Annotated in this window: 91 protein-coding genes (1 of these 91 running past the window's edge); 47 read left to right on the top strand and 44 right to left on the bottom strand. The window is 48.6% G+C overall.

Annotated elements, in window-relative coordinates; genetic code table 11:
• From BGO59_RS20730 to BGO59_RS20705, 6 genes are all read right to left on the bottom strand, one after another.
• Window positions 1-1,291 carry the 5' portion of a sulfatase-like hydrolase/transferase gene (locus BGO59_RS20730; RefSeq protein ID WP_293686327.1) on the bottom strand. 542 nt of this gene lie to the left of the window's left edge, so 1,291 of the gene's 1,833 nt are visible here — the first part of the coding sequence; it begins with the start codon at window positions 1,289-1,291; the stop codon falls past the left edge of the window.
• A 108-nt stretch (window positions 1,292-1,399) separates the two neighbouring features.
• Window positions 1,400-2,848: a sulfatase-like hydrolase/transferase gene (locus BGO59_RS20725; RefSeq protein WP_293686325.1), complete on the bottom strand. Its 1,449-nt coding sequence runs from the start codon at window positions 2,846-2,848 to the stop codon at window positions 1,400-1,402.
• Between the two features lie 76 nt (window positions 2,849-2,924).
• Window positions 2,925-4,487 (bottom strand): RagB/SusD family nutrient uptake outer membrane protein, encoded by a 1,563-nt coding sequence (locus BGO59_RS20720; protein WP_293686323.1) that lies wholly within the window; start codon window positions 4,485-4,487, stop codon window positions 2,925-2,927.
• 25 nt (window positions 4,488-4,512) lie between these two features.
• Window positions 4,513-7,584 carry a TonB-dependent receptor gene (locus BGO59_RS20715; protein WP_293686321.1) on the bottom strand — a complete coding sequence of 1,024 codons (3,072 nt, stop codon included), beginning with the start codon at window positions 7,582-7,584 and terminating at the stop codon, window positions 4,513-4,515.
• Window positions 7,585-7,841: 257 nt separating this feature from the next.
• Window positions 7,842-8,960 carry a formylglycine-generating enzyme family protein gene (locus BGO59_RS20710; RefSeq protein ID WP_293686319.1) on the bottom strand — a complete coding sequence of 373 codons (1,119 nt, stop codon included), beginning with the start codon at window positions 8,958-8,960 and terminating at the stop codon, window positions 7,842-7,844.
• Window positions 8,961-8,972: 12 nt separating this feature from the next.
• Window positions 8,973-10,037 carry a sterol desaturase family protein gene (locus tag BGO59_RS20705; protein ID WP_293686318.1) on the bottom strand — a complete coding sequence of 355 codons (1,065 nt, stop codon included), beginning with the start codon at window positions 10,035-10,037 and terminating at the stop codon, window positions 8,973-8,975.
• A 1,414-nt stretch (window positions 10,038-11,451) separates the two neighbouring features.
• Between BGO59_RS20705 and BGO59_RS20700 the strand changes: the two genes are divergently transcribed.
• Window positions 11,452-12,423 carry a methylenetetrahydrofolate reductase gene (locus tag BGO59_RS20700; RefSeq protein ID WP_293686317.1) on the top strand — a complete coding sequence of 324 codons (972 nt, stop codon included), beginning with the start codon at window positions 11,452-11,454 and terminating at the stop codon, window positions 12,421-12,423.
• Between the two features lie 63 nt (window positions 12,424-12,486).
• Here BGO59_RS20700 and BGO59_RS20695 read toward each other — a convergent pair whose 3' ends face one another.
• The 5 genes from BGO59_RS20695 to BGO59_RS20675 all read right to left on the bottom strand — a co-directional run bounded on the left by BGO59_RS20695 (window position 12,487) and on the right by BGO59_RS20675 (window position 20,745).
• A complete protein-coding gene (locus BGO59_RS20695; protein ID WP_293686315.1) occupies window positions 12,487-15,984 on the bottom strand; it encodes a PVC-type heme-binding CxxCH protein in 3,498 nt (1,165 codons plus the stop codon).
• A 6-nt stretch (window positions 15,985-15,990) separates the two neighbouring features.
• Window positions 15,991-17,232: a GDSL-type esterase/lipase family protein gene (locus BGO59_RS20690; protein ID WP_293686313.1), complete on the bottom strand. Its 1,242-nt coding sequence runs from the start codon at window positions 17,230-17,232 to the stop codon at window positions 15,991-15,993.
• A 75-nt stretch (window positions 17,233-17,307) separates the two neighbouring features.
• Window positions 17,308-18,462 carry a VCBS repeat-containing protein gene (locus tag BGO59_RS20685; protein ID WP_293686311.1) on the bottom strand — a complete coding sequence of 385 codons (1,155 nt, stop codon included), beginning with the start codon at window positions 18,460-18,462 and terminating at the stop codon, window positions 17,308-17,310.
• Window positions 18,463-18,831: 369 nt separating this feature from the next.
• Complete coding sequence (locus BGO59_RS20680; protein WP_293686309.1) at window positions 18,832-20,199, bottom strand: AGE family epimerase/isomerase; 1,368 nt, start codon at window positions 20,197-20,199, stop codon at window positions 18,832-18,834.
• Between the two features lie 195 nt (window positions 20,200-20,394).
• Window positions 20,395-20,745 carry a hypothetical protein gene (locus BGO59_RS20675; protein ID WP_293686307.1) on the bottom strand — a complete coding sequence of 117 codons (351 nt, stop codon included), beginning with the start codon at window positions 20,743-20,745 and terminating at the stop codon, window positions 20,395-20,397.
• Window positions 20,746-20,971: 226 nt separating this feature from the next.
• Between BGO59_RS20675 and BGO59_RS20670 the strand changes: the two genes are divergently transcribed.
• Both BGO59_RS20670 and BGO59_RS20665 read left to right on the top strand, forming a co-directional pair.
• Window positions 20,972-21,250: a hypothetical protein gene (locus tag BGO59_RS20670; protein WP_293686305.1), complete on the top strand. Its 279-nt coding sequence runs from the start codon at window positions 20,972-20,974 to the stop codon at window positions 21,248-21,250.
• 48 nt (window positions 21,251-21,298) lie between these two features.
• Window positions 21,299-21,808 (top strand): low affinity iron permease family protein, encoded by a 510-nt coding sequence (locus BGO59_RS20665; RefSeq protein WP_293686303.1) that lies wholly within the window; start codon window positions 21,299-21,301, stop codon window positions 21,806-21,808.
• A 57-nt stretch (window positions 21,809-21,865) separates the two neighbouring features.
• Here the strand turns inward: BGO59_RS20665 and BGO59_RS20660 are convergent, their stop codons facing one another.
• The 8 genes from BGO59_RS20660 to BGO59_RS20625 all read right to left on the bottom strand — a co-directional run bounded on the left by BGO59_RS20660 (window position 21,866) and on the right by BGO59_RS20625 (window position 37,005).
• Window positions 21,866-23,512: a hypothetical protein gene (locus BGO59_RS20660; RefSeq protein WP_293686301.1), complete on the bottom strand. Its 1,647-nt coding sequence runs from the start codon at window positions 23,510-23,512 to the stop codon at window positions 21,866-21,868.
• A 135-nt stretch (window positions 23,513-23,647) separates the two neighbouring features.
• Window positions 23,648-25,417, bottom strand: coding sequence for an L-lactate permease (locus tag BGO59_RS20655; protein WP_293686299.1), 1,770 nt, complete (start codon window positions 25,415-25,417; stop codon window positions 23,648-23,650).
• A gap of 122 nt (window positions 25,418-25,539) precedes the next feature.
• Complete coding sequence (locus tag BGO59_RS20650) at window positions 25,540-27,849, bottom strand: GH92 family glycosyl hydrolase (RefSeq protein WP_293686297.1); 2,310 nt, start codon at window positions 27,847-27,849, stop codon at window positions 25,540-25,542.
• Between the two features lie 5 nt (window positions 27,850-27,854).
• Window positions 27,855-30,149, bottom strand: a complete 2,295-nt coding sequence (locus BGO59_RS20645; protein ID WP_293686295.1) for a GH92 family glycosyl hydrolase — start codon at window positions 30,147-30,149, stop codon at window positions 27,855-27,857.
• A gap of 85 nt (window positions 30,150-30,234) precedes the next feature.
• Window positions 30,235-31,674, bottom strand: a complete 1,440-nt coding sequence (locus tag BGO59_RS20640) for a RagB/SusD family nutrient uptake outer membrane protein (RefSeq protein ID WP_293686293.1) — start codon at window positions 31,672-31,674, stop codon at window positions 30,235-30,237.
• A gap of 32 nt (window positions 31,675-31,706) precedes the next feature.
• Window positions 31,707-35,192, bottom strand: coding sequence for a TonB-dependent receptor (locus BGO59_RS20635; RefSeq protein ID WP_293686291.1), 3,486 nt, complete (start codon window positions 35,190-35,192; stop codon window positions 31,707-31,709).
• Between the two features lie 21 nt (window positions 35,193-35,213).
• Entirely contained in the window at window positions 35,214-36,227 is a 1,014-nt protein-coding gene (locus BGO59_RS20630) for a FecR family protein (RefSeq protein WP_293686289.1), read from the bottom strand.
• A 73-nt stretch (window positions 36,228-36,300) separates the two neighbouring features.
• Entirely contained in the window at window positions 36,301-37,005 is a 705-nt protein-coding gene (locus BGO59_RS20625) for an RNA polymerase sigma-70 factor (protein ID WP_293686287.1), read from the bottom strand.
• A 520-nt stretch (window positions 37,006-37,525) separates the two neighbouring features.
• On the opposite strand from BGO59_RS20625, the gene BGO59_RS20620 reads away from it, so the two are divergent.
• The 13 genes from BGO59_RS20620 to BGO59_RS20560 all read left to right on the top strand — a co-directional run bounded on the left by BGO59_RS20620 (window position 37,526) and on the right by BGO59_RS20560 (window position 58,901).
• The gene (locus tag BGO59_RS20620; protein WP_293686285.1) at window positions 37,526-38,083 is read left to right on the top strand and encodes a gluconate 2-dehydrogenase subunit 3 family protein; all 558 of its coding nucleotides are present in this window, start codon (window positions 37,526-37,528) and stop codon (window positions 38,081-38,083) included.
• A 104-nt stretch (window positions 38,084-38,187) separates the two neighbouring features.
• Complete coding sequence (locus tag BGO59_RS20615; protein WP_293686283.1) at window positions 38,188-39,897, top strand: GMC family oxidoreductase; 1,710 nt, start codon at window positions 38,188-38,190, stop codon at window positions 39,895-39,897.
• Between the two features lie 256 nt (window positions 39,898-40,153).
• A complete protein-coding gene (locus BGO59_RS20610; RefSeq protein ID WP_293686281.1) occupies window positions 40,154-42,334 on the top strand; it encodes a hypothetical protein in 2,181 nt (726 codons plus the stop codon).
• Window positions 42,335-42,415: 81 nt separating this feature from the next.
• Window positions 42,416-43,027, top strand: a complete 612-nt coding sequence (locus tag BGO59_RS20605; protein ID WP_293686279.1) for a sigma-70 family RNA polymerase sigma factor — start codon at window positions 42,416-42,418, stop codon at window positions 43,025-43,027.
• Window positions 43,028-43,154: 127 nt separating this feature from the next.
• On the top strand, window positions 43,155-44,180 hold the full coding sequence (locus tag BGO59_RS20600) for a FecR family protein (RefSeq protein ID WP_293686277.1): 1,026 nt from the start codon (window positions 43,155-43,157) through the stop codon (window positions 44,178-44,180).
• Window positions 44,181-44,272: 92 nt separating this feature from the next.
• Window positions 44,273-47,794, top strand: coding sequence for a TonB-dependent receptor (locus tag BGO59_RS20595; protein ID WP_293686275.1), 3,522 nt, complete (start codon window positions 44,273-44,275; stop codon window positions 47,792-47,794).
• 29 nt (window positions 47,795-47,823) lie between these two features.
• On the top strand, window positions 47,824-49,260 hold the full coding sequence (locus BGO59_RS20590; protein WP_293686274.1) for a RagB/SusD family nutrient uptake outer membrane protein: 1,437 nt from the start codon (window positions 47,824-47,826) through the stop codon (window positions 49,258-49,260).
• Window positions 49,261-49,363: 103 nt separating this feature from the next.
• Window positions 49,364-51,550, top strand: a complete 2,187-nt coding sequence (locus tag BGO59_RS20585; RefSeq protein WP_293686272.1) for an alpha-amylase family protein — start codon at window positions 49,364-49,366, stop codon at window positions 51,548-51,550.
• Between the two features lie 58 nt (window positions 51,551-51,608).
• On the top strand, window positions 51,609-53,375 hold the full coding sequence (locus BGO59_RS20580) for an L-lactate permease (RefSeq protein ID WP_293686270.1): 1,767 nt from the start codon (window positions 51,609-51,611) through the stop codon (window positions 53,373-53,375).
• 78 nt (window positions 53,376-53,453) lie between these two features.
• Window positions 53,454-54,371 (top strand): TIM barrel protein, encoded by a 918-nt coding sequence (locus BGO59_RS20575; RefSeq protein ID WP_293686268.1) that lies wholly within the window; start codon window positions 53,454-53,456, stop codon window positions 54,369-54,371.
• Window positions 54,372-54,482: 111 nt separating this feature from the next.
• Complete coding sequence (locus BGO59_RS20570; RefSeq protein WP_293686266.1) at window positions 54,483-55,442, top strand: D-2-hydroxyacid dehydrogenase; 960 nt, start codon at window positions 54,483-54,485, stop codon at window positions 55,440-55,442.
• Window positions 55,443-55,551: 109 nt separating this feature from the next.
• Window positions 55,552-57,708: a hypothetical protein gene (locus tag BGO59_RS20565; RefSeq protein WP_293686264.1), complete on the top strand. Its 2,157-nt coding sequence runs from the start codon at window positions 55,552-55,554 to the stop codon at window positions 57,706-57,708.
• A gap of 53 nt (window positions 57,709-57,761) precedes the next feature.
• Window positions 57,762-58,901 (top strand): glycerate kinase, encoded by a 1,140-nt coding sequence (locus BGO59_RS20560; RefSeq protein WP_293686262.1) that lies wholly within the window; start codon window positions 57,762-57,764, stop codon window positions 58,899-58,901.
• Window positions 58,902-59,079: 178 nt separating this feature from the next.
• On the opposite strand, the gene BGO59_RS20555 is transcribed toward BGO59_RS20560, so the two are convergent.
• The 3 genes from BGO59_RS20555 to BGO59_RS20545 form a co-directional block, all read right to left on the bottom strand.
• A complete protein-coding gene (locus BGO59_RS20555; RefSeq protein ID WP_293686260.1) occupies window positions 59,080-59,631 on the bottom strand; it encodes a sigma-70 family RNA polymerase sigma factor in 552 nt (183 codons plus the stop codon).
• Window positions 59,632-59,907: 276 nt separating this feature from the next.
• The gene (locus BGO59_RS20550; RefSeq protein ID WP_293686258.1) at window positions 59,908-61,410 is read right to left on the bottom strand and encodes a peptide MFS transporter; all 1,503 of its coding nucleotides are present in this window, start codon (window positions 61,408-61,410) and stop codon (window positions 59,908-59,910) included.
• A 97-nt stretch (window positions 61,411-61,507) separates the two neighbouring features.
• Window positions 61,508-62,467 carry a kelch repeat-containing protein gene (locus tag BGO59_RS20545; RefSeq protein ID WP_293686256.1) on the bottom strand — a complete coding sequence of 320 codons (960 nt, stop codon included), beginning with the start codon at window positions 62,465-62,467 and terminating at the stop codon, window positions 61,508-61,510.
• 132 nt (window positions 62,468-62,599) lie between these two features.
• Between BGO59_RS20545 and BGO59_RS20540 the strand changes: the two genes are divergently transcribed.
• From BGO59_RS20540 to BGO59_RS20525, 4 genes are all read left to right on the top strand, one after another.
• Window positions 62,600-63,247, top strand: a complete 648-nt coding sequence (locus tag BGO59_RS20540; RefSeq protein WP_293686255.1) for a peptidoglycan DD-metalloendopeptidase family protein — start codon at window positions 62,600-62,602, stop codon at window positions 63,245-63,247.
• A gap of 87 nt (window positions 63,248-63,334) precedes the next feature.
• Window positions 63,335-63,835, top strand: a complete 501-nt coding sequence (locus BGO59_RS20535) for a MarR family transcriptional regulator (RefSeq protein ID WP_293686253.1) — start codon at window positions 63,335-63,337, stop codon at window positions 63,833-63,835.
• Window positions 63,836-63,905: 70 nt separating this feature from the next.
• The gene (locus BGO59_RS20530; protein WP_293686251.1) at window positions 63,906-64,289 is read left to right on the top strand and encodes a hypothetical protein; all 384 of its coding nucleotides are present in this window, start codon (window positions 63,906-63,908) and stop codon (window positions 64,287-64,289) included.
• A 71-nt stretch (window positions 64,290-64,360) separates the two neighbouring features.
• On the top strand, window positions 64,361-64,915 hold the full coding sequence (locus BGO59_RS20525; protein WP_293686249.1) for a hypothetical protein: 555 nt from the start codon (window positions 64,361-64,363) through the stop codon (window positions 64,913-64,915).
• A gap of 23 nt (window positions 64,916-64,938) precedes the next feature.
• On the opposite strand, the gene BGO59_RS20520 is transcribed toward BGO59_RS20525, so the two are convergent.
• Complete coding sequence (locus tag BGO59_RS20520) at window positions 64,939-65,733, bottom strand: alpha/beta hydrolase (RefSeq protein ID WP_293686247.1); 795 nt, start codon at window positions 65,731-65,733, stop codon at window positions 64,939-64,941.
• A gap of 88 nt (window positions 65,734-65,821) precedes the next feature.
• Between BGO59_RS20520 and BGO59_RS20515 the strand changes: the two genes are divergently transcribed.
• The 4 genes from BGO59_RS20515 (at window position 65,822) to BGO59_RS20500 (ending at window position 67,555) form a co-directional block, all read left to right on the top strand.
• On the top strand, window positions 65,822-66,091 hold the full coding sequence (locus BGO59_RS20515; protein ID WP_293686246.1) for a hypothetical protein: 270 nt from the start codon (window positions 65,822-65,824) through the stop codon (window positions 66,089-66,091).
• Between the two features lie 55 nt (window positions 66,092-66,146).
• Entirely contained in the window at window positions 66,147-66,398 is a 252-nt protein-coding gene (locus BGO59_RS20510; RefSeq protein ID WP_293686244.1) for a hypothetical protein, read from the top strand.
• Window positions 66,395-66,784, top strand: coding sequence for a DoxX family protein (locus BGO59_RS20505; RefSeq protein ID WP_293686242.1), 390 nt, complete (start codon window positions 66,395-66,397; stop codon window positions 66,782-66,784). The genes BGO59_RS20510 and BGO59_RS20505 overlap by 4 nt, the downstream gene beginning before the upstream one ends.
• A 66-nt stretch (window positions 66,785-66,850) precedes the next feature.
• The gene (locus tag BGO59_RS20500; protein ID WP_293686240.1) at window positions 66,851-67,555 is read left to right on the top strand and encodes a hypothetical protein; all 705 of its coding nucleotides are present in this window, start codon (window positions 66,851-66,853) and stop codon (window positions 67,553-67,555) included.
• A gap of 187 nt (window positions 67,556-67,742) precedes the next feature.
• On the opposite strand, the gene BGO59_RS20495 is transcribed toward BGO59_RS20500, so the two are convergent.
• Complete coding sequence (locus tag BGO59_RS20495; protein ID WP_293686238.1) at window positions 67,743-68,297, bottom strand: hypothetical protein; 555 nt, start codon at window positions 68,295-68,297, stop codon at window positions 67,743-67,745.
• Between the two features lie 144 nt (window positions 68,298-68,441).
• Here BGO59_RS20495 and sufB point away from each other — a divergent pair, with 144 nt between their 5' ends.
• The gene (sufB, locus tag BGO59_RS20490) at window positions 68,442-69,920 is read left to right on the top strand and encodes a Fe-S cluster assembly protein SufB (protein ID WP_293686236.1); all 1,479 of its coding nucleotides are present in this window, start codon (window positions 68,442-68,444) and stop codon (window positions 69,918-69,920) included.
• Between the two features lie 72 nt (window positions 69,921-69,992).
• Here the strand turns inward: sufB and pafA are convergent, their stop codons facing one another.
• The 4 genes from pafA to BGO59_RS20470 form a co-directional block, all read right to left on the bottom strand.
• Entirely contained in the window at window positions 69,993-71,645 is a 1,653-nt protein-coding gene (gene pafA, locus BGO59_RS20485) for an alkaline phosphatase PafA (RefSeq protein ID WP_293686234.1), read from the bottom strand.
• A gap of 144 nt (window positions 71,646-71,789) precedes the next feature.
• Complete coding sequence (locus BGO59_RS20480) at window positions 71,790-74,672, bottom strand: TonB-dependent receptor (RefSeq protein ID WP_293686232.1); 2,883 nt, start codon at window positions 74,670-74,672, stop codon at window positions 71,790-71,792.
• Window positions 74,673-74,884: 212 nt separating this feature from the next.
• Window positions 74,885-76,036 (bottom strand): FecR family protein, encoded by a 1,152-nt coding sequence (locus BGO59_RS20475; RefSeq protein WP_293686230.1) that lies wholly within the window; start codon window positions 76,034-76,036, stop codon window positions 74,885-74,887.
• A gap of 82 nt (window positions 76,037-76,118) precedes the next feature.
• Window positions 76,119-76,679, bottom strand: coding sequence for a sigma-70 family RNA polymerase sigma factor (locus tag BGO59_RS20470; protein ID WP_293686228.1), 561 nt, complete (start codon window positions 76,677-76,679; stop codon window positions 76,119-76,121).
• A gap of 191 nt (window positions 76,680-76,870) precedes the next feature.
• On the opposite strand from BGO59_RS20470, the gene BGO59_RS20465 reads away from it, so the two are divergent.
• The 3 genes from BGO59_RS20465 (at window position 76,871) to BGO59_RS20455 (ending at window position 80,130) form a co-directional block, all read left to right on the top strand.
• Window positions 76,871-77,722 (top strand): fumarylacetoacetate hydrolase family protein, encoded by an 852-nt coding sequence (locus BGO59_RS20465; protein ID WP_293686226.1) that lies wholly within the window; start codon window positions 76,871-76,873, stop codon window positions 77,720-77,722.
• Window positions 77,719-78,546 carry an amidohydrolase gene (locus tag BGO59_RS20460; RefSeq protein WP_293686224.1) on the top strand — a complete coding sequence of 276 codons (828 nt, stop codon included), beginning with the start codon at window positions 77,719-77,721 and terminating at the stop codon, window positions 78,544-78,546. Before BGO59_RS20465 ends, BGO59_RS20460 begins: the two co-directional genes overlap by 4 nt.
• 120 nt (window positions 78,547-78,666) lie before the next feature.
• Window positions 78,667-80,130 (top strand): gluconokinase, encoded by a 1,464-nt coding sequence (locus BGO59_RS20455; protein WP_293686222.1) that lies wholly within the window; start codon window positions 78,667-78,669, stop codon window positions 80,128-80,130.
• Between the two features lie 93 nt (window positions 80,131-80,223).
• On the opposite strand, the gene BGO59_RS20450 is transcribed toward BGO59_RS20455, so the two are convergent.
• The 4 genes from BGO59_RS20450 to BGO59_RS20435 all read right to left on the bottom strand — a co-directional run bounded on the left by BGO59_RS20450 (window position 80,224) and on the right by BGO59_RS20435 (window position 84,273).
• Entirely contained in the window at window positions 80,224-80,727 is a 504-nt protein-coding gene (locus BGO59_RS20450) for a GNAT family N-acetyltransferase (RefSeq protein WP_293686220.1), read from the bottom strand.
• Window positions 80,728-80,795: 68 nt separating this feature from the next.
• Window positions 80,796-81,779, bottom strand: coding sequence for an N-acetyl-gamma-glutamyl-phosphate reductase (argC, locus tag BGO59_RS20445; RefSeq protein ID WP_293686218.1), 984 nt, complete (start codon window positions 81,777-81,779; stop codon window positions 80,796-80,798).
• Window positions 81,780-81,877: 98 nt separating this feature from the next.
• Window positions 81,878-83,074: a glycosyltransferase family 9 protein gene (locus BGO59_RS20440; protein ID WP_293686216.1), complete on the bottom strand. Its 1,197-nt coding sequence runs from the start codon at window positions 83,072-83,074 to the stop codon at window positions 81,878-81,880.
• Window positions 83,071-84,273, bottom strand: a complete 1,203-nt coding sequence (locus tag BGO59_RS20435; protein WP_293686214.1) for an argininosuccinate synthase domain-containing protein — start codon at window positions 84,271-84,273, stop codon at window positions 83,071-83,073. Before BGO59_RS20435 ends, BGO59_RS20440 begins: the two co-directional genes overlap by 4 nt.
• A gap of 165 nt (window positions 84,274-84,438) precedes the next feature.
• On the opposite strand from BGO59_RS20435, the gene BGO59_RS20430 reads away from it, so the two are divergent.
• The 5 genes from BGO59_RS20430 (at window position 84,439) to BGO59_RS20410 (ending at window position 89,690) form a co-directional block, all read left to right on the top strand.
• Entirely contained in the window at window positions 84,439-84,798 is a 360-nt protein-coding gene (locus BGO59_RS20430; RefSeq protein ID WP_293686212.1) for a single-stranded DNA-binding protein, read from the top strand.
• Window positions 84,799-84,845: 47 nt separating this feature from the next.
• Window positions 84,846-86,498 carry a tyrosine-type recombinase/integrase gene (locus BGO59_RS20425; protein WP_293686210.1) on the top strand — a complete coding sequence of 551 codons (1,653 nt, stop codon included), beginning with the start codon at window positions 84,846-84,848 and terminating at the stop codon, window positions 86,496-86,498.
• A 166-nt stretch (window positions 86,499-86,664) separates the two neighbouring features.
• Complete coding sequence (locus tag BGO59_RS20420; RefSeq protein WP_293686208.1) at window positions 86,665-88,029, top strand: hypothetical protein; 1,365 nt, start codon at window positions 86,665-86,667, stop codon at window positions 88,027-88,029.
• Window positions 88,030-88,179: 150 nt separating this feature from the next.
• The gene (locus BGO59_RS20415; RefSeq protein ID WP_293686207.1) at window positions 88,180-88,812 is read left to right on the top strand and encodes a hypothetical protein; all 633 of its coding nucleotides are present in this window, start codon (window positions 88,180-88,182) and stop codon (window positions 88,810-88,812) included.
• Window positions 88,813-89,030: 218 nt separating this feature from the next.
• Complete coding sequence (locus tag BGO59_RS20410) at window positions 89,031-89,690, top strand: SMI1/KNR4 family protein (protein WP_293686205.1); 660 nt, start codon at window positions 89,031-89,033, stop codon at window positions 89,688-89,690.
• 142 nt (window positions 89,691-89,832) lie between these two features.
• Here BGO59_RS20410 and BGO59_RS20405 read toward each other — a convergent pair whose 3' ends face one another.
• Window positions 89,833-90,735, bottom strand: coding sequence for a hypothetical protein (locus BGO59_RS20405; RefSeq protein ID WP_293686203.1), 903 nt, complete (start codon window positions 90,733-90,735; stop codon window positions 89,833-89,835).
• Window positions 90,736-90,997: 262 nt separating this feature from the next.
• On the opposite strand from BGO59_RS20405, the gene BGO59_RS20400 reads away from it, so the two are divergent.
• The 10 genes from BGO59_RS20400 to BGO59_RS20355 all read left to right on the top strand — a co-directional run bounded on the left by BGO59_RS20400 (window position 90,998) and on the right by BGO59_RS20355 (window position 99,582).
• On the top strand, window positions 90,998-91,519 hold the full coding sequence (locus tag BGO59_RS20400) for a hypothetical protein (protein WP_293686201.1): 522 nt from the start codon (window positions 90,998-91,000) through the stop codon (window positions 91,517-91,519).
• Window positions 91,520-91,900: 381 nt separating this feature from the next.
• Window positions 91,901-92,938 carry an aldehyde reductase gene (locus tag BGO59_RS20395; protein WP_293686199.1) on the top strand — a complete coding sequence of 346 codons (1,038 nt, stop codon included), beginning with the start codon at window positions 91,901-91,903 and terminating at the stop codon, window positions 92,936-92,938.
• Entirely contained in the window at window positions 92,935-93,741 is an 807-nt protein-coding gene (locus BGO59_RS20390) for an AraC family transcriptional regulator (RefSeq protein WP_293686197.1), read from the top strand. Before BGO59_RS20395 ends, BGO59_RS20390 begins: the two co-directional genes overlap by 4 nt.
• Before the next feature lie 160 nt (window positions 93,742-93,901).
• A complete protein-coding gene (locus BGO59_RS20385) occupies window positions 93,902-94,858 on the top strand; it encodes a hypothetical protein (RefSeq protein WP_293686195.1) in 957 nt (318 codons plus the stop codon).
• 322 nt (window positions 94,859-95,180) lie between these two features.
• Complete coding sequence (locus tag BGO59_RS20380; RefSeq protein ID WP_293686193.1) at window positions 95,181-95,933, top strand: acetylxylan esterase; 753 nt, start codon at window positions 95,181-95,183, stop codon at window positions 95,931-95,933.
• A gap of 46 nt (window positions 95,934-95,979) precedes the next feature.
• Window positions 95,980-97,422, top strand: a complete 1,443-nt coding sequence (locus BGO59_RS20375) for a family 43 glycosylhydrolase (RefSeq protein ID WP_293686191.1) — start codon at window positions 95,980-95,982, stop codon at window positions 97,420-97,422.
• 31 nt (window positions 97,423-97,453) lie between these two features.
• On the top strand, window positions 97,454-98,026 hold the full coding sequence (locus BGO59_RS20370; RefSeq protein WP_293686189.1) for a Crp/Fnr family transcriptional regulator: 573 nt from the start codon (window positions 97,454-97,456) through the stop codon (window positions 98,024-98,026).
• 65 nt (window positions 98,027-98,091) lie between these two features.
• Window positions 98,092-98,502: a VOC family protein gene (locus tag BGO59_RS20365; protein ID WP_293686187.1), complete on the top strand. Its 411-nt coding sequence runs from the start codon at window positions 98,092-98,094 to the stop codon at window positions 98,500-98,502.
• A 99-nt stretch (window positions 98,503-98,601) separates the two neighbouring features.
• Window positions 98,602-99,030 carry a VOC family protein gene (locus tag BGO59_RS20360; protein ID WP_293686417.1) on the top strand — a complete coding sequence of 143 codons (429 nt, stop codon included), beginning with the start codon at window positions 98,602-98,604 and terminating at the stop codon, window positions 99,028-99,030.
• A gap of 36 nt (window positions 99,031-99,066) precedes the next feature.
• A complete protein-coding gene (locus BGO59_RS20355; protein ID WP_293686185.1) occupies window positions 99,067-99,582 on the top strand; it encodes a putative immunity protein in 516 nt (171 codons plus the stop codon).
• Between the two features lie 53 nt (window positions 99,583-99,635).
• Here BGO59_RS20355 and BGO59_RS20350 read toward each other — a convergent pair whose 3' ends face one another.
• Window positions 99,636-100,214, bottom strand: coding sequence for a hypothetical protein (locus BGO59_RS20350; RefSeq protein WP_293686183.1), 579 nt, complete (start codon window positions 100,212-100,214; stop codon window positions 99,636-99,638).
• Window positions 100,215-100,419: 205 nt separating this feature from the next.
• Between BGO59_RS20350 and BGO59_RS20345 the strand changes: the two genes are divergently transcribed.
• Window positions 100,420-101,004 carry a hypothetical protein gene (locus BGO59_RS20345; protein WP_293686181.1) on the top strand — a complete coding sequence of 195 codons (585 nt, stop codon included), beginning with the start codon at window positions 100,420-100,422 and terminating at the stop codon, window positions 101,002-101,004.
• Window positions 101,005-101,026: 22 nt separating this feature from the next.
• Here the strand turns inward: BGO59_RS20345 and BGO59_RS20340 are convergent, their stop codons facing one another.
• Together BGO59_RS20340 and fabG are read right to left on the bottom strand one after the other, a co-directional pair.
• Window positions 101,027-101,905, bottom strand: coding sequence for a diacylglycerol kinase family protein (locus BGO59_RS20340; protein WP_293686180.1), 879 nt, complete (start codon window positions 101,903-101,905; stop codon window positions 101,027-101,029).
• Between the two features lie 264 nt (window positions 101,906-102,169).
• Window positions 102,170-102,907 carry a 3-oxoacyl-ACP reductase FabG gene (gene fabG, locus BGO59_RS20335; RefSeq protein ID WP_293686179.1) on the bottom strand — a complete coding sequence of 246 codons (738 nt, stop codon included), beginning with the start codon at window positions 102,905-102,907 and terminating at the stop codon, window positions 102,170-102,172.
• Window positions 102,908-103,059: 152 nt separating this feature from the next.
• Between fabG and BGO59_RS20330 the strand changes: the two genes are divergently transcribed.
• Window positions 103,060-103,503 (top strand): nuclear transport factor 2 family protein, encoded by a 444-nt coding sequence (locus tag BGO59_RS20330; protein WP_293686177.1) that lies wholly within the window; start codon window positions 103,060-103,062, stop codon window positions 103,501-103,503.
• A gap of 36 nt (window positions 103,504-103,539) precedes the next feature.
• Here BGO59_RS20330 and BGO59_RS20325 read toward each other — a convergent pair whose 3' ends face one another.
• A complete protein-coding gene (locus BGO59_RS20325; RefSeq protein ID WP_293686175.1) occupies window positions 103,540-104,769 on the bottom strand; it encodes an acyltransferase in 1,230 nt (409 codons plus the stop codon).
• Window positions 104,770-104,896: 127 nt separating this feature from the next.
• On the opposite strand from BGO59_RS20325, the gene BGO59_RS20320 reads away from it, so the two are divergent.
• Window positions 104,897-105,304 (top strand): MaoC family dehydratase, encoded by a 408-nt coding sequence (locus tag BGO59_RS20320; protein WP_293686173.1) that lies wholly within the window; start codon window positions 104,897-104,899, stop codon window positions 105,302-105,304.
• A 152-nt stretch (window positions 105,305-105,456) separates the two neighbouring features.
• Here BGO59_RS20320 and BGO59_RS20315 read toward each other — a convergent pair whose 3' ends face one another.
• Both BGO59_RS20315 and BGO59_RS20310 read right to left on the bottom strand, forming a co-directional pair.
• Window positions 105,457-105,639 carry a histone H1 gene (locus BGO59_RS20315; protein ID WP_293686171.1) on the bottom strand — a complete coding sequence of 61 codons (183 nt, stop codon included), beginning with the start codon at window positions 105,637-105,639 and terminating at the stop codon, window positions 105,457-105,459.
• Between the two features lie 143 nt (window positions 105,640-105,782).
• A complete protein-coding gene (locus BGO59_RS20310) occupies window positions 105,783-107,087 on the bottom strand; it encodes a pyridoxal phosphate-dependent aminotransferase family protein (protein WP_293686169.1) in 1,305 nt (434 codons plus the stop codon).
• A 202-nt stretch (window positions 107,088-107,289) separates the two neighbouring features.
• On the opposite strand from BGO59_RS20310, the gene accC reads away from it, so the two are divergent.
• Window positions 107,290-108,780 carry an acetyl-CoA carboxylase biotin carboxylase subunit gene (gene accC, locus BGO59_RS20305; protein ID WP_293686167.1) on the top strand — a complete coding sequence of 497 codons (1,491 nt, stop codon included), beginning with the start codon at window positions 107,290-107,292 and terminating at the stop codon, window positions 108,778-108,780.
• Window positions 108,781-108,829: 49 nt separating this feature from the next.
• Here the strand turns inward: accC and BGO59_RS20300 are convergent, their stop codons facing one another.
• The 5 genes from BGO59_RS20300 to BGO59_RS20280 all read right to left on the bottom strand — a co-directional run.
• Window positions 108,830-109,729 carry a DUF2167 domain-containing protein gene (locus BGO59_RS20300; protein ID WP_293686165.1) on the bottom strand — a complete coding sequence of 300 codons (900 nt, stop codon included), beginning with the start codon at window positions 109,727-109,729 and terminating at the stop codon, window positions 108,830-108,832.
• A gap of 192 nt (window positions 109,730-109,921) precedes the next feature.
• Window positions 109,922-111,034, bottom strand: a complete 1,113-nt coding sequence (locus tag BGO59_RS20295; RefSeq protein ID WP_293686163.1) for an AAA family ATPase — start codon at window positions 111,032-111,034, stop codon at window positions 109,922-109,924.
• A gap of 69 nt (window positions 111,035-111,103) precedes the next feature.
• Window positions 111,104-112,021: a PorP/SprF family type IX secretion system membrane protein gene (locus BGO59_RS20290; RefSeq protein ID WP_293686161.1), complete on the bottom strand. Its 918-nt coding sequence runs from the start codon at window positions 112,019-112,021 to the stop codon at window positions 111,104-111,106.
• Window positions 112,022-112,181: 160 nt separating this feature from the next.
• Window positions 112,182-114,560, bottom strand: coding sequence for a carboxypeptidase regulatory-like domain-containing protein (locus tag BGO59_RS20285; protein WP_293686159.1), 2,379 nt, complete (start codon window positions 114,558-114,560; stop codon window positions 112,182-112,184).
• Window positions 114,561-114,818: 258 nt separating this feature from the next.
• Window positions 114,819-115,343, bottom strand: a 525-nt coding sequence (locus BGO59_RS20280) for a PorP/SprF family type IX secretion system membrane protein (protein ID WP_293686157.1), incomplete at its 5' end; no start/stop codon positions are given.

The following is a 115,343-nucleotide window of genomic DNA, read 5'->3' as shown; positions in this document are numbered from 1 at the left end:
TTTGCCGAAGCCACTGGTCATTGGCTTTCCGCAAGCGAATCAGTTCTTTGGCGTACTTCGGGTCCGTTGCCAGATTATGAATATTGTCGGGGTCGGCCTCCACATCATAGAGCTCCTCCGCCGGTTTGGGCTGCCAGAAACGGGATTGAACCTCATTTAATCGACCCGCCTTGTATTCAGCCTCCCAGGAGCGGATCGATGGCGCTTGCCATAAGTAATTCAGGTGTTGACCATAAATCTTGTGCGGCAGGTAGTTTCGAATATAGCGGAACTTCTTATCCCGCACCGACCGCGATAAATCAATCGCTTCATCCATTCGCCCACGAAATCCGTACGCATATTGATGTTCCGACTTCTGCTGCTTACCCAGAAACGCCTGACCCTGCATATAAGCTGGAACAGGGATGCCGACCAGGCTTAGAATAGTCGGTGCAAAATCCAGGAACGTAACGAGTTGATCCGTCTGCGAACCCGCTTTGGCCTTAGCCAGATGGGCATATTTTTTCGGCAGATGAACAATGAGGGGTACGTGCAGACCCGATTCGTACATAAACCGTTTGCTACGTCCCAGCACCCCGCCATTGTCGGCATAGTAGAACACAATGGTGTTTTCGGCCAAACCCGCATCAGTCAGTTCCTTCAGCAGCTTACCAAATTGACTATCCATTGTTTCGACCTTATCGTAATACTGTGCCCAATCGTGTTTGAACTCAGCCGTACGGGGATGATAGGGTGGAATCGGTGCTTTCTCGGGGTCGTGATGCAGCGAGGGCAGTGGCTGATGCAACCCGCTTTCGTGCGAGACGAATAGGTTGAATACGGCAAAGAACGGCTGACCAGGTTTACGGTTTTTGTAAGTCGCCTTATCGCTCGACTCATCCCAGGCATCTGTCTGATCGACCGTGTTGTAGTCTTTCTTTGAGTTGTTGGTCGTGTAATAGCCCGCTTCCCGCAAATACTTCGGAAAGAACTTCACGAACGAGGGTACGGGATACGTACTGCGCATATGTTCGGTACCCAGCGAGGGCGGATACATGCCCGTAATCAGTGTATTGCGCGAGGGGGCACAAACCGGAGCCGTCGAAAATGCATTTTTGTACAGAATGCCCTGTTTGGCAAACAGATCAATGTTGGGCGTTGTGGCATACGGATTCCCGTAACAGCCAATCAGTGAGGTATTGTTGTCCTCACTGACAATCCAGAGAATATTCGGGCGGTCGGCAGGGTTTTGTGCCTTTCCCAGAAAAGAGACCAGCATTAACAGACCAGCCAGTCGTTTCGTTGCTTTCATTGTATGTTTTCCAAGTAGTTATCTATAACCATAATCCCTATTTCCCCTCTGCGTCAGATACAGCCAGAACGGCTGGGCAGCAAAATCGATGGCGGACCGTTGTGTATATTACAGTGGCTTCCCCCAATTGGGTTTAGTCATATCCAGCGTGTCATGATAACGTTTCATTTCGCTGATTAACAGTGTTTCCAGTTGCTGTTTTTTAGCGCCGAATGCTGGTTTATCGGCCAGATTTTTTGTTTCGTAAGGATCGCTGTTGAGATCGAACAGTTGGGTAATTTGCTGACCTTTGACGTTATACCGGATCAATTTCCAGTTATCATCCGTCCGAACGGCTCGCTGCAAATCCCGATAAGCATAATAAACGGCCTGACGTCCCTTTTTCCTGGGATTATTGATGTAAGGGAGCAGGCTCTGACTCTCCACCGTCGGGGGATTCGGTAACCCAAGAATACCCGTCACCGTCGGAAAAATATCGGCCAGATAAGTAAGCGCTTCGACGCGCTGGTTTTTCGGCAGGGTGGGCCCACTGATCACCAGCGGAACCCGCATACTATGTTCGTACAGATTCTGTTTCCCCAATAATCCATGGCTTCCAACGGCCAGCCCATTATCGCCGGCAAAAACGATCAGCGTCTGTTGGGTTAGTCCCTGCCTGTCCAGCTCATCCAGAATCCGACCGATTTGTGCGTCCAACTCCGAAATCATGCCGTAGTACAGGGCCAGTTCCTGGCGGGCTTGAGCTTCCGAAAGTGGTCGGGGCAGTAAGTTTTCGTCCCGAACCGACAGTTCACCGTTGTCGAATGGGTGCTGGGGTAGAAAATTCGGAGGCAGCTTCAGCCGATCGGGCGGATACAGTTGGCGAAATTTCTCGGTGGGTGTACGCGGATCGTGGGGCGACGTAAAGGCAACGTATAGAAAAAAAGGCTTTGTCGATGTGCGTTGCTGGCCGAGGAAGCGAATGGCTTCGGTTGCATACAGCTCCGACGAATAGGTATTGGCCTTTTTGTTGGGGTCCTTATATTGCCCCGAGGGGTCGAAATCTACATACTGCGGATGCTCCTGACCACCCTTGTCTACCGTGTGCATACCCCCAAAAAACAAGGCCGCTCCACCTGTATAACTTCGGGCAAAAGAGGCCTTGTCATTGTGCCATTTGCCAATAGCATAGGTCTGATAGCCTTTGGTTTGCAGGTATTCCGGCAACGTTGTGTGCCCGGCAGGAATCACATCGCCCGTGGTTTGCAAATCGTTCAAATACCGCCCCGTATGCAACATGGCCCGGCTCGGTACGCATAAAGCGCCGTGCATGCCACCCATGGTCTGCGCCCGCGTAAAGGCAACACCCTGTTTTACCAGCCGGTCAAGATTAGGCGTCTGGATGGCATTGTTACCCAGCGCATGGATGGTGTTGTACCGTTGGTCATCGGAGTACAAAACCAGCACATTCAGCGGTCTCTGCTGCGCGAATACCGGCTGCATAAAACGACTCAGGCAAAAGATGACTACCCCAGCCAGGTATCGCATGGGTAAGGCATTTGATCGGGTTACATTCATGTCTCGATGTGATTCCAAAAGGTGAATTTGATAGGTAGAGTCGTTGACCAGTTGGCTCTACCTATCGGGAGAACCCTTACCAGCCCGCATTCTGGGTGAGCTTCGGATTATTGTCGATTTCTGTTTGTGGAATCGGGTACAGATAGTGCTTAGCTGCCACATTGGTCTTGCCTACTTTTTGCAGGCTGGCGATCAGGATTCCATTACCGCTAGCGTCTTTTTCCCGAATCAGGTCGAACCACCGCTGGTATTCGTAGGACAGTTCAAGCCGACGTTCCAGGTAAACCGAGTCACGAAACTGATCCTTAGTCAAGCCCAGTGTCAGGTCGGCCAGACCCGCCCGTTTGCGTACCCGATTGATCGATTTATACGCTTTGGCCGTTGGTCCATTCACCTCATTTTCAGCTTCGGCATGGATCAGGAGCAATTCGGCATACCGGATAATGGGTACATTGGCTTCCGAGTTACTGGTAACGGCCGTATTGGCCGGGTCCCACCACTTATGCCAGAACGGGGTAGAATCATTGGTAACGGCGGTATTGACAATCGGAAGACCGTATTTTCTGCCATTTGTAGGGCTGGTAAAGTTTCGGACAAACGTGACATCCCGGCGTTTGTCCGACGCCTTGTAAAGCTTATAGATGCTAAAAAACTTGTCGTTGCCTTCCGTATAGAACCGAACCATATGGGCGTAGTTGCCGGTCAGGCCAGGAATCGAGGTAAAGATGGCTCGGGGGTTTTCGCTGTTGCCCTGGCTGTAGGAGTTCCCCTTCATCTGCACCGAGAAAATATGCTCAGCCCCATTTTTATAAGCCGGTAAGAACACCTGCGAATAATCGGATTTCAGATCATACCCATACGTCCCGGTGCCGCCATCGGCAGTCGATAAGACCTCTTCGGCTTTCGAAATGGCTTTCTGGTAGTTTTCGGCCAGTTTTAAGGGTAAGGACGCTTTAATGAGGTACACTTTTGCCAGCAAAGCTTTGGCCGCTCCCGATGTAGCTCTCCCTACGTCGGGGGCGCTATACGAAGCAGGTAATACCTGAGCCGCTTCGGTCAAATCTTTCTCGATCTGTGCGTACACATCCGCCGAAGGGGTCCGGGCAACGGCATAATCAGACGCATACACGTAGTTTTGATACTCGGTAATCAGAGGGACGTCACCGTACAAACGCACCAGATTGAAATAATAGAGAGCCCGTAAAAACTTAGCTTCACCCAGAATTCGATCTTTCGTGGCCGCCACAGCAAACGGAATAGCGGGTACTTTGGCCAGTACCACATTGGCTTTCCGAATGGCCGCATAGTGCTGTTGCCAGAGTTCATAGACCCGCAGATTACTGGTCGAATGGGCTAAAACCGACAGTGACCGGACATCGGGGTTCGTAGCGCCTGGTCCCGGATCTTCATCATCGCCAGCCATATTCATTCCCGTATTGAATAAGGTGTTGTAAGGCGATTGTATGCGTGCCGTATTCAGAAAGAAATACACGGCGTTGATGGCTGTTACTGCATCGGTTTCCGTTTTGTAATACTGCTCTTCAGCAATGATCGACTCGGGTTGTTCGTTCAAAAATTCCTTGCAGGAACTGGTAAGGGAAGCCGCCAGAACGAGTAAGAAGTGGGCGTATTTTTTCATGATTATTTACGAGTAAATGGAGTAATCAGAAGGTAATCGACAGGCCTGCCAGATAGGTCTTGCTATTGGGATAGATGCCGTCGTCGACCCCCCGGTTGATCAGGCTCTGCCCGTTTAAACTAACCTCTGGGTCGAAACCCGTGTACTTGGTCCAGGTAGCTGCATTCTGCGCCGATACATACACCCGTACATTCTGAAGACCAATTCGGGTAGCAACTGCCTTGGGGACCGTATAACCAAACGAAGCGTTTTTCAGCCGGTAGTAGGTCGCATCTTCAATAAACCGATCGGAGATAGTAATCGCGGGGTCCTGGTAAGCAGCCTTTACGTCCGTATTGGTGTTGGTTGGGGTCCACCGATTCAGCAGTACGTTGGAGAAGTTAGTATAGCCAGTTCCTAGTTCAAGGTTGGCGCGGTTGACATTGTAGAGCTTCCCTCCCACCGAAGCCTGGAAGAAAACGGACAAATCGAACCCTTTGTAACTGAAGGTATTGGTCAAGCCCGCTGTAAACTTAATCTGGTTATCAATGACAACCCGATCACCCGCCTGGGTAATCAGACCATCCCCGTTCAAATCTTTATACTGTTGCCCACCCGGTTTGTTGTTGGCCTGTGGCGTCAGGGGTTTGGTATCCTGCTGAATGATGCCATCCGTTTGATAGACAATGAATGAGCCGAGGGCGTAACCCACTTTTGCAATAGAAGGTGCTGAACTGGACGGGATATACTGATCGACCCCATCGCCCAGACTGAGAATCTTGTTCGTATTTTTTGCATAAACCAGAATGGTGTTCCACTTAAAAGGGCCGGTGGTGTTTCGGGAGTTGACATTTATCTCAATACCCTGGTTCGATACGGCGCCGATGTTTTGATACGTCGTTGAGCCTTGCCCGTTATAAACATCCGATAAGCCGGATGAGCCGGGAACGGTACGGGTTAGCAATAGATCCGTTGTCTTTTTGTAATAATAGTCGGCCGTCAGACGGATACGCTCGTTCAGCAAACCAACATCCAGGCCAGCATCCACCTGGAACGTTTTTTCCCAGCTCAACTTCTTATTGGCCACTGTACTGGGTGCGTAGCCAGAAACGGTAGCGCCCGAAAAGTTATACGGGTAATACGTTAACTGAGCCAGTGACTGATAGGGCGGTATGTTCTGATTCCCCGTCGACCCCGCACTGAGTCTAAGTTTTGCCGAACTAACATGGCGAACCTCACTGAAGAACGTTTCATTGCTGATGTTCCAGCCGATCGCTGCCGAGGGAAAATACCCCCATTTATTCCCGTCGCCAAACTTCGACGACCCATCGGCCCGGAAAGTGGCTGTAAATAAATAGCGCTCATCATACACATAATTAATCCGGCCTAAGTACGAAGCCAGTGTCCAGTCAACGGCTGACGAAGCGGGAGTTCGGTTAGTAATACCCGTTCCCAGATTATTGAAGGTAAGGGCATCGGAGGTGAAGCCTGCCGCTTCTGCAACAGCCCCTCTGGTTTTCGATTGCTGAGCCGTAAACCCAACCACCGCATTAAGCGTATGTTTGTTGCCAAACTGTTTGTCGTAGCTAAGCGTGTTTTCATTCAGCCAGTTGGTGGTATATAACGAGCCGACCAGGGCATTCCCACTCAGGGCCTGCCCCTCGTAGGTAGAGAGCGGGAGGTAGCGATCCTGCTTATTATCAACAACATCGGCACCTACCAGAACTTTCCCTTTCAGCCCCTGCGCAAAGGTGTATTCCGCCGAGAAATTTCCTAAAAAGCGGTTGGTGGAGGTTCTATTAATCTGGTTCAGCAGCGAGTTGATGGGGTTTGCATAGACAGTTTCGAACGGGCTGTTTTTAACGAATGAACCATCATTCTGGTAAACAGGCAGCGACGGTGGTGTTAAGATCAAAGCGCCTACGATGGCCGCTGGTGCTACATTTGCTTTGGTATTACTGCCGGTTATACTCGCCGAAAGCCGAAGGTTTTTGCTGTAGTTATGGTCGACATTAATCCGGGCCGAAATTCGTTTGAAATCTGTATTCAGCAGTACGCCATCCTGCTTAAAGTAGTTGAATGAAATACCCAATCGCGTTTTATCCGATCCCGAAGAGATGGATAGGCTATGGCTTTGCTGGGCGGCTTTGCGGAAGCCTGCGGCCTGCCAGTCGGTACCTGCTCCCGTAGTATCCAATGAATAACCCGACACACTGGGCAGGGTAGGCGTTTTGCCGGAGTTGATCGCTGCGTCTTTTCGGAGTAACCACCACTCTCGTGCATTGAGTAGAGGGAGGGTTCGGATCACTTGTTGCTGGCCGTAGTAGGCATCGTAACTGATGGATGACTTTTTGGCTGAACCGCCTTTAGTCGTAATAATCACAACACCATTAGCGCCCCGGGAGCCATAAATAGCGGTTGCCGATGCATCCTTAAGTACGTCAATCGATTCAATATCAGCGGTATTCAGCGACGATAGCGGATTGATTTTGGGGCCGTTGGTAACTCCGGCATCGGCAACACCGTAGTCATTGTTGATCGGGAAACCATCAATTACATATAGGGGGTCGCTACCTGCCGTAATGGAATTGCTTCCTCTGACCTGAACGCTTACGCCCCCACCCGGCTGGCCAGAGGTTTGGGTAACTGTCACGCCAGCAATAGAGCCCTGAAGCAGTCGTTCGAGTGAAACAACCGGCTGTTGTTTAATTTCCAGCGGAACAGAGGCTATAGAGCCGGTAATATCACTGCGCTTCACCGTCCCGTAACCAACTACGACAACCTCACTTAACTGACCGAGGTTTTCCTCCAGTTCAATATCGATTGTGCTGGAAACAGCCGCAACTTCCAGTGTCTTGTAACCAACATAGGTAATAATAAGGGTGAAAGGCAGCGTCTGGGCGGTTCTGAGTGTGAACTTTCCATTGACATCAGTCGAGGATCCATTCGTAATGCCTTTTATCTGAATGGTTGCACCGATCAGAGGCTCTTTCGTTCTGGCATCCACGACCTTACCCGTAACGGTAGAATTAATAACCGGTGTAGAACCTTGGGCGAAAAGATCGGATGATTGGATAAGCGTCCAAATCCATAGTAAGAAAATAAAACTTTTTTTCATTGATTTGTACTGGTTAGATAAACAATAGGGTGCTGTGTCAGTCGTGCCAACGACTGCACAAATTCGGTTGCCTCCGAGCCTTGTTTTGACCAGCCAACCCTGCTCCAACAGGGTTGGCTTTTTTAGTTACATGGGGTATTGTTAAAAAACTGAACTTGTTAAAATGTATAATTCATAATGAAAAATGTATAATGATTCTTTGAGTGGTCAACGACTCAAGGATGGCATTGTGCATTATTCATTTTTCATTGTCCATTTTATAAATGTTGAGGGGTTGATTCGGCCGTACGAACACAGCGAAAGCCTAGATTATTACTGGCACTTGTGGTTTCGCCTTTTCCCCGGCTACCAGCCTTGTAGCGAATACAGTATTGATCGCTGCACAGAAACGAGCCACCACGCTGCACATGTTTTACCGTACCCGGCTCATCGGGGTCGAAACTATCAGCAGGCCCTTTCGGATTCGCAGCGGGGCTTTTGTGGTAATAATCAGGGCGATACAAATCACTGCACCATTCCCATACATTGCCGTCCATGTCGTATAAACCATTGGGGTTGGCCGGGAAGGTTTTAACAGGTGCCGTCGTTCTGAAGCCATCATCGAGCGTATTTTTGGTAGGAAATGAGCCCTGAAAGATATTTGCGACCCATTTCCCTGCCGGTTTCAGGGTATTGCCCCAGTAGTAGGTTGCGTTCTTCCGGCCTGCCCGTGCCGCAAATTCCCACTCGGCTTCGGTTGGTAACCGTTTGCCCGCCCATCGGGCATAAGCCGCAGCATCTTCGTAGCAAACCTGCACAACGGGCTCATTGGCTTTACCTACCAGGTTACTTTGCGGACCCTGTGGATGCCGCCAGTTGGCGCCTGCTACGTACTGCCACCATTGCAGCGGATTTTGTAGTGAAACGGGTTGCGTTGGGGGCGTAAACACGGCCGAACCCGGCACGAGTTTATCGGCTGGAACACCCGGATAATCGGCAGGATTAAGCGGGCGTTCGGCCACCGTACGATAGCCCGTTGCTTTTACAAACGCTTCGAACTGTGCATTGGTAACCTCGTGCGTATCCATCCAGAAAGTGTTCACCGTCACAGTATGAACGGGTTTGGCGTCGGAAAAGTCAATCGACCCCATCTGAAAACTACTCCCTTTTATCAGTACCATATCAGCCGTAGTTTGCTCCCTGCCAGTCGTTGAAACCAGGCTAGTGCGCAGGGCTACGGCTCGCGATGGCACCCTGCACGTTGATCCCCCACAAAGAGCTATCGACTTTTGGGGAGTTTTGGCTGGATTTTGGGCGGGTATTCCAGTTTTACGGATGAACGCCATACCGACGATCAACAAAGCAACAACGGGAATAACGAATCGGAATGAGAACATAGGTCGTATCACTTAGGCACTCACCAGGTTGGGGGTAGCGGCTACTTCTTCATCACCCACTTCAGGGCCATTGGCAGCTAGCTCACTACCTTCTTTCTTCGATTTGAAGATCGGCCACAGAAACTGGGCGTACCATTCTTCCTCTTTGTAGAATTTGATACCGTAGGAAGTCGGATACTGGCGGGTAATCAGCCCGGTGCCGAAAATGACATCCCAGAGGAAAAACATATTCCCAAAGTTGCCTTTGTAATTCCCAACGCCATCATCGGCACTATCCGCATGGTGAGCGTGGTGCGTAGCGGGGGTGGAAATCAGTCGCTCCAATACCCAGGCAACGGGGTGTAATACCCGATACTTGTAAAAAGGCTTATCCCAGGGAATACTGCTATGGGCTGTCATCGTGATCAGCGTCTTTATCGCTGTTACGAACAGGGCCGGGTAGCCCAGGCCGAGGTAAATGAGCGTGGCTGTCAGGTACGTTTGCGAAAAGAAGATCGTGTAAATGAAATTTTGCCGACTAGCCATGGCCATTCCCATGTAAGGGGCTGAATGATGCGTCCGGTGGAAGCGCCACATAAACGGAATCTGGTGGTGCAGGCGATGATACCAGTACTGCGTCAGGTCATCAGCTACGGCTATCAGGAAGAAACCTCCCCAGAAAGGTACCCAGGAAAATACGTTGGCGTAGCCAGGCAGTAGTGTTGGCAAAAGGGTCAAACTGAAGTACGCTACTACCGGCGGCACCAGAAACTTGGGCGCTAAAAAGCAGACTATATCAATTTTCCGCTCAGTCGGTGTCCACTTATTGTCGTAAAGCCCCAGGGCAAATTCAAGGAATCCTAACCCGAGTGCCAACGCAATAAATCCCCAGGATTTAAGACTTCTAAAGACTGGCTCCAGAAACGTCAGAAAGGCCGGAGCTGATAGGTGCGCGTAATCTTTTACCGGATTTTTCCAGGGTGTTTCGCCGGTATACGTGAACCAGATAATAAGGGCGATAACGGGCAACGCGTACAATAGAACACTAATGAATGCATCGCGGGTAATTTTCTTGGCAGATGATTGATCCAGGGTCATTGTTTAGTAAATCACTTGGTTAACAAGAGTTTAATCAGAGTAAGACCGCTCCCCAAAATGGTAAGCGGGATTGCGTAAATCAGGATACTGACCCCAATTTTTTTCGCCAGAATTTTCACATCTCGAGTTGCCATAGTACGGATCACTCTCGATTCCGTAGTGGGAGGTCGAATTTGTCGAGACCGGATAAGTGCCCGCTGAAGAACCTGCACTTCAACAGCGATTGACTACCCTTTCAAAAACAGAATTCGCCACACACTACAGAATCGAAAGAAGTTTATGAGTTGATAGAAATTTATATCCTTACTGATTGAGGTTATGGTAAAGTTGAGCCCATTTACTAGATAAAGTATATGGATTTTATATAGTATTTTTTTACAAAAAAAGCCTGTTGATGAGGTGTTCTGACTGGGATGGGCAATCAGGATAAATTCGGAGGGGATACTGGGTCGAGTGAGCTGATACACTCAACAGCCAACAGGGGAGATTTCCCGAGCTGAGCTACAACTACAAAGTATAGAATGCCTGTGCATAACGACGGTTATTTATAAGTTCGAAAACTAGTACTAATCTAATATAAGGCTGACCAAAAAATTATAGCAGCCAACGCTCATAAGTCGATTAGTATAAATAACAACTACTTTGCAGGTAGTACTTGTCAGATGCCCCAAAGGTAGGAATGATTAATTTAGAAAAACAAACAAAAGACTAATTATTTTTTAAAATAGCCTCATTATCAACAATTTATTAAAATAAAAGATCGAACTGTTTTGAATAAATGCTCCTTACACCTACATTAGGAACGTGAGTGTCGGTTAAAATAAACTAGCCTGATCCACTGCGAACTCCCCCCTTTGAGCATCATTTATCAAAAACTATCGTTTATAACTATTTTGTTTTTCCGAGATTCTACAGTACAATAAATAGGGTATATATTCTATAGGGTTTTCAATTTAGTCTTTTTATTCTATGAATTTTATATGCTTCCATCAAAATTCGACTCTTCTTTCGCTTTCATCCTCAATAGCTAATAAAATACACGACCAGCATGATTTGGGAGGTATCAGCTTGCCTGCATTTGCGGGGAGGCCGTTTTGACAGGCGTATGGTTACGACGAGATATTACTTTCTACCCTAAGACCTTCATTGGCAATACCTATCATTTTGCGGCTCCGATTCATCTGAAAACTTAACAGACGTGCCATGTATGCAACCTGAACCAAATTCTTGATCGAAAATTATGACCATCTATTTGCCCAATGCAGAGGAAGGTACCATCTTTGCTGCTGTGTAAAATTTTGGCCTCGCAAACGAATGCCACACCCACCAGTATCCAGAACGTGTTCAATTGTGATAATAACCTCCTATTATCCTTTGTCGAAAAGCCGCCTGAATACCTAGTTCAAGTGCCACAATGTTTCTAGAAAAAATCAAATCCGCAGAATCCGGCGTGTTATTGTATGGTATCACGCCACCCAAAGTCGGTACGCTTCCTGAGCGTGTTGCCGAAATTGCTCAAAAAACAATGGAGCGACTGGCAACCCTGGACATCGATGCGCTGGTCGTATATGATGTTCAGGATGAGTCGGCCCGCACAAAAGAAGAAAGGCCGTTTCCGTTTATCAATGCGCTTGATCCATTTGCATTTGCCTCTACCTATCTGGCGCCTTTACCCGTCCCGAAAATAATCTATCGTCCTGCGGGGAAATTTTCGGCTACAGAGCTGTCAGAGTGGCTGGAAGGGCTACATAGCCACAATTTCTATCCGGTTTTTGTCGGCGTACCGGCACCAGATTTCCCTGTAAAAACGAGCCTGCAGGAAGCCTATACAATTTGGAGCAAACATCAGGACACGTCTGTAATCGGTGCTGTAACCATCCCGGAACGGCATAATCTGCTGAACGATGAAGATGTTCGCATGCTCGATAAGATGAACTGCGGGGTGTCGTACTTTATTTCACAATGCATTTTCAATCTCGATTATGCCAAGCAGGTTATCGAAGATCTGGCGCTTAGTTGTAATCGACAGTCTATAAAACCTCCAACGATCATTTTTACGATTACGGCCTGCGGTTCGGCCAAAACCCTCCAGTTTATGGAATGGCTGGGCATTCACGTACCGGAAGAGTTGAAGGAAGACCTAAAAACGTCGGACGACATTCTCGAAAAATCGGTAAACATATGCCTCGATATTGCGTCTGCACTGACTACATTCTGTATGGAACGCGCTATCCCCTTTGGCTTCAATATCGAAAGTGTAGCCATTCGAAAAGCGGAAATTGAAGCCTCGATCGACATAGCCAGGGGCATCGGTCAGATGCTGAAGGATAAAGGACTCCGAAAATCGTCACGAGCTGTTCCCATACCTACATCCGTAAACGAATAACCGATCACTGAAAAGCCTCTGCAAAAGCCAGGCTTTCCAATGATCGGTTATCTTCATGAGGGACTATCGCCCCATAACAAGCCGGACTTGTGCGGGCGATTGCGGAGCTTCCTGCAACTGGATACCCAATTGAGCCGCTGTAAACTGCGTACGATCAATGGCTAGCGTAATGGTCTGAACACCCTGAGGCAGATCGATAAGGGTACCCTGGGTGGACATTTTCAGGGGTTTCGAACCAACCCAACCCGTTACGCCGGCCGTTGATGTAAAGCCCAGATCGACGTTGCCTTTGCTAACCACTTCTAGATCGAACCGAACGAAACTGTACCGCTTGCCTGGGCCCACTTCCACAGTCGGCAATTCATTGATGGGTAATGTCCCGGATACGGTACTATAAATGGGCATAGTCGGCAGTTTTCCGGCATCTTTTGCTATATAACCCGTTCCGTCAGTAGCCAGTTTGCGCGCTAACTCTTTACTGGCCGAAACCGTACTCCATCGCCGGACAAACTGGGTTGTCGGCACACGGAACCCACCTGAGCCTCCCAGTTTAGACAGGAATCCAATCAGGTTAATAAACTCCTGCTTATCCAGACCAGCCGTCAGGCCAGAGGGCATCAGGGTACCGGGTGTTTTTTCAATCGTACTGATCTGGCTTTTCGGAATCGCAAAATCCTGGCCACCAACATCCCGCACAACGACTTCCGATAGCCCGTTACTGACCAGGTAGGCCATCATTTCAGAACCATCTTTTTTGACAATCCGCTGTAGTTCGTAGCCTTCTTTGATCGACAACGACGGATATAAAACCGAGCGAATGATGGTTTCAACCGGAGAACTGGTCCCTAAACTGCTCAAATCCGGGCCGATACGTCCACCGGCTCCACCGATAGCGTGGCAGTTCTGACAAAGCAGCTCACTCTTACGGAACACCTGTTCGCCCAGCGCTGGGTCTGCTGACTGGTTGACGGTTTGGGCTAAGGCCGTGATTTCGGGATTGCTTAACTGCTGCGGCATTCGCTCTACGGGCAGCGTACCACCTGAGGCCTCCAGCGCTTTTTGTAATCGGCTCACCTCCTCTGCCCGTTGCCGGTTAAAGGGTAAACTACGAGCCATCAGTTGTCTTCCCGATTTAGCAAATGATTCAGGGATTTTCTGGGCTGTGAGGGCATCGGCCAGCGCCTGTAGGCCAGCCTTGGTGGCAAAAAACGCCTGAAACAGATCGGTAGCGTCCGTTTCTGCGGGAACGGTTCTCAATAACCCAGTACCAATTCGAGCCGCTTCAGGCGCATCCACCGATACCAACTGGGCAGTCGCCAGTAATCGCAGGGCGGGTGTGTTACCTGGGCCACTTAGACCAATCAGCATCTTTTTCGATTGATCGCTCCCAATGGCTGCTAAGGCCCCTAAAGCCGCTTTCTGGATGGGTTTATCTCCTTTGGGAATGACACTGACCAGTCGGCTGCTCAGCTCATCCATCTGCCATAGTCCGATCAGTCGAATAGCGGCAGTGGCTACCTCTTCGTCATCGCTACTGATAAACTCAGCAATTCGGCCCAGGTCATTCGTTGGTTTTAGTTTCCGCTGACGGGCGGCATCGGCCAGTGTCGTTAAGCGGGCTACGGTTTGCTTGTCACGCTGGGCATTGCCCTGTACGGCCATGTCGAACAACGTGTTCAGGTCATCCGGTTTACCCCATTTAGCAATCGAGGCCAATACGTCTTTCTGATACGCATCGGGTACCTGCCCTTGCCGATAAAGCCGGGTCAATTGGGCAATAGCCTCCGAATTGCTCACCGATTTCAACGCAAAAACGGTTTTGCGGGCATCGCCCAAGAAATTTGGCTCCGCTTTTAGCCGATTGGCCCATTGCGGTTCAAGCTCACGAACGGTTTGCCAGAGCGCAAAATCAAGAAACTCGTCCATTGGCTGATCAAGTGCCGTCAATGCCGCACGAGCCGCTTCGGCCGACTGGAGATTCCGTAAAGCAACGACAGCCTCCAGCCGTACCCGTGGGTGGGCATCCTGTACCGCTTTAGCCAGCAGGGCAGGTTCATCCTTTATTTTTCCATGCCACAACTGAAAGGCCCGTAACGCAGCTGCCCGAGCGTTGTGATCACTGGCGTTCAACAACTTCAGCAGTAACGGTTCGTTTACAGTATCAAGGGTCTGGTAGGTCCACAGCGCTTCCAGCAGCAGGTGTTCGTAGTCGGCTGCTTTCGGGTCCAGTTTGGTTACCCATTGCTCCAGAACGGGAATTACGTCTTTGGCACCATGCCGTTTGAGCACTTGCTTGGCCTGCAAGCGTGTCCAGTCTTCGGGCTGGCGAAGCGCATCGAGCAATTCGGCAACTGTCGCTTTTTCCAGTTCGGGCCGTTTGACCAAGGGCCGATTTTTGGCCACGATGCGCCAGATACGTCCGTGTTGCTGGTCGCGACGGGGGTCGTGAAAATCGACTTCCCCATGCTGAATGATTGGGTTATACCAGTCGGCAACATAGATGGCGCCATCGGGGCCTACCGAAATATCGACCGGACGGAACGCGACGTGGTCTGTCCATAGCAAGTCGGCCAGTTGTTTCGATGCAAAGCCACTCCCCTGCTCTTCCAGTTTAAACCGATTGATCCGGTTAGCCCGAAAATCGTTGGTAATCAATGTTCCCTGCCAATCATCAGGAAGATGTCGTCCCGAAATAACATCCAGGCCCGAGTGTTTGGGCTGACCCGGATTAAGACCCCGAAGAATCCGTTCGGCACCGGGGGCCGTCAGGAAGGTTGCCCCAGGAAACGCGTAGTTAATTCCTTCGAAACCAGCTCCATCGGTCAAAAACGTTGTCCCCCAGCGCGTGAACTGTAACCCCCAGGGATTGACCAGCCCTTTGGCATAAATATCGAGGTCCAGATGCTCTGGACGCAGTCGCCACACGCCACCGCCTTCGAGTCGTTTGATGCCCGATGGCGTTTCGACGTGGCTATAGATGTAGATAGACTGATTGAAATACAGGCTCCCTTCTGGCCCCCAACGGAATGTATGAATCAGGTGGTGGGTATCGGCAGTACCAAACCCGCTCAGTATGCGCCGTTTTTTATCCGCTTTGCCATCGCCATCGGTATCCGAAAAATGCAGGATTTCGGTCGAATTAGCCACGTATACGCCACCATCGCCCGGAAGAATACCTGTCGGGGTAAGCAGCCCTTCGGCAAAAATTGTCGATTTATCAGCCTTGCCATCCCCATTGGTATCTTCGAGTACAAAAATCTTATCGTTGGCCTGCTCCCCCGTTTTCAGGTGCGGATAGGCCGTACTGCTCACTACCCATAGCCGTCCCTGGGCATCCCAGTTCATCTGAATTGGTTTGGCAACCAAGGGTTCGGCGGCAAACAAGGTTACCTCGAAGCCATCGGCCAATTTAAACGATTCGAGTTCTTTTTGCACGTCGGGGTCAGGCACATCAGGCGCTTTATCCTGATTGACCAGGGCCGTTGTCAGCACCAGTAACGGAACAAGCAGACTTTTACGGAGTAATGAAAAGAGAGGTATAAAATGATTGCGCGGCCTCATGGTGGGTTACTTTAGCTGAGTAAGGGAATAGGTTGCGGGCTTCGGTTGGTTGGTAGCCATAATTTCACCTTCCAGCCAGGTAATGAGGTAATTTTGCTCCTCCAGCCCTTTTTTATGACGGCCCTGCTCATAAGAACGAAAGCCGATGATGTACGTTTGATTCAGCGGTCGGTACTGGAAGAAATGTAGTTTGTTCTTCTTCTGAATCAAGGCCTGCAACTCCGCCGAGCGCGTAAACGATGGCCCCTGCCGAATAAGGATACCGTCGGCCCACTGCTTCGCCGACGCCGTCATTACCTCATCATTATCAACACGCAACGTATAAAATCCTTTTTTGAGCCCTTTAATGGTCAACATCTGCCCGTTGTCAACATCCAGGGCCTTGTCATCCTGTTTGGGGGCCGGAAGAGGCAGGAGAGCTTCATTGGCAATAAAAGTAACGCTGGCCGTTGATTTGTCGGTATTCAGCAGTTTGATAGGCGTAGCCGACTCAACAGCCTGTTTCGCCAGATCGATGGTCATACTGCTGGTACGAGGAGGTAGCGCCAGCCCGTTTTCAAAGGCTTTCGCCAGATAATAGTAGCCTGTTTCGTTGAGGTGAATACCATCATCGGTAATCAGCATTTGTTTACTGGCATCCTGAATCGGTTTGAACACATCGACATAGCGTTTTTTGCGTTCAGAAGCCGTCTGGGCAACGGTCGAAGCGTAGCGTTCCAACGCTGTATTTCGTTGGGTTACGTTGGCCGACGAGGGTAACAGGACGGGGATGGGCGACACCAGAATAGTTTGTGCCCCAAGCTGGTCAATTTTATCGATTAATTGATTCAGTCCCTGCTTAAAGCGTGACAACCCCGCTTCGCCATCCTGCGCTTCGACACCTCCATAGGCCAGAAAGACGACCGTTGGCTTTGCGTCGGCGAGTTGCTGGATGAGCAGTTCGTAGGGTGTGGGCGGAGTGGTTACGTAGCTTCGGGCCTCGCCAAACACATTATCACCCGACCACCCCAGGTTTCGGAACGTAATGGTTCGGCCAGGCCAGCGAGTGGTCAGTGCCATTTCAAGGTAGCCGAACTGTACATCGTCTTCGATGAGCGAATTACCCAGAAAAACAACCCGATCGCCATCGGCAAGCCGAAAGTCAGTATCAGGTTTACCGGAAACCGTTGGCGACTGGGCTGAAGCGATCAGGCAAAGCCCTATGAAAAATAAGCTTGAACAAGTCAATACAATTAGCTGCTTTCGCATGGGAAAGTATGGGAGGAGGATTGATTCTCGATCCTGAAAGAAAAGACGAACTACCGCTGGAAAATACCGGCTCACTTAGCGGGTTTCATTAAAAAATACAACAAGCCCGTCTTTTCCGGCAACAATTATATCCTTTCGGCCGGTGCCGCGAAGGTCAGCCACCGAAAAGTAGAGGCCTGCCCCTTTGCCTTCGCCAAATGGCCCGTAGCTGATAAAGTTCTTTGTGAAGGACTCGCCATTCCACTTGAAATAATACAGCCCCAGGGGGTCGTTCGCTCCAGGATCATTGCCGTTATGGGCCCGGTAGCGCTTTCCCGTGATCAACTCGTTTTCGCCATCCTGATCGATATCCACCCACTCCATCGTATGATACTGTGACTGAAAGGGGTCGATGGCATGCCGGGTAAAGGTTATGGTTTGATTAACCCGTTTTTGTTCGTACCAGTCCAGTCCGTAATTATGCCCCTGACCGACAATCACATCCATCAGACCATCCTTGTTCACATCGACCACCAGAATAGGAACACTGGCGTGGTCCAGGTTGAAGGTAGGGTGATGTTTCCACAGCGACTTATCCGAACGTTTAGCGGGGGCTTCCAGCCAGCCATCAGCTACAATGAAATCGCCCCGGCCGTCGCCATTAATATCCCCAAAGCCAAGACCATGCCCATGTTTCTCCGCCACCTTCGTAGCCGAAAACTGACCCGTCGGTTTCCCAGCCTGGTCGAGTACCAGGCTATAATACACCAACGGCAGACTGGGGGTATTGGGCACAATATCGATACGGCCATCGCCATCAACATCCCAGGCACGAATCGTTTCGACATTGCCCGACTGGGCGAGATCATGCTCTTTCCATTCGCCGTTGTTGCCTGGGTTTTCACGCCAGACCATTTTTTTGCTAAACCATCCTCCCGTTACATAATCCAGTTTGCCATCGCCATTGATATCGAGGGGAATGGTAGCAAAATCATCGAAGTATTCGCCTTTACGCTCACTCTGCCCGATCAGATGTCGGTTCAGAAATCCAGGGCCTTCGTACCAGTAACTCCCCGAAACCAGATCGGGATGCTGATCGCCATTAACATCGAACACCCCTACCGATTCAGCACTTTCGGAAGCGATCAGCTGCTTGCGAAAAGTAGCTCGCTTTACAGATTGACCGAAAGTCTGTTGTACACTACTCAGTAAAATAAGCGCAAGGAAGAGTTGTTTTTGTATTGTATTCATTCGTCGGGCACCCATGGCGTAAGTAAATTATTGCTGACCAGCTAAAATTCCTGAACAGTAACCTGTCTAAAGAAGGCCACTGTTCAGGAATTTTACTTAACCAGAAATGCGTTAAAATCAGGTCAGGCCAGTCACAAATTACCATTCCCCACCACTGATTCGGCTATGCCCCTGGAACATGGATACTAGTCAGCGACGAGCAGAACCAAACGCTATGACCAGCAAATGCAGGCTCGCATTACAACCTGGCAACGCATATCAAAGAGTTCTGGAATGGAACTACCTGGAAAACCATGCTTACCAACTAGCCCGCTGACGCCCGTAAATCATTCATTATTTTCCAGATTACTCCTGACCATGCCGGGTGAATCAGTGTTTTGTCGATGAATGGGAAGCAGGTTTAGTTCTGGAACGGTCGACGCAACCCGTTAACGCCCGGTAGGTATGATAGGCAGCTTTCCAGATATGCCCTTTAAGCGCTGTTTTTCGTTCGGGATCTTTGTCTAATCCCTCCTCATACCAGTCGCCATGCACGTGGTCGATCATGTAGGTCTGCACGTATTGCCAGAGCAATTTATACTGGTCAAAATAATGCATCGGATCGTTGGGAAACTGATCCGCCATCAGCAGAAGCGTGTTTAACCCTTCGGCCTGCGACCACCAGTTTTTGCTTTCATTAATGATGGTCATGCCGGGCTTGTCTTTGAAGTAATAACCCTGGTCGTAAAAGCCACCTACTTTTTTGTCCCAGCCGTTGGCTAGTGCATGGTCAACCATCCGTTTGCCGATCTGCCGGGTTTTGATATCATTTTTTAGCCCCAGAACGTGTGAGGCTTCCAGCATCAGATAAGCCGTTTCAACATCGTGGCCAAATGATACATGGTCCAGGTTACGGTGTTTCAGAATAACTGCTTCCGACGAATCGCGGAAGGATACGGGTTTCCAGTCGGGTTGAAAAAAGAGAACCAGATTGCCCTTGGGCGATGTGATCACATCCCGAACGAGGTGCAGCATTTCGGCCAGCCGTTCACGCACGAGTGGGTCAGGCCAAACGGTATAAAGTTCCGTTAAGGCTTCGAGCAGGTGAATAGAACTGTTCTGATCTTTGTAGCCCAGATCGGACGTGGAGGGCACCGAAGCATCGCGTTTGATGGGCGTTCCATCCCGACGCATGTGCTGAAAATAGCCTTTATACACTGGATCATGGCTGTGCTTTTCGAGCCAGGCAAACGACTTTTTCGCCAGATTCAATGCGGCCGTATCGTGCGACATGTGATAGTAGGCGCTCAGGGCATACAGCCCAAACGCATTTCCGTAGACGAGTTTCATATCCCCGCCTTTCACGTTTCCCTTCCGATCGACCAGGTTGTAAAAGCCACCGTACTCTTTGTCCCACATAACATCCCGCAAAAACAGAAAGCCGTGCCGGGAATTTTCTTTGTAGTATGTGACAGAGGGGTATCGTTCAGCGGCTTTGGCAGTTGTCCAGACATGCCGGGCCTGGGTCACGATCATTTTGTCCTGCGGGCCGGTGGGGGTAAAGTCGTAGGTAAACGTACTGAGAAAGCCTCCATACTCTTTATCGACCGACTGCGGATACCATTTATTAAGCATTTCGGTCTGAATGGATTTCTCCATTTCGGTCGCAATCCGCATCCGCTCGTCGACGGGTTTTTGCGCATACGAAAGATTCGTGAGGAAAGACGATGCGAGAAAGAATAGGGTTATATTTTTCATTTAGTCAGGCTAAAGGCAGTCGGGTAATTTCTCCCTACCTAGAAGTTCTTTCGCCTGGTTTTCTCATCACCCATTCGCTGTTTCTTCAAACTAAGCAACCTGACTCCAGCCATTCATCACATCAAACCCATCCCAATAATAAATGCCCACCCTTCGGCAGAAGAGCAGGCATTCAAACAGTTTCACAAAACTAACTTATCGCTGATTGCCATTGGATGACGAATCCCGATTCATGCGGCTGCTATTTCGTTTCATTTTCCGTCCATTGCGGTTCTGTCCCTGCGAATTTCCCTGATTCATGGTTCCGTCATTCATCGTTGCTGAACCCGAACTATTGCTATTTGAATTCATAGTCCGATCCGTCGATTGCTTATTCATTCGGGCCCGAGGGGGTTGCCCACTCCGGCTATTTGGGTCCGATGATCCATTTTGCGCGGCCGATCCATTTGTACCATTCCCTGTGCCACTACCTGTTGTGGATTGCGCCTGTGCGCTGAAGCTGGCTACCGCCACAAACAACGCTCCTATCATTACGATCTTTTTCATTGATTCTGTTGAGTTATTGTGTTTTCATCATCTAACTGGTTGCTCATGCGAATAGTGATGAATTAATCAAAAATTAATCAACAAATGAGCATACGGGAATTGATCACTCAAAACCAAACCCGGCCTTATGTGTTTAGTGGATATTGCCTTATACGTAGTGCTCATGAATAAGGTTAAGCCACCATTATCACACACATACATTCGCAGCGGTCCCCGTCCCCATCCCATGGCTGACCCGTTTATCAGTATGCCCATTCGGCTGGGTTTGCTTACGGGTTTACTAGGTGTGGTGATGTCGGGTTGTACCAAAATCTACCATAGTCGGCGAAGTATCCAGGAACTGGATCAAACCTTTTCTGTAAACAAACAGCAAGCTCTGTTCTATACCGCCCAGAATGGCCATAACCAAAGCGAATCCCGGTCGAAGGCAAGAGCCCCTGGTTTCGCTACCACTTTATCTGGATTTGCCAGCATAACCCCTGGCTGGGTATCACCCCTGGTCTAAATTTAAATTAACCCCTCTATTTACAAGCTCATGTCTAAAAAACACGTTATGGAAGCTTCATTCAATCCGTCAGAACATACACACAAAGGCTTTTTTGAGCGATTTTCATCCGCTGTTGCCAAAGCCACTGGCTCATCGGTTGCCTTTATTCTGGCAATGGCATCCGTTATTGTCTGGGCCGCTTTAGGGCCCGTTTTTGGCTATTCCGAAAACTGGCAACTCGTGATCAATACTGGAACAACGATTATTACCTTTCTGATGGTGTTTGTGATTCAGAAAGCGCAGAACAAGGAATCGCTATCGGTCCAACTCAAACTCAACGAATTGATTGCCGCAACCAAAGGAGCCAGTAACCGACTGGTAGCCAGCGAGAACCTGAGCGAAGAAGAACTGGAAATCCTGTACAAACACTACTGTGCCATGGCGGAACTGACCAGGCAAACGAGCGACCTCCGCAAATCGCACTCCGTTGAAGAAGCCATCGACAAGACGGAAGAAAAATTGGGAACACAGGTGCGCGTAGTAGCGCCCAAAAAAGCGACTCATAAAAAAGCATGATAGAAGGTCTATCATGCTTTCCAACCAACCTACAATAAACAATTTACCTATCTTGCTTTAGTCGCTTTTGCCTGGTCTGCGATCATTTTTCTGAGCAGCCACTGGCTTTGTTTGTGCCACAAACTCGATAAAATCGACGCGGGCGGTTTCTTTGCCATCGGCCACGCCCGTTAGCTCTATCGCATCGCCTGTATTGATTTTCACATTGGGAATGGTTTTCCGTCGCCAGCAGTCGACATCTTCGCTAAGTTTCCACGACGCTTTTTGCTTACCAGCCACGGCCAGCGATAAATTGCCCTGACCGCCTTTTTCATCGACATACGAAACCACCACATCATACACGCCCGATGGATTGTTGAACGTTGATTTGGCCGTTCCTTTGCCGGTTGTCTGTACACACTTCTCAACCAGGAACTTATCGGGAGTATAGCCGAACAAGGTCATATCTTCGGCTTCGATGCCCATGATGGGTGTAAAACCGGCAACTCCTGCTTCGCTCAGGCCATTCCGAACCGCCCGCATATTCGAGTACGGCGACCCATCGTAATGCTTGATACCAATGCCTTTCGAGCCATTTTCAACCGAAATTTTAATGCTCGATTTGATGATTTCTGGTGTGGTGAGCAGGCGGGTCGGCACACCGGGAATAATTGGAATATCGTTGCCCATGAAATACTGAGTGGTCAGTATCCGCGATTTCCGATCCGATTTCTGGTAGCCATTCTGTTCGGTGTGGGTCGAAAGGTGAACCGAGTTGATGTTTCCTTTCAGTTCTTCCAGCGTTAAGCCCGAAGTCCGGTCGTTGAGGTCGTTCAGTCGGAAGTCGATAGCTGGGTTTTCATGGTGAATTTTATCGGTTACCTCCTTGTAAATCTCTGTCGTACAATCCCGTCGAAACTTACGCCAGTTGCTCAACTGCGGTTCGGCATAGGGGTTGTCTTTCAGAACGGGCATAGCCGCTTCCATATCGAAACCCATTGCTTTGGCCTTGTGCTTGCAGGAGCTACAAAAACAGGAACCGCCCTTCACCGGATCGTCGGACCGGCTGAACAGCAACATACAGGTCTGGATATAATCGACATCGTAATGTCTTGCCAGATCGGTATAGAGCGTAGTCAGATACGCTCGTACATCAGGGTTATTGGTGCAGGGTCGGTCGACTGGGTTGTTATTGATGTCGCGCTGTTTGTACTCAGGATGTGCGTTCAGGACTTCAACGGGTATGTATGTATGCGATACTTCAACCCCGGCTCGTAAGCCGCGTGCGTGGGCTTTGTCGAGTACGATTTTCAACCAGTCGGTATCGTTCAGCCAGGACTCCCGCGACATCAAAGGCTTGATTTTACCGTACATGGCCATATCGGGCTTGAAGTACGCGCGGGAATCTTCGGCATCCCACTGCGACCGAACCGGGTTGTGGATAAACGTGAACGTACCGGGCAGTTTGTCGTTGTTGAACGGGCGGTGTTCTTCATGCATCACGGCAATCAGATACACCGAATTGACGCCCGCAATTCGGGTCATATTGTCCAGAATAAGGTCCATCCCTTCGTCGTGTACTTCCCAGGGATAAATACTGCCCGTTACCTCGAAAGCCGGAGCCGGAACATTCGACCGTTTTAGGGCCTGAGCCTGCACCCATTGCACGCACAGGCAGCAAAGAGCTGTCAGAAGATGGCGTTTAGTAAGAGTCGTCAATGTCATGAGGTTTACTATATAAAAAGTTGAGTTTAGATCGCTTATAATAGGCCGCTGATTTTTATGATTGTTATGATTTACACAGATCATAATAGCTCATATGGATCATAAAAATCTGTCGGGGCCGCCCATGCGGTTCTATCAGTCGACCAGCGTCGGTACGTTGGGCTTTTTCTTCACCATCGTCAGCACGGCCACCGCCAGGGCTACCAGTAAGGCAACAAGGCCAATCAAATACGTATACCCTTTCGATAAGTCGGGCGTAGCTGCGGATTTGGTTCCAGAAATCATTTCATAGACCGGAATAATCCACTTGAACACATACGCCTGAGCCAGGGTGAGCACACAGATAAAGCCCAGCATAATAAAACTGTGCTTGACCGTAAACCGGAACAAATCAGACTCTTTACCCACCAGATCGCCAGCCGCAGCCGCTACCGCAATCGACTGGGGCGAAATCATCTTACCCACGACTCCCCCCGACACATTCGCACCAACACTCACCACCGGGTCAACGCCGATGGATTGAGCCGTGGCATATTGTAACTTGCTGAACAGCGCATTGGCTGAGGTATCCGACCCGGTGATAAACACACCCAGCCACCCTAACACTGGCGCAAAAAAGGGAAACCAACTCCCCGTACTGGCCAGCACCCGTGCCAGGGTGAGGGTAATCCCCGAATCATTCACCAGGTAGGCAAACCCCAGCACCGAAGCCACCGTCAAGGTCGGAAATCGAAGCTGATACAGGGTGGCGCTAAAGACTTGTAGCCCTTGCCGATACGTCAGCCCAACCAGCGGAATAGCCACCAGCGAGGCAATCAGAATGGCTGTACCGGCCGCCGAGAGGTAGTTGAACTTGAAGACTTTAGCCAGCAACGTACCATCCTGTCCCTGAATGGCATGATGCAGACCGGGGAACTCGAACTGAAGCTGCCCGTGGGCATTGAGCACATCCTTGATCGACTGCAATCCCCAGAAAATCACCATGATGGTCAAGAGCAGAAACGGACTCCAGGCTCGCAATAACTCCCCACCCGAATAATGAATCGAGCTATCGAAGGTAGCCGCTGGTTCGTTGGCAAATCGCCAGATCGTTTTAGGCTTCCAGAATCGCAAAAACGTCATCAGACAGATAATCGACCCTAGTCCGGCAATCACATCGGGCAGGGCAGGACCCAGAAAATTGGACGAAAGGTATTGCAACAAAGCAAACGCTCCCCCCGACACCAGCACAGCGGGCATTACCTCCTGGGCTTTCCTGAATCCGGCAATGATGGTCACCAGATAAAACGGCAGGATCACCGACAGAATAGGCAGGGTGCGACCCACCATCTGGGAAATGGGCAGTTCGGGAATACCCGACACCTGGGACGCAACCGTGATGGGAATACCGATGGAGCCAAAGGCTACCGGAGCGGTATTGGCAATCAGGCAGATACCGGAGGCATAGAGGGGGTTGAAGCCCAGCCCCACCAGCATGGCGGCTGTGATGGCGACGGGCGCTCCGAATCCAGCGGTGCCTTCCAGGAAAGCGCCGAAGGAGAAGGCGATGAGCAGGGCCTGGAGTCGTCGGTCGGAGGTGATGGAGGCCATGAAGTGTTTGATGATGTCGAACTGACCGGCTTTAACGGTGAGGTTAAAGAGGAATACGGCCATGATCACCAGCCAGCAGATGGGAAACAATCCATAGAGCGCCCCGTGTAGAATCGAAAGCCCAGCCAGTTGAATAGGCATTTTATAGACAGCAATCGCAATGACTGTAGCAATCACAATGGCAATCAGACTAGCCTGATAGCCCTTCATCTTTCGGATGATCAGCGCCCAGAAGATAAACAGGATGGGCAAAACAGCCACCAGAGCCGATAAAAAGAGGTTGTCGAACGGGTCTATTACTTGTTTCCAGACCATAATTTGAAATGGTTATGTTCGTTTTGTGGTGTCGGTTTCTCAAAACCGACAGGATTGCTGACGCGAAATGTCGGTTTTGAGAAACCGACACCACTCACTAGGCCAGATCCAGGGCGACGATTTCAGTTTTGCATGTCCCACTTTTTGTCGGTTTTCTCGCCCATATCCAGCACCAGCGTGCCGCCCTGCATCAGCTCATCATGCGTAAACGAAAGCGAGGTGAGCGGTTTGCCATTCAGCGTAGCCGACTGGATGTATTTATTGGTACGGGACGATTTGGGAGCCGATATGGTAAATGTCTTGCCGTTGGGCAGCGCTACACTGACTTTGGTAAACAAGGGACTGGTGATCGAATAGCGGGGAATACCGGGCGTGGTTGGATAAAAACCCATCGCCGAAAAAACCACAAACGACGACATCGAACCGCCATCCTCATCGCCTGGAACCCCGAAGATGGTGTCCTGAAACCAGGTGTCCAGCAGCAGTCGGGTGTATTTCTGGGTTTTCCAGGATGCGTTGGTGTAATTGAACAGGTAGGGAATAAAAAACGTCACCTGATTACCCATCGCAAACTGACCGATCATACCTGTCTGGTTGGGCCACATTTCCCAGAAAACGGGTTTGCTTTTCTCCATACCTTCGCGGAAAAGCTGGTCCAGATTCTGTTCCATTTTTTCGGGGCCACCCATCAACTCCCGTAAGCCTGACAGATCCTGCTGAGCATTCCACATGTAGCTCCAGCCGTTGTTCTCGTTGTAGTAATCGAACCCATTATGGCCCCCGTCGAATTTCGGATCGATGTCAATCCAGTTGCCCTGCGCATCTTTCGGTATGAACATGTTGTATTTGGGGTTCCAAAGATTCCGGTAGTTCTGCGTCCGGGGAGCATATTTGGCGTAAACGGTTTCGTTGCCCAGCGTTTTGGCCATCTCGCTCAAGGCCCAGCTATCGTAGCAATCGCCCAAGGTTATGGCAACAGCCGACCGTTTCTGACCGGGCTTCTGCGAGGCAAACGCATCGGTCTCTTTTTCGCCAGGACGAAGCGCCGGATAGTAGCCATTCTTCGCATAAAAGTCTTCCAGATCGCCCTTGGGCCCGTTACGGAACGGGAGCATCGTAGCCTGTTCAGCATTTTTCAGCATCCCTTCGAATGCAGCTTTGACGTCGAAATTACGTATCCCCTTCCGATAGGCATCCAGAAACACCACGCTCGATTTGAAGCCAAACATACCGGGCCGATCTCCGTAGGGCTTGGGGTATTCGGGCATCCAGCCACTCTCTTTGTACATCCGCACGTAGGATTCCAGCATGTCGGCTTCACCTTTCGGATTCAGAATAGTTTGCAGTGGATGCAGAGCCAGGTAATTGCCCCAGGTGTAATCGTCGGTGTAGAACGGTCGCGAATCGGTATGCACCTGCTTGTCGTAGCCACTGTAGTATTTCCCCCCTTCGGTCATGTCGACCATACGGGCGTAGCAGCGGTAGAGCGATGTATAAAATGTTCGTTTCTGAGCCTCCGTCCCCCCTTCTACGGTGATTTTTCCGATGGCTTTGGCCCAGGCAGCCTGTCCATTCGCTTTCTGCTGGTCAAAGCTGACACCGTTGAGTTCTGCTTCCAGATTCTTTTTCGCCTGTTCAACGCTGATGAACGAAACCCCATACCGAAACTCCACGACTGGACCATCCGACTCGGCATAACTCGCATAAGCTCGTTCGCCCGGCACTTTTTTGGGCTTTTCGGGAATACCGCTCACCGTATAGCGCCCCCAGTCTTTTTCGCCATCTCGCTTACCCGTCTGGGGTTTGCCAGTGAATACGCCATATAGATACGCCATGCCCTTCTGCTCATGGATGGCATCGTTCACAAACTCAGTGCCCACAACGGCGTTCCCGTTCTGGAAATCGTATTTACCGTTGGCGTAGTTGTGCGACAGGAGCAAGTTTTTCTTAACACCCGCCGGGAAGGTAAAGCGATAAATACCCGTCCGGGCACCCGGTGTAAATTCCAGCAAAATGTCGTCGTCGGTCAGTTTAACGGAGTAATACCAGGGTCGCGTCACTTCCAGGTCGTGGTCGTAGGTTAACCGCCGGAACCAGGCCGTATCGGCTAACGCACCTTTGGCAGGTTTGATGGCGAAGACCATCTGGGGTGTAATGATGTTCTGCGACAACATCGGAAAGTCTGTGATCTGCATATCGAGGTGGTCCTGCCGATGCGGAAACACACGAACCATCTGATTGGGTAAATGCGCTACGGGCCGATTGGTATTCAGCAGCGGGGCCACATTCCCAATGGTCGGATCAATGTAGTTTAGAGCCGAATTGGTCGGTTTGCCAGATTGTGCCCAACAGAACTGGGTTGCTAAAACGCTTAGCAGCAAACCGGCTAGCCCTCGCTTTATTCCTGATTGATTACGCGTTGAGGTCTTCATGAGGGTTAATAGATTATCTCCCATTTTTTGTCGGTCTTCTCGCCCATGTCCAGCACCAGCGTACCGCCCTGCATCAGTTCGTCATGCGTAAACGAGAGCGATTTCAATGGTTTGCCGTTCAGCGTGGCTGACTGGATGTACTTGTTGATTCGGGAGTTGTTCCGGGCAACGACCGTAAAGGTTTTACCATTGGGAAGGGCTACACTGACTTTGGTGAACAGTGGACTGGTGATCGAATAGCGGGGAATACCGGGTGTGGTCGGATAGAAACCCATCGCCGAAAAAACCACAAACGAGTTCATGGAACCGGCGTCTTCATCACCGGGAACGCCGAAGATATTGTCCTGAAACCAGGTGTCCAGCAGCAGCCGGGTGTACTTCTGAGTCTTCCAGGGTGCATTGGTGTAGTTGAATAGGTAGGGAATAAAAAACGTCACCTGATTGCCCATCGCAAACTGACCGATCAACCCGGTCTGGTCGGGAAATTTCTCCCAGAAAACGGGCTTAGGCCGGTCGGCTCCTTCCCGAAACAGTTGGTCGAGGTTTTGCTCTACCTTGTCGGGGCCGCCCATCAGTTCGGTCAACCCTTTGATGTCCTGCTGTACATTCCATCGGTAATTCCAGCCGTTGTTCTCGTTGTAATAATCAAGTCCCGCATGCCCGCCGTCGAACTTCGGGTCGATTTCGATCCAGTTGCCCTGCGCATCTTTGGGCATGAAAAAGCCCGTTTTGGGGTAGTATAGGTTTTTGTAGTTCTGGGCGTAGGGGGCAAATTTCTGGGCGACGGGCTGATTCCCCAGCTCTTTAGCGAATTCACTCAACGCCCAGCTATCGTAGCTGTTGCCCAGCGTAATAGCCACCGCTGACCGCTTTTGCCCCCGCTTCTGCGAGGCAAACGGATCGGTTTCGGTTTCGCCAGGTCGCAAGGCCGGGTAATAGCCTTTGGCGTAATAAAAATCTTCCAGCGCGCCTTTAGGGCCGTTTCGGGAGGGTAGCATGGTGGCCTGTTCGGCATTTTTCAGCATCCCTTCCAATGCCGTTTTGGTGTCGAAGTTGCGAATACCCTTGCGGTAGGCATCCAGAAACATCACACAGGATTTGAAGCCAAACATACCGGGCCGATCCCCGTAGGGCTTGGGGTATTCGGGCATCCAGCCGCTCTCCTTGTACATCCGCACGTAGGATTCCAGCATATCGGCTTCCCGGTCTGGGTCCAGAATGCAGCGTAACGGATGCAAGGCCAGGTAATTGCCCCAGGTGTAATCGTCGTTGTAGAAGGGTCGTTTATCGGTGTGAACCGTCTTGTCGTAGCCGCTATAATACTTCCCGTCCTCGGTCATATCGAACATACGGGCGTAGCAACGGTATAAGGCGGTATAAAAACTCCGTTTCTGCGCTTCCGTTCCCCCTTCTACCTGAATCCGACCGATGGTTTTGGCCCAGGCAGCCTGTGCTTTCGCTTTCTGTTGATCGAAACTTACCCCGGCTAGTTCAGCCTCCAGATTCTTTTTCGCCTGTTCGACACTGATGAACGAAACCCCATACCGAAACTCGACCACCGGACCATCCGACTCAGCATAACTCGCGTAGGCCCGTTCGCCCGGCACTTTTTTCGGCTTTTCCTGTGTACCCGTCACGGTATAGCGTCCCCAGTCTTTTTCACCATCGCGCTTGCCGGTCTGCGGTTTACCCGTAAACACACCATACAGGTACGCCATGCCTTTCTGCTCGTGAATGCCATCGTTTACGGCCTCGGTGCCTACAATCGCATTCCCATTCTGAAAATCGTATTTGCCGTTGGCATAATAGTGGGATAAGAGCAGGTGTTTTTTCACGCCAGCCGGAAAGGTAAACCGATAAATACCCGTGCGGGCACCCGGTGTAAACTCCGTCAGGATATTGTCGTCGGTGAGCCGGACCGAGTAATGCCAGGGATGAATCGTTTCAAAATCGTGATCGTAGGTCAGGCGTCGATACCAGCCTGTATCGGCCAACGCGCCGGAGTACGGTTTGATCGCAAAGATCATTTGGGGCGTAATGACGTTCTGCGACAGCATCGGAAAATCCGTGATCTGCATGTCGAGATGGTCCTGCCGTTTGGGGTAGATGCGGACCATCTGGTTAGGCAAATGAACCACCGGCCGATTGCTGTTTAGCAGGGGGGCCACATTGCCAATAGTCGGGTCAATGTACGTCAATCCATCCGCTGAATTCGGTTTCTTCTGCCCAAAGCCCACCTGACTACTCATCAGGTAACTCACCAGAGCAAGAACGACGAATGAGCTGATATTTCGTTTCATAGCTGAGAAAAGGAAGGTTCGGAATACGTTTTTATAAATCCCCTTATCCCTCTCTCAGAACGGGAGAGGGATAAGAGGAAACCAATCAACTATACCCCGGATTTTGTGGCAGAACCGATGGGTTATTGATAATCTGAATCTCAACCAATGGAATCGGGAACAGGGCGTTGAACGGCTTGTAACCCAGTGGCCCCATCACCGTTGTAAGCCGATCTGTACGGGCGAGGTCGAACCAGCGAACGCCTTCCATCGACAGTTCATAGACGCGCTCATCGTAAATTTTCGTCCGTAGCTGGTCTTTCGTCATGGTCGTGTAAGCTGGCATTTTAGCCCGTGTCCGTACCTGATTCAGATACGTAAGTGCCTGATCGGTTTTGCCATTTTCGTTCAGCGCTTCGGCATACATCAGCAGCACATCAGCATACCGAATCACTTTCCAGTTTGCTTTGCTGTCGTTCAGCGAGTTGGTGGCCGCCAGGTATTTCTTCGTAAAGGTGGCAATCTGTAAAAAGCCCTGAAATACCCCGTTGTTGTCTGTGTATCCTTTGGCTACAGTAATGTCGCGACGGGGATCTTTCGGATCGAAGGAATCGAACAGCGCCAGTGTGGGCGTATTCTGCTCCCCTGCCCCACCTTTAATCCCATAAAATGTTTCGGCGGCCGAGTTGGCTGATTTGGGCAAAAACTTATTCGAAAAACCGCTGCCCGCTCCCAGGTTACCGTCCTGATACTCAATATCGAAGATATACTCGCTGTGGTGTTCGTCTTTGGTGTAGTCGAACAGATCGCTGTAGTTGGGCAGGAGTGCGTACCCGAGTGTAGTCACTTCCTGAAGCTTGGCTTCGGCCTTTACGAAATCCTTGCGGGTCATATACACACGTCCCAGAATAGCCTTCGCAGCCCCTTTGGTGGCCCGTCCCACATCGACGCCCGTGTATTTGGCGGGCAGCTTCGTTTCGGCCTCCATCAGATCCTTGATGATTACGTCATCATAAATTTTATCGACCTTCTCCCGTACTTTCGTATACCCTTCGTCGGCCGTTGTCGGCTTGGTGTTCAGTGGCACATCGCCAAAAATCCGTACCAGATCGAAGTAGGCAAACGCTCGCAGGAACTTCGCTTCGCCCATATGCCGATCTTTGTTCGTCACCACAGCCGGGTCGGCCGTTTCCAGTTTCGCCAGAACCAGATTGGCCCGGTTGATGGCGCTGTAATAGTTCCGCCAGGTCGAGATCATCAGGTTCGCATCGCTGTTCATGTTGAACTTATCGACCGATACCAGGAAGGCATCATTGCCCAGCGCGTGCCAGGAATCGTCGGCCCGCAGATCGCCAAAGATCCAGAAGTCCTGATACTGATTCCGCAGCATGGCATAGATACCCACCACAGCATCCTGAAAGTCTTTATCCGTTTTGTAAACGGCATCCACACTGACGGTGGAAATGGGGTTCAATTCGATGAAACTCTTTTGGCACGACGTGGTAAGCACCGATGCCAGCGTAAGTAGACAAATTATCTTTTTCATTTGGCTAAGTCGTTTAGTTGTCGTGATACGGCTCAAAATCCTACATTCAAACCAATCATCAGGCTTTTGGGCAGTGGGTAATCGTTGGCCTCTACCCCCGGCGTCAACGGATTTTCGGTCGTACTGACATCCGGGTTAAACGCCGTATTCTTCGTGAAGATGAACGGGTTGTTGGCGTTGACATACACCCGCAGCGAGTTCAGCTTGAGCTTCTGGCTAATGGCCGATGGGACGACGTACGCTAAAGTTATGTTGTTGATCCGCAGGTAGGTACCCGTGTCCAGAAACAACTGACTTGGCAGGCGAACCCCACCCGTCGGTGTATCATTCGGCCGGGGCGTTTTGCCATCGCCGGGGTCCTGTTCCGATTTCCAGTAGTTGTTGCTGAACGCATAGCCCCGTACCCTCGCCCGGCCGCTGTTGCCACCGCCCCGTGAGGTGTTGTAGATCATGTTTCCTTTCGATCCTTGCAAGCTGACACTCAGGCTCAGGTTTTTATACGTAACCCGGTTGGTCATACCGTAGAAGAAGTCGGGATAGGGCGAACCCATGATGGTTTTATCGGCATTGGTGATGACCCCGTCGCCATTGATGTCGACAAAACGGATGTCGCCTACGTGCGAGCGGTCGCTACCGCCAGGGTTATAAACTGGGCCCCGGTCCAGTTCAGCCTGCGTTTTGAAAATGCCGTCGGTCAGCCAGCCAAAGAACATCCCGATGGGCTGCCCGATCATGGTTACGTTGTTGCCCGAATAGATCGGATCGCCCTGTGGCCCCAGTTTCTCCACTTTGTTTCGGTAGGTCGACAGGTTAAAATCAGTCGACCATTTGATTTTCCGGTCGATGTTGACCGTTCCAAGTACAAACTCCCAGCCTGTGTTTTTGACCTCGCCGATGTTCTGCAACGCCGTACTGAAACCCGTGTTATTCGGGATGTTTACGTTGAGCAACAGGTTGGTATTGTGCGAAGTAAAATGGTCGATAGAGGCTGTAATCCGGCTGTTAAAGAAGCTGGCATCGACCCCGAAGTTCAGCGAGCTCTGGGTTTCCCAAGTCAGGTTTGGGTTTGCAATCCGGCCGGGTGCAATGGCCGTCGCTACGCTGTTGCCCAGGCCATAGTTTTCGTAACTGACGGTAGCATACTGGTCGTAGTTACCAATGTTATTATTGCCCGTTACACCATAACTGGCCCGAAGTTTCAGCTCCGTGATTTCAGGCCGGTTTTTCAGGAACGCTTCATCCGAAATACGCCAGGCCACGGCCAGCGACGGGAATATACCGTATTTGTTCTGCGTACCGAACCGCGATGAGCCATCGGTCCGAATCGACGAGGTCAGGTAATACTTGCTATTATAGTTGTAGTTGACCCGCGCCAGATACGACACCAGCGACCATTCGTAGATGTTGGCCGTTCCGTTCGTGATCAGTCCGCCCACGGCACTCAGCGTAGGCACCAGGTTGTTCGGAAATTTATTGCTCGTCATGGAGCTGGTTTCTCCCCGTTCTTTCTGAGCCGTAAAACCTGCTAAGGCCGCAATCGAGTGTTTATTGACTGTTTTAGTATAGTTCAGCGTGTACTCCGTCAGCCAGTTGGTAATCAGACCTGCATTATCCGTACCCGTTGGCAGTTCGTTGGCGAAATAGGCCCGTTGCGGACGAAAGTACATGCCTTTGTTCGTCAGCAGGCTACCGCCCAGGAGTACATTGAATTTTAAATCATTAAGGATCTGGTATTCCAGATTGACATTCCCCAACAATCGAAGGTTTTTCTGTGATGTGATCGTTTCCTGAGCTACGGCAAGTGGATTGTAGATGTCGGCCATATCAGCCAGACCAGCATAATTAAAATAACTTCCGTCTGGATTCAGTAAAGGACGGAAATTGTGAATTTGTAAGGTAGACGCAACAATACCCAGCGTACTGGCCGTTCCACCACTCACGCCCGTTGAGGGAAGGGAACGCAACTCTGTATACGCAGGATTAAGACTTATTTTGAGGGCCAAGCGTTTAGACAACTGCGCGTCGATATTGGACCGCATCGAATACCGCTTGAAACCGCTATTGATAATAATACCGTCCTGATTGAAATATTCACCGCTCACGGCATAGCGAATGTTTTCCGAACCACCCGTTGCCGATAGCTGAATCTGGCGCTGGGGCGCTGTGACCAGCACTTTATTCAATGAATTTTCGTCGGTGGTGTTCCGGCCTTCCAGCACATCCATGATGATGGCCGGTACAGGGGTGGTCCAGGAAGTTGGTGGCCCCGACACATCTTTGCCGGCATCCAGGTTTTTATTCCGCATACCATCGTAGAAGAACTGTGCCTGTTCTTTCGAATTTTTCATGATGGGCACTTTCGATACACTCTGCCAGCCGTAGTAGGTGTCGAGCGTGATGTTGGCTTTACCGGCTTTACCCCGTTTGGTGGTGATGATAACCACGCCATTGGAGCCGCGCGACCCGTAAATAGCCGTGGCCGACGCATCTTTCAGAATATCCAGTGTTTCAATATCGTTGGGGTTCAGGGTCTGGATATTATCGGTGGGAAAGCCATCGACCACATACAGTGGGCTGGCGCCTGCCGAAATACTCCCAATACCCCGCACACGAATTTGTGGAGCAGCACCAGGTTCACCCGAAACAACTTTTACCTGAACCCCGGCGACCCGTCCGGCCAGCCCCTGTTCAATCCGGGTGACACCCAAGTCTTTGATTTCCTTGTTGCTGATCACCCCAACCGAACCCGTCAAATCTTTCTTTTTAACCGTACCGTAGCCCACCACCACAATTTCGTCGAGGGTTTTGTTATCAGCTTTCAGGGTCACATCGAGGGTTGTCTGATTACCCACCGTAACTTCTTGGGCCAGGTAACCTACGTAACTGAATATCAGCACGGCGGATGCGTTCGGCACATCCAGTCGGTACTTTCCCAGCGCATCGGTGGTGGTCCCCTTCTGCGACCCTTTAATGACGATACTAACCCCCGGCAACCCTTCTCCCTTATCGTCTACGACTGTTCCCTGAACCGGAATATCGGCCAGTTTAACCTCCGACGGTAGCCTGGAGGGTAGTGTCAGCGAGGATTCCCGGCTATCCGTTTCCTGGTCGGATTTGGTCTGAAGCTCCTGAAGCGACGTAGCATTCTGGCTACTGCTGGCTTCGGCCTTCCCGGCGGGTTCTTTGGCCATTACCACATAGCCACCGTTTCTTACTTTCTTGTAGCGAAGGCCAAGCGGTTTCAGCACAGCATTGAGGTTCTGCTCAATATTCGCATTGAAGTTGATGGTGTTCTCGGTTACGACCATCCCTTCCACATTCCGGTCGAAAAAAAGAATATCGACTTCGTAATGGTCCTGTAGCTTCTTCAGGACATCCTTTAGCCTCAGTGAAGCCCCTTTTGGGTAGGTGTCCCGCTGTTGAAGTTGTTGGGCTTTGGCCAGCACCTGCGAAAATCCCGGCCGTACTCCTCCCAGGACTACCCCGAAAAGGAGTAGCAGACGTATCAGTTTTTTCATAATTAGTTAAGGGGTTCTTGGTTAATGATTCTGGGTTATAATGATGGTATCGCCTTGTTGTCGGTAGTTCAGGCTGGCTATACTCGTCAACGTCTCAAGCAGTTCATCGGCACTATAGGCTTTAAAAGCCCCCGAAATGGTCTCCTGAGCCAGCGTTTTGTCAGGAATTTGCAGCACGATACCGTAGTTCTCTTTAAATAGGGTTCCGATTTCGGCAAGCGTAGTCCCATCGAATACATAGCGATGCTCTTTCCAGGAACTGTAATTTTCCGGTTTCTCGGTCAGCTTTACGCTTACTTTTCCGGTATTGTCGAAGGTAACCAGGTTGCCTGGTTTCATCGTGAGCTGTTTATTGGTCTGCCCTTCCTGATACAATAGTTGAACCTTGCCTTTATTGAGCACCACTTTTTTCGTTTGCTCGCGGGTATTCACCATAAATTCTGTACCTAGCACCACCACGTCAAAATGCTTATCGGTCCGCACCACGAAATGCTGATGGTTGGGCATGTGCTTAATGGAGAAATCGGCCTCACCTGCCAGTACGACTTCGCGTGTTTTCTGCCCAAAGCCAAACCGGGGAACCCGCAATGAGGAATTGGCATTCAGCGTAATCTGGCTTCCGTCGGATAGCGTCAGCGACCGGGTTTGTCCAAATCCAGTTTCGAAGGTGGTGTAGCGGATCGAATCCCGGAACACATAACCGCCGACCAGCATGAGCAAACTAACCGAAGCGGCTACCAGCCAGCGATACCAGGTTGAACCAAGTTGGTGTGTAACAGGCTCTTCAATTGGGGTGGATTCAGTCTCTACCTCTCTTGCTACTCCGCCGAGCATCCGCTGACGATGCCGCTCCAGGGCTTTCCGGTCGTCGGCAATGAATTGTGGGTTTTCACTTTCCCACATTGCCAGACATTCGAAAAACAGCTCGCGGTTATCCTCATCTTTTGCCCACTCGTCAATAGCCTGCTTTTGCAGAGCCGTAGCCCGGCCTGCAAAGTAGTTGAGAAGTGATTCTTTCGATACCTGAGTTTTCATCGATTAACTATTAATGCTATCATGACGATTTCAACACAAAAAACACGTAGTCATCATAGAGAAAAATACGCAATCATTGCCAAAGCTGTCCTACCAGGCAGGCAATCAACAACCATTTATCTTTCAACGTATTCCGAATTTGCCGCATGGCCTGAAACAGGTGCGCTTCAACGGTACGCAGGGACAGGTGCAGTTCATCGGCTATTTCCTGATATTTTTTACCCTCGAAGCGGTGCATGATGTAAATCTGCCGACGTTTGACGGGCATGGCGTTGATAGCATTTTCGACATCATGATACAACTCCTCGTACTGGGTGATCGAATCGGGGCTCTGGGTTTTGTGGGCAGGCATCAACTCGGCATTTTCCAGGGATGTATTATGCCGCATTTCGGCCCGCACATAATCGAACGCCCGGTTGCGAACCGCCGTGAACAAATACGCCCGGAACGAGCTGGTGATGCTCTTGTAACGCGACTCGGCCTGAAACTCATAAAAAATATCCGAGACGATATCTTCGGCAATGGCTTTCGACGACACAAACCGAACCGCATGGCTGCATAGCAGGGCGTAATACTGCCGAAATAACAGACTGATTCCGCGTTCGGCATCCTCCTGAAACGCTTTTCGCAGGAATAATTCATTATCCCAACTCGCCTTTCCAGAAGACGGCGTACCTGTTTCTTCCGATTCCAAAACATACACCGACCCCAACTCAGGTCGTTGTCTTAATGGCAGGACTTGTCCTATCTCTACGGGTAAATGAAGCGGTTGGTTCATTTGATTACTTCCTCTAGAATGATTCCTTATTGGGCCACTGAATCGTTCGTGAACAACAAATCATGTAGTATCAAGACGATGATCGGCCCAAAAACACTTAGTCCATTTTCATTATTTTTTCAAAAAATTGAATTTAACAGTGCAGACAGGCATTAAAATCGAATTAAATAGAAGATATACTCTATGTGCGTAGATGATCCGATAGGGTCGGTTGTGGTGCAGGCAAGCAGATGGCGCCCCGAGTGGCGTCAACCTAAAAAGCACGGATACCTGCTAATATCCTTGCCCGTTTTGCAATTTCGTTATCCACTCCAGTAACAGCGCCTTTTGCCAGAAGCCTCACCTGGCAATTCGCTCCGTCTGTGGGTCGTTAACAAAGAAAAAATAGCAGAATTCGGCCCAGTACGGGGTATTAAATGGCCCCGTCAGTCTTTACCATAAGTCATTGTACCCTAACTTGTACGGTAACTGGGCAGGACACTTAGCTAACGAACGAATCAACCGAAATCAATAGCATCACATGAACAGACGGGACGCCTTAACACGAGCAGCCTGGATACTGGGCGGAACCCTCTCGGCTCCTACCCTACAGGCTATGAATCGCTGGGAACAACTCGTTTCGAGCGGTCGAATTCACCAACGAATCGGCTCATTTCTGACCGAGACCCAACGCGAAATCGTAGCCCGAACCGCCGAGCTGATTATACCACGAACCGATACGCCGGGGGCAATCGATGCCGGTGTTCCCGCTTTCATCGACCTGATGCTCCGCGATTGCTACAAAAAACCGGCACAGGATGCCTTCCTGACGGGTTTGAGTGACCTGGAACGCAAAAACTTCCTGACGCTTACCCCCGATCAGCAAACGGCGCTGCTCAAACAGGTGGAAGCCGAGGCCCAGACGTCGTCATCATCGCCCACGTACTGGCTCATAACGAAAGAGTTAACCTTACTGGGCTACTTTACGTCGGAGCCCGGCATCAAGGCATCGTTCGATTACCAGCCCATTCCCGGAAAATTCGTGGCAATCAAAATCAAACCCGGCCAGAAAGATTTCATGTACGGCAATCAAGTATAAGTATGTAGGAGTTAGGAGCGAGGAGTGAGCATGCTGACGCAAGCCAATGGCTGCCGGATGGATTCTCACTCCTCGCTCCTAACTCCTCACTCCTGTAAAAAGCTATGAACCTCAATATAAAAGCAGACAAAGCCCAGACCTACGACGCCATTGTGATTGGGTCGGGCATGACGGGCGGCTGGGCTGCCAAAGAACTCACTGAGAAGGGGCTGAATGTACTTGTACTCGAACGGGGATATGAACTGAAGCACGTTGCCGATTACAAAAACGCGATGAAAGACCCCTGGGAGTTTCCACACCGGGGCAGAATCACGAACGTAGCCGCCGAAGAACACTATGCAACGATGTTTTTTTCGGCAAAAGAGGGCTCGCAATACCTGTTCACCAACGATAAGGAGAATCCATACATCCAGAAACGACCGTTCAACTGGATTCGGGCCTATCACACAGGTGGCAAGTCGTTGCTGTGGGGCAAACATACCTACCGCTGGAACCCGCAGGATTTCCTGGCCAATGCCAAAGAAGGGATCGGGATCGACTGGCCCATTCGCTACGAAGACCTGGTGCCCTGGTACACCTACGTCGAAAAATTTGTCGGTGTCAGTGGGCAGGCCGAAGGGCTAGCTGTATTGCCCGACAGCTATTTTCTGCCCCCCATGGCGATGACGGCCCCTGAGATTCACCTGAAAAAATCCGTAGCGCAGAAGCTGAACCGACCGATCACGATTGGACGAGTCGCTCACCTGACCAAAGCGATGCCCCAGCATCTGGCGGTCGGTCGAACCGATTGCCAGTTTCGGAACCGATGCACACGCGGGTGCCCATATGGAGGTTATTTCAGTTCGCTGGCAGCGACCCTACCGGCCGCCCGGAATACGAACCGGCTGACGATGGTCCACAACGCCATTGTCAAAGAAATCCTGTACGACGACAAAGCCCAAAAAGCCAAAGGGGTACGGGTTATCGACCAGAATACGCTCGAAGTGCGGGAGTTTTACGCCAAACTTATTTTCCTTAATGCGGGTACTATCGGCTCCACGTCGATCCTGATGAACTCAAAATCGTCGCGTTTCCCGAATGGAATGGGCAACGATAGTGAACAACTAGGCCGCAACCTAATGGATCACCACCTGGCGATTGGTGCCCGTGCCGATGTGGAAGGGTTTGAGAATGACTATTATTTCGGGGCTCGTCCGGGGAGTTTATACATTCCACGCTTCCGAAACTGGGGCAATGATAAACGCAGCTACCTCCGGGGCTTTGGCTACCAGGGCGGAGCCAGCCGGGCCGACTGGTCGCGCGGGGCAGCAGAAACAGGCTTCGGAGCCGATTTCAAAAACCGAATGACCCAACCCGGCCCCTGGAAGTTCAGCCTCACCGGATTTGGCGAAGTGCTATCGGACCCTAAAAACCGATTCTATCTCAGCGAAACCGAGACCGATACGTGGGGCTTACCCCAGCTTGTATTCGACGCTGATTTCGGTGAGAACGAACGGGCCATGCGGAAAGACATCATGAACGATGCCGCCGAAATGCTCGAAGCTGCTGGATTCAAGAACGTAACTCCCTACGATAACCCTGTGGCTCACATGGGGTTGGGTATTCATGAAATGGGTACAGCTCGGATGGGCAAAGACCCCAAAACGTCGGTCCTGAACAAGTACAACCAGGTTCATGCCTGCAAAAACGTGTTTGTTACCGACGGATCCGGCATGACCTCGTCCTCCAACGTAAACCCATCACTGACCTACATGGCCTTGACTGCACGGGCTGCCAGTTATGCCGTTGCCCAGTTGAAAGCACGGAATTTGTAATAAAACCCTCGCCCTATCAGCCCATTGCTTTAGCTATGGGTAGAAAAAAGTAGAAGGGGTTTCTGCAACCGTTTCAACGGTTTAAACACCAGTAAACTGTTGAAACGGTTCATTTTGATGGAATCGATTGGTAGAGCCCCACAGTTAAAGCTGCGGGCTGATAGGATTGATTTTGTTGATTATTCTTTCAAAACAAGGTGGATTTAAGACTCTTCGTACCCGTTATTCCTCATTTTCTCTACAATTACGCTACGGTATGATCAATCAATCCATCCGTTTCGGGCTGTTTATCCTGCTTTTCTGGCCGACAATGCTGTTCGGACAGGCTAGAAAAGCACCGTTGGCAATTGCCTTCGACAGCACAAGCCCCCCGATCCGGTTTGGCGTTGATCATCTGAAAAAAGCTCTTCAAGGGGCTGGTTACTCCTCCAACAAACAGCCGATCAAATCAACCGCTGCCATACGTATCCAGGTGTTGCCAGCCCAGGCAAATCCATCCATTCAGGCTGAAGGGTATCGAATTGGTTGTCGGGCCAATCAACTCCAGATTACGGCGACGAATGCAACGGGAGCCATGTATGGAGCCATGGAGGTGGCTGAACAAATTCGGATGGAAAAATCTTGGAAAGCCCTTCGACCGAAAACAGTAAATCCTCACTTTACCATACGGGCGCTGAAGATCAACCTACCCTGGTCGTCGTACCGAACGGGACAAGTAATGGATGTGCATACGGCTACCTGTCGGGATTTAGCCTATTGGCAAAAGCTGCTGGATATGATGGCCGAAAATCGGCTCAATGTCTTGTCGCTCTGGAATGTACATCCATTTTCATTTATGGTGAAACCCACCCATTTCCCCGAAGCGAATGCCTTTTCAGAAGCAGAAATGGCGGATTGGAAGCACTTCTGGACCAGCCTGTTTCGGATGGCGAAAGAGCGGGGTATCGACCCCTATATCGTTAACTGGAACATTGCCGTCTCGCCCGAATTTGCGAAACACTACGGTGTAAAGGAGCGAAACGATACCTCGGCCGTTGTCAGGCAATACACGCGGGAGGTGGTTACGCAGGTCATCAACGAATATCCCGATCTGGCTGGCATTGGCATTACGCTGGCTGACTGGATGAGCAACTTCAAAGCCGAAGGATCTTCTCTCCCCGACATGACACCTAAAGACCGGGAAGCCTGGCTCGAAGAAACCATTGTGGCAGGCATCAAAGCCGCCAATCGCCCGGTTAAGTTTCTGCACCGTTCCGTACTTTCCGCCGATCCAGCCGAGATGCGCCGGGTAATCAATCAGGCCCACCTGCCCGATACAACCCTGGTCGAGATCAAATTCAACTGGTCGCACGGCCACTCGACTCCGTCGTTTGTGCTAACGCATGATTCTCATTCGGGCAAACGCGACAATGGCTACTGGAACCCCATGCCCACGAACTACCGCATCCAGTGGATGATTCGAAACGAGGATTTTTTCATCCTGCGCTGGGGTCAGCCCGATTTCATCCGTCGGCATATTGCCCAGAACACCGCTCCGTATGTGAACGGCTATTTCGTCGGATCGGAAGGTTATATCCCAGCCAGAGACTACTCGCACATCGATAATGCACACCGTACCTGGACGTATGCCTTCGAAAAGCAATGGCTGTTTTACCAGCTTTGGGGTCGCCTGCTCTATGACCCGACCACGCCCGATGCCGTATTTGAAGCTAGTTTTGCCCATCGCTACGGTGCCCAATTGGGTAAGCCGCTACTCGAAGCCACAGCGGCAGCCAGTCAGATGCCATTACGACTAGCCTCCTATTTTGCCTCTACCTGGGATTATACGCTTTATTCGGAAGGGTTTCTGTCGCCCTTTTCGGCTAGCAAAGGATTTCAGGACGACGTTTCCTCGTTTATCTCCATCAATGAACTGATCGAACACCAAACACTGGACCCAGCCTACCTGTCGATCAAAGACTATGTCGGGTTAAAACAGGCTAATCAGCCAGTGCCAGCTGGAAAAGTAAGTCCGCTAGTTCTGGCTGACAACCTGGAAATCGACAGTAAAACCGTGTTAGCGCGTGTTCAGTCGCTTCGTTCAGGAGCCTCGCCCACGCTGACCTGCGAACTGGCCGACCTGGAAACCTGGGCGCAGTTAAGCCAGTATTTTGCCGATAAGCTCCGGGCGGGCGTCGCTTTACAAACGTATCGGCTTTCGCAAAACAAAGCACAGCAGCAGGAAGCCATAACCTTATTGACCCGCTGCCTTGGCCATTGGCGCACCGTCAGTGATCTTACAGCCAGTCATTATCATGCTGTTCCCTATACCGATGGATATGTATCGAAGGAAAAAGCCTATCGGGATTCGCAAACGTTTAGCTGGTCAATGTATCTCCCGCAGGTAGAACGTGACATTCAATTAGCCAAAGACGAAAATCAGGTCAGTAAACCGTAGCCTTCTTACTAAACTGTAAGTAAAAATGATTTCTTAGAACAAAACAAAGTATTCTGGTTAACTTGCTAACGATTCAACGAAATGGTGTCGACTAATCGGGTAATGGATTTCTCCGTTCAACAGGAAGATGAAACGGGCTGGTGGATACGCCTTCAGCAGGGAGAACCGGATGCACTGGCTTTTTTTTACGAACGATATGCGGACTGGCTGTTACAATACGGACTGTCGGTAGCCTATAACCGGGAGTTGGTGCAAGACTCGGTGCAGGAGCTTTTCGTTCAGATCTGGAATCGACGGCATAACCTCAGCGTCCCGCAATCAGCCAAATATTACCTGATGGTCTCCCTTCGCCGAATCATTCTGGCCGATGTTCGGAAAGAACGACTCTCCACCGATTCGTTTCCCGACAGCAGCTTGTCGCTCGAACATCAGTATGCTGCTGATGCCAGCGAAGTCGAAGCATCGAATGTCCAGAAGTTACAGTTAGCCGTGCGTTCGTTGCCCCCACGCCAGCAGGAAATCATCTTCCTCCGGTTCTTCGAAAAAATGAGTTATGAAGACATCTCCAAGCTGACCGGGCTGGATTATCAGATTCTACGAAATACCATTCACCGGGCCATCAAATCGCTACGACAAGCCCTTATCCATACCATCGATTTTCTATTGCCCTTCCTGGTCTTATCTACTTTGTAGCTGTTATACAACCAGTTATCCGCCCTTTAAAATTTTTTCGAAAAATTTTTCAATTCCGAAGGTTACAAAAACCTTACCCGGCTTTCTATATCCATGTGCACTGGATGTACCTCCCTCCTCATGGTTTATGAAAAACTATCTACACTTTACCGAAGAAGATTTTGCCGCCGATGATTTCTTTCAGCAATGGGTTCTTGAAGCGGACCCAGCGAGTGAATCGTTCTGGCAGAACTGGCTGGCTGAGCATCCCGAAAAACGGCCTGTCGTCAAAAAAGCCCAATGGCTGGTGCAGCACATTTCATTTGGCGAAACCTGGACCCCTTCGGAGCGATCGACGCTATGGCAGGGTATCCAGGCCAACCTGAGCAACGACAGCACACCCGTTGTACCGCTCTGGGATCAACCGGCCCGTTGGGCAGGCTGGTGGAAACGTCCGGTATGGGTAGCAGCCGCTGGCATAGCCGTCATCCTGCTCAGCTACGCCCTGATTTATCACCCATTGCAAACGAACGAAGTCCAAACGGCCTATGGCGAAATTCGTCAGGTAAAGCTGGCCGATGGGACCACCGTAACCTTAAATACCCACTCCACACTTCACTTCGCCAGTGATTTTCTGGATAAGCCCAGCCGCGAAGTCTGGGTGGAAGGCGAAGCGTTTTTTGATGTCGTCAAGCGTAGCGTCAATGGCAGGCGGGTTCCGTTTGTGGTGCATGCCAACACCCTGAAAATACAGGTTTTAGGTACCGCATTCAATGTACTTAACCGCCGGGATAAAGTCGATGTAGCCCTTGAGCATGGCTCAGTGAAAGTGGTCGATGAACAGAACGAACAGAATACCGTGATGCTGAAACCAGGCGAAAAAGCGAGCCAGTCACACGAAAGGGCTCGGCTAGTCAAGCAAGCCATTCAGATTGACGAGTATACAGCCTGGAAAGACAAAGTCATTCTGTTCCGACAGAAATCACTGGCCGACATTGCCGACATGATGAAAGATATGTATAACCTCAATGTCGTAATCGATAACCCAGCACTCAAACAGGAAACCTTTACTGGCTCATTTCCAGCCGATTCGGCTGAAGTATTTTTTACCAAACTTCAGCGTATGTACCCAATCTCGATTCATAAAGATGGTGACGTTATCCATCTGAAATGATAAAAAAATCCCGCCCTCATCGCTGGGTCTTGCCGGACGAATAGCGAAAGGACGGGCTTAATCAATTGTCAACCCTAAACCTAAAAAAAAGAATGTCTCCATCCATACGAGCAGTTCTATTTTTTTTGCTTTTATTCAGCACTACGCTGCTACCCAGCACTGCCAGCGCTCAGGTATTTGCAGCCAATTATGTCCGACCAGCCCTTCAGGGTGAGGTCAATACCACACGGCTTTCGCTGAACGAAGCACTGGACGTTCTGAGCCGCCATTACAAGGTAATTTTTGAGTTCAACGACAACCTGCTCAAAAATAAAACCATTGATCGAAGCCTCCTCGATAGCAAACAGAATCTGGAAGGAAAGCTCGAACGTATATTGGTACCGTTCGGACTCAACTTTGAGCGCTATGGCAAAAAATCGTACCTGATTTTTCCGTTGAACACGAGCGGAAAACCAACTACCGATCCGAAAAGCAATGAAAAAAGTTTACTGAAAGAATCGGCTCAGAATGGCTCCCTGTATAACCCACTCGAAACAAAATCCGAACAGGAACGATTCAATCGACTGACAACCCTTTCGGTAACGCCACTCCCTATCGCCGACCTATCGATTCAGGGAACGGTATCCGACGAAAAGGGAGAAGGCCTGCCCGGCGTTAGCATCATCTTGAAAGGCTCCCAGCGGGGTACTACCACCGATGTCAACGGGCGGTATAAACTGGATGTTCCGAATGGAGCGGCTACCCTGATGTTCAGTTTCGTAGGCTATCTGTCGCAGGAAGTGGTCGTAGGCACCCGATCTACGGTTGATGTTGTGCTTAAACTCGACAACAAAACCCTCGAAGAGATTGTGGTGGTGGGGTATGGATCGGTCAAACGCAAAGATTTAACGGGCTCGATAGCCTCTGTCGGTAGCCAGGAAATCAAGGAGTTAGCCGTTGCCCGGATCGACCAGGCCTTATTGGGGAAAGTAGCCGGGGTTCAGGTAAAAACCGTGTCGGGCGATCCGGGTGCCGCTCCACAGATTCGAATTCGGGGCATCGGAAGTATTTCGGCCAGTGCCAATCCGCTGTACGTAGTCGATGGCTTTCCGATCGATAACATACAGACACTGAACCCCAATGATGTGGAAAGTATGGACATTCTGAAAGATGCCTCGGCCACCGCCATTTACGGTTCTCGGGGTGCCAACGGTGTCATCATCATCAATACCAAGCGCGGCAAGTCGGGTAAAGCCAACATTAGTTTCGATACATACTACGGGTTTCAGAGCATTCTCCGACGTCCCGAATTTTTCGATGCCCAGCAGCAGGCGCAATACTATTACGATGGCATCCGCAACCGGAATATCGACAACGGCAACAACATTTCCGGCCCGGTGAGTACCTGGGCCATACCCGTCCCACAAACCATTCAGGATGTACTGTCGGGCAAAAACACCTACAACACCGATGCGTTGGATGCCGTATTTCGGGTAGCGCCCCAAAGTCAGTATCAGCTATCGGCATCGGGCGGTACTGACAATATACGCTATGCTATCAGTGGCGAATACTTCAACCAGGAAGGGATTATTCGGAACAGTAATTTCAACCGCTATTCGCTACGCGCCAACATCGACGCCAAACTAACCAATCGACTATCAGCCAAAGTAAATTTCAACGCGGCTTATACCGACGCTAAGGTGGTGACAGCGAGCGGCCCCGGCGGTGGCGACAACGACGGTATCATCGCCCAGGCCACATCGGCTCAGCCGTATTATCCGCTCTATAATGCCGACGGTAGCTATTTCGTCTATTCCAATCTGGATGCGTCTACTATTCTGCTGAATCCGATGGCGCTCGCACTTGAAATTCAGGGTAAACGGAAAGGGATGCGGGTGCTGGGCAATGTCAGTCTGGAGTACAAGTTCTCGGATGCGGTGAGTTTCAATGTCCTGCTGGGTGCTACCTCATACAATACACGCGGCATGCGTTTCCGGCCGCAGATTCCGGCCTTCTACAACAATGCCGCCGTTGGCGCCGATAGCACCTCTAACACCCTCAACTGGCTAACCGAATACACCCTCAACTATCGGAAAAGTTTTGGCAAGCATAACCTGGTTGGACTGGCGGGTTTCACCATGCAGAAAGAGACCAACGAATCGAGCTTTCTGACCAGCAACAAATTCCCGAACAACCTCGTACCGACCTTGAGTGCGGTTAGTGGTATTCTAACGGATGGCTCGTCGAGTATGTATCAATGGTCACTGATTTCGTACCTGGCGCGGGTCAATTACAACTACAGCGATAAGTATTACCTTACCGCTTCGATTCGGACCGATGGTTCATCAAGGTTTGGCGACAATCACAAATACGGCATTTTTCCGTCACTGGCCGTGGCCTGGCGGATTTCAGACGAGAACTTCCTGAAAAGTGTTCGTAACCTGAGTGAGTTAAAACTACGAGTCAGCTACGGCGAAACGGGCAACAACAACATCGGGAATTACGAACATTACCCAACCATCAACTACGAAAAGTACACGCTGGGCGGAGTAGCCATCGGCGGATTCGCAGCAGCCCGGCCCGCCAACCCGAACCTGACCTGGGAAAAGCAGAAATCGTTTAACATTGGCCTGGATGCCAGCTTCTTCAACCGCCGGGTAACTGTCAACCTCGACCACTTTCAGGCTCGCAATACCGACCTACTGCTGAACGTGAACATCCCCGACGTGACCGGCTTCAGCACGGCGTTGCAGAACATCGGCGAGGTTAAAAATACGGGCTGGGAGTTTGTATTAGGTACCGTAAACATTGACCAGGCTCTCAAATGGTCAACCGATTTCAACATCTCGACCTACAAAAACAAGGTGGTGAAACTGGGCGTACAAGGCGACCCTATCATTTCGGGGCGGAATATTACCATGATCGGCCAGCCCATCGGGATGTTTTACGGCTTCCTGGTCGACGGCATTTACAAAACCCAGGCCGATGTTGATCGTGGACCCGTGTATAATCCAGGGGCTGCCGACCGGTCACGACCCGGCGATATTCGGTTCGTAGATGTGAGTGGCCCCAACGGAACCCCTGATGGCGTTATCAACAGCTACGACAACACCATCATGGGAACGCCCTACCCGGATTTTTACTACGGAATGACCAACCGGGTTTCGTACAAAAATCTGAGCTTAAGCATCAACCTGCAGGGTACAAGCGGCAACGAAGTGATCAGCACAGCGCGTAACATTACCCTGCTCACGCGGTCGCGCAGCCGGACGCTCGCGACCCAGATTAACTATTGGAAATCGGAGCAGGACCCTGGCGATGGCGTTACCCCCCGCCCCAACGATGCCCCTACGGGTGGCATTCGCCTGTCGAACCAACGCTACGTGGATACGGGTACCTATCTGCGGATCAACAACATCACGCTCAGCTACCAGCTCCCAAGCGACTTCGTCAAACGGCTATCGCTCAACAGCATCCGGGTGTATTCGAGCGCCAACAATCCCTTTCTGTTTACGAAAAACACTTCGTTTAACCCCGATGTCAGCAACACGGATAACGCCCTCACACCGGGTATCGATCTGAACAACTACCCGCTAGCAAAGAGCTTCCTATTTGGCCTGAATGTAACGTTCTGATCCCCGTCCATCTGCAAAAAAATACGATCATGAAAACCTTATTTTCCCTTTTTGCACTGACCGCACTGCTGATGGTTTCCTGCAAAAGCTTTATTGAAGTGCCGCCCGTTTCGACCGTCAGCGTCGATGCTCTCTACAAAACGGATAAAGATTATCAGGATGCAGTGGTGGCCGCCTACAACACTTTGCAACTGCAATACCAGGATTTCTGGATTTTTGGCGACATGCGGGGCGACGATGCCCGGCAAGAAGTCGTCAAAACCGACCCCTGGTATTTCTCGGATGCCTTCATTCTGAGCAGCGACAACGATCTGCTCCGTACCACCTGGCGGAATTACTACAACATCATTAACCGCACCAATACCATCCTGACCCGGATCGAAAGTGCCGACCCCGCCGTGATTACCAACAAGAACCGCCACATGGCAGAGGCTAAATTTTTACGCGCCTTCGCCTATTTCGACCTGGTCCGCATTTTCGGGGACGTTCCCATGCTGACCAAACCCGCCACCACCGACGAAGCCTACAAGCTGGCCCGAGAAAAAGCCGACAGGATCTACGACGAAATCATTATCAAAGACCTGATGGATGCCGAAAACGCCCTGCCAACCAAATATACCGGGACCGATGTAGGCCGGGCAACCAAAGGAGCCGCCAAAGCCATTCTGGGGCGTGTGTACATGACTCGTAAGGATTTTGTAAAAGCCGAAGCCAAACTTCAGGAAGTGACCACACTGGGCTACTCCCTCCTGCCCAACTTCAACGACCTGTTTGTGTACACTAAAGACGAGCACCACAGCGAATACATTTTCGACATCGAATACGAAGAAGGGATTGGCGAAGGCAGTGTATTTACCAACCGCTTTTTCCCGAATTCAGCCGCGATGGCCGATGTATACGGCGTAAAAGGCGGACTCACCGAAGCAAACTCTCCATCGCCCGGTCTGATTGCCCTCTTTACAGCAGATGACCGTCGTAAAGATATTACCGTCCAGAAAGACGTTTTCATCGATAAGAACGGCAATCCGGTAAAACTTCCCTCGGCTACCTCGCAGGGCTACACAAAAAAATACATCACGCCCGTAGCCACAGGCAACGACAGCCGGGCCAACTGGAAGGTCATTCGCTATGCCGATGTGCTGCTGATGTATGCCGAAGCCCTCAACGAAAACGGTAAAACCGCTCAGGCACTGCCTTTTATCAACCAGGTTCGTACGCGGGCGGGTGTGGCTCCTTACAGCAATTTGAGCAAGGATGAGCTGCGGGAGAAAATTTATCAGGAGCGTCGGCTGGAGTTAGCCTTTGAAGGGGTTCGCTGGTTCGATCTGGTCAGAACGGGCCGGGCATTCGACACCCTCAAATCGCTGGGCATGAAAGACTACATGACGGTATTTGCCATTCCATTAAGTCAGATTCAGCTCATCAACAACCGAACAATTTTCCCGCAGAACCCCGGATACGAATAACAAAATAGGTTGGTACTATCCACACTCATTTTTTTCATCAACAGCCTGACCGGCCCCTCAATACCCGATAACCTAATGTGAGCTTCTGAGCTCACTCTTTCTTATGGAACGAAGAGACTTTATAAAAACCAGTGGCCTCCTGGGTGGTGCTTATGCACTTTCGGGCGCACCGTTGCTGGCAGCCCCCTCGCTACTGACTCCTGGCTCGGCTCCTACCGAATCCTACTGGCTCGATGGCCCCATGCGCTGGGTCCAACTGGCCTTTGTGGAACGTGACCCCGGCCATTACGACCCCGATTTCTGGTTGAACTATTTCAAACGGATTCATGCCGATGGCGCTCTGCTCAGCGCGGGTGGAATCGTAGCCTTTTACCCAACCCAGATCCCGCTGCACCACCGCAGCGATTTCATGGGCAATTCGGATACACTGGGCTATCTGGTTGAAGGCTGCAAAAAGCAGGGTATGAAAATCATGCTCCGTACCGATCCCCATGCTGTTCGGCAGGACGTATACGACGCTCACCCCGAATGGATCGCCGTAACCGCCGACGGCCAGAAACGCCGTCACTGGGCGAATCCAGACCTATGGGTTACCTGTGCGTTAGGGCCGTACAGCTTCGATTTCATGACCTTGGTCAATAAAGAGATCATGGAGAAATTCCAGCCTGAGGGGATTTTCTCAAATCGCTGGCATGGGCATGACACCTGTTACTGCGATAGTTGCCAGCGGAATTTCAAAGCCTACTCCGGCCTGGACCTGCCCCGAAAGATCGACAAGCTCGACCCTACCTACCGCAAATGGGCCGAATGGCGCATGAAACGGCTTCGGGAAGTTTGGGCTACCTGGGATGCAGGCATTCGGCAGGTAAAACCCAGCGCCCGCTTTATTCCGAACGGCTTCCCCGATAAAGTAATGACGGGTAAAGAGGCCGACCTTTTCTTTGCCGATCAACAGGCACGCCGGGGGGTAGTTCCGCCCTGGTCCAATGGCAAAGGGGCCAAAGAACTGCGCTCGACGCTGGGTATGAAACCGCTCATCGGTATTTTCAGTGTGGGGATCGAAGAAGAATTCCGCTGGAAAGATTCGGTACAGAGCGATGCCGAAATTCGGATCTGGGTAGCCGAAGGTACCGCCAACGGGATGCGCCCCTGCTTCGTAAAATTCGGGGGCGACATCTACGATAAACGCTGGATGGAAGCCGTCGCCAAGGTATACGAAGGGTATTACAAACACGAAAAATACCTGCGCAATACGGCTCCCATGGCGCGGGTTGGGCTGGTCTACTCCGAACAAACCGACCGTAACTACGGCGGTAAACCCTGGCAGCAGAAAAGTAGTGATCACCTCGACGGGATGTATCATAATCTGGTAGAAAACCGGGTTCCGTTCGACATGGTGAACGACCGACTCCTCACCGCCGACGATCTCAAGCGGTTCAAGTTACTGATCTTACCGAACATTGCCGCCCTGTCGGACACTCAATGCCAGCAAATACAGGCTTTTGTCGAAAAAGGCGGTAGTGTGGTTGCGACCTTCGAAACGTCGTTGTACGACGAAGAGGGTAAACAGCGTCCTGATTTTGGGCTGGCGAGTCTGTTCGGTGTATCCTACGACCTGAAAGTAGAAGGGCCGCTGCGAAACAGCTACCTTCACTTGCAACAGGGCGCCAAAGACAGCCAGACACAGCTCATTCTGAAAGGGCTGGACGATACCCCTCGTATCATTAACGCCATCTACAAGGTCAACGTCAAACCCACCGCCAGCAATTTCCCCAGTCCGGTCACCCTCATTCCAACCTACCCCGACCTTCCGATGGAAGACGTATACCCGCGTGTGCCGCAAACCGATACGCGCGAACTGTACCTGCGCCAAGTTGGCAAAGGCCGGGTGGCCTACATTCCCGGCGACCTGGATCGGTCGTTCTGGCAAATGCTTGGTGTCGATCACGGTCAACTCCTCGGCAATGTGGTCAACTGGGCACTGGACGAGGAACCCATTGCTACCGTAACCGGCCCCGGCGTGATCGATGTCCATGTATGGCGGCAGGCGAATTCGATGACCGTTCACCTGGTAAATCTGACCAATCCAATGATGATGAAAGGGCCTTTCCGGGAATTGATTCCCATAGAGGCTCAGGTTTCGGTGCCCGTTCCGGCAGGTGTAAAAGTGACGGGTGTGAAGCTATTGATGAGTGAGCAAAAACCTAAATTTGAGATCAAAGGGGGCAAAGTCATGGTGGCAATCCCTAAAATTGTCGACCATGAAATTGTAGCCCTGGATCTGGCCTAGTGAGTGGTGTCGGTTTTGAGAAACCGACACCACAAAACGAACATAACCATTTCAAATCATGACCTGGAAACAAGTAATAGACCCGTTTGACAACCTGCCGCTGTCGGTAGCCGTAGCTGCCCTGCCTATCCTGTTCATTTTCTGGGCACTCATTATACGAAAGATGAAGGGCTATCAGGCTGCTCTCATCGCGACGGCTCTTGCCATGATTATTGCCATTGCGATTTATGGTATGCCTATCAAACTCGCGCTGCTGTCGGCTACCCACGGGGCGCTCTATGGATTGTTTCCCATCTGCTGGCTGGTGATCATGGCCGTATTCCTCTTTAACCTCACCGTTAAAGCCGGTCAGTTCGACATCATCAAACACTTCATGGCTTCCATCACCTCCGACAGACGACTCCAGGCCCTGCTCATCGCCTTCTCCTTCGGGGCTTTCCTGGAAGGGACCGCTGGATTCGGAGCGCCCGTCGCCATCACAGCCGCCATGCTGGTCGGATTAGGCTTCAATCCCCTCTATGCTTCGGGTATCTGCCTGATTGCCAATACCGCTCCGGTAGCCTTTGGCTCCATCGGTATTCCCATCACGGTTGCCTCCCAGGTGTCGGGCATTCCCGAACTGCCCATTTCCCAGATGGTGGGTCGCACCCTGCCTATTCTGTCGGTGATCCTGCCGTTTTACCTGGTGACTATTATCGCTGGATTCAGGAAAGCCCAGGAGGTCATGCCCGCTGTGTTAGTCTCCGGGGTTTCGTTTGCCTTTTTGCAGTGGTTTTCGTCGAACTATCTGGGCCCTGCCCTGCCGGATGTGATTGCCGGATTGGGATCAATCATTAGTCTGATGACGTTTCTGCGATTCTGGAAGCCCAAAACCATTTGGCGATTTGCCAACGAACCAGCGGCTACTTTCGATAGCTCGATTCACTACACCGGGGGCCAATTACTGCGAGCCTGGAGCCCCTTCCTGATCCTGACCATTATGGTGATTTTCTGGGGTTTGCAGTCGATCAAAGATGTGCTCAATGCTCACGGGCAACTTCAGTTCGAGTTTCCGGGCTTACACAAGGCCATTCAGGGACAGGATGGTACGTTGCTGGCTAAAGTCTTTAAGTTCAACTACCTATCGGCGGCTGGTACGGCCATTCTGATTGCCTCGCTGGTGGCCATTCCGCTGGTTGGGCTGACCTACCGGCAGGGGCTACAGGTTTTTGGTGCTACGCTATATCAGCTTCGATTTCCTGTTTTGACCATCGCTTCGGTCTTAGCTTTTGCCTACATCGTCAACGACTCCGGGATTACCCTCACCCTGGCAGAATCGTTAGCCCAAACGGGCGTTTTGTTTCCCTTTTTCGCACCTGTGCTGGGGTGGCTGGGTGTGTTTATTACGGGGTCGGATACCTCGGCCAACGCCCTGTTCAGCAAACTACAGTACGCTACTGCCGAGTCGATTGGCGTACCTCCGGTAGTGAGTGTGGGGGCCAATGTATCGGGTGGCGTGGTCGGTAAGATGATTTCGCCCCAGTCGATTGCGGTGGCCGCTGCGGCTGGTGATCTGGTCGGTAAAGAGTCGGCCCTGTTCCGGTTTACGGTCAAGCACAGTTTTATTATGCTGGGCTTTATCTGCCTGATCACACTCGGACAAGCCTACGTATTTCAATGGATTATCCCGACGTACGAAAAGGTCGCGGGCACTCAAGCCACAGCGGTTCCCGATTTATCGAAGGGGTATACCTACCTCATCGGTCTGGCTGTTCTTCTGGCCGTGTTAGCCATCTCGGTACTGACAACTAAAAAGAAAGCACAAACTCCGGCTCACGCCAACTAAGTAGTACAGGTTATCTTTTTCGTCTCTATTGGTAGAGACCGTACACCCTTTTATCCGTTCCCAGTACACGATTTATTTATGACAGCTCCGCTTTGTAACTACATGAAGGTTGGCCTGGTCCATTTTATGGCGTTTCCCGAAACCATGAAAGGCGATGGACCAATTGTTGAAACCATCAAAAAAGTAGTACTCGACGATTATTTTACGGCTATCGAAATTACCACCGTCAACGATCCAGTTGCCCGTCAGCGCGTAAAATCCCTGCTGGAAGCCTCGCATATGCAGGTAGCTTTTGCTGCCCAACCCCGGTTACTCACGACAGGCCTTAACCTCAACGATACCAACGAAGAAGGGCGTCAAAAAGCCCTCGCTAACGTAAAAGCAGGGATCGATCAGGCGTATGAACTGGGGGCTACAGGCTTTTCGTTTCTGAGTGGCAACTACGACGAAGCGAACAAAGAAAAAGCGTTTGACCTGCTGGTCGATTCAACGAATGAGATCTGCGCTTATGCCAAAAGCAAGGGCGATATGAAGATCTCGCTGGAAGTGTTCGATTACGATGTCGATAAAAAATCATTGATTGGACCGGCAGATCTGGCTTTACGGTATGCACAGGCGGTGCGAAAGACGCACGATCATTTCGGGCTGATGGTCGATTTGAGCCACATTCCGCTCATTCACGAAACCATTGAAGAATCGCTGCTACCCGTAAAAGACTACATCACCCATGCGCACGTTGGCAACTGTGTAGTCAAAAGCCCCGACATGCCTGCTTACGGGGATGTACACCCCCGCTTTGGCTTCCCCAACGGCGAAAACGACGTAGCCGAAGTAACGCATTATCTGAAAGTGCTGCTCGACATCGGCTATCTCAACACGGAAAACCCACCAATCTTTAGTTTTGAAGTCAAACCATTTGGCGATGAAGACCCGGATGTCGTAATTGCCAACGCCAAACGTACCCTAAACGAAGCCTGGGCAATGGTTAATGAATAATGGTTAATGAATAATGAATAATTGGCCGTCCACTATATTATTCATTAACCATTATTCATTAACCATTAACCATTGTCCATTATTCATTAACCATTATTCATTAGTCCTTAAATGAAGATTGTAGTACTGGATGGATATACCCTGAACCCCGGCGATCTGACCTGGGAAGGTATCGAAAAATTAGGCGAATTGACTGTTTATGACCGTACACCAGCCGACAAAATACTGGAGCGGGCCAAAGACGCCGAAGTTATTTTCACCAACAAGGCCCCGCTGGGCGAAGAAGTCCTGAACAAGCTGCCCAACCTGAAATTTATAGGCGTACTGGCAACGGGCTACAACATTGTCGACACGGCGGTGGCCAAACAAAAAGGCATCCTGGTCAGCAACGTACCCGGCTACGGAACCGAGTCGGTCGTACAGTTGACATTTGCCCTGTTGCTCGAACTGACCCAGCATGTCAAGCACCACAGCGATACTGTAAAAGACGGTAAATGGGCTAAATCGGCCGATTGGTGTTATTGGGATTATCCCCTTATTGAACTGGCAGGCAAAACGATGGGCATCATTGGCTTCGGCAGTATCGGCGAAAAAGTCGGGGATATTGCCACAGCTTTTGGCATGAACATTCTCGGCTCCAAACGCCACCAGACCGACCAGTCGCACCGTCCTAACTTCCGCTGGGCCGAGGTACCGGAAATTCTGGAGCAATCGGATGTGGTGACTATCCATTGCCCGCTGACGCCCGAAACCAAAGGCCTGATCAATCAGGAAAACCTGAAGCGGATGAAGCCGACGGCGTTCCTGCTCAATACATCCCGAGGGCCAATCATTGTCGATCAGGATCTGGCCGATGCACTCAACAACGATGTGATTGCCGGAGCAGGGATCGATGTGCTGTCGGTTGAACCACCCGCTGCCGATAATCCGCTATTTACGGCCAAAAACTGCCTGATTACCCCGCACATTGCCTGGGCAACCAAAGAAGCCCGATCCCGGCTGATGGCTATTACCATAGCCAATCTGGAAGCCTACCTGGCTGGCAATCCGGTCAACGTAGTCAATAAATAGCGGTTCCGTTTTAATCTATTTCCGCCCATACAGGGAGTTTATCCATCACCGGATGAATAAGCTCCCCAGATGTTTGTTGCCTTTTCCCAAGCCTAAACCTCCTTTGTCTATGAAATCGACTCCCTATCTGTTGGTCTTTGCCTTCTTTACGCTGCTTACGAGTAAGGGACTTGGGCAAGCCAGATCGTCGGCATCGAAAGCCCAGTCGTTCGATATTACCCAGCTTAATCCGGGTAGTTACGATGGAAGCTGGTGGAATCGGAGCCCGGTTCGGCTGATCCAGACCAACCTGCGCGAAATCGACGCCCTTATGGATACCGACGCGTATGTACAGTCGATGGTCGATGCATCGGCGACCGTAGTGATGCTGAATGTAGGGGGCATTGTCGCCAATTACCCCAGTAAACTTACCTATCATTTTGTCAATCAGCACATGAAGGGCGATCTGGTGGGCGACCTCGTCCGCAAACTCCATGCAAAAGGAATCAAGGTCATCGGGCGGTTCGATTTCAGCAAAATCAACGAAACCTTTGCTACCCAGAAACCCGACTGGCTGTATGTGGGCACCAACGGGCAGCACGTCAATTACAACGGGCAGGTCCATACCTGTATCAACGGCGGTTACCAGCAGGAGTATGGTTTCGAGATTCTGAAAGAGGCTATTACAAACTACCCTTTCGATGGTATTTTCTTCAACATGATCGGGTACACCACATCGGACTACAGCGGCACCTATCACGGCATTTGCCAGTGTACTAATTGCAAAAAGCGGTTTCACGATGAGACTGGCATGACGCTTCCGACCAAAGCCGATATGAACGATCCGGTGTTCCGGCGGTACAATACCTTCAAAAAGACTACCGCCGATGAGTTATTCTACAAAACGGGCGAGTTTATCAAAACGCTCAACCCCAATCTGGTTGTCAATACCTATGCCGATGCTGGAGTTGATATGATTCGGGACGAATCCAGTTCCTGGCTAACCGACAATTACGAGTGGAACTACTCCGGCACCGACCATGTCAAGCGCGTACTGGGGTCGTACAAGGACAAAACGCCTAGTAACGTGTTCATTTATTTTCTGGCCATTCCCTTCCGCCACACCGCTACCTCACCCAATATTGGCCGGGTCTGGCTGCTTGGCAATATGCTCAACGGCGCCCCCCTCGATTTCAATGTCATTGGCACACTCGTCAACCAGGACGACCGGGTATTCATTCCCATCCTGAACGACCTCTACGGCTTTCATAAGAAAAACGAGAAGCTATTTACTAACCTGAAACCCGTCAGCCACGTCGGTCTGCTCAAAGGGTCGGAAAAAGAATACCGGGGTATGATTAAGCTGCTCTCCGAAGAACACATCATGTACGACATCATCGAACCCGCTACAGTCGGCAGCAAAACCGCTCCCCAGCCGTTGCAGGCGTATGATGCCGTCATTGTGGGCGATGTTGCCAATATGTCGGACCAGCTTACGGCTCAACTCGACGAATATGTCCAGAAAGGCGGGAAACTTCTCGTTACGGGACTCAGCTCGACCAACGACGAAACAGGTAAACCACTCAAACGCATTCGACTGAAATCGCTGGGGGTTCTGCCAGACTATGACCTATTCCCACAAACCAAATCGACCTATCTGCGCATCAGCCAGGCCGATAAACAAACGCTGGGAACGGATGGATTTAAAGACCTGGACTTATTGATGATGTATTCCGACCTGCTCCAGTGCCAGCCCGGCAGCTCGGCGAAAGCACTCCTGCGATTAGTGCCGAATACCCGCTTTGGCCCGCCCGAAAAATCGTACTTTACCGACGCCGACATTACCAACGCTCCGGGGTTAATAGCCAACTCGTTTGGGCAGGGAAAAACCGTTTTCATTCCCTGGCGGCTGGGCACCCAGTATGAATTTAAAGGGCATCATGGGCACCGGGCCTTATTTACAGCCGCCCTCCAGAGCATCTTACAAACCTCCCGATCGCTCCAGACCGATGCGTCGTCCCTCATCGAAATGACCCACATGGCCAACCAAAACGGCGCTTTTGAGTGGATCGGCCTGATCAATCACTCGGGGCAAATTGGCGCATCACTTCGGGAACCGATTCCCATTCAACAGACACGAATCCGCTTCAAACCAGCCAAACCTGTTAAGCAACTAAGGCTGATGCGGGCTGGCACCGATCTACCCTTCACCCAAAGCAACGGCTGGGTCGAATGCCTCGTACCGAAAGTCGATGATTTTGAGATGCTGGTCAGCCTGTATCGGTAACCCTGCCAACAAGTCGCGTAAAAACATACTTTTGTCCTTTCTCCCTGTTCCTTATGCCACAGACCCGCGTTCTTATCGCCCCTAATGCGTTTAAACATAGCCTGAATGCGCTGGATGCTGCCCACGCCATTCAGGAAGGATTTCGACAAAGCACGCTCGAGTGTGTATGTACATGCTTCCCCATCGGCGACGGGGGCGATGGAACGGGTGACTTAATGATTCGAAAGCATAATGGCCAACGAATTTCAGTTGAGGTCGACGACCCATTCGGTCGCAGAATAACCGCTTCGTTCGGGCTGGTTGCCAATGGCCAGACTGCTATCATCGAAATGGCCAGCGCGTCGGGGCTTCATCTGGTTAAACCCAGCGAACTGAATCCGCTCAAGGCAACCTCGTTTGGTACAGGCGAACTCATTAAACGGGCACTCGATGAAGGGGTTACGCAACTTGTGCTGGCTATCGGCGGGTCGGCAACGGTCGATGGTGGTACAGGTATATTGCGGGCTTTGGGTATCCGCTTTCTCGATACCTCGGGGAATGAACTTACTGAACCAGGGACCTTTACCGAAATCGCAACGATTGACGTTTCAGCACTGGACCCACGCGTACTGAACTGCGGCATCTCGATTTTGTGCGATGTCGATAATACACTCCTGGGCGAGCAGGGTTCGGCAGCTGTCTTTGGCCCCCAAAAAGGCGCTACGCCCGAAGCGGTAAAAACGTTGGATGCGGGGTTGGCAACACTGGCCAGTGTTGCTCACACCTTAACGGGCACCGACATGGCAACCGTTAAGCATGGTGGAGCGGCTGGGGGCGTGTCGGCCGGGCTTTATACGTTTCTGAAAGCCAAACTCATCAATGGAATCGATTTCTTTCTGGATTTTACCGATTTTAACGAGGCCGTCGCAAATGCCGATCTGGTTATTACGGGCGAAGGAAGTATCGACGAACAGACTTTACATGGCAAAGGCCCTTACGGAGTTGCGTTTCGGGCAAAAGCGAAACACGTACCTGTTATTGGCCTTGCCGGAAAAATACCTCTTGAACAAGATGAAGGATTGGGGCAGTATTTCGATATGCTACTGGCCATCGGCAATGGCCCAACTGATCTGCCCACGGCTCTTAAACATACAGAGCAGAACCTGATCCGAACCGCCCGGCAGATTGGGAACCTACTAACAACCAGAGTCTGATAATAAATGCGTTCAATCTGTTGTTCTTTCCAACAAATGGGTAGGCTGTATAAACAAAAAAGTCCGACTGCCAATGCATCGAACTTAATCTACAATATCAGTAACATTAAATTATCTTTTTGACGCAACAAAAAACATTTAGTCACACAAAACCAAAAAAAATTTCAAGGTTAACCCGTCAGTTCAAAACGTGCTGTGCACAAAGACTATATATTTTCTCACGACTTCGCTTTAATCGCATTTTGACAGCACTCGGTTTCAGATCGTACAGTTGGGCAATCTCGTCAATACTCATTCCATCTTCATACTTCAATCGAAGCAGGGCTCTTTCTTTTTGAGAAAGCTTACCCATTGCCTGCTTCACAATATGAAGTGTTTCTTCATGTAGATGCGTCTCTGTCGATTCAGCTCTATTTTCTTCCAGCTCTTCTTCGATAGCGGTTGTCGGGAGCCGTTTAGCCAGCCTCAATTGATCCGAGCAATAATTAAATGCAATCGAATAAAGCCATGTTGAGAAACTTGACCGCTCCTGAAACGCATCAAGCTTATTAAATACCTTTATAAAAATGTCATGCGTAAAATCCTGAGCCTGATCGGCATCTTTTGTCATTGATAAACAACGACGGTAAACCTTATTAACATACCGATTATAAAGTGTCTCAAAACATTGATTGGGCTGCGATGGTAAACATTGACGAAGTAGCTCTTCATCAGTCAATGAAGTAAACATGCGTTAGGGTTAAACAACAAGTTGGTGTACACTAATTATAAAATCTAAATTTAAGTACGTGTGATTTCCCTATTTAGATTAAAAAAGCCATTCTGAGTAACAATTTATTTACTGAGCGGTGTATTTACACTATCCGTGTTTATGGAATCATTTTCCGTAAACGAATTTATAGAATTTTTACTACTAATAATACAAATTCACCCCTTTACCAAAAAAGGTGACCTGAAATGATACAATCGCCCTATATTCATAACTAACCTCCAAGTAACCAGGCTACTACTGAACCCCTCCCATCCACTTTTTTAATGGCCTTGCCAGTAACATCAGCAGCAGGCCAAAACCAAGACTGAAATAAGCAACGCTTTGAAACATCGATGGCATCTGCTGGACATTCTTTTCGTCGAATCCGCCAGCAAACAGCCCGGCTATTAGGTTGCCTAATGAAGTTCCAACAAACCAAAGCCCCATCAGTTGACTGGTATACCGCCTGGGTGCCAGCTTTGAAAACGCACTGAGTCCCACCGGGCTTAAAAACAACTCGCCCAGCGTAAAAAACAGATACGTAAATGACAGATAAACAGGCGATGTTTTTACCCCCGACAAAGCTAGCCTGGATGCGAATACCATAATGACATAAGCCAATCCCAATAAGAGTAGACTGGTCGCAAATTTGGCGGGCACAGAAAAATCAATCTTCCGGTTTGCCAGAAAAACCCATAGTGAAGCCAGAACTGGTGAAAAAGTCAGAATGAAGGCTGGATTCAGATTCTGGAACCAACTAGACGGTACCATCCAGCCGAAAAAGTTAAGATCGGTGTAACGATCAGCAAAGATTTGCAGCGACGACCCCTGCTGCTCATTGCCAGCCCAAAACAAGGCCGATGCCATAAAGAAAACAAACAACACGGCTACTCGTTTTTTCTCAACCGCATCTAGCCCACCGGCAACCAGAATGTACACAAAATAACTGACGGCTATCAGGCAGATGATCGTTCCCATCGCCTGCGCTAAACCTGGTGCTGTAGTCATATCTAAAACACCCGACCATTGCAGAATCAGTAGTACGCCAATCAACAAGCCGACAAAAGCCAATAATGACCGATTACTGCCAGAACCCTGTTCGACCTCAGTTGTAGCAGTTACCTGTTTGCCATGATCCCCTAGATAACGCTGCCCCAGTATTTGGAATGTGATCAGACCAAGGCCCATTGCAACAGCGGCTGCCCCAAATCCATAATGCCAGCCAACCCGCTGCCCCAGATAGCCAACAACCGAAATGCCGATCAGCGACCCGAGATTAATACCCATATAAAAAATGGAGAATCCAGCATCCTTACGGGCACCACCTTCCGGATACAACTCACCCACAATACTACTGATATTAGGTTTTAGCAGGCCGGTCCCCATTGCCACAACACACAGGCCCGTGTAAAAGAGTCCTGGCCCAGCCGGTATCGCCAGAATGATATGCCCAAGCATAATGATTAGTCCACCATACCAAATGGATTTTCGTTGCCCAAGTAACGTATCGGCAATCCATCCTCCCGGCAGTGAAAGTAAATAAACCGATGCGGTATAGATACCATAAATGGCCGCCCCTTCGGTTTCGTTTAGTCCAAGCCCTCCCCGAACCTTATCAATCAGAAAGAGGAGTAAAATGGCCCGCATACCATAATAGCTGAACCGCTCCCACATCTCTGTGAAAAACAGAACAAACAGGCCTATGGGGTGGCCAAAGAAGGTAGGGGTGTTTTGGGGCTTTTCAATAATGGCTTCCATTTCGTTGGGAAAATTGACAAGTTTGCCGAAGAATGTGGGTAAATAACGAAAAAATAGCTGTAAATATACTCTCATCCCCGAAAAGTGGCAAGCTACATCAATACAAGGGGTCGTACGCCCAACAATCATCCAGCGGGCTGTTTCCAGCTAACCCTGTCACTACATACCCCCTCGACCCAATGGCAAATCCAACAGCTTTTGTGCGGGAAGCTCCTTCAAACGAGCCTTTTACCGTCCAGAAATCACGGGCTGGGTCATACGCCAGCACATTCTTTGTGGTTGTAGTACCTGATACGACATAGCCAATACCATTGACAGTAAAACTTACTCCATACGCACTGGCCGGTATCGATTCAGGCAAACGTTGCCGTTGAGTCCAGGTATCTTGGTCCATGTCGTATTGCCATAAATCGTTACGGGCGTTTCCACCTGAACTGCCCATACCCACATAGGCCTGGTTATTGACCACAAACGCTATAGCCCCTACACGAGCCGTATTGCTAAAGTATTTTCGCTGCGTCCAGATATTAGCCGAAGGATTATAGCGCCAAAGATCAGCCCGTTCGCTCCCATCAAAGCCCAACCCAATAAAACCGACATCATACAGGCTAAAGCCAACTGCCGACCGACGGGGCGTTCCGCTAAAGTCGGCCACACGCTGCCAGCTATTGGTGTAGGTGTCATACGCATACATATCCCGAAACAAGTTGCCCTGCGCATCGCCCCCTGTACCCAGATATCCCCTGGTTCCGATGGCAAAACCAACGGCTTCACTACGAGCTTTTCCAGGAAATGACGCTTTCTGTGTCCAGGTATTACTAGCCGGGTCGAAAGCCCAGAAATCCGTCAGTGCATTTTTCGACGCATCCTGGCCCGTCCCCACGTACGCGATATTGCCAATCACAAAACTAACGGCTCCCGAGCGCCCTACCCCCTCCAATTCCGATTTCACCGTCCAGTCTCCCAATGTGGTATTTACTGAGTTCATTTCGGTACAGCCGTTCATCAGACTTAAGAGGGCAACACCTACACACAGGCGTAGAAGCTTGATTTTCATAGATCAACTAGCATTTCAGTTAAAAAGAATGTTTTTCCGCTAACGAATAGTTGTCCAACAGATCAACTTAGCCTAATTTAAACCAACGTTTTGCCACGGTATCTCTGTTGCTGTCTATTGCTGAATTCTATTATGCTTCTTCCCTTCGACTTTCAGAAAGACCCCTATTTGATTCTCGACTTCTCGGCCACCAATCCCGACCTCGACCGGATCGATCTAACCGATACCGCTGTTTTTACCGATTACGTTTTTGGTAAACTGAAAATGGCGGGTGCCCGGGTTGGCGTGGGTGGTTATAACGAACATCGGGTTATCTACCGCCGAAGTCCGCACTTCAATGAGATCGAAGCTGAGCCCCGCGAAATTCACCTCGGTATCGACCTTTGGGCAGATGCGGGAACCCCGATCTTTGCTCCCATGGCAGGAATCGTCCACAGTTTTCAGGACAACGCCCATTTTGGTGACTACGGCCCAACTATCATTCTGGAACACTCCGATGCAGCTTCTCAGCCCCGGTACTCGCTTTACGGGCATATGACCCGCCAGTCGCTGGAGGGGTTGTATGAAGGAAAAGTTTTTAATGCCGGTGATAAGCTGGGCGAGATAGGCCCCTACCCCGAAAATGGCGACTGGCCCCCACACCTACATTTTCAGCTGATGACCGATATGCTGGGCTTGACAGGTGATTTTCCGGGTGTATGCGCTGTAGCTGATCGGGAGAAGTTCCTCGCTATTTGCCCAAACCCAAATCGATTACTGGGCATTCTTGGCCTAGCTTAGAAAACAAAAATAGACTCAATCCAGCAGAGCCCATATAAATCTTTCAAAATATTTTGAAAGTACAAAAACAATCATTTACCTTTGGGCATGACATTCGACGAGGCAAAAGATAAGTTCATTCATACCTGGGGAACACTAGCCACCCAGTGGGGCATCAACCGATCGATGGCTCAGTTGCACGCTCTGCTGTTGATTTCCCCTGAACCGCTGGCCACCGAAGACGTCATGGAGCAGTTACAAATTTCGCGGGGCAATGCCAGCATGAATCTGCGCGACCTGATGGATTGGGGGCTGATTTACAAACAACTTAAGCCAGGTGAACGACGCGAGTTCTTTATAGCCGAAAAAGACATCTGGAAAGTGGCCCGGCAGGTAGCTAAAGAACGCCGTCGCCGGGAGATAACGCCTGTAGTGGAAGTCCTGAATGAATTGAAAGCGATTCCAGCCGATACGCCCGAAGCTGCTGAGTTCCACCGTGTCATGGAAGGCTTGAGTAATGTGGTCGGCTTCGCTGACAATACACTTAATGCAGTCATTAAAGCCGAAGAGAACTGGTTAGTAGGTCAGTTCCTAAAAGTATTCCGATAATTTTTTTGTCACTAGATTTCAATTATTTCTGAAAATTCAAAACAATTAAATTCACTTAATTACTAATGCCATGACGTATACTATTGTCACCTATGCTTTTTACCTGCTTTTGGTTATTCCAACCACAGTTTGGGTAGGTCATACACTATTCAGAAATGGGCGCATATTTCTGGTCGATATTTTCCACGCGAACACTGAGTTGGCTGACTCAGTCAATAAGCTATTGCTGATTGGATTTTATCTGCTCAACATTGGCTATGCAGTGATGCTCTTACGCGTATCTGAAATCGTCAAAACTCCGCAGGAAGTTTTTGAAGTCTTGAGCTACAAGGTGGGTGGTATTTTATTGTTGCTCGGCCTCATTCATCTTACCAATTTGTATGTCCTTTTCAAGGTACGTAAACGTACACTCCACGAGTCAGCACCAATTAAAATAAGCTTTCCTGAGCGATAAAACAGATTGATTTCGGATGTCGCTATAGCCTTATAATGGCATCCGAAATCAATTAGAAAAAGCGACTGGTTATGAAAAATACATTTGATATATATAACTGGCACAATAGTCTGCGTCTCCGATGGATGGTTCTACCTGTATTAGCGTATGTAGCTAGCTGGATGGTCGCATGGGGAGTTTTTCTCTTCTTCCCGATTCTGGTGACGGTTGCCCAGTATTTAATTTTCAAAATCCACCCGGCGGTTAGGCGGCCAGGCGTCTGGTTCCTCACGTTGCCTGTCACGTTTTATATCTGGACGAAATGGGGGCCGGCTATGACCTACTCGCAACCCAATGGCATCATGCATGGGGTAATGGCTTATTACATAGGCCAGATCATTAACACGTTATTTATTCCCTTGATCACTACCCGTGGGAGACCAGAATTGCTGCTTAACTGGCTTATGGGCTGCCTGGCAGCTGCAACCATTTGGTTAGTTTCGTATAAGTTGTTCATAGCCGATTGGCAAGCGGATAAACTCAGTCCTACCCGAAACCTGGCTTTGTATGGTATCTATCCAGGTATCGCTTTGATAGCGAATGGGGTAAGTAGTTTTTTCTTCACGAAACAGATCATTAAAGATTAACAGATCTGGAATAATTCATCAACTCACTTCGTCAAAAACTCCACAACCGCTTTCGCGAATTCGGGCGTCCGCATGGCACCACCGTGATTACCCGGCACGATGACCAGCTGCGAGCCCGGAATGGCATCGACCAGGGTTTGCGGATCGCCGTTGTCGTTGTCCTGATCACCATTCACCACCAATACTGGAATCCTGATCTTCGCCAGTTCGGCTTTGGTGGTCACGGGTTGAAACTCCTGCAAACGCGCCAGCACCACCGTATCGGCACCCGCTTTTTTGGCATTGTCGACAGCGGGCTGTAGCTCAGGATGACTTCCGGGTTTGGTTAACGCTTCGAAGAAATTTCGACGACGAATCCAGTTTGGGTCCGAAAAATCGACACTGATCCCGCCCATCACCGCCCGACGCACTTGTTTATCCATCGTCAGCAGTTTTGCCGTCAGAATGGCCCCGCGCGAGTAACCCACTACGTCATAGTTTTTCAGGCCCAAGTGCTTCATTAATGCCATAACATCCTTCAGTTCAGTGTTATCACGATAGGCTTCGGCCCCGTGCGGTTTGTCTGATAAGCCATTGCCCCGCAAATCGAGCATTACTACTTTAAAACCAGCATCAGTCAGAGCCTGCCGTACCGCCGACCGTTTCCAGCTTTCACTGGTACTGATAAAGCCATGCAGCAGTACTACGGGCTTGCCTTCGCCCACTATATCGTAATGAATTTGAGTGCCATCAAACGAGGTAAAGAGCGGCTCCCGATTCGGTTGAGCGCGTACCAGACCAGAAACCAGGAGGCAGATGATGAGTAATAGTGATTTCATAATACGATCTTCATCAGGAACAGGCCAATAAGCCTAACCTTTCGGTATTCTACCGGGTTATCTATAGACATATCAACAACTCAACAACATGAAAACGATATTCGATCATCCTGTCGCAACCGACACAGGCGTTATTGGCTCCCGAATCGACCGCATTGATCCTGATATTTTTCGAAACCAGAGCGGCCCCGCCGTCGATGACAAAGATGGACTGGATGACGACATGACCAACGCGGAGCCTGACGAAGAGTTATATGATGAGCCGCTGGATGAAGACGGCGACCCCACCGGTGAGCACGATCATCACCAGGACGATAATTATGCATTAGGTGGCCATGTTACGCGGTCCGGTTCTTAATCAACAAGTTCGGGAAGGATTCCAAAGCTTTTCAGGACGACAACTAAATCATTTTATGAATACCGATAACAACACATACAACCCTGCCGACGATGATAACCAGGGTGTCGTGCAGATACTGGCGCAAAGCGAAGCCTCAAACACAGGCGTTCCTCAAGACAGTCCCCTGCGCCCTATCACCGCATCAGGCCCCGAACCCGAAAAAGCCGAAGTAGCCGATTCAGACGGTGACGTGGGTGTGAATGATGATTTGCTGGCCGAAGAAACGGTTGAAGAAGGTGACGTAGAAATGGAGAATGAGGAATGAATGCCAATACGCTAGCGCTACTCGTTATCCGGCTTGGTCTGGGTATTAATATGCTTATGCATGGCCTTGTGCGTATTCCCAAACTAGGGGCTTTCGTCGCAAAGACAGAAACTGGTTTTGCCCAAACCATTCTGCCGCCAATGCTTACAAAAACCTTTCTGTTTACCCTACCTTTTGTTGAACTTACGGTTGGCCTATTGATCTTAGTTGGCGGTCAATTCAGTAAATGGGGGTATTTCTTAGGTGGTTTGACGGTAAGTGCGCTCCTGTTCGGTACGACGCTAAAAGAAGATTGGACTACAGCCGGAACTCAGTTAATTTATATCATCGCTTTTTACCTCGCCCTCAATGGATTGGAGGAATCCGGGCGAAATCGGTTCCGTTAATTCAGAAAACCATTCCAACGGTGGTTCACTTTGGGGAGTCTGTAGAGGAAACAAACCAAGTGTATAATGAAATCAACGTTCAAGGTAATCGCCGTTTTGGCAGGCAGTTTATTCACCTTTTCAGCTTGTAATCAGGACAACGTACCCCTCCAGCCCGGACTACCGTACCAATCCTCGTTTCAGACTGGACCCGATGGGTGGTCGGCCGGGATTACCGATTTTGGAAAGGCGCAGGCAGACATTATGGAGTTTAAAGCATCGTGGAAAGGACTGCCTGCACCGTTAGACACAACCCGTAAATCGCTCATGCTGTCGAGTATGAACCGGAGTGATGATGCCTTCATGTTCATCAAGAAGAAAGTGGTCGGTTTACAGCCCAACAAGGAGTATAAGCTGGTGTTCAATGTTGAACTAGCCTCTCAGTATGGCGAAAACTCCGTTGGTATTGGTGGCTCGCCGGGAGGTAGTGTATTCCTCAAAGCAGGTGCTTCCGTTACTGAACCCGTCAGTGTATTGAAAGACGACTTCTATTCGCTCAACATCGATAAAGGCGCCCAGAACAACGATGGTAAAGATGCCATTCGACTAGGCAATATCGCCACTAGCGACGATTCTGAAGGGTATGCGCTCATCACACGGACGAATGCCGATAAACCGTTCAGCGTAACGACCAATGACAAAGGGGAGCTTTGGCTGCTGATCGGCACTGACTCAGGTTTTGAGGGACTGACAACGCTGTATTACAGCAAAGTAAATGTGACGATCCAGTAGACCGTATTGTCAAAAGTTGCCCGCCCACGCCCTTCCAGATATGGAATGACGTGGGCGTTTTTTTAGTTATCGTTACCGTTTGATGCGGTTAATGTGATGTCGGTTTCTAAAAACCGACAAACAAAGTACATAACGAGGTTTTAAGAAACCTCATCAGGTCAAATGCTCACATCTGACCCCACAGTTTTTATTTAGTGTCACATTTGCCTAGGGCCGTCGTCTTGTCCTGATTGAGTTGCCAGCAATTACCATACACATCGCTGTACACCACCGTAAAATGATACGATGTATCCTGCACAATATGCAGCAGGGTGTCGGCAATCGATTCATTGCCCGTTATTTCGCCCAACTTGATTTCGCCTTCACTCTTAATCACGTTCCCCCGCGAGAGGCCACCATAAAAGAAGTTCACGTGCGCGGTTTTCCCCTTGGATGTGTTCTCGCTAAGGTGCTGGATCTGTTCGTTAATGAGTTCGTATGCGTCTTTATAGGCTCTGCCCTTATACCGCAGACTCGTCGACTTGATGACGGCTGGCCCAATCCCATTATTGACAACATTCCAGACAAAACTATCATTTGCCTTGGTGTAATCGGCCTGAATATAAGGCCATACGGATGCGTCCTGCTGTTCACGAGCGATCTTCGTCTGGAAGATCGATACCACCAAGGCTGCTAAACTCAGGAACGTTGCCGAGATACCCAGCAGCAGTTCAATATTGAAACGTGATTTGGTAGCGGCCATAACCCGATAGGCTATTCGTAGAAAATACCCCTGAAATAACGGAAAGTTTCCGATATTTGTCCAGCCTGCCCGGAACGTACCTATCCGGCAAATTGTTAAAAATACATTGCACTGGTTCTTTCTACCAGTCAATTAACCGAGACTATGAGCAAGGACGTTGAAATTTTAGAGAGTATTACCAACGCCGAGTATAAATATGGATTCGAGACGTTGATTGAGGCCGATGAAGCCCCTCCAGGTCTTGATGAAGATATTATCCGTTTTATTTCTGCGAAGAAACAGGAACCTGAGTGGCTGCTCGAAAATCGGTTGAAAGCGTTTCGGATGTGGCAGGAAATGACCGAGCCAACCTGGCCCAATGTTCATTATCCGAAAATCGACTACCAGGCGATCAAGTACTATTCGGCTCCCAAGCAAAAGAAAACCGTTAATTCCCTTGACGAAATCGACCCCGAGTTGCTGGATACGTTCAACCGGCTCGGCATTTCGCTAAGCGAACAGAAACGGCTTGCGGGTGTCGTGGATGAGCCTCAGGGCGACCGTCCACGGGTAGCGGTCGATGCAGTTATGGATTCCGTTTCGGTAGCGACCACCTTCAAGAAAGACCTCGCTGAGCGTGGTATTATCTTCTGCTCGATCTCCGAAGCCGTTCATGAACATTCTGAGCTGGTAAAAAAATACCTGGGTTCGGTGGTACCGGCTAAAGACAATTATTTTGCCGCCCTGAACGCAGCCGTGTTCACCGATGGGTCGTTCTGTTACATTCCGAAAGGAGTTCGCTGCCCAATGGAACTGTCGACCTATTTCCGTATCAATGCCGCCGGAACCGGGCAGTTCGAACGGACGCTGATCATTGCCGACGAAGGTTCGTATGTAAGTTACCTCGAAGGTTGTACAGCCCCAATGCGTGACGAAAATCAGCTCCATGCGGCTGTTGTTGAGCTGGTTGCCCATGCCGACGCCGAAATTAAATATTCGACGGTGCAGAACTGGTATCCGGGCGATAAAGATGGCAAAGGTGGTATTTATAACTTCGTCACCAAGCGCGGTATCTGCGACGGCCCGAACGCTAAAATTTCGTGGACGCAGGTAGAAACCGGATCAGCCATTACCTGGAAATACCCATCGGTCATACTGAAAGGTGACAACTCCATTGGCGAGTTTTACTCGGTGGCGGTTACCAACAATATGCAGCAGGCCGATACGGGCACCAAAATGATCCACATTGGCAAAAATACCAAGAGCCGGATCGTATCGAAAGGGATTTCGGCAGGTAAAAGCCAGAACTCGTACCGGGGCTTGGTAGAGGTAATGAAGCGTGCCGAAAATGCCCGTAACTACTCGCAATGCGATTCGTTGCTGTTGGGTGATAAATGTGGAGCACACACGTTTCCCTATCTGGAGGTAAAAAACCCAACAGCTACCGTCGAACACGAAGCGACAACTTCAAAAATCGGCGAAGACCAGTTGTTCTACTGTAACCAGCGTGGCATCCCAACCGAACAGGCCGTTGCCCTGATCATCAACGGATATGCCAAAGAAGTATTGAATCAACTACCAATGGAGTTTGCTGTTGAAGCCCAAAAACTGCTCGCCATTAGTCTGGAAGGCAGCGTTGGCTAAAAATAAAAATCTTTTTAGTGACAAAGCCCCTACGAAATCGCAGGGGCTTTTTTATGTTCAGTTAACCTTGCCTCATTTGATCAATATTCCAATAACCCTTCCTACACTCCCACTGGGCTCAAGAATTTTAAGCAAAGCCGCTAATGTGGGAGCGGTATCGGCCACAGACGTACGCTCAAACGTTTCGCCAGGTTTAACGCCCCAGCCATAAAACAACAGCGGAATGTGCGTATCGTAGGCATAAGGGCCACCGTGACTAGCCGCAATAGCCCCCGCCATCCATCCCGGCTCAATTACAAGCTGAATATCACCACTACGCTTGGCATGAGTCCCATTTTTATACAGGGTTAGCTGGTAATCGTTAAGACTGGCAGTTCCCAGCTCATGCAGATTGACAACCTCGGCTATACCTTCTGTGTTGCGTGTAACATCCCGGATAACTTTGCAGACATCCTGTACGGTGAGCTTCTTGGCACGAAGCACCTCATGATTCAGATAAAACTGATAATTTTCCGCTGTACGAATGTAATCGTCTTCACCAAATGCGGTATTCAGAGCGGATTTGATAGCGGTGTTGATTGTCCCGATATTGAGTCGACCTGCTGGCAGATGATGTTCCTTCCACAAATCGGCCACATCCATTACCCCATGATCGGCAGTGAGAAAAAACAGATAATTCCCCTTACCAACCCAGCCATCCAGCGCGGTTAACATATCCGCCAGATCGCGGTCGAGCCGCAGATAAATATCCTCTTCTTCTACTGAATTTGGCCCAAATGCGTGTCCTACATAATCAGGGGAAGAAAAACTAACCGCCAGAAAATCGGTTGCCTCTCCCCTACCCAGGTTTTCGTGGGTTAAGGCTTCCAGAGCCATTTCCTTGGTAATGGTATTTCCATGGGGGGTGCTGGCAATTACTCCAAACACATCCCCCAACTGTCCGGCCAGGTCGTAGGGAAACACCGCTTTCTGAGCACCAGGCAGCTTATACTCATATTGTTGATCGTCGGCTGTACTTTCGGTATACTGCTCAGTTGGCAGCAGCGTTTGCCAGCCCGATTTCATCAACTCAGCGGGTCGCTTTTTACCGTTATATGCACTTACCCACTGTGGCAGGTCGGACCGATAAAACGAGCTGGTAATCCAGTTGCCTGTCTTACTATCGAACCAGTACGCCCCATTGGCCGTATGACCAGCGGGCAAAATAGCGCCCCGGTCTTTAAGTGCAATACCTATGGTTTTCGACTGGTAGTTTGTAGCGAGTCGTAGCTGATCCGTAATCGTACTGACCATCAGATTTTTGGGTGACATGCTACCTGCCACGGCGTTCATGGTCCCCACCGCCTTTACGCTACTATCTTCTACACAATATACACGCTTGCCCAATCGCTGATCGTACCAGTCGTTCCCTACAATCCCGTGAATAGCTGGCTGCGATCCGGTGTAGACCGAAGCGTGCCCAGCCGCTGTAACTGTAAGTGCATAGTGATAATGATGATCCCGGCAGGTAAACCCCTCGTGCAGCAACCGTTTGAACCCTCCTTCGGTATACTTATTATAATAGCGATACCAATAATCGTAGCGCATTTGATCTACAACGACGCCAACTACCAGCTTTGGTCGCACCACTAGCTGAGGGCTATTTGCAACTTTTGGCGTTGGTATGGCTTGCTGAGCCACCAAACAGGCTGGCATCAGCCAAAAAAGCAACACAAACCGAATCATAAAAAATAAGTAAGACGAATCAATTGAGTGCAATTCGCAGTGGTACAGTGTACAAAGCCGATCAGCTACAAGCCCGAGCTATCGCACTCACCGAAACGGCCTTGTACTCCTGCTACTAAGAGCAATCGCTCAATTGCTAGTGACTTAGAATGAATAAGTTAGCGAAGCCCAGAAACTTCTTGGCAGAATAATTCGTCCAATCTGCAACGAGCCGGTTTCGAAATTGCCATTTTGTAGGAACTGATCACCTCGTACATTACCTTCGGTTAAGCCCCGGCTGTTTAACAGATTATCACCCCATACACGCAGATTGATTCCTTTTAGTAGTCTATAGTCGACCCCCACCGATAGTTCGTTATAGCCTCCCAGTTGATACACATTACTTGGGGAACTCCACCGTTTTCCGATATGGCGGATACTGGCAAACAGGTCCGTCTTTTTATAGGTATATGTCCCCGAAAGTTCAAGCAGCGCATCTGGGATCCGTTCCGCTTTGTTTCCCGACCAGACAAACGGTTTACCAGCCAGGTCGGCCCGCGCTGTTGATGGCGCTACAACTTCATAATTCGTGTATTTGCTATCCTGGAATGTTGCCACAAACCGAAAATTCAGGTTCGGTTTAGGCATGTACGTCGCTTCGATCTCCGCACTCAGGTTCCGGCTCGAAGCAAAGGTCGGAATGGTAATGAACGATCCCTTTGTGTCTGGGATCAACATGCTGGACGAGATATTGGTCAGGCTCGCGTAAATCAGCGAACTAAACAGCGAGAATTTCGGCATATTGACTTTGTAGCCAGCTTCGGCCATAAATACACTTCGATCTTTCACGCCAGCCGGATCGAAATTGAAGTTGGCATAGTCGCCAATGGTAAGGGCGCTGTATGTACTGGTAGACCGGGCAAACAACGCATGCTGCTCATTGATTTTGTAGTTCAATCCGAGCGAAACAGTAGCATAGGTGTTGCTTTCGTCGAACGGGGTGTAATTGCTGTAAGGCGCTACATTTTGCAGACGCTGTCCTATAATGTGGAAGCGATCCACACGTAATCCCAGATCGACTGTCCAGTTGGCCCAGTTAACCTCGTCAGAAGCCCAGGCCGATGTAGTCGTCGTTGTCCCCTTCCGGTATCCAGAAATGGTCACGTTGGAAAACCCATTACCCTGATCGGTATTTACCAGCAGAATACGCGGCTTATCGGTTATTTCGGTATTGAACGCAGCACCAATGGTGAGCATGTCGATATCATACGTATGAATACCAGCCCCAATCGATAACGCATGGTTCTTAATCTGCTTGGTGATATCCAGGTTATCGGCAAATTGCTTATCGGCATTGGTTGTCGCCGTAAGCGACTGACCTGTATAGTAGCCGGTTGGACTAATCAGTTGCTGCCCCCCCAGATAGTAATACTTTGCATCGCTGCGGTAGGCTGATGCAGCCGTTACGATGGCGCCATTGAAACTACCGTCCGTTTGTTGATAGCGCAGGTTATTTTTTATCGTCCATTCGTTTTGCGTCGTATGCTTGAATTCGACCCCTCCAGCCAGCGACTTTGTGTGGAAACCATCAGCCAGATCATAGTTATATGTAATGCCATTGGGCGCCTTCACACTGACTTTTGTATCGCGGGTAGCCAGCGTCTGGGTCAGCAAATCGAACGAAGGCAATGCCTTGCCCGTGCCTGAACCGTCATAACTATAGTAAGCCGGTACCAGCCATGACGTCTTGTCGTTCAGATATTTGCCATACACCCTGATATAACTATTGGGCTTAAACTGGTACGTCAGATTCGCTTTTAGTTGACCGCCGTCGTTAGCCCGGTACGAAGGGGGCCGTATGCCATCATCGGCCCTATAAAAACCGCCCACATTGAATTTGAGCTTAGGCGCCAAAGGACCGCCCAGATTAAAATCGAACCGATTGGCATTCTGCGACAAACCGCGCGTCACTTTTACTTTCCCCGACAGTCGATCAGTACCCGTATTCGAAATTACGTTGATCAGCGCACCCGGTGTATTGGCCAGTAGAATAGCGGCATGCCCACCCCGAACGGCTTCTACCGTTTTTACGGTTAAGTCAACTTTATAGTACTGGTCGGCCGAAGGGATACTACTGAAGCCAGTTGGCAATACAGGCAATCCATCCTCCATGACACCCATAAATACGTACCCTCCACCTGGCAAACCACGCACCCGTACACTGCCGGGTCCATCTCCGCCACTGGCTTCCGGCGACAATCCCGGAATGGCTTTCAGCATATCTGTGCTGTTGAGTGGTGGGCGTTGGCTAAGCTGTTTGGCATTTACCGTTGAAATCGCTACGCTGGACTCTATTTTCTTTTTAGGGGACCCATTCGAGGTAACAATGACCTGCTCTAGCTGTAAGTTATCTTCCTGCAAAGTCAGTTCAAGCTGAACATCATTAGCCCCAACGGCCACGTCCTTTTTTAACGTAATAAATCCAATGCTGCTCAGGCTAAGCGTGTATACTCCTTCGGGAATGTTGTTGAAGGCGAATGTTCCGCTCTGATCGGTCACTTGGCCCATATTCTGGTAACTGAGCATAACGGTCGTTCCGATCATGGGTTCACCTTTGGCGTCGGTGACCCGGCCCTTAATCGTATGATTGGCTTTGGGGGCTTCTTTGGTTGCTGGAGCCTCCGGTTTAGGGCTTGGCGTGATAATGATGAGTTTACCCGAAACCCGATAGTTTAGTTCCAGCGGAGTAAGTAGTTCATCGAGCACCCTAACCAGTGGTTGTTGCTCAGCATGAATGCTAACTTTTCGATCAGCCTGAATCAGCTTCCCGCTAAACACAAAACGGGCTGTGACTTGTTTTTCGAGATGGGACAGTAACAGCTCTACATTCTGTTTTTGCGAGTGGAAAGTTACTTTTTGCTGCAACACCTCCTGGGCTTTGCCATCGATAGCATAAGCACCGCTCACAAACGAGGCAATAAAAATGAATTGAGTGAGCGACAGGCGCATAAGGGTCAGGACTATTTGGAAGTATAGTCGTTTTTTCATTGTTTTGGCTTTGTATTAAGGTGAAAATTTTGATACAGCAAGCCCCGTCATCTTTGTAGAAGATGTTCGATCAGGCAAAAAGTGGCGGGGAATCAGACGTAGGGCACCAGTGCTGGAACCACTGGTGCTCTTTTGCATTGAAAAGGCAGGGTTACATTACAGACATAGGGCAGAAACAGGTGAGAAATGGTACACAATTTATTGATAGACTATTATTTACAGCCTTTACTGTCGACTACGATCTGCCCATCCAGCACTTCATAATGGGCACCGATCGCTTCGCAGATTACGGTCAGTTTTTCAAAAAGTGGCTGGTCGGTCAGTGTAGCCGTCAGCGGGCAATGGCTCAACACGTCTTTATCGAACAGAATGTCAACCTGATACGCCTGCTCCAGCTCGGTTAACACCTCCGAAATTGGTGTATCCTTAAATTGAAATGTCGGAGTCTGATTTGCCGAGGAAACAACTTCAGGCACATCCCGCAACGTTTTAACCATGCGTTCCTGATCCCGTTCGAAGATCACTTTCTGATTTGCCGTTAAAATCAGCCCCGTTAGCTCCCGGCTCGACTCAAGTTGTTGTGCCGGATCATTTGCTGCTTCCATCACCGATACTCGTCCTTCCTTTACCTCTACAATGGTTTGGGCAGATCGATCGGGGGCCTTCACGATAAAGCTAGTCCCCAACACCTTCGTGACCAGCTCATTGGCATACACCAAAAACGGCCGTTTCGCATCCTTTGCAACGTCAAAAAAAGCAGTCCCGGATAGATAAACCTGGCGTTTAGTGGCCGAAAATGGCTCTGGATAACTCAACCGGGCATGTGGCTCCAGCGTTACGCGGGTGCCATCCGCCAGCCGAACAAGCTGCCAAGTATGAGTTTGATTCGTATGCTCGACAAACGACTGCCCCGCCACCCGCTGATCGTAGGCACTTTTGGGCGATTGAGCCAGCCACATCCAGCCCACAACGCCCAGCACCAGAATAACCATAGCAGCCCGCAGCAGCCAGCCATACGGCCCCCTGAACGAAATAATTTTTGGTGCGGGCAAGTCATCATCAGTGGGAATTCTATCGATGCTTGTTTCTTTACTGGCCCTTGCCTTGGCAACCAACTTCTGGATCTCACTATTAATTTCCGAATCACTCAGTTGGCTTTCATAACGACGATACACGCTTTGCAGCAATGTTCTGGCGCGTTCAATGTCCTGCGCCTGTTGCGGATGCTGTTCAAGAAACGCTTGCCAAAAGCTTTCCTCATCGGCAGGCTGATAGCGAACCCAACGCTGAAAACGCGCATCTAATACAAAATCTTCAAGGCAATAGTCGGCGTAGTGTTCCATCATAACAAAGGCTTCTATCATACATAGGCAGCCTTTGTCGGGGAATAATCAAAAAAAAACAGATTTTTTTTCAATGAGTGGGCCGAGCCAGCAAAAGATACATTTATAACCTGCTTTTTAACTCCTGTACTGTTCGGTAAAGCAGGTTGGCTACGGCGGGTCTTGAAATAGACATCACCTGCGCGATGGCCTCATTTTCAAGCCCTTCATAGAATTTCAGGTAAATAATTTCCTGTTGGCGTTTAGAGAGCGTAGCCAGGTGCCGGTTCAGTTGCTGTAGCTGTAGCGTATGGGTTTCACCTTCAATAATCTGCTGTTCAATAGAAAGTTCCTCCAGTATATCGGCATCGAAGTCCAGTTCTTCTTCGCTGGTAAGCCATTGGAGTTTAAGGCTTTCCTTATAAATCTTCCGACGGAGCGATTTAAGCAGGTAGAACTTGACAAACTCCGTATCGCCCAGGGTTTCGCGCCTGTACCAGAGTTCCATAAATAAATCCTGCAAACAATCCTTGACGAACTCGCGGTCTTTCGAAAACTTTGCCCCGTAACTGAACAAACTTTTATAATATCGTTGTGCAATCTGCCCAAACGCGACCTCATCGCCCTGCCGAAAGGCGTTCCATAGCTCAGTATCGAGTATATCAGAACGAACAGGGCTTGTCATATTGAGTCATCAAAGTGTATAGTGTGCTTTAACGACAGGCAATATTACAGCTTTTTCCTGCTATCATTCAAATTACCCTTAATCACCTTATTCTTGACCCCCATTGATCAAAAACCCTCTGAAGTTGATGGCAACCTGATTAAAAAGAAGTTGAAGACGTCTTTTATTAAAAAAAATCTGAATTTTACCGCATGAAACTTTTCCGCTTCGGCTTGCCCGACCACGAACACCCTGGTGTTGTATTGCCCACCGGCCAGCATATCGATGTGACCCACTTTGGCGAAGATTATGACGAATCCTTTTTCGCCAGCAATGGCCCGGAACGACTCGCTCACTGGCTAACGGCCCATGCGCATACCTGCCCCGAAGTAACGCCCGACCGCTTCGGTCCTTGCGTAAAACGACCTTCTAAAATCGTATGCGTTGGCCTGAACTACGCCAAACACGCAGCTGAAACCAATGCGCCCGTTCCATCAGAACCCATTCTGTTTTTCAAATCGACTACGGCGCTAGCTGGCCCAAACGATGCCATCGTGATTCCCAAACGCTCCGAAAAAACGGACTGGGAAGTGGAGTTGGCCATTATCATCGGCAAACGGGCGAGTTACGTTGAGCTGGACGACGCCTTCGATTACATTGCGGGCTATGCCGTTCATAACGACTACAGCGAACGGGCCTGGCAGTTGGAGCGCAACGGGCAATGGGTAAAAGGCAAAAGCGCCGACACATTTGCCCCACTCGGGCCCTACCTGGTTACGAAAGATGAAGTGCCTGAACCAAACAATCTTCCGCTCTGGCTGAACCTAAATGGTGAACAACTCCAGAACTCGAACACCGACGACATGATTTTCAACGTACCAACGCTGGTCAGCTACATCAGCCAGTTCATGACGCTGCTTCCCGGCGATGTGATCTCGACAGGTACACCTGCTGGTGTTGGTATGGGTCTGAAACCCCAGCGTTTCCTTAAGCCCGGCGATGTGGTTGAATTAGGCATTGAAGGATTGGGCTCACAAAAGCAGGTAGCCGTAAGTTTTCAATGACCATCGATTCGCACCAGCATTTCTGGCATTTCGACCCCGTTCGTGACAGTTGGATTACCGACGATATGGCCGTTATCCAGCGCGATTTTCTACCGGCCGATTTAGAACCCGTACTCAAAGAAAACGGTATCGATGGCTGTGTAGCCGTGCAGGCGTCACAGTCGGAAGAGGAAACCCTGTTTCTGGTTAACATGGCCCAATCCTACGATATTGTGAAAGGGGTTGTGGGCTGGGTCGATTTGCAGTCAGATCAATTAAACGAACGCCTGATCGCTTTATCGGCTCATAGCCAGATTAAAGGCTACCGGCACGTTGCCCAGGCTGAACCCGACGATTTTCTGGCTCGGCCAACCGTTATTGAAGGTATTCGCCAACTGGCTAAGTTTGGCCTGACGTACGATATTCTGATCTTTCCCAGTCAGTTGAAAGCGGCTTTGCAGCTGGTACGGGCTGTGCCTGAAGTTAACTTTGTCATTGACCATATCGCCAAGCCGTACATTACGAAAAAGGAAATCAATCGGTGGTCAAACTATATGACCCAGCTGGCTAGCCAGCCGAACGTTTCCTGCAAACTGTCGGGAATGGTTACCGAAGCCGACTGGCATAACTGGAGCAAGCAGGACTTTTTCCCCTATCTGGATGTAGTCTTCGAGCAATTCGGTCCCGATCGGCTCCTATTTGGCTCTGATTGGCCGGTTTGTCTTGTAGCCGCCAATTACACCCAGGTCAAAACATTGATCGAAGAGTATGTAGCCCCCTGGGGCGATGAAGTACGGGCGAAAGTTTTTGGTGCCAACGCTGTGTCGTTTTATCGGTTGACTTAAAAATTATAACACAGAGATACACGGAAAGGCCCGGAGATACACTGAGAATAAAATAAAGCTTTGTGTATCTCTGCGCTCCCTCCGTGCGTCTCTGTGTAATAACTCATTACCACCACGTATATGAATTGTTTTGTTGGGGTTGATGTCGGCACAACGAATGTAAAAGCAATAGCTATGCCTGCCGATCTGAGTCAGATTCTGGCCCATGCATCAGCCCCACTAACGACCCTGAATCCCGAGCCGGGTTATGCCGAGCAGGACCCCAACGAAATCTGGTCCGCTTTTGTCGACGTGATTGCCGAGGTTGTCCGAGAAGCAGACAAAGGGGGTTATACGATCACCCATCTGGCTTTCTGCACGGCCATGCACAGCCTCCTGCCGATGGATACCGATGGAAAGCCTCTGGGTAATGCCATCCTCTGGTCCGACAATCGGGCCGAAGCACAGGCGGCTGAACTTCGAGCATCGAAAGCCGATTTAGGCAAGTCGATCTACCAGGAAACCGGAACGCCCCTGCATCCGATGATTCCTCTTTGTAAACTGGCCTGGCTACGCGAACATGACCCCCGACTGCTTCGTCGGACCGCTCACTTTGGTTCCATCAAAGAGTTTTTATGGTATAAGCTAACAGGCGATTTCGAGGTCGACTTTTCGATTGCTACGGCTACAGGGCTGTTCAATGAAGGTGCCCGAGAGTGGAGTAAACTAGCCCTAGACTATGCCGGTGTGCGGCCCGACCAGCTTTCGACACCTGTTCCAACAACCTACCAGCGAACTTACCAGCCAAATGCCAACTCTCGAGCTACGCATTTACCCGCCGGGGTTTCGCTACTGATTGGCGCATCGGATGGATGTCTGGCGAACCTAGGTGCTGGTGCCATCAAGCGGGGTACGGCTACGCTGACCATCGGCACGAGTGGTGCCATTCGCCAAACGGTTCGAAAGCCCCTCCGTGATGCTCAAATTCGCCTGTTCTGCTATTATCTGGACGAGGGTCATTACGCCGTAGGCGGACCGACCAATAATGGGGGCAATGTACTGGAATGGGTATCTGAAAAGCTCACTCAACAGGAAACGAAAACCGTTCTGGACGAAGCCGCTACCATTGCTCCCGGCTCCGACGGTTTGCTGTTTCTCCCATACCTGCAAGGAGAGCGGGCTCCCTTATGGGATGCTTCGGTTCGGGGGGCTTACCTACACGTCGACTGGCAGCATACACGTGCCCATTTCGTGCGGGCGGCACTGGAAGGTGTTTTATTCAACCTGCTTAGTATCAACGAACTGTTAACTGATTTTACTGGCTCGGCACGTGTCATTCACGCCAATGGCGGTTTCGCTCAGTCGACGCTGTGGGTGCAGATGCTGGCTGACATGGCAGGTGTACCCGTTCGGCTGAATGCCAGCAATGAAAGTGGTTCGATGGGGGCTATTTTGCTAACCATGAAAGCCATCGGCCTCGTCAAAACATTGGAAGAAGCCGCCGAACGAGTCGCTTTCGGCCAAACATTCGAACCAGACTTACATCGGCATAAAGTGTATCGGACAGCATTCAAAAAATGGCAGGATGCGTTAGCTCGACTCTAATTTGTTTTTCGACAGGATTCACAAGATTGACAGGATTTACGAAATATGTTGTCTTAAAAATCCTGTCAATCTTGTGAATCCTGTCGAAAAAAATTACTTTCCACTGGCAAATAACCAAGACTCTTCATCATGCCCATTCAGACGAATGGCTTGTACAAAATGCATTCCCAGTTTTTCGAGCAGCCGGATCGAATTGGCATTTTGTGGGTCTACTACCCCCACTATACGCGTTGCCTTTAGCCCATCGCGAGCAAAATTCATCACGGTAGCGGCAGCCTCCAGACCATAGCCTTTGCCAATGTGTTCGGGCAGGTAAGCAAACCCGATGTCCATATCTTCCAGCGTATCGCGCTTGAATAGCCCACACATACCAATAGGTAGGCCATCTTCTTTCAGTCTGACCAGATAAGGACCAAACCCATGCTGTTCATAACTGTGTAGAGGGCCATTCAGAATATACTGTCGGGCATCGTCGAGCGTTCGAACGCCCCGGTCACCGATAAACCGGAGCCAGGCTGGCGTATTCAGCAACTCCAGGATAAACGGAGCATCCTCGAATGTAAACTCCTGAAGCAATAGCCGATCGGTTTCGAACATATCCGTAACGCGGCTGGAAAGCCGTGATTTTAATCGCCAGGCTGCGGCTTTCCAGCCGCGTTACATTATCAAAACGCCACTGATTTCAGTCGAAGGCCAGAATCTTCCGGCAAGCCGAAGACCAGATTCAGGTTCTGAACAGCCTGGCCCGAAGCTCCTTTGGTAAGATTGTCGATCACGCTCGTAATCAACAATTGACCATCGTGTACTTCCAGATGCAACAAACATTTGTTGGTATTCACCACCTGCTTCACGTCAACGGGCGTGTCGCTGACATGCGTGAACGGGTGGTTCTCGTAATAGGCTTTGTAGACTTGTTTGGCTTCGTCCAGTGTCCCTGAAAAAGGCGTGTACACATTGGCCATGATGCCCCGCGTAAAATCACCCCGGTAAGGGACAAAATTGATAGCCGCCTTAAAATCAGGCTCTAACTGGGTCAGGCTTTGACGAATTTCGGCCAGATGCTGGTGCGTAAACGCTTTATAGATCGACACGTTGTTGTTCCGCCAGGTAAAGCCGGTTGTAGGTACCAGCGCCTGTCCGGCTCCAGTGCTGCCCGTAATGGCGCTAACCTGTACAGCATCGGTCAGCTTACCCGCTTTTGCCAAGGGCAGGAGTGCCAGTTGAATACTGGTTGCAAAGCAGCCGGGGTTGGCAATCCGGGTCGCTTCCTGAATCCGCTCGCGTTGCAGTTCGGGCAGACCGTACACAAAATCGTCGTGCTCGTCGCGGAAGTCGGCGCTGAGGTCGATCACCATCACATCGTCCGATACCTCGTGGTCGGCCATAAAGGTAGCGGATGCACCATGTCCCGAACATAGGAAAATGGCATCCAGCCCTTCCTGCGCCACCAGTTCGGCTGTTTCCTCGCCCGAAAAGGTCAGATCGGTATCGCCCAGCAGATCGGTATGAGTTGACCAGACGGGTTTACCAGCCTGGCTCTTACTATGCACAAACGCAACATTAACAAAGGGGTGGTTAATCAAAATACGCAGCAGTTCGCCACCCGTGTAGCCTGCTCCGCCAATAATACCAACGTTAATTTTTTCCATTATTAAAAGGGATTGGAACACAGAGATACACGGAGAAAAGCAGAGATTCATAGAGAGAATTTTAATAAGCCCTCTGTGTATCTCTGTGCCATAGCTAGTTAACCAGTTATTGCCCGAAACCATTCCATAGCCAGATCCAGCACCGCATCGTCAAACATCGTGACATATTCACTCTTGAAATTAGGACGGTCAAGGGTAAGGTATCGGCTCGGCTCATGATTGTGGATCACCAGCGTTGGCTGGCTCGAAATGGGGAAAAACTGAATACCCATACCACGTTTCTGAAACGAAAGCGTAGGGCAACCCAAACAACACAAGTGCATGGGAAGCGAATCGAGCGTAAACGCAGCCTTTGCCTGTTCGCTCAGACTAGCCATATCTTGCAGGGTTAGCTTACCAACGGCCGATATGAGTCTGTCGGCAAAGGCAGGTTCAGCCGCCCGAACGTGCTCATAAAGGTTTGTCGTAAACGCTTTCTGACCACCAAAAACAATCGGGGAGCTACTTGCCTGCAGCAGACGGACCGCCAGTTCACTCCAATATTCCAGCGGCAACATCCGCACTTCATCGCCCGATTCCGGGAAGATCAGAATCGGTTTTTGAGTTGGAACCGACCGATCCAGTTTACCCCACAACTGGGCAGGGGATTCGTCGGGATGTATGAAATAGGGCTTTACGGTACGCAAATCGGCTTCGATTCCCATAGGTTTCAGCAGCTTCAGTATCAGATCGAAGTTGTGAACCTCCTCGTCGGGCATAAAAAACTCGTCGTCGAGCAGTCCTCCGAAGCCGCGTGTGCCATAGCCGATTTTACGTTTCACCTTCAAATACGGCAACACAAAATGCATGGGCGAATCGGAAAACCGAACATCGATCGAAAAATCGTAGATGGTATCCTCAAGCGTCGCGATGGCCGCTTTGGTAGTCTGGTAAAACTCCTGCCATTTCTGCCATTTCGACAACGGCCGTCGGTTAGTGTTCGGATGGTTCAGATGGACAATCCGCCGGATGTAGGGATTTCCTTTCCAGATCGGATCACACCAGCTTCCGGCCAACACATCGATCTGTGCATTGGGATAGCGTTGCCGGATGAGCGGGAAAATGTACGATACGATCAACGCATCGCCCAGATGCCCCGATGTCATCACCAGTATAACGGGCGCATCCAGATTGGGCGGCCCAAAATCCCGACGGGAATAGCTACCCCGGGCATAGCCATCCACCACTACATCGAGCAGTTGCAATGGATAAGCTACACTCCGGGGAGCACAGTATTTTCGGGCTTTACCGATCACTGGTTGTTGATTTTCTCGTAGATCATCACCTGATTGGAGGCTACTTTCGAGAAGCCCCGCACATCGTCGCCGGTCCAGGCATTGTTCATTTCGCCATACGAACCAAACTTCGACGACATCAGATCATGCTCCGACTCGATGCCCAGCACCTGGAAACGGTGAGGAGCCAGCAGCACGTGTACCTTACCCGACACATGCGCCTGCGAATCGGCCAGGAAGGTTTCGATATTCCGCATTACCGGGTCCATAAACTGACCTTCGTGTAGCATAGTCCCGTACCAGTTGGCCAGTTGTTCTTTCCAATACAGTTGCCACTTACCCAGTACGTGCTTTTCGAGCGTGTGGTGCGCCTTGATCAGAATCAGCGGAGCGGGGGCTTCGAAACCAACGCGGCCTTTGATACCAATAATGGTGTCGCCCACGTGGATGTCGCGGCCAATACCAAACGGTCCGGCGATTTCAGTGATCTTGCGGATGGCATCGACCGAGTTGGGGTACATTTCCGAGAATGTAGCGCCCGAAACACCCCGGATTTCGCCATGCTGGAACGTCAGCGTAATGGTTTCAGGCTCGGTTTTGGTGATCTGGGTAGGCCAGGCCGTTTCGGGCAGGAACTGATCGGAGGTTAAAGTTTCCTTACCGCCCACTGAGGTTCCCCACAAACCCTTGTTGATCGAGTAAGCCGCTTTGTGCCACTCCTGATCTACCCCTTTCGACTTAAGGTATTCGATTTCGGCTTCCCGCGATAGCCGCAGATCGCGAATGGGCGTGATGATTTCGGCATCGGGCGCTATGATCCGAAACGCCATATCGAACCGCACCTGATCGTTACCAGCTCCGGTGCTACCATGAGCAATAGCCGACGCACCGATTTCACGGGCATATTCGGCCGCAGCGATGGCCTGAAAAATCCGTTCGGCACTCACGCTAAGCGGGTACGTGTTGTTTTTAAGGACATTACCAAACACCAGAAACTTCAGGCATTGCTGGTAATAATCGTCGGTTTTCGAAATCGTCTTATGCGATTTCACGCCCAGCGAATACGCCCGCTCTTCAATGGCTTTCAGTTCGGCATCCGAAAAACCGCCCGTATCGACCAGCACCGAATACACATCCATACCCCGGTCTTCGGACAGATATTTAACGCAGAAGGAGGTATCCAGACCTCCACTAAAGGCAAGAACTACTTTTTGAGACATCGGCAAAAAGATAACGGGTTACTAACCGCCCGATTATCAGTCTAGTTTTGGAGGGGCAAATATCGGGCTTGTTCCTGAAAAACCCGCCTGAATTTCCATCCTTTCGCTAGTTAGCCAACTAGTTGTTTTTGATGAATGCATTTCTCACCTGTAACGAATAGTCACATGCGCGGATTAAACAAAGTATCCCTCATTGGTAACCTCGGTGCCGACCCCGACTACCAACAACTTGATGGGAACATAGCTGTTGCTAAATTAACACTGGCCACTACTGAGGCATACAAAGACCGAAACGGTCAGCCCCAATACAACACCGAATGGCACACGGTAGTGCTATGGCGCAGCCTGGCCGACCTCGCCCACAAATACCTACAGAAAGGCAGCCTTGTTTATATCGAAGGTAAATTGAAGACACGGCACTATGACGACAAAGACGGCAACCGCCGATATGTAACCGAAATAGTAGCCGAACAACTCATTATGCTGGATCGAAAAGTCGATACAGGGGCCAGTGAACTCCCTTAATTTGTTTCGTTTATTCCTCAAATCAAGTTGTATTTACGAAACTCAATATGCCTAATATTCTGAAAATCAATCATCATAATAAAGACCGAATCAAGGTTGATTTTCCTTACAATCGGGAAATGGCAGCTATACTTCGGCAAATACCCGATGCCAGGTGGAGTCGTACCCACAGGGCCTGGCACATCCCTTACAATCAGCAGGCATTCAATCAGTTAAAGGCCTTATTCCCTGATATTACTATCGTAGGGCAGGAACAACAGTTGACCGAACACACTGAGAATTTGTCAACGCCTGCTCCTGAAACCAAACCAACGGGCATAAAACCTGAGCCTACATTGTTGCCCAGCACAACGGGAGTAGTTATTGAGAAATTAGGCAACAAAATCCTCATCAGAATGCCTAAAAACGACATTGATGTTCGGTTTATACTCGGTTTTCAGTTTGTTCGCTGGGATAAACAAGGCCGCTTCTGGACGGTGCCAGACTACAAAGACAACTTTCAGCAAATTCAGACCTATTTTGGTAGTCGGATTTCACAAATCATTGAACATCAACCAGTAATACAACCTAATCAGTCTCCACAACTCGCTGGCACACCTGCTGGCGAAGTACTAATTTATCGGCATAATGCCACCCGATTGCGTCTTATTTTTGGCTACCACTCCGCTCTTGTTAAGGTTATCAAATCCTTACCATTCTGCAAGTGGGATGCTAAAAACAAATGGTGGACCTTGCCCTATTCCGACAGGATTGTTAGTCAAATTCGGGAAGCAGCCGCCCAGCATAATCTGCCTGTGCGCTATCAGGAAAACACCGACATCGTTGAGCGAGTACCCCGTCCGTCGGCTTCATCAATAGCCAATTATAGGCCATGCCCAGAAAGCTACCTACTGAAAATGAAGGAATTAAGATATAGTCAGCAGACGCTAAAAAACTATGTCAGCTTGTTTGAGGAGTTCATCAACTACTACCCCACCGACGATATTGACCAGATAGACGACCGTAAGATTATCGCTTTTTGTCAGTATCTGGTCATTGACCGTAAGGTATCGGCCTCGCACCAAAACCAGGCCATCAATGCCATTAAGTTTTATTATGAGAAAGTACTCGGCGGAAAACGAAAGCTCTACACCCTACAACGCCCTCCCAAAGAACGCCAGCTACCCACAGTGCTTAGTAGCGACGAAATTACCCGCATCTTTGCTCAGGTCAAAAACCTTAAGCACCGTGCCGTATTGATGCTCATTTACTCGTCTGGCTTGCGTATTAGCGAAGCCATAAATCTACAAATCAAGGACATAGACTCAAGCCGGATGCAAATACGGATTGAGCAATCAAAAGGTAAAAAAGACCGATATACGCTGCTCTCTCAAAAAATGCTGATACTACTCCGTGAGTATTATCGTCAATACAAACCCATACATTACCTGTTTGAAGGTCAGGACAGCCCCACTTATTCCACTAAAAGCATTCAACTAGTGCTAAAACGGGCCTGTGAGCAGGCAGGCATCAAAAAGCACGTAACCGTGCATACGCTGCGCCACTCATTTGCCACACATCTACTCGAAAACGGAACCGACCTACGATACATACAACTCCTGCTAGGACACGAAAGCAGCAAGACTACCGAGATTTATACCCACCTGACTACCAAAGGGTTCGATCAGATAAAAAGCCCGTTAGATAATTTGGACATTTAGTCAGAAATACTATGTTTGATACGGCAATCCGTAGTCAGGCTATGAAGGCTCTGTATCAATTTAGGGCTCAGGCACTCCCAGACATAGCCGATATTTACGAAAGTTTGCCTGAAAGTAAAGAGACTTCCGTAAATACGGATGTTGGCAGTAATTTTATAGACACCCTATGAAACATATAACAGCAATTAATTTTGAAATTCCTGGACAAGGAAAATTTAATAGTTTCTTTAACACAAAATTATCACTTGACGAAAGTGATATAGTAATCATAAAACCTTTTGACAGCTATCTTAACATTGAAAGCAACTATCAAGGAAAGGATAGTTATGGTGATACCGGTTCTAAAATAATAAAAGAGGATTCGGAGTATTGGAAAAAAGAAATTTCATCTTTTATAAAATCGGGCAAAAATGTTTTTGTAATTGTTAGCAGTTTCTATGACTTCTTTATTCAGACTGGGAAATACGATATTTCTGGAACTGGTCGAAATGCAAGAAGGACAAATTATGTTGACTCTTACAATAATTACAAATTCATTGAAAAGATAAAATTAACAAATACGAATGGCTCATCATTTAAAGTTATTGATAACTCAATGAGTGAATTAGTTAAAACATTCAGCTCAATATTATCTTTCAAATGTTACATAGATGCAGATAATTTGAAACCATTATTAGCTACCAAAAATGGCAGGGAAATAGTTTCTGGAATTATTCCAATTGATAAAGGAAATCTTATTTTACTTCCTTTTATAGACTTTGAGGACTTAACTGAAACTAAAAATGGAAAAGAAGTATGGTCAAAGCAAGCAATACAACTTGGAAATAATTTTATAAATTTCATTGTTGAATTAAATAATAAAATACTTGACAACCAAGAAAAATCGATGAAACCAACTTGGTTAGACAAAGATTTATTTAAGCTAAAGGCTGAATTAGAGTTATGCAAAAAGATAATTACAAATAACCAAAAAATTGAAAAACTTACTGCTGAGAACAGCAGCATTTCTCAACAAATAGAGAAGGAAACTATTATTAAAGACTTGATTTTTGAGACAGGGAAGCAACTTGAAAAAGCTGTAATAAAAGCACTTGAAATATTAGGCTATAGTGCTGAAAATTATGACAATGGCAAGTTGGAGTTAGATGCTGTTATTGTTTCACCTGAAGGTGATAGATTTATAGGTGAATGTGAAGGGAAAGATAATAAAGACATAGATGTATCGAAGTTTAGACAATTAAATGATTCGCTTGCGGAAGATTTTGAAAGAGAAGAAGTACTTGAAAAAGCGAAAGGGATAATTTTTGGGAATCCTCAAAGACTTATTGATTTAAGTGAAAGGACTTTAGATTTTACAGAAAAATGCAAAGCTGGAGCAAAAAGAGAAAATATTGCATTAATTAAAACGGCCGACTTATTCTTTATTGCAAAACATATTTTGGAGAATAATGATGAAGATTTCAAAAAAAAGTGTAGAGATTCAATAATTAATCAGCTTGGTTCTATAGTCGTTTTTCCTAAAGCAGAGTGACAAAAACTACTGCCAACACGGGTTTTGCGTCAGGCGGGTTGAAGTGCATAATTCAACATTTGTATATTATTAAACTTTAGTATATTTATCAACGTAAGTGCTTAGATTTCCCGCCCGAACGCAAAGCCCGAAACCGTTACAAGCCATTTTATGATCAATCTTTTCAAATTACAAATAGCGTTTTTTCTATTATCCCATGCTAATGAATACAACTTTAATAGGAAAATTGTATATGATTCTTTGCGTTTTGAAAACAATCAAAAAAATGGTGTAATAACTTATTTGATGAATGATAAAATCAATAGTTACAATGCATATCTATGGAAACTTACAGATGAAGAAAGCACTTTAACGTTTGTTGATCAAAAAGGTATATCCTATAGTACTAAAACTGATACAGGGATATTTAATAACCCAGTATATTATTTTAAAGGCGAAAACTTACACATTTATGCTAATCCTTATAAATATCAAGTTCGTAATTACGATTTTACAGCATTAAATGATACTATTTTAAACAACAAAATTTGCAAACGTTTTATTTTAAAGAGTAAAAAAGAATTGAAGAAAAAGTCAGGTAGTGAAGTTTACATAATTGATACATCATTTAATCTTAAACCTTTATTAACACATTCTACAGTATATGAAGTTTGGAAAAAAAGGAAAAATTTACCTAATGGATTAATAATAGAAAAATACTACTATAACTCAGAAAATAAAATAACTTGTATAGAAAAGTTAAGAAGTTATGAAACTATAGATTTAGTATTCAAAATACCCTAAAAAGAAAAACGGCTTGTAACATGGTATTGCAGTCATTGGGGCGGACAGAATAACAATCGGCTGGAAAAGCTTTAATCAACTTTGGTTCAGGCGGACGGATTTCTATTGAGCTTCTCTCCTAATCATCAACTTTATTTTATAAATTTAACTTCAGCACCGGGCTGGACGTTGGCAAATTCCCCAACACCTGCAATACCCGGTCGTTACAAGCCATTATAATGACAGACGAACAGACATACAAACAAGTGATAAATAAAATCGATTGGCTAATGGAAATTGCCAAACGAAAAAACTGGACAATTACACTTAAGCCTTTCATCGACAGACCAGCGACCCTGACTGAAATAGATTCTATTGAAAAGCAAATTGGCAAGACTATACCTGACGACTTAAGAAAATTATTTCTTTTTTCTAGACATTTAGAATTTAGCTATCAATTTGACGAAACACTTTCAGAGGAGTTCAGACAGAATTTTTCTGGTGACATTTATTGGAATTTAAATTCACTTGCTGAACAGTACTCTAATTTTCAAGAATGGATAAAGGCATCCATTGACCCAGAATATAACGACAGAGAAGCAATTGAAATAACGGAAAAACAATGGCGAGACAAATTGCCTTTTATGGATGTTCCAAATGGAGATGTAATCGCCATTGGAAATAATCCTTCCGAGATAATATATTTTTCTCACGAAGGAGATAGCATGCACGGAAAAATTCTCGGTGACAATTTGTGGAGCTTCCTCGACTTTTATTCTAGAATAGGGTTCGCTGGGAGTGAGGACTGGCAACTTGAGCCTTTCTTTGACTTTGAAAAAAACATTATGGTGACAAAAGGTGAAAAAGTGGATAGATATGCAGACTTATTAGAGAAATAACGGCTGGTAACACGGGTTTTGCGTCAGGCGGGCTGACGTGCAAACTTGAAGCATTATGCTTCTAATGAACTTTAGTAATAAAATGAAGCTTTGTGCTCCGAAACCCGCCCGAACGCAAAGCCCGAAAACGTTAGCCGTCACTTTAGACAGACCCCTCAAATGGTAGTTTCGACTGGTTATCGCCTTTTTCTTGTAGGACTTCTTGAACCTCTAAGACTTCATAATTATATCCAATAACCTCAAAGTCGTGACCATATTTGACTTCTGTTTTCACTTTGGCCCTAATAGAATCACCGGGACGAATATCAATTTTTCGTGACTGAAAATCTTTTAGCCATTCTTCATGTGAAATTTTAGCTGGGACACTTCTACTCCCATGTTTAAAATCCCACATAGTATTACCCAAGTAATCAGGTTTTCTGACTTTCAATATCATGATAGTTTCGTTTGACACCGTTTCTCTTGTGACTAAATCTTCAAGTTCGTCTGGTGTTATGCTTAACTCCAAATTAAAAGTAGCATCACCAAATTCACTTTTCATTGTTGCCTTATCTTCTGGCGACAAATACTCAAGTGACTTATTTATTTTATCTATGTTTTCCAACAATTTTGGTAATTGTAATGGTGTATAATTAGGCAAAAGTTTTACATCGGTATTTTTTGCTTCTTCGACAATCTCATACTGTATATCTTCAATGACTTTTGCATCTGTTATAATTGTTTTTCCTTCAAGTTTTTTAACGACAATATGCTTTGCTTTTACTAAATAATGACCGACAGCTTTTTTCCAGTTCAAACCTTTAACAGCTTCATCCGGGACACCTCTTAACACATTTGCAAGCCATGTTTTTAAAGAACTTATTTCAATATCCTCAAGTAAAAGAACAGTCTCTATTTTATTGTCAATGGTCTTTATTAAGTCGTTATCAAAATCTTGAAAGGCTTTTATTAATGATGCCATTGCCTCAAATACTCTTGAAGGGTTTTCGCTATCTTTTTTATAGTCAATGACAATGCAGAAATCAGACTTCAAGTTTTTATCCATAACATTAAATTGTACTGCAAAATAATATAACTGGACGAAAAGCGAACGGCTAACATAAGTATTGCCAAAATGCAGGCTGACGGAAGCCGTGTTTCAACTTTGGTAATTCTGTTGTGCTGCATATCCAGCTTGACCTTATCTTTTTAGCTATGTGCATATCATCATCTTTTTTATCTTTACTCTGCAGCAGTCAGCCGGGCGGACGGAATTCTATTCCATGCACTTCGGCAATACCTGCTCGTTGGCTGTAATGCACCTAGACATGATAAACTTCTTCAAAAAGCTATTCAGTAACAAATCACTTGACAAAGATATTTTGCTCAAATTTGAACTTGACGACGGTAAAATGTACGAGGAGAAAATTAAGTTTGACAATTTTGAAGAACGAGTTTCTGAATTGCAAAAGCAGTTTCATCAACCTAAGGCTCTTTCAGAAATATCCTTTATTTACTGCTTGGTTGGAAATATTGTTGAAGAACGATTTGACAAAAATTTGAATAAAGCTGTTTTGGGCACAAAACATTTTTCACCTGGGACAAAAGTTTACTGTTATCCACCAATGTGGGGAGACGGTTATGAAAATATAAAAGTCATTGGTAGACACCGAAAATCCACAAGACTGATAACAATGGTTATTCCTTCAGACCGAGTTACAAACTGGAGACTTAAAACAGTTTATAACCCATTTGTAATTAAAGAAATGACAAACAATTTCGGCTGGACAGACAAAGAAAGTGACAAAGAACGAATAAATGAAATGCTACAATGGCTGGCTAAAAGGTAAACCGCATAGACAGAAAGCACTACAGCCAACATTGGTATTGCCAATAGTGGGGCTGGACATTGGAGCAATCAGCAACGGTAATGCTGCTGTGCTGTGGTTCGGGGCTCGACGAATAGAGCCCAGCTTTAGTTCTTAATATTTAACTTTATCAAAAAGGCAGGCAGCGGTTCCGGGCAGACGAAATACTATTTCCCCACCATCGGCAATACCTGCTCGTTAGCGGCAAGTCTAACAGACCACCGTGCTGACTTCAACAAACACACAAAAAACAGAAGCAAGACCACCCCAAAATTTGGACTTTCTGGCAAAATGACTTTGGACTCTACAACAAAGCAGACTGAAAATTTTATGCTCAACTTTGCACCATAAAATTTTTAGACAATGGAAAATAAAGAAACAGCTTTGGTAACAGGTGGAACAGGCTTTGTCGGTGTTCACTGCATTTTGCAACTCTTACAAAAAGGTTACAACGTAAAGACAACAGTTCGCAACTTAAAACGAAAAGACGAAGTAATTGAAATGCTGAAAAATGGCGGCATTACTTCGTTTGACAACTTAACATTTGTGTCGGCTGACTTGACCAAAGACGAAAATTGGGACGAAGCCGTAAAAGGTTGCACTTATGTCTTGCACGTTGCTTCGCCAATCTTTTTGGCTTTGCCAAAAGACGAAAACGAAATGATTCGTCCTGCGGTGGACGGTGCATTGCGAGTGTTGAAAGCGGCACGAAATGCAGGCGTGAAACGAGTTGTGATGACTTCAAACTTTGGTGCAGTTGGTTACAGCCACAAAGACCCAAGCACACAAATAACAGAAACCGATTGGACAGACCCGAACGAAAAAGGTTTGTCGTCTTACAACAAATCAAAAGTGTTAGCCGAAAAAGCGGCTTGGGATTTCATCAAAAAAGAAGGCGGAAATTTGGAGTTAGCGACAATCAATCCGACAGCCATTTTTGGTCCCGCTTTGGGCAAAGATTTGTCAAGCGGTTTTGAGTTGCTACGCAACTTAGTAAATGGCTCAATGAAAGCTATTCCAAATTTGTATATGAACATCATTGACGTTCGGGACGTTGCCGACTTACACATTCGTGCAATGACAAACCCGAATGCAAAAGGACAACGCTTTTTAGCGTTAGCAGGCGGAAAAATGTCGTTGCCCGAAATTGCTGTTTATCTCAAAGAAAAAATGCCCGAAGCAAGCAAAAATGTTTCCACTAAAAAAGTGCCTGATTGGGTTGTAAAAATTGGCGGTTTGTTCAGTCCGAAATTAAAAAATGTGGCTTCTATGATGAAAACAAATCGTAACACAAGCAATGAAAAAGCAAAACGCGTTTTGAATTGGAAACCAATCGCAACAAACGAAGAAGCCATTGTTGAGAGTGTAAAAAGTATGCTTAAATTTGGGAACTTAAAATGAGAGCGACTGAAATAAAATCTTGTTATATCGGACCCGAAATCTCTCCCGAACAATTTATACCCGAACATTTCTTTTTGTTTTTGGCAAAAGGCACTATGCACGGTTATGACGGCAATAAACATCACGTTTTGAAATCGGGCGAATATTGTGTCGTTCGCAAAAATCATTTAGCACGTTACAACAAGCAGAAAGAAAATGACGAGTTTGAAAAAGTGTTCATCATTTTTGACGAAAAGTTTCTCAAATCATTTCAAGAAAAGCACAAATCAAGTCCGACAAAATTCAGTTCCAAAGAAGCATTTGTACAACTAGAACAAAACGAACTCATTCCAAATTTTGTTCGTTCGCTAATGCCATATTACAATCGTTCGGGAAAAATTGACGGAACTTTTGCAGACTTGAAGCGAGAAGAATTATTGCTCATACTTTTGAAATTGCAACCCGAATTATCTGGCGTTTTCTTTGACTTCGGGAAACCCGAAAAATTGAATTTAGAAGCGTTTATGAACAAGAATTTTAAGTTCAACGTAAGCATACAACGCTTTGCGTATTTGACAGGACGAAGTTTATCGGCTTTCAAACGAGATTTCAAAGAAACTTTTAACGACACGCCAAATCATTGGCTAAAAGAAAGACGACTGAAAGAAGCACATTTTCTCATAGACAAGAAAAACAAAAAATCAAGTGAAATCTATTTGGAATTAGGTTTTGAAGACTTGTCGCACTTCTCGTTCGCTTTTAAAAAGCAATTTGGACAAACACCGACAGAACTTGCTGACCGAAAGACGAAGACCAGCCGCTAACAGGGTATTTGCAATAGTGCGGCTGACGAATAAATGCTCAACTTCGGTAATTCTATTTAACTTTAGTGCAAAACTCGGCTGACGGTTCAGAATTGTCGCACCATCGCAAATACCTAATCCGTTAGCAGCAAGCTAAGACAACACTACAACATCGACAAATATGAACTGGAATTTAGGACTTAATTTTTATTCAACTGACCCGATATTATTCGAGCCAAACGAACTAGCAACAAAAGAATTTACAAAATACATTGCAGACAACAAGTATCATATCTATGTTGTCTGTAAGAGAAAAAAAATATTCTTTGAAAGCTGCGAACTTGATGGTGATTTTTGTAAGACAACTCTTTACTACTTGGACGATAAACACAACAAGATTTATTTAAGATATAGACACCCCAATAATCTTTTCATTAATTCTTGGAAAGATGGTATTTATCAAGTTACTATCAACGGCACGGATGCAAGAGAAATTCGAGACTTTGACTTAATAACGAATTTTAATTTTCTTGAAAATGACTTGATTGGCGACAAGGAGAAGAACCCTCTTCCCTCTGACTTAGAAGTCCTATACATCGGACAAGCCTTCGGACGAACCACCGTTAAGACTATTGATTATCGAATTTCTAATCACGAGAAAGTTCAAAAAATTGCACTTGACATATTGAAAAAGGGGACAAACGAAGAAGTCCTAATTATTGGACTTAAGATAAAAACAAATGACTTTGGAACATCATTCGTTTCAGTTGGTTCGGACACAAAAGCTCCGACCGTAGAAAGTTTAATGGAATTAGTAAATAAAGCGAAAAAGCGACTGACGAATGGACAAGAAGTAACAGTCTTTGAAGCATCATTAATTAAATATTTCAAACCAGATTTGAATACTGAATACAAGGAAACTTTTCCATCAAAAGATTTTCCTTCATACAGTGAGTTGTATGAAACAGATTTTGACTACTCCGCTATGGCTGTTGACACAAGACAAATTGGGGTAAGACTTTATTCACAGGAAATTGGTGAGCGAAAATATTTACATACACTTCATTACCCATTGACAACTAATAGCGACAAGAAAACATTATTTGAATATCTCTATGAACTCAATGACGAAAAATAATAGCCAGCCGCTAACAGCAGTTTGGCAAAATGGCGGGTTCAGTGCTAAATTGAACATTCGGTTTTCAAATGAAGTTTAGTGCTAAATTGACAATAAGTGCTTCTAAATCCGCCACTTCGCCAACCCGCATAAAGCCCTGCCCGTTGTAGCGGTAACTATAACGCTTTGCACACTGATACTTTCTACATTTTATATCAATTACACTAATTCCAGGGGCTTTAAGCTTTACCAAACCGCCCCCATTTTAGTAGCGCCATTGTGAGTAGGTTTGCCTAAACTACGCTTACTGTAGAAACACTGATCCTTACCAGGGCAATCTGCTATGAACCGAAACCGCAAACCCTTGCTGCCGATACTATCGTTTATCGTTTTATCAGGGTTACAACTTGGCGGCCTTACCGCTTTTGCACAAGGTCCGGGACCACGCATCCCCCTCCCTCCCATTCCGCTAAAAGGCGATACGACCCATACCTTATCCAAGCACTTCACGGTGGCCTCTGCCACCCAAAAAGCACCGGATGCTGAAGGATTTATTCAGCGCTGGCTGGTGCTGGAACCGGTCAAGAAAGATATTGTCCGAAATAATATTTTCACCGACAACTACCTCCGCACTACGTTTTCGGCCGATAACTTTTCCAGCGATTACACCTTCGTTCCCAAAAATGGCGAAACAGTAAACGTGGGCAATCAGGCCCTGAAATGGTATGCGTTGGACAGCAAGGCGTTCAACTTCAACTTATACCATTTTACCTATGCCCTTAACAAGCCCAAATACGGAATCCTTGTCTGGCTGGTCACGGTAATCGACTGCCCGGAAGAAATCCAGAACGTCAGGATGGCAGCCGGATGTAATTCGGGAAGCATGTGGTGGCTGAATGGTCAGGAAGCCATGCTGCTTTCTGGCGACCGGGATATGATTGCTGATAACGTTACCTCTTCCCGACTAACGCTTAAAAAGGGAAGAAACATCGTCCGGGGGGCCGTCATAAACGGACCGGGAATGGCTAATTTCTGCATGCGTTTTTTAGATGAAAAAGGGTCACCCGTCAAAAACCTCCGTATTAGAATTGAGTGATTGAGCGATTGAGTGGATTAGCGAGCTAGTTAAGACAACTTAGTACATGAAACGAATGAACGCATCTTGCCTGACAACCTTATTTGCTTTATTGATAACCCAAACCACATTCGCACAGATCGGGCGTCCCTTTATACATGATCCATCAACCGTTGCGGAATGTGAAGGCAAGTATTACACATTCGGCACGGGCGGTGGCGGATTAATTTCCAACGATGGCTGGACATGGTATGGTGGTGGAGTAAGGCCCGGTGGTGGTGCAGCTCCTGATGTCCTTAAGATTGGGGATCGTTACCTGGTCGTTTATGGCGCAACGGGTGGTTCGCCTAACCACAAAGGCGCTATTCTGACCATGTGGAACAAGACCCTGGACCCAAAGTCGCCTGATTTCAAATACTCGGAGCCGGTTGTTGTGGCTACGTCGGATGGCTATGAAGAGAACGATGCCATTGATCCCGGCATAATGCTGGACCCGACCACCGGACGCCTTTGGATGACCTACGGCACCTATTTTGGCTACACGCGCCTGATCGAATTAGATCCTAAAACAGGCAAGCTTAAGGCTGGCAACAAACCCGTCGATGTAGCTATCGTCTGTGAAGCCAGCACGTTGGTATATCGCGACGGCTGGTATTACCTACTTGCCACGCACGGCAGTTGCTGCGATGGCGCCAACTCGACTTATAACGTGGTGGTGGGTCGATCAAAAAAAATAACAGGCCCTTATCTCGATAATGTAGGACGAAGTATGCTGCAAGGGGGTGGCAAAATGGTGGTGGCTACGCGTGGCGGATTAATTGGTCCCGGTCATTTTGGGCATATTGTTCTTGAAAACGGCGTTGAAAAAATGTCGATCCACTATGAAGCCGATTTAGCGCAGGGCGGTCGAAGCGTATTAGGCATCCTTCCGGTGGTTTGGAAAGATGGCTGGCCGATTGCCGGAGAGAAGTTTAAAGAAGGCACGTATGAAATTGAATCCGTACGACGAGGCTATGCCTTAGAACTGGCCGTTGATTTCACCCGAATGGCCGTTGGACCACGGGGATTTGGCCAGCCTAACAATGATCCTATTAAACCCGCTCCGGCTCAGCAACTAGCCGATGTTCAGAAAAACTGGCCAACAGGACCTATTCATCTGCGAATAGGCGACTACATGTCTCGTCCGCATCAACAATGGACCATTACCGATGCGCCTGATAGCACCGGGTATTTGGGTGGCCCCTATTATAAGATCGTACTAGCTGGAACCGATCGAGCCTTAGCGGCTACTGCCGATGCGGAAGTCATAACCGTACCGGCCTTTACGGGCGCCCCCGAACAGTTATGGCGAATCGATCAACTGACGGATGGCACTTATCGAATCATGCCCAAAACCGTACCGAATTCAGGAAAGAAATTAGCACTGGTATCGTCTGGCGATAGCACACCGACATTGGCCGAATTTGATTATAACAGTGATAACTCTAAATGGAATTTTAGGAACCACTAAAGCGGCCATTTGTTGCATTATTTACTTCATTATGGACAATCTATTAAGATATATTCGCTCGCTGACAAATTTTTCGGACACAAGCTGGAAAATGTTGCAGGATGCATTAACAAAGAAAGCGTTTAAGAAAAACGAATTTTTACTAAAAGAAGGGCAGGTTTGCCAGTCGCTTTTTTACATTGATAGCGGTTATTGTAAAAGCTATTATACGATTGACGGAGATATAAAAAACACAGGTTTTTTCTTTGAAAACGAGATCGCAACAAACATCAGTAGCTTTGGAAATGGGCAGAAATCAACCTATGCTATCGTGGCCTGTGAAGCGCTGACAGCAATCGTTTTTGACAAAGACAAATTGTTTCAAGCGTCTAAACAAAATATCGAAATAGAAGCTTTGGGGCGGAACTGCATACGCTTGTTTGCCACCAGACAAGAAGAGTTTTCAACCTTATTCAATCGCTATTCAGCACAAGAGCGTTTGGAATACCTGGAAAGAAAACACCCCGAAATGTTACAACGGGTTTCACTCTCGCAATTGGCGTCTTTTCTCGGGGTAGCAAGGGAAACCTTAAGTCGAATAAGAAAGCGTAGGGTGTTGGCTTAATTTTGTGACGTTTATCACAGGTCTCACATTACCCTGCTTTTGACCTTTGCATAAAACTAGAAACTATGCAAAAGCTAAAAAAAATTGACGAGCAAACTAACGTTTTGACCTGGTTTGAAATTCCTGTAACAGACATCGACAGGGCGAAAAAATTCTACGAAACTATTTTGGATATTGACATGGTGAAACGGGCTGACGGAAACGATGAAGCTGTTTTCTTTCCATTTAATCCAGGTGTTATTCAGGCAACATCGGGGCGAATCACAGGCGTATTATCAAAGTCAGCAAGAAACCATCCATCAAGCAACGGTACAGTTGTTTATATCAACGCAAGCCCAGACATTCAACTTGTTCTTGACCGCGTTGAACAAGCAGGCGGAAAGATCATTGCACCAAAAACGCAAATTCCGGCAGGTTTAATTGCCATCATCATCGACAGCGAAGGTAACAAGGTTGGGCTTCATGCTGAACAATAAAACGAACACATAGGTATCTACCGACCAAAACTTTATCCAGTGTTTACGGCTTTTCCTTTATAAAGGACTCGAACCATGGTAAACAACAAATTGCTACGAATGGACAATGTGGGCATCGTAGTAGAATCCCTTGATGATGTCATTTCTTTTTTCACCGAGCTGGGCCTGAAACTCGAAGGGCGGTTCATGGTAGCAGGCGAATGGGCGGGTCGTGTTACCGGATTGGGTGATCAGCGCGTGGAGATTGCCATGATGGTCACGCCCGACGGCCACAGTCGACTCGAACTCTCGCGGTTTCTCAGCCCATCTGTCGTCGCCGATCACCGGAATGCGCCTGTCAATGCGCTTGGCTACCTACGCGTCATGTTTGCCGTTAAAGACCTTGATGAGATGCTTTCCCGGCTCAGTAAGCATGGCGCACAACTCGTTGGAGACGTGGTTCAATATGAGGAATCATACCGCCTGTGCTACGTTCGCGGCCCCGAAGGTATTCTCATCGGACTGGCTGAAGAGTTGAATACTAAGTAAAGCATCGTACAACACCTATTTTGCGTCAGGCAGCCAATGATCTTACCGAAAGAACGAGACCCACGATTTATTACGATACGGCGTGGCGGCACATTGACCGATTCAAACCACCAGTTGCTTGCATTATGGGCGGCTACCTGTGCCGAACACGTACTTCCGTTGTTTGAACAGGCTAATCCTACTGACGAACGTCCCCGAAAAGCGATTGAACTAGCAAGGGCATGGGTCAATGGAGAGATTACTATGAAACAAGCGCACAATGCCGCTTTTGCGGCCAATGCTGCGGCCAAAGGAATGCCCGATGCAGCCCGATTTGCCGCTCTGGCCGCCGGACAGGCCGTAGCTGTTGCTCATGTTGCAGCCCACGAACTTGGGGCAGCTGCCTATGCGATAAGAGCTGTTAGAGAGTCTGTTGATGAGAATGAAAAGGAGAAAATAGGTCGGGCAGAATGTCAATGGCAGCGCGATCAGCTTCCGGCCGACATTCGTGAGTTGGTGCTGGATGATCAGATTTTAAGAAATCATCTGTGCTGGTCTGTTTTTGATTGTTGATGGGGTGTTGGAGGAGACTTGGAGCGAATGCGAGGGTATCCATCAATAAATCACTACTCAATTTTGACATTTCGCAACTCGATCCGTTCGGGTACCGTATCGAATCGCCAGCGCTCTCCGTAAATGGATTCGTACCAGATTTTTACCCGAATATCCCCGCGCCCAATGGCCTCATCGACCCATCGTCCTACGTGTTTATGGTCGATATTGCAGAGTTCAATGGCCTGCCCTGGTGAGATAACCCGTTCGGGCCAAAGGTCGGATTTAGTAACACTATAGCCCTCTACATCGGCTGGCTTCACCTCACCTTTCGCCAGTTTCTCACTCACTATAACCTCGGCTATTCGTCGGAGATCGCTATACCGTTGTTTCTTATAAGTAATCTGTGTCTCTTTGACGATGGCCGGACCTACACCATTATTTACAAAAATCATTGCGATTTGCCAGGCTTTATCTCCTCCGCTATCATTGAGGTAGCTATCCATGATCGGCATAACCGACGCGTACTGCTGGGTTCGTTGCAGATACGCCTGATAAAAGGTTATTCCAATGGCGCAGAAGCTGGACACAACAGCCAGAATACTCAGGTAGGTATCGAGACTTACGACGACTTTGCGGGTTGAACGGGGCATACTAATCACATTTTAATAGTTGTCTACGCTCAGATAAGCAGACGATTACAAGCAATAGCTTTTCCGCAAGGCAGTATCTGTGCTCCCAGCGGCTTACAAATTCAACAAAATGCGTTTTATTAACCAGCCTTTTACGAAATACGTCTTACGGCCTGGCAGCAACAAAAGGCCAAATAAACAACTCAATGTATTACAAAAGTGATGTATGACCACGACCTGTAAGCAATTTGCAGTAGCCGCCCTGTTTGGTGCAGCTCTTTTCACGTCTTGTAGTCGCCCGACTGCTTATTTTCAGCGCAGCCCAGCCGAGGCCGTTCAGACTCGCACCACCCAAACGGCTAATCCCGTTGCCCTTCCTTCTTCTACTCCATCATTTACTGAGTCGGTTTCCCTAGAAACGGTTGCGAATAGCCTGCCTGATACGTACACCCGTAACGATAACAAACTGGTGGCCAGCAAAAAATTGGGTAAGCGTATCGAACAAATGAAGCATCTGCTGGCAGCCTCTCATAGCACGCTGGCACCAACTGCCGTTGCCGCCCCTCGCAAACTGAACTTGATAGAGCGAATCGTACTGAAGAAGGTAAATAAGAAGATCAGCCACCGACTTGCTCCCGCTCATCCCGACAAGGCCATGCTGAGCAAAGGGCCTATCCTGATCGGTGGCGCTGTCCTGCTAACAGGAGGCTTATTATTGCTGATTATGGGTTCTGGTACCGTTGCGTTTATTGGCCTGATTGCTTCGTTGATTGGCGCGCTCGGCGTTATTCTGGGTCTGTTTGAGTACTAGAACGTTGTCCAAAACTGGCTATCTACAATAGTACCAACAGACTACCCGGTAATATGCGCACCTCTGCCCGGCCTGTGGGTAACGTCAGCGGTTCGCCATCGGCGTGGATAAGCAACGGCCCATCAGTCTCTACCACCGCTTTGGTAATAGATCGTCCACGCCAGTAGCTCGACTGGTTCAGGGTTTTGTTGAAGAGTCGCCAGGTTAGCATACCAGCCGCCTGAGTCGGAAACGGTCTGATCTCACACTGTTCCAACCTCCCGTCAGCGATGTTAGCTGTTGGAGCCATCCAGGCATTATTACCGAATTGTCCGGCATTAGCGAAGGTCATTGAAAACAAGGCTTTCGCCTGTCCGTCAATTCGGTATTGCTGCGGTTTATAGGCCCAGAAGGCTCTAAAAGCAGTTCGGATATAGGTAGGTAACCCACGCACAGGAGCTTTGGCAAATTCGTGCGCTACGTACGCTTCAAAGCCCATGCCTGCGGTGCAAAAGAATGGATACTCATTAATCTCACCACTATCGATCACCACCGGGCGCCCACTCAATGCCCGATCTATGGCCTTCAGTGGATTCAGGGGAACGCCAAGATGTCGGGCCAGCCCATTACCGGACCCAATAGGTACGATACCCAGGGACGTCGATGTCCGACGAAGGGCCTGGGCTATTTCGTTGATAGTGCCGTCTCCACCGATGGTTAGTACCCGGCTTACGCCACGCTTCACAGCATCGGTCGCCAGTTCGGTAGCGTGCCCAGCATGCGTTGTCAACAGAACTTCGGGATCATAGTCAAGTGCTTCTGCACGACGCACAAACGCATCCAGAAGCACTTTCTTTTGATCAGCCGATGTTGTGCCTGAGTTGGGATTAATAATGGCCAGAACTTTTGACCGAATTGCCACGTCGATGAAGTAAAGATTACGATTGCACTGTCTGTTCCCTTCCCTGTCAGGAGAAAAAAATAAACAGCACTAGAATGAACACAACGATAAAAATGTAGTACCAGCCGTCTGAAAAAATATACGGCTTATACTCCTGATAAAACTCCTGAATTTTTTTCCACATGATCAAGTTACGGTCAATACATCCGTAAAGATAACGGTTTACGGTGGGCAGACCATGCGAAAGTAACTTATGCATCCGGCCTACCCGAATACCGTAACCCATTAAATCGCCTGTCCACCGTTTACGGCTAAAACGTGGCCATTCACAAATGAAGCTTCGTCGGATGCCAGGAATAGGTAGGCATAGGCAATATCTTCGGGTTTCCCAATCCGTCGGGCAGGAATAGACGCAACGGCATGATTTCGAACGTCATCTGGCATGGCATCGGTCATGGCGGTTTGGATAAAACCGGGCGCTACAGCATTGGCAGTAACCCCTTTAGGGCCCAGTTCTTTAGCCCACGACCGGACCATTCCAATGATACCGGCTTTGGCAGCTGCGTAGTTCGTTTGTCCGAATGCCCCATGTACGCCGTTGATCGACGACGTACAGATGATCCGACCGTATTTCTGCTCGACCATATACGGGGCTACGATCTTCGTGCAGTTAAACACGCCCGTCAGATTTACGTCAATCACTTGCTGCCACTCGGCAAACGACATTTTCAGCAGGGTTTTGTCGCGCGTGATGCCTGCATTATTAATCAGAATATCGATCCGGCCAAATTCGTCAACCACCTCCTTGGCTGCCGTTTCTATAGCTTCGACATCCGTTGTACTAACGTGCTTGAACTCACAACGAAACCCCTGAGAACGTAACGTTTGTGCAGTAGATTCGCCTTCGTCCAGTACATCCCAGATAATGACGGTGGCCCCTTCCTGACAAAAAACTTCGGCTGCTTTCTGGCCAATACCCCGTGCAGCACCCGTAATAATGGCAACTTTATTTAGTAATCGCATAACTTCCGGTTTAGAAACAGAGTAATCATATCGTGCAGCGAATAACGCTAAACTATTGCTTACTTGTCAATCAATTCCTGATTAACTTACTGCCACCCAACAACCCCATATTTGACTTGTCATCTTATTATACACCATAAAGCCTGCTTATAATGCGCCTACTTATTACCCTCTTTGCTCTTAGCTTATTTTTAGAAACAGGTGTACACGCTCAATCCATTGGCACCGCCCCTGATCGACGGGCCATTCTCCAGATTTTGAAACGTCAGACCGACGACTGGAATGCCGGGCGTATCGATAAGTTTATGACCGCCTATTGGGTGTCTGACTCACTCACATTTATAGGAAAAGCGGGCATTACCTATGGCTATCAGGCTACCCTCGAAAACTATAAAAAGCGATACCCCGACCGTGCTGCCATGGGGAAGCTCCGATTCGATGTACTAAATATGGATTTTCCTAGTTCGAATGTTGCCTATGTGATTGGCCGATTTCATCTGACCCGGCCCAAAATAGGGGATGCCGATGGCTATTTCACCTTACTTTGGCATAAAGTCAAACGACGCTGGGTCATCATCAGCGACCATACGAGCTGATTCAACTAGAGAACGAGTGGTTTTAGGTAGCTAATTTCACTTGTTCACTCGTTCACTCATTAAAAGCGTTGGCTCTTTTGCTGAAATCCGTTCGCGGAGTTCGGTGACGGGCTTTTCAAAGAAGTAGTATAGCAGCGTTGACGCCACAAAGACCAGCAGCCAGAACAACCCAACTTTAGCCCAGCCCACGGCAAACGATGTAGTGGGTATCCGTTCAATGATGTTCAACATGATGGGCGTCAGATTCAGTAGGTACATCGAATAGGAAATCAGACTGATGTGCGTAATAACCCGACTGATTCCGGCCTTTGCCCAAATGCCCGTTGCCGTCCGCCAGCCATCCATATACGGCACAATCAGAGCCATACTTAACCCCATCAATGGAAAATAGAACGTCCGTTTGAAAAATGTATACCCCAGATGGACACCCGCTTTATAGTAGTAGCCAATGACCAGAATCGATGCCGAAAAAGAAACCAAAGCACTAACCAGTATCCCAATCAGTAACAATCGTCGCTGGAGGGTCTTATTGGTCCACTGGTTCGGGAAGTAGTTTTTTGCATAAGCTGCCAATACGCCATAAGAAATTGCATCCAGCCGGGTCATAACCATTCCCCGGTATTGCAGCTCACCTTCTGAAAGAGGGATTTGAAGAGCCGTAATGAATCGATATAGATTGGTTCCGACAATAATGGTCAGGATGGTAACCAGTACAATTCGCTGCCGCGACCACCGTGCCGAAAACAGCGCATGCATACCCCACAGTACCAGCGGGAGCGTGATGTACGACCATTCCTCAATGGCCAGGCTCCAGGTTTCGGGAAAAAAGTCGGGAACAGGGTTCGCAAAATTCTGAATAAACAGGTAATACTGAATCAACGTCGCCTTTCCGGGCAATGTATGGTGTAGTCCACTTCGCCACGCCCGTACCAGCGCGAACAGGATCAGCCCCGTCAGCACCAGGTAATAATTGGGCAGGGTACGAAACCAGCGTCGCGTCCAGAAATTTAGTAGTAGTTCTTGATTGAAATGACCCTTCTTTTCGTACGATCGAATCAAAATGCCGCCGATCAGAAAGCCGCTCAGCACAAAAAACAGCTCAACGCCATCGGGAAGCAGATGGTGTATAAATAGCCCATTATAGTATTCTTTCAGCGCAATGGTCGCATGAGCATCTACAACAATCAGAATCGCCAGCGCCCGCATTACATCCAGCCCAAATACGCGCTTTGCTGCCGCATCGGTTGAAAACAGTTTCGTAAGCATAAGTATCCGCGAAGGTAAGACTCAATGAATAATGTATAATGCAAAATGACTAATGATTCGTGCTTCTATACGATCTTTGCCCCACCGTCATTCTCCATTTTACCTTATTCATTATTCATTTCCGCCTATGGAATTTGGCTTACATGCTGTTCATCGCTATAGCTTTCGGTTCTCGCAGGCCGACGTAGTTGATTTTGCCAGGGTTACGGGCGACAATAACCCGTTGCACCTCGATGCCGATTTTGCCGCTCAAACCCCGTTCAAACGCCCAATTATCCACGGTATGCTGGGAGCAAGTGTCTTCACAAAAGTACTGGGCACCGAATTCCCAGGCTATGGGTCCGTTTATTTAGGACAAACGCTGGAGTTTTTACGACCCATGTTTGTTGATACCGACTACGAAGCTACGTTTACTGTTCAGTCGGTTGATCCGGTTAAGCACACCGCTCAAATCCTCGGCGAACTCAGAGATGTCCAAACGGGCAAAGTAACCACGCGGGGCATAGCCACTCTGATGCACCGGGAAAAGCTATAAAGATATGTACGGTGGCTGGCGGATGAGTAGCTTTTTTGCCGACTCACTCATATACCGAAGTCCGTACTACGTTAACCAAATAAAAACTCCCCTGTAAAGACATTGCCTTACAGGGGAGTTTTTATAGTTGGCCAACTGACCAGATGCTAACGCTACTTGGTTGCTGTGTTCTTGGTATTTTGAACTTCAGCCCGAATGTCTTGCGCCAGCGTTTTCAAATCTTGCATTCCTTTCCGAACGCGGGTACCGGCAGCCTGGTTATTTTTCTCGTAAAACTTCTCGAAATCACTCTCGAGCGACATAACCAAATTCTTTACTTCATCGAAGCGTGCCATAGCGATACGTATGGGTTTAAGTGTGAAAAATGCCCAAATTCCGCTAAAAACGCGGTTTTGGTTGGAAATTTAAGCATTCTATCATACAGCGCAATAGCTGAGCCAAAAAAATGCCAAAAAAATCCTATTTTCAGGACAAAACCCTATTCTGTAGCCGCTTCGGCTGATACTTGCAGCGTTTTCTGGGCTATTTCGGCAGCAAATTTCTTATAGTAACCTTTTTCAAGCCGTTCGCCTACTACAGAAAACGCATTTAATGTATACGCTACATCGTCGAGCGAATGCGAGGCCGTTGGAATGATACGCAGCATAATGGTTCCTTTCGGCACAACCGGGTACACAACAATCGAACAGAACACGCCCATATTCTCGCGTAAATCTTTCGTCAGAGCAGCTACTTCTGGTACGCCCCCCTCCAGGTTATGCAGGAACACAGGAGTTACCGGCGATTGGGTATCACCAATATCGAAGCCCCGTTCGCGCAAACCACTTTGCAGTGCCCGAACGTTTTCCCACAGCTTATCGCGGAATTCCGACGAGTTGCGGATCATCTCCAGACGCTTCATTCCACCTACTACATACGGCATTGGAAGTGCCTTTGCGTAGGTTTGCGAACGCATATTGTACTTCAGGTACATGATGATGTCGTGGTCAGCTGCGATAAAGGCGCCGATGGCGGCCATCGACTTGGCAAACGTCGAAAAGTACAAATCGATGCCATCCTGGCAATCCAGCATTTCGCCAACACCAGCACCTGTTTTGCCCATCGTACCGAATCCATGCGCATCGTCGACCAGCAGTTTAAATTCATACTTTTCTTTCAGCGCAACGATTTTATCCAGGCTACCTACCTTACCCGACATCCCAAATACGCCTTCCGTGATAACCAGGATTCCTCCTCCTTTTTCGGCGGCTTTTTTGGTTGCCCGTTGCAGGTTTTTGTCCAGGCTGTCGATGTCATTGTGGTTGAATTTATAGTATTCACCCATCTTGGCCTTGTGCAAACGAATCCCATCGATCAGACAGGCGTGGCATTCGGCATCATATACGATAACATCGCGGTGATCAACGATTGCTTCGATAGCCGACATAACGCCCTGGTAGCCATAGTTCAGCAGAAATGCGTCTTCTTTACCGACAAACTGAGCCAGTTCCTGCTCAAATTGCTCATGAAGGTCGCTATTTCCCGACATCATACGAGCACCCATTGGGTAAGCCAGCCCCCACTGCTTCGACGCGTCAGCATCGGCTTTCCGAATCTCAGGATGATTGGCTAAACCCAGGTAATTGTTAAGGCTCCAGTTCAACACCTCCTTGCCCCGGAAACGCATGTGAGGCCCAAGCTCTCCTTCCAGTTTAGGGAATGCGAAATAGTGGTGGCCATTAAAATCCCTTGCCGGTGAACCGATGGGCCCTAAGTTGTTACGCAGTTTCTCAAATAAATCCACTTTTTATTGGTGTTTATCAGGCTACAGCCTCGTTTTTTTATACGGTAAGTGCAAAAATACGGTTATCTTTTGGTAGCGCAAACGGAAGTCATAAAATTCAATTCCGTATTATTGCCACGAAGTAGTCATTCTGCGTCCTGTATGGTCATGAATAAGGCCGGTCAATGAATGACACCCCATGACAATGAATGCCCAAAGCCCAATGACCATAAAAAAAATTCTTGTTGCCAATCGGGGTGAAATTGCCCTGCGGATTATGCGTACTGCCCGCGAAATGGGTATTCAAACCGTTGCTATCTACTCAGAAGCCGATCGCAACGCCCTGCATGTTCGCTATGCCGACGAAGCCGTTTGCGTTGGTCCGCCCCCTTCCGCCGAATCATATCTCCGCGCTGATGTGATCATTGACGTGTGCCGAAATCTTCAGGTTGATGCCATCCATCCTGGATACGGCTTCCTGTCTGAGAATGCCAATTTCGCCCGGCAGGTACGCGAGGCCGGCCTCATTTTTATTGGACCATCGCCCGAAAGTATTGACGTTATGGGGAGTAAACTGGCGGCCAAAGCTGCCGTAGCCGGTTACAACATTCCTATGGTACCGGGTACACCATCGGCGATTACGGATCGCACTGAAGCCAAAGCTATTTCAGCCAAAATTGGCTATCCGATCTTGATTAAGGCCAGTGCGGGTGGTGGTGGAAAAGGCATGCGGGTGGTGGAGCAGGAAGCCGATTTCGATGAGCAGATGGATCGCGCGGTCAGTGAAGCACAGTCGGCTTTTGGCGACGGGTCGGTGTTTATTGAAAAGTACGTTACCTCGCCCCGGCACGTCGAGATTCAGGTACTTGGCGACCAACATGGCAACATTATTCACCTGTTCGAACGCGAATGTTCGGTGCAGCGTCGCCACCAGAAAGTGGTGGAAGAAGCGCCATCGGCTATTCTGACACCCGAAATCCGGGAAGCTATGGGTCGTGCGGCTGTCGATGTAGCCCGAGCCTGCGGCTACTATGGAGCGGGTACCGTTGAGTTCATCGTCAACGACAAACTCGACTTTTACTTCCTCGAAATGAATACCCGTCTTCAGGTTGAACACCCGGTTACGGAACAAATCACGGGCGTGGATCTAGTGAAGCAGATGATTTATATTGCCGAAGGGAAACCATTGACCATCAAACAGGAAGATTTACAGATCAAAGGTCACGCTGTCGAAGTGCGCGTCTATGCCGAAGACCCTGCCAATAATTTCCTGCCCGATGTTGGTACGCTCGACACGTATGTGCGTCCACAGGGCAATGGCGTGCGCGTTGACGATGGTTTCGAACAGGGCATGGCTATCCCGATCTATTACGACCCGATGATTGCCAAACTGATTACGTATGGTGACTCACGCGAGGAAGCCATCCAGAAAATGATCCGGGCCATTGATGAATACGAAATTTCGGGGGTACAAACGACCTTACCGTTCTGCCGTTTCGTCATGGAACACGATGCCTTTCGCTCCGGTCAGTTCGATACAGGATTTGTAAGTCGCTATTTCACCCCTGATAAACTTACTCCCACACCCGACACGCACGAGCGCGAATTAGCGGCCGTGCTAAGCGCCTGGCTTCTGGAAACAGCCAAGCCCAAACCGAATGGGGCTACTGTTACGGCCGCCCGGCAAAGTAAGTGGAAAGCCAATCGACTTTAAAGCAACCAGCCATAAATGAAACAGGAGCCGTACTTGGCTCCTGTTTCATTTATGAAGCTTCACTAGAAGGCTCCTCAGTTACCTTTCTGGAGAATAAGAATCGACGCAGGGCCGAGAAGCCACCAGCGACCGTTACCACTATCAGCTTCCAGAATTTTAAGAGTAATGCGAAGAAACCTGCTTTAGCCAGTACTTTACCAGCTACTAATCCACCAATACCCACTGCGGCCACTACATCCATTTTTGGATCAAAATCTGTGTATTTATTTCCAGGTTCAAACGTAACGCTACCAATCACCCCCGGTATTTGCTGTTTAACTAAGGGGAGTTCATCCATACTGGCAATAGCATTCAGACTCATCACCCCTTTTCGCCCCAAAATACGTACGTCATAATTCAACGTGTTAATAGTAGAGGTATCACCAAACTTTATTTCCTTAGCCCAGTGTAACACTTTATGCGCTTTATCATAATACGGAGCCGATGCCCAGCCGACCAGTGCAATTGATTCATAGCCATTCTTTATTCTTTCTTTACTGGCCTCTTCGGTCCCCTCTTTCATTTCCTCAAGCAGATCGGCATAATCAATATCATCAGCATCCTCATCTTTAACATAACCCATTTCGTCATACGTTACATTAAATGCCCATGACTTATCCGCTATTGGACCGCCATCCAGCGGAAATAACATACCCTGGGTCGATGTGGCTACATCTGCCGGGTTTCCCCAAATGTCAACTAATACTCGTCGGCTTTGTGTTGCATCCAGGAATTTAAATCCTTTGGGTACAGTCAATTTCGCCATTCCCTTGTTCAGCAAAATGGTTCCCGTCTGATAGGAGAAGGTGCGGTTAATTGAATCAACAACAGCCTGTCTGGGATCGGCTTGAGCAAATAGTAATGCTGGAACTACACACAGATAGCTTAATACATGGATAAATTTTGTCATTGAAAAGTCGAAGATTAAACAAGCATGAATATTGGTTAATAATAAAATGCAAGTACAAATAGTAAAAATTTTTTATTATTTGGTATACAAATAATAAGCCTTCCCGATTAACTGGATGGCTCTATTCATCCAGTTAATCGGGAAGGCTATTGAGCAAAGCTCGTTAAATAAAATTTCCTAAGTAACGATTAATCAAAAACCCATTCTGACCTCCTGTCGCTCACCCGAAACGGTCTGCTCATCGAGATTGAAAATATCCGCCAGAGTCATGGGTTGACTAGTACGGTAATCCATGCTCAGGTGCTCAAGCAGTCGGTTGGCTTTGGTAGGAGCCAGTTTTCCGAACGCATAATCGACCATCAGGCGGCCTTTTCGAAGGAGAGCTTTATCCAGAAGATGCTTGCTGGCATTAAACGTTGCAATGACCTGAATATGCATGCAGTCGGCAAGTAGTCCGTCGGTCAGATTCAGGATGTTAGATACACTATTGGTATCGCCACCGGCCTCGCGCGATTGCAGAATCCGTTCGGCATCCTCAATGATCAATACCGAATCTTTATTATCCAGTAAAAACGGAATAATTTCGGGGGAAGTCAGGTAGTTGGTCATGTAAGGAGGCAAGATGAGCATATCCTTTTTGACCAGCGAACTCAGGTATTTGATATAGGTTGTTTTGCCCGTTCCAGGCTCGCCATGCAATAAAATCAGCCCTTTACTCTTGGGCTGCGCCAGTAACGCTACCAGTCGCTCATGAACCGCCGGAAAATCGTCGTTATAATGAAGCTCCAGGTCGATTTCGGGCGGCAGAATTTCGACCCGCTCGGTATGTAAACCACCCAGGCCGCTTTGGATGAGGTAAATATGCGTCTGGTTATCTTCATGAACGTATCGGTGTTCCTGAAAGCCATCCAGTAAGCTTTTAGCAGATGTTTCGTCGCGAAAATATCCGTATAATCGAATAAACCGATCACCGACAAACTCCGCCTTCAGCACCAATCCCTCATCATGCTGATAAATTCGTTCGATAACATGCCATCCTTTATCGGTAACGCGGGTTGAGTGATTGATTAATACAAATCCCCGGCTATCGAATAACTGTTGGGCCGAGGGCTTAAAATCATCATTGAAATGAAGGTAATTGGGATAGCTACCAAATGCCTGAACAAAATGAGGAGCCAACGGAAACTCTCGGTCGAGATCGCTGGGAATATATAAATTCTGAATACTGGATTGATTAGGCATACGACTGCTGGCCGACAAATAGCGCAACATATCGTTCCTGAAAATCGCTTCGTTGGCTTCCAATCGGTCGTTATGTTACGTTTCTAAAGTACCAATGTACTATTTTTTTGATAGACTACCCCGGTCTTTTAATCAATAGGTAGTGGAAAGTACGTTGGGGGCAAATCGGAGCATAATCTCATGAACACTCTTCTGATCGTACTGCATAGCGTTAGGGCTTTCGGGAGTTTGTGAATTAAAGATGTACCCTATCCGAATGGATTTACTCAACTGATATTCGGCAATCGCCTGTACATAATTGGTCGAGATATAGCCCGGACTGTTTTGCCGGTACGATAGACCAAAGCCAAACTGCTCCTGAAACCAGGCTCGCATGTTGATATCGAATCCCATGGGCCGATCCGCTATTTTCGACAGCAGAACCGATGGAATCAGAACGGTATTCTCACCCACCTCAAAGGGTACCCCTACCTGCAGCATGATCGGCTGAACACCTTTGAATGAATACCTACCCGTAATATCCTTGATTTGTCCGCTTAACTCAGGCGCTGATATACCTGCAAAAAAGCGGTCAGAGCGATAATAGATACCAACACCCAGGCTACTTACGGCGCGGTTAATGCTCGTTGCGCTGGTAACATCGTAGAGCGGCACTACACTAACTCCCCCCTGAACGCCTATGGAGAGTTTTGCCAGCGCAGGGAGATTAAACCGATACGCTACACTTCCGTAAACACCGGTGGCTGTAAACAACCCCATACGATCATTTAAGGCCTGAAAACCGAGCCCGATACGACCATGGGCAATAGCTCCATCGGCCGAAACACTTTGCGTGACTGGCGCATACCGAACACTGATCCATTTCCGCCGAAGAAAGGCTGTCAGGTGAAACGATTCGCGACTTCCCGCATAGGCTGGATTAATACTGAGCGGGTTCAGGAGGTATTGTGAATACAACACTTCCTTTTGACCGAACGCATGCTGACTGGTAATCAACAAGGTAATGCCTCCTAACAAAAATGAGGCTAAAACCGACGTAAAAACACGCATAGAGCTGCTGAAAAAAGTGGCTCAAATTGCAAGGTTTTGCCTGAAAAACCTACTTAAAATTAGTACATAGCAAAACACGGAGCCGACAAGGCGCTTCACAAAAGAGCGTACTGCTTCTCTGTGAAGCGCCTTGTCGGCTCCGTGCCATTTAGGGATCATACTAAAACTTCAGAATCTTGATCTCTGTCCGGCGGTTTTGCTGATGATCTTCTTCAGGGCAGTTGACACCGTCTTTGCATTTATTCAATAGCTGACTTTCGCCATATCCTTTAGCGATCATTCGCTTAGCGGCAATTCCTTTCGACTTGATGTATGAAACAGCTGCTTTCGCCCGGCTACTCGATAACGTAGCGTTGTATTTGGCCGATGCGCGGCTATCCGTATGCGAGCGCATTTCGATATTCATGGTTGGATATTTTTTCATCAAAGCGACTACTTTATCCAATTCAACAGCGGCATCGGGCCGGATCTTCGATTTATTCAGGTCGTAATAGATGTTGTCAATCTTAATAATGTCGCCTTTCTTGAACATAGCGATATCGGTCGATCCAACGCCCTCTTTGGTGATCCGGCTACCCGTTGTACCCATGTTGTCTTTCATGGCTTCGATGGCATAATCACAGCCGGGTTTGACCGCAAATTCATAGCTGCCATCGGGGCCAGTAGTGGTTTCCTGAGAGGTCCCGTCGCACTCATTTACCAGTACGACTTTTACTCCCTCGATAGGTTGTTTATCGGTTTGGGTCGTAATACGCCCACGCAGCGTTGTCATACCCAGCGTTGGTTTTTCTTCCACCTTCGGTTTTGAGAGCGGAATTTCAATCCGCGAAGGCTGGTCGTCGGACATATCTTTCGTTGAAAAACCGATTTGATTATCCAGATACCCTTCCCGACTAGCCAGGAATTTAAAGTCGCTATCGACATTCAGGCAGACCCGCAACAAACCTTCGGCATCCGTTTTAAGCTGTTTTTGGCCATTGCTGGCTGGATTATCCAATGCAACCGACGTATTGGCCAGCGGCTGCTTGGTTTCTGCATCAACAATACTGACGGTGAGTTCGCGGCAGGGGTACAGCGAGCCTTCGCGGGTAAACCGATACAGGTCGTCATCAGCTCCTCCGTTTTTGCGGTTACTGCTGAAATAACCACTCATCCGGTCACCATCGGTTACAATCCCAAAATCATCTTTCGATGAGTTTAACGGCTCACCCAGGTTCCGCGATAGCAAAGCCTGCTGCCCATCGGGCGAAAGCTGAGCGTAGAACATATCCAGATCACCCAGGCCAGGTCGTCCATCGGAAGAGAAGTAGATATTTCCTTTTTCATCGACAAAAGGAAACAGTTCATTCCCTTTCGTATTCACTTCCTTGCCCAGGTTGACGGGTTCGCCCCATTTTCCGTTTGTCCATTTTGATACATAAATATCGGTGCCTCCAAATCCGCCGGGCCGGTCAGATGCGAAATAAAGAAGTTGATCGTCTTTCGATAGTGATGGATGCCCGGTCGAGTATTCGTCATTGTTGAAAGGCAACTCTTCCGCTTTGCTCCAGATCCCACTCGTTTGTGTAGCTGTATATAGCTTTAGTTTATTAATCCCGTCGCTACTTTTCCGGTATTTACCACCGTTGTAGTTATTTCGGGTAAAGATCACCCGCGAGCCATCTTTAGTAAAGGTTGCAGGCCCTTCGTGGTACTTGGTATTCAAGGTCCGGCTAAACTGGTCTGACTCGCTAATAGGCTGATCTTCATAACCCTGACTGATATTAGTACCACCATAGAACCCAACCGTTCGGGAATCATTGGCAGTCGGGGCCGTAAAATCATCACTACCTAATGGCCGAATCAATTGGGTACGAATACGTTTGCTTGCCGATGTACCACCGCCTAAGCTAGCTGCTTTTGAGCCACGAATCGTTTTCAGATCGGGCAGATAATATAAGTCCAGAAAGGGCGTGTTGTTCCACTTGAACACACGTTTAACACCACTACTTCCGTTGCCCGTCGACACAAAAACCAACCCATCTTTATACATCATGGGGCTGAATTCGGCCTGGCGGGTATTCATGCTCAGGAATTCGACCTTATAACTCCCGGCATTGCGCGTTAAAGCACTTACATCCTGATATAATTTCGAAAACCCCTGCCCACGTTTGTCGCTTGTCTGGGTAGCCCCGTATTTATCATATGCCTCCTGAGCTTCGCGGTATTTACCGTTACTAGCCAGTGTCTGAGCGTAGTATAAATAGCACTTGGTATAATCCGTTGGCAATGCTCCCTGACTGATGAGTTCGCGATACACGCGCTCGGCATTGGGCATATCACGCGTTTGCTGATAGCTATACCCTAATTTAGCCCGGGCCGCCAATCGATCCGTTTCTGGAAGTGTAGATGGACTCTTCAGCGCCTGTTCATACAGTTCAATGGCTTTGGTGTAGGCTAACTGATCAAACTGGCGGTCGGCCTGTTTTACTAACGACTGAGCCAGAGCCGGTCTTACCATGACCCAGGCAAGTACGATAATAGAGAAAATATGCTTCATACACTATAAAAGTTGGAAAACTTCAGTAGCAAAAAAGAAAGGGTACACTCTGCCGGAATCCAGAAGAATATACCCTTTCCTAAGCAAAATCTACGCCGAAAATGAATACGAGAAAGGTCGAATGAGCGAAAGATCGAAAAACCTCCTGTACCCTTACTACCTACCCTAAACACCAAAGCGTGAATGAGTAAAGTAGCGAAAAACCTGCCTCAGCAGTTCGCTACTTTACTCATTCACGCCTTCGTACTTACTCTCTCTTTAGAAATATCTCGGCGTCAGGATACGGTTCTTACCGAATCCAAACTCATACCGAATCATGATCTCGTGCGAACTCGGAGCCACACTCTGTAACCCGTTCATCGTCCGATCATACGCATAACCGAAACGGAACTGATCCGTCAACTGGACCTCCAGCATCCCTACCACCGCATCCGTCGTGTAGGTCGACCAGGTCGAAAACTGGTTCCGACGAATCGAAGCACCAAGCGCGATCCGATCGGCAAACCAGAAGTTGATGTTCCCATCAAAACCCAACGGAGCTCCTTCCGCATACTTCACCAGCATCGAGGGCTTCATCTTCACTACCGGACTGATCCCCACCACGAAACCGGCCGCCAGGTACGCATGACGAGCCTGCACCGACCGATAATCTCCTACGTTGTACTCACTCAACCGATTCTTGATCAACCGGGGGACCGATAAGCCCAGATACGCCTTGTCGTTGCTCAGGTAAATCCCCGTCCCGAAGTTGGGAAGGATCTTGGAGATGTTGCTGGCAAAAGC

It is taken from the genome of Spirosoma sp. 48-14 (assembly GCF_001898575.1).
In the GTDB taxonomy this organism is placed as follows: Bacteria; Bacteroidota; Bacteroidia; order Cytophagales; family Spirosomataceae; genus Spirosoma.
Note: the sequence above shows the minus strand (reverse complement) of the source record. Positions and strands in the feature narration are given on the sequence as shown.

What these genes read in the sequence shown, in the direction of transcription:
- BGO59_RS20725 (WP_293686325.1), bottom strand. Translation starts at nt 2,848, where the DNA reads ATGAATGTAACCCGATCAAATGCCTTACCCATGCGATACCTGGCTGGG.
- BGO59_RS20720 (WP_293686323.1), bottom strand. Translation starts at nt 4,487, where the DNA reads ATGAAAAAATACGCCCACTTCTTACTCGTTCTGGCGGCTTCCCTTACC.
- BGO59_RS20715 (WP_293686321.1), bottom strand. Translation starts at nt 7,584, where the DNA reads ATGAAAAAAAGTTTTATTTTCTTACTATGGATTTGGACGCTTATCCAA.
- BGO59_RS20710 (WP_293686319.1), bottom strand. Translation starts at nt 8,960, where the DNA reads ATGTTCTCATTCCGATTCGTTATTCCCGTTGTTGCTTTGTTGATCGTC.
- BGO59_RS20705 (WP_293686318.1), bottom strand. Translation starts at nt 10,037, where the DNA reads ATGACCCTGGATCAATCATCTGCCAAGAAAATTACCCGCGATGCATTC.
- BGO59_RS20700 (WP_293686317.1), top strand. Translation starts at nt 11,452, where the DNA reads ATGTTTCTAGAAAAAATCAAATCCGCAGAATCCGGCGTGTTATTGTAT.
- BGO59_RS20695 (WP_293686315.1), bottom strand. Translation starts at nt 15,984, where the DNA reads ATGAGGCCGCGCAATCATTTTATACCTCTCTTTTCATTACTCCGTAAA.
- BGO59_RS20690 (WP_293686313.1), bottom strand. Translation starts at nt 17,232, where the DNA reads ATGCGAAAGCAGCTAATTGTATTGACTTGTTCAAGCTTATTTTTCATA.
- BGO59_RS20685 (WP_293686311.1), bottom strand. Translation starts at nt 18,462, where the DNA reads ATGAATACAATACAAAAACAACTCTTCCTTGCGCTTATTTTACTGAGT.
- BGO59_RS20680 (WP_293686309.1), bottom strand. Translation starts at nt 20,199, where the DNA reads ATGAAAAATATAACCCTATTCTTTCTCGCATCGTCTTTCCTCACGAAT.
- BGO59_RS20675 (WP_293686307.1), bottom strand. Translation starts at nt 20,745, where the DNA reads ATGAAAAAGATCGTAATGATAGGAGCGTTGTTTGTGGCGGTAGCCAGC.
- BGO59_RS20670 (WP_293686305.1), top strand. Translation starts at nt 20,972, where the DNA reads ATGGCTGACCCGTTTATCAGTATGCCCATTCGGCTGGGTTTGCTTACG.
- BGO59_RS20665 (WP_293686303.1), top strand. Translation starts at nt 21,299, where the DNA reads ATGGAAGCTTCATTCAATCCGTCAGAACATACACACAAAGGCTTTTTT.
- BGO59_RS20660 (WP_293686301.1), bottom strand. Translation starts at nt 23,512, where the DNA reads ATGACATTGACGACTCTTACTAAACGCCATCTTCTGACAGCTCTTTGC.
- BGO59_RS20655 (WP_293686299.1), bottom strand. Translation starts at nt 25,417, where the DNA reads ATGGTCTGGAAACAAGTAATAGACCCGTTCGACAACCTCTTTTTATCG.
- BGO59_RS20650 (WP_293686297.1), bottom strand. Translation starts at nt 27,849, where the DNA reads ATGAAGACCTCAACGCGTAATCAATCAGGAATAAAGCGAGGGCTAGCC.
- BGO59_RS20645 (WP_293686295.1), bottom strand. Translation starts at nt 30,149, where the DNA reads ATGAAACGAAATATCAGCTCATTCGTCGTTCTTGCTCTGGTGAGTTAC.
- BGO59_RS20640 (WP_293686293.1), bottom strand. Translation starts at nt 31,674, where the DNA reads ATGAAAAAGATAATTTGTCTACTTACGCTGGCATCGGTGCTTACCACG.
- BGO59_RS20635 (WP_293686291.1), bottom strand. Translation starts at nt 35,192, where the DNA reads ATGAAAAAACTGATACGTCTGCTACTCCTTTTCGGGGTAGTCCTGGGA.
- BGO59_RS20630 (WP_293686289.1), bottom strand. Translation starts at nt 36,227, where the DNA reads ATGAAAACTCAGGTATCGAAAGAATCACTTCTCAACTACTTTGCAGGC.
- BGO59_RS20625 (WP_293686287.1), bottom strand. Translation starts at nt 37,005, where the DNA reads ATGAACCAACCGCTTCATTTACCCGTAGAGATAGGACAAGTCCTGCCA.
- BGO59_RS20620 (WP_293686285.1), top strand. Translation starts at nt 37,526, where the DNA reads ATGAACAGACGGGACGCCTTAACACGAGCAGCCTGGATACTGGGCGGA.
- BGO59_RS20615 (WP_293686283.1), top strand. Translation starts at nt 38,188, where the DNA reads ATGAACCTCAATATAAAAGCAGACAAAGCCCAGACCTACGACGCCATT.
- BGO59_RS20610 (WP_293686281.1), top strand. Translation starts at nt 40,154, where the DNA reads ATGATCAATCAATCCATCCGTTTCGGGCTGTTTATCCTGCTTTTCTGG.
- BGO59_RS20605 (WP_293686279.1), top strand. Translation starts at nt 42,416, where the DNA reads ATGGTGTCGACTAATCGGGTAATGGATTTCTCCGTTCAACAGGAAGAT.
- BGO59_RS20600 (WP_293686277.1), top strand. Translation starts at nt 43,155, where the DNA reads ATGAAAAACTATCTACACTTTACCGAAGAAGATTTTGCCGCCGATGAT.
- BGO59_RS20595 (WP_293686275.1), top strand. Translation starts at nt 44,273, where the DNA reads ATGTCTCCATCCATACGAGCAGTTCTATTTTTTTTGCTTTTATTCAGC.
- BGO59_RS20590 (WP_293686274.1), top strand. Translation starts at nt 47,824, where the DNA reads ATGAAAACCTTATTTTCCCTTTTTGCACTGACCGCACTGCTGATGGTT.
- BGO59_RS20585 (WP_293686272.1), top strand. Translation starts at nt 49,364, where the DNA reads ATGGAACGAAGAGACTTTATAAAAACCAGTGGCCTCCTGGGTGGTGCT.
- BGO59_RS20580 (WP_293686270.1), top strand. Translation starts at nt 51,609, where the DNA reads ATGACCTGGAAACAAGTAATAGACCCGTTTGACAACCTGCCGCTGTCG.
- BGO59_RS20575 (WP_293686268.1), top strand. Translation starts at nt 53,454, where the DNA reads ATGACAGCTCCGCTTTGTAACTACATGAAGGTTGGCCTGGTCCATTTT.
- BGO59_RS20570 (WP_293686266.1), top strand. Translation starts at nt 54,483, where the DNA reads ATGAAGATTGTAGTACTGGATGGATATACCCTGAACCCCGGCGATCTG.
- BGO59_RS20565 (WP_293686264.1), top strand. Translation starts at nt 55,552, where the DNA reads ATGAAATCGACTCCCTATCTGTTGGTCTTTGCCTTCTTTACGCTGCTT.
- BGO59_RS20560 (WP_293686262.1), top strand. Translation starts at nt 57,762, where the DNA reads ATGCCACAGACCCGCGTTCTTATCGCCCCTAATGCGTTTAAACATAGC.
- BGO59_RS20555 (WP_293686260.1), bottom strand. Translation starts at nt 59,631, where the DNA reads ATGTTTACTTCATTGACTGATGAAGAGCTACTTCGTCAATGTTTACCA.
- BGO59_RS20550 (WP_293686258.1), bottom strand. Translation starts at nt 61,410, where the DNA reads ATGGAAGCCATTATTGAAAAGCCCCAAAACACCCCTACCTTCTTTGGC.
- BGO59_RS20545 (WP_293686256.1), bottom strand. Translation starts at nt 62,467, where the DNA reads ATGAAAATCAAGCTTCTACGCCTGTGTGTAGGTGTTGCCCTCTTAAGT.
- BGO59_RS20540 (WP_293686255.1), top strand. Translation starts at nt 62,600, where the DNA reads ATGCTTCTTCCCTTCGACTTTCAGAAAGACCCCTATTTGATTCTCGAC.
- BGO59_RS20535 (WP_293686253.1), top strand. Translation starts at nt 63,335, where the DNA reads ATGACATTCGACGAGGCAAAAGATAAGTTCATTCATACCTGGGGAACA.
- BGO59_RS20530 (WP_293686251.1), top strand. Translation starts at nt 63,906, where the DNA reads ATGACGTATACTATTGTCACCTATGCTTTTTACCTGCTTTTGGTTATT.
- BGO59_RS20525 (WP_293686249.1), top strand. Translation starts at nt 64,361, where the DNA reads ATGAAAAATACATTTGATATATATAACTGGCACAATAGTCTGCGTCTC.
- BGO59_RS20520 (WP_293686247.1), bottom strand. Translation starts at nt 65,733, where the DNA reads ATGAAATCACTATTACTCATCATCTGCCTCCTGGTTTCTGGTCTGGTA.
- BGO59_RS20515 (WP_293686246.1), top strand. Translation starts at nt 65,822, where the DNA reads ATGAAAACGATATTCGATCATCCTGTCGCAACCGACACAGGCGTTATT.
- BGO59_RS20510 (WP_293686244.1), top strand. Translation starts at nt 66,147, where the DNA reads ATGAATACCGATAACAACACATACAACCCTGCCGACGATGATAACCAG.
- BGO59_RS20505 (WP_293686242.1), top strand. Translation starts at nt 66,395, where the DNA reads ATGAATGCCAATACGCTAGCGCTACTCGTTATCCGGCTTGGTCTGGGT.
- BGO59_RS20500 (WP_293686240.1), top strand. Translation starts at nt 66,851, where the DNA reads ATGAAATCAACGTTCAAGGTAATCGCCGTTTTGGCAGGCAGTTTATTC.
- BGO59_RS20495 (WP_293686238.1), bottom strand. Translation starts at nt 68,297, where the DNA reads ATGGCCGCTACCAAATCACGTTTCAATATTGAACTGCTGCTGGGTATC.
- sufB (WP_293686236.1), top strand. Translation starts at nt 68,442, where the DNA reads ATGAGCAAGGACGTTGAAATTTTAGAGAGTATTACCAACGCCGAGTAT.
- pafA (WP_293686234.1), bottom strand. Translation starts at nt 71,645, where the DNA reads ATGATTCGGTTTGTGTTGCTTTTTTGGCTGATGCCAGCCTGTTTGGTG.
- BGO59_RS20480 (WP_293686232.1), bottom strand. Translation starts at nt 74,672, where the DNA reads ATGAAAAAACGACTATACTTCCAAATAGTCCTGACCCTTATGCGCCTG.
- BGO59_RS20475 (WP_293686230.1), bottom strand. Translation starts at nt 76,036, where the DNA reads ATGATAGAAGCCTTTGTTATGATGGAACACTACGCCGACTATTGCCTT.
- BGO59_RS20470 (WP_293686228.1), bottom strand. Translation starts at nt 76,679, where the DNA reads ATGACAAGCCCTGTTCGTTCTGATATACTCGATACTGAGCTATGGAAC.
- BGO59_RS20465 (WP_293686226.1), top strand. Translation starts at nt 76,871, where the DNA reads ATGAAACTTTTCCGCTTCGGCTTGCCCGACCACGAACACCCTGGTGTT.
- BGO59_RS20460 (WP_293686224.1), top strand. Translation starts at nt 77,719, where the DNA reads ATGACCATCGATTCGCACCAGCATTTCTGGCATTTCGACCCCGTTCGT.
- BGO59_RS20455 (WP_293686222.1), top strand. Translation starts at nt 78,667, where the DNA reads ATGAATTGTTTTGTTGGGGTTGATGTCGGCACAACGAATGTAAAAGCA.
- BGO59_RS20450 (WP_293686220.1), bottom strand. Translation starts at nt 80,727, where the DNA reads ATGTTCGAAACCGATCGGCTATTGCTTCAGGAGTTTACATTCGAGGAT.
- argC (WP_293686218.1), bottom strand. Translation starts at nt 81,779, where the DNA reads ATGGAAAAAATTAACGTTGGTATTATTGGCGGAGCAGGCTACACGGGT.
- BGO59_RS20435 (WP_293686214.1), bottom strand. Translation starts at nt 84,273, where the DNA reads ATGTCTCAAAAAGTAGTTCTTGCCTTTAGTGGAGGTCTGGATACCTCC.
- BGO59_RS20430 (WP_293686212.1), top strand. Translation starts at nt 84,439, where the DNA reads ATGCGCGGATTAAACAAAGTATCCCTCATTGGTAACCTCGGTGCCGAC.
- BGO59_RS20425 (WP_293686210.1), top strand. Translation starts at nt 84,846, where the DNA reads ATGCCTAATATTCTGAAAATCAATCATCATAATAAAGACCGAATCAAG.
- BGO59_RS20420 (WP_293686208.1), top strand. Translation starts at nt 86,665, where the DNA reads ATGAAACATATAACAGCAATTAATTTTGAAATTCCTGGACAAGGAAAA.
- BGO59_RS20415 (WP_293686207.1), top strand. Translation starts at nt 88,180, where the DNA reads ATGATCAATCTTTTCAAATTACAAATAGCGTTTTTTCTATTATCCCAT.
- BGO59_RS20410 (WP_293686205.1), top strand. Translation starts at nt 89,031, where the DNA reads ATGACAGACGAACAGACATACAAACAAGTGATAAATAAAATCGATTGG.
- BGO59_RS20405 (WP_293686203.1), bottom strand. Translation starts at nt 90,735, where the DNA reads ATGGATAAAAACTTGAAGTCTGATTTCTGCATTGTCATTGACTATAAA.
- BGO59_RS20400 (WP_293686201.1), top strand. Translation starts at nt 90,998, where the DNA reads ATGATAAACTTCTTCAAAAAGCTATTCAGTAACAAATCACTTGACAAA.
- BGO59_RS20395 (WP_293686199.1), top strand. Translation starts at nt 91,901, where the DNA reads ATGGAAAATAAAGAAACAGCTTTGGTAACAGGTGGAACAGGCTTTGTC.
- BGO59_RS20390 (WP_293686197.1), top strand. Translation starts at nt 92,935, where the DNA reads ATGAGAGCGACTGAAATAAAATCTTGTTATATCGGACCCGAAATCTCT.
- BGO59_RS20385 (WP_293686195.1), top strand. Translation starts at nt 93,902, where the DNA reads ATGAACTGGAATTTAGGACTTAATTTTTATTCAACTGACCCGATATTA.
- BGO59_RS20380 (WP_293686193.1), top strand. Translation starts at nt 95,181, where the DNA reads ATGAACCGAAACCGCAAACCCTTGCTGCCGATACTATCGTTTATCGTT.
- BGO59_RS20375 (WP_293686191.1), top strand. Translation starts at nt 95,980, where the DNA reads ATGAAACGAATGAACGCATCTTGCCTGACAACCTTATTTGCTTTATTG.
- BGO59_RS20370 (WP_293686189.1), top strand. Translation starts at nt 97,454, where the DNA reads ATGGACAATCTATTAAGATATATTCGCTCGCTGACAAATTTTTCGGAC.
- BGO59_RS20365 (WP_293686187.1), top strand. Translation starts at nt 98,092, where the DNA reads ATGCAAAAGCTAAAAAAAATTGACGAGCAAACTAACGTTTTGACCTGG.
- BGO59_RS20360 (WP_293686417.1), top strand. Translation starts at nt 98,602, where the DNA reads ATGGACAATGTGGGCATCGTAGTAGAATCCCTTGATGATGTCATTTCT.
- BGO59_RS20355 (WP_293686185.1), top strand. Translation starts at nt 99,067, where the DNA reads ATGATCTTACCGAAAGAACGAGACCCACGATTTATTACGATACGGCGT.
- BGO59_RS20350 (WP_293686183.1), bottom strand. Translation starts at nt 100,214, where the DNA reads ATGCCCCGTTCAACCCGCAAAGTCGTCGTAAGTCTCGATACCTACCTG.
- BGO59_RS20345 (WP_293686181.1), top strand. Translation starts at nt 100,420, where the DNA reads ATGACCACGACCTGTAAGCAATTTGCAGTAGCCGCCCTGTTTGGTGCA.
- fabG (WP_293686179.1), bottom strand. Translation starts at nt 102,907, where the DNA reads ATGCGATTACTAAATAAAGTTGCCATTATTACGGGTGCTGCACGGGGT.
- BGO59_RS20330 (WP_293686177.1), top strand. Translation starts at nt 103,060, where the DNA reads ATGCGCCTACTTATTACCCTCTTTGCTCTTAGCTTATTTTTAGAAACA.
- BGO59_RS20325 (WP_293686175.1), bottom strand. Translation starts at nt 104,769, where the DNA reads ATGCTTACGAAACTGTTTTCAACCGATGCGGCAGCAAAGCGCGTATTT.
- BGO59_RS20320 (WP_293686173.1), top strand. Translation starts at nt 104,897, where the DNA reads ATGGAATTTGGCTTACATGCTGTTCATCGCTATAGCTTTCGGTTCTCG.
- BGO59_RS20315 (WP_293686171.1), bottom strand. Translation starts at nt 105,639, where the DNA reads ATGGCACGCTTCGATGAAGTAAAGAATTTGGTTATGTCGCTCGAGAGT.
- accC (WP_293686167.1), top strand. Translation starts at nt 107,290, where the DNA reads ATGACCATAAAAAAAATTCTTGTTGCCAATCGGGGTGAAATTGCCCTG.
- BGO59_RS20300 (WP_293686165.1), bottom strand. Translation starts at nt 109,729, where the DNA reads ATGACAAAATTTATCCATGTATTAAGCTATCTGTGTGTAGTTCCAGCA.
- BGO59_RS20290 (WP_293686161.1), bottom strand. Translation starts at nt 112,021, where the DNA reads ATGCGTGTTTTTACGTCGGTTTTAGCCTCATTTTTGTTAGGAGGCATT.
- BGO59_RS20285 (WP_293686159.1), bottom strand. Translation starts at nt 114,560, where the DNA reads ATGAAGCATATTTTCTCTATTATCGTACTTGCCTGGGTCATGGTAAGA.